General features: G+C 57.2%; 100 protein-coding genes, 1 tRNA gene and 1 riboswitch (2 of these 102 cut by a window edge). Of the genes, 46 read left to right on the top strand and 55 right to left on the bottom strand.

Annotated features, from left to right (window positions below; genetic code table 11):
- The 3 genes from SCU88_RS17485 to SCU88_RS17475 form a co-directional block, all read right to left on the bottom strand.
- A protein-coding gene (locus SCU88_RS17485; protein ID WP_175341174.1) for a SulP family inorganic anion transporter crosses the window boundary here: on the bottom strand, positions 1–1,486 show its 5' portion. 8 nt of this gene lie to the left of the window's left edge; the window shows 1,486 of its 1,494 coding nt (coding positions 1–1,486); its start codon is at positions 1,484–1,486; the stop codon falls past the left edge of the window.
- Positions 1,487–1,615: 129 nt separating this feature from the next.
- Positions 1,616–1,888 carry a type II toxin-antitoxin system mRNA interferase toxin, RelE/StbE family gene (locus SCU88_RS17480; RefSeq protein WP_175341173.1) on the bottom strand — a complete coding sequence of 91 codons (273 nt, stop codon included), beginning with the start codon at positions 1,886–1,888 and terminating at the stop codon, positions 1,616–1,618.
- A gap of 7 nt (positions 1,889–1,895) precedes the next feature.
- The gene (locus SCU88_RS17475; protein ID WP_175341172.1) at positions 1,896–2,192 is read right to left on the bottom strand and encodes a type II toxin-antitoxin system RelB/DinJ family antitoxin; all 297 of its coding nucleotides are present in this window, start codon (positions 2,190–2,192) and stop codon (positions 1,896–1,898) included.
- A 252-nt stretch (positions 2,193–2,444) separates the two neighbouring features.
- Here SCU88_RS17475 and SCU88_RS17470 point away from each other — a divergent pair, with 252 nt between their 5' ends.
- The 3 genes from SCU88_RS17470 to SCU88_RS17460 all read left to right on the top strand — a co-directional run bounded on the left by SCU88_RS17470 (position 2,445) and on the right by SCU88_RS17460 (position 4,957).
- Entirely contained in the window at positions 2,445–2,759 is a 315-nt protein-coding gene (locus SCU88_RS17470; RefSeq protein ID WP_175341171.1) for a hypothetical protein, read from the top strand.
- 224 nt (positions 2,760–2,983) lie between these two features.
- On the top strand, positions 2,984–4,633 hold the full coding sequence (gene mqo, locus SCU88_RS17465; protein ID WP_175341170.1) for a malate dehydrogenase (quinone): 1,650 nt from the start codon (positions 2,984–2,986) through the stop codon (positions 4,631–4,633).
- A 258-nt stretch (positions 4,634–4,891) separates the two neighbouring features.
- The gene (locus tag SCU88_RS17460) at positions 4,892–4,957 is read left to right on the top strand and encodes a hypothetical protein (protein WP_175341244.1); all 66 of its coding nucleotides are present in this window, start codon (positions 4,892–4,894) and stop codon (positions 4,955–4,957) included.
- Positions 4,958–5,091: 134 nt separating this feature from the next.
- On the opposite strand, the gene SCU88_RS17455 is transcribed toward SCU88_RS17460, so the two are convergent.
- The 5 genes from SCU88_RS17455 to SCU88_RS17435 form a co-directional block, all read right to left on the bottom strand.
- Positions 5,092–5,583 carry a type VI secretion system tube protein TssD gene (locus SCU88_RS17455; RefSeq protein WP_175341169.1) on the bottom strand — a complete coding sequence of 164 codons (492 nt, stop codon included), beginning with the start codon at positions 5,581–5,583 and terminating at the stop codon, positions 5,092–5,094.
- 249 nt (positions 5,584–5,832) lie between these two features.
- Positions 5,833–6,351, bottom strand: coding sequence for a tlde1 domain-containing protein (locus SCU88_RS17450; protein ID WP_175341168.1), 519 nt, complete (start codon positions 6,349–6,351; stop codon positions 5,833–5,835).
- A gap of 379 nt (positions 6,352–6,730) precedes the next feature.
- A tRNA-Pro gene (locus SCU88_RS17445) sits at positions 6,731–6,807 on the bottom strand.
- Between the two features lie 77 nt (positions 6,808–6,884).
- Positions 6,885–8,651, bottom strand: coding sequence for an LPS biosynthesis-modulating metalloenzyme YejM (gene yejM / locus SCU88_RS17440; RefSeq protein ID WP_175341167.1), 1,767 nt, complete (start codon positions 8,649–8,651; stop codon positions 6,885–6,887).
- Between the two features lie 19 nt (positions 8,652–8,670).
- Positions 8,671–8,898 (bottom strand): YejL family protein, encoded by a 228-nt coding sequence (locus SCU88_RS17435; RefSeq protein WP_138098478.1) that lies wholly within the window; start codon positions 8,896–8,898, stop codon positions 8,671–8,673.
- Between the two features lie 195 nt (positions 8,899–9,093).
- On the opposite strand from SCU88_RS17435, the gene yejK reads away from it, so the two are divergent.
- Positions 9,094–10,098, top strand: a complete 1,005-nt coding sequence (gene yejK, locus SCU88_RS17430) for a nucleoid-associated protein YejK (protein WP_138098476.1) — start codon at positions 9,094–9,096, stop codon at positions 10,096–10,098.
- 58 nt (positions 10,099–10,156) lie between these two features.
- On the opposite strand, the gene rplY is transcribed toward yejK, so the two are convergent.
- A complete protein-coding gene (gene rplY / locus SCU88_RS17425; protein ID WP_175341166.1) occupies positions 10,157–10,441 on the bottom strand; it encodes a 50S ribosomal protein L25 in 285 nt (94 codons plus the stop codon).
- 241 nt (positions 10,442–10,682) lie between these two features.
- Here rplY and leuE point away from each other — a divergent pair, with 241 nt between their 5' ends.
- Positions 10,683–11,324 carry a leucine efflux protein LeuE gene (gene leuE, locus SCU88_RS17420; RefSeq protein ID WP_175341165.1) on the top strand — a complete coding sequence of 214 codons (642 nt, stop codon included), beginning with the start codon at positions 10,683–10,685 and terminating at the stop codon, positions 11,322–11,324.
- A 7-nt stretch (positions 11,325–11,331) separates the two neighbouring features.
- Here the strand turns inward: leuE and SCU88_RS17415 are convergent, their stop codons facing one another.
- On the bottom strand, positions 11,332–13,092 hold the full coding sequence (locus SCU88_RS17415; protein WP_175341164.1) for a DEAD/DEAH box helicase family protein: 1,761 nt from the start codon (positions 13,090–13,092) through the stop codon (positions 11,332–11,334).
- 173 nt (positions 13,093–13,265) lie between these two features.
- Here SCU88_RS17415 and rsuA point away from each other — a divergent pair, with 173 nt between their 5' ends.
- The 3 genes from rsuA to SCU88_RS17400 all read left to right on the top strand — a co-directional run bounded on the left by rsuA (position 13,266) and on the right by SCU88_RS17400 (position 15,876).
- Positions 13,266–13,973, top strand: a complete 708-nt coding sequence (gene rsuA / locus SCU88_RS17410; RefSeq protein WP_138098468.1) for a 16S rRNA pseudouridine(516) synthase RsuA — start codon at positions 13,266–13,268, stop codon at positions 13,971–13,973.
- Positions 13,974–14,049: 76 nt separating this feature from the next.
- Positions 14,050–15,174 carry a Bcr/CflA family multidrug efflux MFS transporter gene (locus SCU88_RS17405; RefSeq protein WP_241666662.1) on the top strand — a complete coding sequence of 375 codons (1,125 nt, stop codon included), beginning with the start codon at positions 14,050–14,052 and terminating at the stop codon, positions 15,172–15,174.
- Between the two features lie 351 nt (positions 15,175–15,525).
- Positions 15,526–15,876 carry a YejG family protein gene (locus SCU88_RS17400; RefSeq protein ID WP_138098464.1) on the top strand — a complete coding sequence of 117 codons (351 nt, stop codon included), beginning with the start codon at positions 15,526–15,528 and terminating at the stop codon, positions 15,874–15,876.
- Positions 15,877–15,883: 7 nt separating this feature from the next.
- Here SCU88_RS17400 and yejF read toward each other — a convergent pair whose 3' ends face one another.
- The 9 genes from yejF to SCU88_RS17355 form a co-directional block, all read right to left on the bottom strand.
- On the bottom strand, positions 15,884–17,461 hold the full coding sequence (gene yejF / locus SCU88_RS17395) for a microcin C ABC transporter ATP-binding protein YejF (RefSeq protein ID WP_175341163.1): 1,578 nt from the start codon (positions 17,459–17,461) through the stop codon (positions 15,884–15,886).
- Positions 17,462–17,463: 2 nt separating this feature from the next.
- A complete protein-coding gene (locus SCU88_RS17390; protein ID WP_138098460.1) occupies positions 17,464–18,489 on the bottom strand; it encodes a microcin C ABC transporter permease in 1,026 nt (341 codons plus the stop codon).
- Positions 18,486–19,583 (bottom strand): microcin C ABC transporter permease YejB, encoded by a 1,098-nt coding sequence (locus SCU88_RS17385; RefSeq protein ID WP_175341243.1) that lies wholly within the window; start codon positions 19,581–19,583, stop codon positions 18,486–18,488. The genes SCU88_RS17390 and SCU88_RS17385 overlap by 4 nt, the downstream gene beginning before the upstream one ends.
- An 8-nt stretch (positions 19,584–19,591) precedes the next feature.
- Complete coding sequence (locus SCU88_RS17380) at positions 19,592–21,397, bottom strand: ABC transporter substrate-binding protein (protein WP_175341162.1); 1,806 nt, start codon at positions 21,395–21,397, stop codon at positions 19,592–19,594.
- 124 nt (positions 21,398–21,521) lie between these two features.
- Positions 21,522–23,093, bottom strand: coding sequence for a cyclic di-GMP phosphodiesterase (locus tag SCU88_RS17375; RefSeq protein WP_431810034.1), 1,572 nt, complete (start codon positions 23,091–23,093; stop codon positions 21,522–21,524).
- A 225-nt stretch (positions 23,094–23,318) separates the two neighbouring features.
- Positions 23,319–23,885, bottom strand: a complete 567-nt coding sequence (mepS, locus tag SCU88_RS17370) for a bifunctional murein DD-endopeptidase/murein LD-carboxypeptidase (RefSeq protein ID WP_138098456.1) — start codon at positions 23,883–23,885, stop codon at positions 23,319–23,321.
- A gap of 404 nt (positions 23,886–24,289) precedes the next feature.
- Positions 24,290–25,009, bottom strand: coding sequence for a phosphatase PAP2 family protein (locus tag SCU88_RS17365; RefSeq protein WP_175341161.1), 720 nt, complete (start codon positions 25,007–25,009; stop codon positions 24,290–24,292).
- 62 nt (positions 25,010–25,071) lie between these two features.
- On the bottom strand, positions 25,072–26,064 hold the full coding sequence (locus SCU88_RS17360; RefSeq protein WP_175341160.1) for a GTP-binding protein: 993 nt from the start codon (positions 26,062–26,064) through the stop codon (positions 25,072–25,074).
- Between the two features lie 120 nt (positions 26,065–26,184).
- Complete coding sequence (locus tag SCU88_RS17355) at positions 26,185–27,651, bottom strand: fructuronate reductase (RefSeq protein ID WP_175341159.1); 1,467 nt, start codon at positions 27,649–27,651, stop codon at positions 26,185–26,187.
- A gap of 199 nt (positions 27,652–27,850) precedes the next feature.
- On the opposite strand from SCU88_RS17355, the gene uxuA reads away from it, so the two are divergent.
- The gene (gene uxuA, locus SCU88_RS17350) at positions 27,851–29,041 is read left to right on the top strand and encodes a mannonate dehydratase (protein WP_138098448.1); all 1,191 of its coding nucleotides are present in this window, start codon (positions 27,851–27,853) and stop codon (positions 29,039–29,041) included.
- Between the two features lie 135 nt (positions 29,042–29,176).
- Here the strand turns inward: uxuA and yeiP are convergent, their stop codons facing one another.
- Positions 29,177–29,749, bottom strand: coding sequence for an elongation factor P-like protein YeiP (yeiP, locus tag SCU88_RS17345; RefSeq protein ID WP_138098446.1), 573 nt, complete (start codon positions 29,747–29,749; stop codon positions 29,177–29,179).
- Between the two features lie 151 nt (positions 29,750–29,900).
- On the opposite strand from yeiP, the gene SCU88_RS17340 reads away from it, so the two are divergent.
- A complete protein-coding gene (locus SCU88_RS17340) occupies positions 29,901–30,155 on the top strand; it encodes a YkgJ family cysteine cluster protein (protein WP_138098444.1) in 255 nt (84 codons plus the stop codon).
- Here SCU88_RS17340 and setB read toward each other — a convergent pair.
- Positions 30,152–31,333 carry a sugar efflux transporter SetB gene (gene setB / locus SCU88_RS17335; RefSeq protein WP_138098442.1) on the bottom strand — a complete coding sequence of 394 codons (1,182 nt, stop codon included), beginning with the start codon at positions 31,331–31,333 and terminating at the stop codon, positions 30,152–30,154. The two genes, SCU88_RS17340 and setB, sit on opposite strands and share 4 nt — an antisense overlap.
- A 410-nt stretch (positions 31,334–31,743) precedes the next feature.
- Between setB and SCU88_RS17330 the strand changes: the two genes are divergently transcribed.
- A complete protein-coding gene (locus tag SCU88_RS17330; protein WP_175341158.1) occupies positions 31,744–32,451 on the top strand; it encodes an HPr family phosphocarrier protein in 708 nt (235 codons plus the stop codon).
- The gene (gene fruK / locus SCU88_RS17325) at positions 32,448–33,389 is read left to right on the top strand and encodes a 1-phosphofructokinase (protein ID WP_138098440.1); all 942 of its coding nucleotides are present in this window, start codon (positions 32,448–32,450) and stop codon (positions 33,387–33,389) included. Before SCU88_RS17330 ends, fruK begins: the two co-directional genes overlap by 4 nt.
- A 41-nt stretch (positions 33,390–33,430) precedes the next feature.
- On the opposite strand, the gene nfo is transcribed toward fruK, so the two are convergent.
- Both nfo and SCU88_RS17315 read right to left on the bottom strand, forming a co-directional pair.
- The gene (gene nfo / locus SCU88_RS17320; RefSeq protein ID WP_175341157.1) at positions 33,431–34,276 is read right to left on the bottom strand and encodes a deoxyribonuclease IV; all 846 of its coding nucleotides are present in this window, start codon (positions 34,274–34,276) and stop codon (positions 33,431–33,433) included.
- Between the two features lie 64 nt (positions 34,277–34,340).
- Positions 34,341–35,387: a YeiH family putative sulfate export transporter gene (locus SCU88_RS17315; protein ID WP_175341156.1), complete on the bottom strand. Its 1,047-nt coding sequence runs from the start codon at positions 35,385–35,387 to the stop codon at positions 34,341–34,343.
- A gap of 127 nt (positions 35,388–35,514) precedes the next feature.
- On the opposite strand from SCU88_RS17315, the gene yieE reads away from it, so the two are divergent.
- The 4 genes from yieE to SCU88_RS17295 all read left to right on the top strand — a co-directional run bounded on the left by yieE (position 35,515) and on the right by SCU88_RS17295 (position 41,348).
- Entirely contained in the window at positions 35,515–36,384 is an 870-nt protein-coding gene (gene yieE, locus SCU88_RS17310) for a DNA-binding transcriptional regulator YeiE (RefSeq protein ID WP_175341155.1), read from the top strand.
- 138 nt (positions 36,385–36,522) lie between these two features.
- Positions 36,523–37,992 (top strand): amino acid permease, encoded by a 1,470-nt coding sequence (locus tag SCU88_RS17305; protein WP_138098432.1) that lies wholly within the window; start codon positions 36,523–36,525, stop codon positions 37,990–37,992.
- A gap of 329 nt (positions 37,993–38,321) precedes the next feature.
- Positions 38,322–40,307, top strand: coding sequence for a catecholate siderophore receptor CirA (gene cirA, locus SCU88_RS17300; protein WP_175341154.1), 1,986 nt, complete (start codon positions 38,322–38,324; stop codon positions 40,305–40,307).
- A 105-nt stretch (positions 40,308–40,412) separates the two neighbouring features.
- Positions 40,413–41,348 carry an EamA family transporter gene (locus tag SCU88_RS17295; protein ID WP_175341153.1) on the top strand — a complete coding sequence of 312 codons (936 nt, stop codon included), beginning with the start codon at positions 40,413–40,415 and terminating at the stop codon, positions 41,346–41,348.
- Here the strand turns inward: SCU88_RS17295 and fghA are convergent.
- On the bottom strand, positions 41,341–42,174 hold the full coding sequence (fghA, locus tag SCU88_RS17290; protein ID WP_175341152.1) for an S-formylglutathione hydrolase: 834 nt from the start codon (positions 42,172–42,174) through the stop codon (positions 41,341–41,343). The two genes, SCU88_RS17295 and fghA, sit on opposite strands and share 8 nt — an antisense overlap.
- Positions 42,175–42,437: 263 nt before the next feature.
- Between fghA and folE the strand changes: the two genes are divergently transcribed.
- Positions 42,438–43,106, top strand: coding sequence for a GTP cyclohydrolase I FolE (gene folE / locus SCU88_RS17285; protein ID WP_138098425.1), 669 nt, complete (start codon positions 42,438–42,440; stop codon positions 43,104–43,106).
- An 18-nt stretch (positions 43,107–43,124) separates the two neighbouring features.
- The gene (gene yeiB / locus SCU88_RS17280) at positions 43,125–44,294 is read left to right on the top strand and encodes a DUF418 domain-containing protein YeiB (protein WP_175341151.1); all 1,170 of its coding nucleotides are present in this window, start codon (positions 43,125–43,127) and stop codon (positions 44,292–44,294) included.
- Here yeiB and sanA read toward each other — a convergent pair.
- The 4 genes from sanA to SCU88_RS17260 all read right to left on the bottom strand — a co-directional run bounded on the left by sanA (position 44,291) and on the right by SCU88_RS17260 (position 47,230).
- Complete coding sequence (gene sanA, locus SCU88_RS17275; protein ID WP_138098421.1) at positions 44,291–45,010, bottom strand: outer membrane permeability protein SanA; 720 nt, start codon at positions 45,008–45,010, stop codon at positions 44,291–44,293. The genes yeiB and sanA overlap by 4 nt on opposite strands.
- A 96-nt stretch (positions 45,011–45,106) precedes the next feature.
- Positions 45,107–46,006 (bottom strand): cytidine deaminase, encoded by a 900-nt coding sequence (gene cdd / locus SCU88_RS17270; RefSeq protein ID WP_175341150.1) that lies wholly within the window; start codon positions 46,004–46,006, stop codon positions 45,107–45,109.
- 130 nt (positions 46,007–46,136) lie between these two features.
- A complete protein-coding gene (locus tag SCU88_RS17265) occupies positions 46,137–46,832 on the bottom strand; it encodes a CidB/LrgB family autolysis modulator (protein ID WP_138098417.1) in 696 nt (231 codons plus the stop codon).
- Positions 46,829–47,230 (bottom strand): CidA/LrgA family protein, encoded by a 402-nt coding sequence (locus tag SCU88_RS17260; protein ID WP_138098415.1) that lies wholly within the window; start codon positions 47,228–47,230, stop codon positions 46,829–46,831. Before SCU88_RS17260 ends, SCU88_RS17265 begins: the two co-directional genes overlap by 4 nt.
- Before the next feature lie 200 nt (positions 47,231–47,430).
- Between SCU88_RS17260 and dusC the strand changes: the two genes are divergently transcribed.
- Positions 47,431–48,390, top strand: coding sequence for a tRNA dihydrouridine(16) synthase DusC (gene dusC / locus SCU88_RS17255; protein WP_175341149.1), 960 nt, complete (start codon positions 47,431–47,433; stop codon positions 48,388–48,390).
- On the opposite strand, the gene SCU88_RS17250 is transcribed toward dusC, so the two are convergent.
- The gene (locus tag SCU88_RS17250; protein ID WP_138098411.1) at positions 48,350–49,282 is read right to left on the bottom strand and encodes a LysR family transcriptional regulator; all 933 of its coding nucleotides are present in this window, start codon (positions 49,280–49,282) and stop codon (positions 48,350–48,352) included. The two genes, dusC and SCU88_RS17250, sit on opposite strands and share 41 nt — an antisense overlap.
- A gap of 79 nt (positions 49,283–49,361) precedes the next feature.
- Between SCU88_RS17250 and SCU88_RS17245 the strand changes: the two genes are divergently transcribed.
- Positions 49,362–50,264, top strand: coding sequence for an MBL fold metallo-hydrolase (locus tag SCU88_RS17245; protein ID WP_175341148.1), 903 nt, complete (start codon positions 49,362–49,364; stop codon positions 50,262–50,264).
- On the opposite strand, the gene SCU88_RS17240 is transcribed toward SCU88_RS17245, so the two are convergent.
- Complete coding sequence (locus tag SCU88_RS17240) at positions 50,261–50,998, bottom strand: methyltransferase domain-containing protein (RefSeq protein WP_175341147.1); 738 nt, start codon at positions 50,996–50,998, stop codon at positions 50,261–50,263. The genes SCU88_RS17245 and SCU88_RS17240 overlap by 4 nt on opposite strands.
- Before the next feature lie 23 nt (positions 50,999–51,021).
- On the bottom strand, positions 51,022–51,606 hold the full coding sequence (locus SCU88_RS17235) for a VTT domain-containing protein (RefSeq protein ID WP_175341146.1): 585 nt from the start codon (positions 51,604–51,606) through the stop codon (positions 51,022–51,024).
- Between the two features lie 162 nt (positions 51,607–51,768).
- On the opposite strand from SCU88_RS17235, the gene SCU88_RS17230 reads away from it, so the two are divergent.
- Together SCU88_RS17230 and pbpG are read left to right on the top strand one after the other, a co-directional pair.
- Complete coding sequence (locus SCU88_RS17230) at positions 51,769–52,356, top strand: Yip1 family protein (protein WP_138098403.1); 588 nt, start codon at positions 51,769–51,771, stop codon at positions 52,354–52,356.
- Between the two features lie 168 nt (positions 52,357–52,524).
- Entirely contained in the window at positions 52,525–53,442 is a 918-nt protein-coding gene (gene pbpG, locus SCU88_RS17225) for a D-alanyl-D-alanine endopeptidase (protein ID WP_175341145.1), read from the top strand.
- Between the two features lie 39 nt (positions 53,443–53,481).
- Here pbpG and dld read toward each other — a convergent pair whose 3' ends face one another.
- Positions 53,482–55,236, bottom strand: coding sequence for a D-lactate dehydrogenase (gene dld / locus SCU88_RS17220; RefSeq protein WP_175341144.1), 1,755 nt, complete (start codon positions 55,234–55,236; stop codon positions 53,482–53,484).
- A 188-nt stretch (positions 55,237–55,424) separates the two neighbouring features.
- Here dld and bglX point away from each other — a divergent pair, with 188 nt between their 5' ends.
- The 5 genes from bglX (at position 55,425) to SCU88_RS17195 (ending at position 61,617) form a co-directional block, all read left to right on the top strand.
- Complete coding sequence (bglX, locus tag SCU88_RS17215) at positions 55,425–57,722, top strand: beta-glucosidase BglX (RefSeq protein WP_175341143.1); 2,298 nt, start codon at positions 55,425–55,427, stop codon at positions 57,720–57,722.
- Positions 57,723–57,868: 146 nt separating this feature from the next.
- Complete coding sequence (gene osmF, locus SCU88_RS17210) at positions 57,869–58,798, top strand: glycine betaine ABC transporter substrate-binding protein OsmF (protein WP_175341142.1); 930 nt, start codon at positions 57,869–57,871, stop codon at positions 58,796–58,798.
- Positions 58,798–59,955: an ABC transporter permease subunit gene (locus SCU88_RS17205; RefSeq protein WP_175341141.1), complete on the top strand. Its 1,158-nt coding sequence runs from the start codon at positions 58,798–58,800 to the stop codon at positions 59,953–59,955. The genes osmF and SCU88_RS17205 overlap by 1 nt, the downstream gene beginning before the upstream one ends.
- Positions 59,948–60,895 (top strand): ATP-binding cassette domain-containing protein, encoded by a 948-nt coding sequence (locus SCU88_RS17200; RefSeq protein ID WP_175341140.1) that lies wholly within the window; start codon positions 59,948–59,950, stop codon positions 60,893–60,895. The genes SCU88_RS17205 and SCU88_RS17200 overlap by 8 nt, the downstream gene beginning before the upstream one ends.
- Positions 60,892–61,617 (top strand): ABC transporter permease subunit, encoded by a 726-nt coding sequence (locus SCU88_RS17195; RefSeq protein ID WP_175341139.1) that lies wholly within the window; start codon positions 60,892–60,894, stop codon positions 61,615–61,617. The genes SCU88_RS17200 and SCU88_RS17195 overlap by 4 nt, the downstream gene beginning before the upstream one ends.
- Here SCU88_RS17195 and SCU88_RS17190 read toward each other — a convergent pair.
- Positions 61,598–61,705 (bottom strand): hypothetical protein, encoded by a 108-nt coding sequence (locus SCU88_RS17190; protein ID WP_241666544.1) that lies wholly within the window; start codon positions 61,703–61,705, stop codon positions 61,598–61,600. The genes SCU88_RS17195 and SCU88_RS17190 overlap by 20 nt on opposite strands.
- A 138-nt stretch (positions 61,706–61,843) precedes the next feature.
- Between SCU88_RS17190 and SCU88_RS17185 the strand changes: the two genes are divergently transcribed.
- Entirely contained in the window at positions 61,844–62,308 is a 465-nt protein-coding gene (locus tag SCU88_RS17185; protein WP_138098387.1) for a DUF1456 family protein, read from the top strand.
- Positions 62,309–62,530: 222 nt separating this feature from the next.
- Here SCU88_RS17185 and metG read toward each other — a convergent pair whose 3' ends face one another.
- Complete coding sequence (gene metG, locus SCU88_RS17180; RefSeq protein ID WP_138098380.1) at positions 62,531–64,564, bottom strand: methionine--tRNA ligase; 2,034 nt, start codon at positions 64,562–64,564, stop codon at positions 62,531–62,533.
- 217 nt (positions 64,565–64,781) lie between these two features.
- Between metG and apbC the strand changes: the two genes are divergently transcribed.
- From apbC to SCU88_RS17160, 4 genes are all read left to right on the top strand, one after another.
- Entirely contained in the window at positions 64,782–65,891 is a 1,110-nt protein-coding gene (gene apbC, locus SCU88_RS17175) for an iron-sulfur cluster carrier protein ApbC (RefSeq protein WP_175341138.1), read from the top strand.
- Positions 65,892–66,259: 368 nt separating this feature from the next.
- Positions 66,260–67,159 carry a winged helix-turn-helix domain-containing protein gene (locus SCU88_RS17170; protein ID WP_431810033.1) on the top strand — a complete coding sequence of 300 codons (900 nt, stop codon included), beginning with the start codon at positions 66,260–66,262 and terminating at the stop codon, positions 67,157–67,159.
- On the top strand, positions 67,143–67,616 hold the full coding sequence (locus tag SCU88_RS17165; protein WP_175341136.1) for a hypothetical protein: 474 nt from the start codon (positions 67,143–67,145) through the stop codon (positions 67,614–67,616). Before SCU88_RS17170 ends, SCU88_RS17165 begins: the two co-directional genes overlap by 17 nt.
- A gap of 390 nt (positions 67,617–68,006) precedes the next feature.
- Positions 68,007–68,732, top strand: a complete 726-nt coding sequence (locus SCU88_RS17160; RefSeq protein ID WP_175341135.1) for a LuxR C-terminal-related transcriptional regulator — start codon at positions 68,007–68,009, stop codon at positions 68,730–68,732.
- On the opposite strand, the gene SCU88_RS17155 is transcribed toward SCU88_RS17160, so the two are convergent.
- The gene (locus tag SCU88_RS17155) at positions 68,694–69,050 is read right to left on the bottom strand and encodes an RcnB family protein (protein ID WP_175341134.1); all 357 of its coding nucleotides are present in this window, start codon (positions 69,048–69,050) and stop codon (positions 68,694–68,696) included. The two genes, SCU88_RS17160 and SCU88_RS17155, sit on opposite strands and share 39 nt — an antisense overlap.
- A gap of 321 nt (positions 69,051–69,371) precedes the next feature.
- Between SCU88_RS17155 and SCU88_RS17150 the strand changes: the two genes are divergently transcribed.
- Both SCU88_RS17150 and nepI read left to right on the top strand, forming a co-directional pair.
- Complete coding sequence (locus SCU88_RS17150; protein ID WP_138098368.1) at positions 69,372–69,824, top strand: DUF1198 family protein; 453 nt, start codon at positions 69,372–69,374, stop codon at positions 69,822–69,824.
- Positions 69,825–69,917: 93 nt separating this feature from the next.
- Entirely contained in the window at positions 69,918–71,102 is a 1,185-nt protein-coding gene (gene nepI / locus SCU88_RS17145; RefSeq protein WP_138098366.1) for a purine ribonucleoside efflux pump NepI, read from the top strand.
- Here nepI and SCU88_RS17140 read toward each other — a convergent pair.
- From SCU88_RS17140 to hdcC, 5 genes are all read right to left on the bottom strand, one after another.
- Entirely contained in the window at positions 71,099–72,949 is a 1,851-nt protein-coding gene (locus tag SCU88_RS17140) for an ATP phosphoribosyltransferase regulatory subunit (RefSeq protein WP_175341133.1), read from the bottom strand. The genes nepI and SCU88_RS17140 overlap by 4 nt on opposite strands.
- Before the next feature lie 102 nt (positions 72,950–73,051).
- Positions 73,052–74,320: a histidine--tRNA ligase gene (gene hisS / locus SCU88_RS17135; RefSeq protein ID WP_175341132.1), complete on the bottom strand. Its 1,269-nt coding sequence runs from the start codon at positions 74,318–74,320 to the stop codon at positions 73,052–73,054.
- A gap of 12 nt (positions 74,321–74,332) precedes the next feature.
- Complete coding sequence (locus SCU88_RS17130; protein ID WP_241666543.1) at positions 74,333–75,697, bottom strand: amino acid permease; 1,365 nt, start codon at positions 75,695–75,697, stop codon at positions 74,333–74,335.
- A gap of 196 nt (positions 75,698–75,893) precedes the next feature.
- On the bottom strand, positions 75,894–77,030 hold the full coding sequence (locus SCU88_RS17125; RefSeq protein WP_175341131.1) for a histidine decarboxylase: 1,137 nt from the start codon (positions 77,028–77,030) through the stop codon (positions 75,894–75,896).
- 45 nt (positions 77,031–77,075) lie between these two features.
- The gene (gene hdcC, locus SCU88_RS17120) at positions 77,076–78,428 is read right to left on the bottom strand and encodes a histidine-histamine antiporter (RefSeq protein WP_138098358.1); all 1,353 of its coding nucleotides are present in this window, start codon (positions 78,426–78,428) and stop codon (positions 77,076–77,078) included.
- A 358-nt stretch (positions 78,429–78,786) separates the two neighbouring features.
- Positions 78,787–78,887: riboswitch (TPP riboswitch) on the top strand.
- A gap of 36 nt (positions 78,888–78,923) precedes the next feature.
- Here hdcC and thiM point away from each other — a divergent pair.
- The 9 genes from thiM (at position 78,924) to SCU88_RS17075 (ending at position 89,191) form a co-directional block, all read left to right on the top strand.
- On the top strand, positions 78,924–79,712 hold the full coding sequence (gene thiM, locus SCU88_RS17115) for a hydroxyethylthiazole kinase (protein ID WP_175341130.1): 789 nt from the start codon (positions 78,924–78,926) through the stop codon (positions 79,710–79,712).
- Complete coding sequence (gene thiD / locus SCU88_RS17110) at positions 79,709–80,509, top strand: bifunctional hydroxymethylpyrimidine kinase/phosphomethylpyrimidine kinase (RefSeq protein WP_138098353.1); 801 nt, start codon at positions 79,709–79,711, stop codon at positions 80,507–80,509. Before thiM ends, thiD begins: the two co-directional genes overlap by 4 nt.
- 918 nt (positions 80,510–81,427) lie before the next feature.
- A complete protein-coding gene (gene fbaB, locus SCU88_RS17105) occupies positions 81,428–82,480 on the top strand; it encodes a class I fructose-bisphosphate aldolase (protein ID WP_175341129.1) in 1,053 nt (350 codons plus the stop codon).
- 314 nt (positions 82,481–82,794) lie between these two features.
- Entirely contained in the window at positions 82,795–83,949 is a 1,155-nt protein-coding gene (locus SCU88_RS17100; RefSeq protein WP_138098349.1) for a mandelate racemase family protein, read from the top strand.
- Between the two features lie 98 nt (positions 83,950–84,047).
- Entirely contained in the window at positions 84,048–85,628 is a 1,581-nt protein-coding gene (locus SCU88_RS17095; protein ID WP_431810175.1) for an ABC transporter substrate-binding protein, read from the top strand.
- Positions 85,625–86,662 (top strand): ABC transporter permease subunit, encoded by a 1,038-nt coding sequence (locus tag SCU88_RS17090; RefSeq protein ID WP_175341128.1) that lies wholly within the window; start codon positions 85,625–85,627, stop codon positions 86,660–86,662. The genes SCU88_RS17095 and SCU88_RS17090 overlap by 4 nt, the downstream gene beginning before the upstream one ends.
- Complete coding sequence (locus SCU88_RS17085; RefSeq protein ID WP_175341127.1) at positions 86,659–87,561, top strand: ABC transporter permease subunit; 903 nt, start codon at positions 86,659–86,661, stop codon at positions 87,559–87,561. The genes SCU88_RS17090 and SCU88_RS17085 overlap by 4 nt, the downstream gene beginning before the upstream one ends.
- Complete coding sequence (locus SCU88_RS17080; protein ID WP_175341126.1) at positions 87,533–88,396, top strand: ATP-binding cassette domain-containing protein; 864 nt, start codon at positions 87,533–87,535, stop codon at positions 88,394–88,396. Before SCU88_RS17085 ends, SCU88_RS17080 begins: the two co-directional genes overlap by 29 nt.
- A 21-nt stretch (positions 88,397–88,417) precedes the next feature.
- Positions 88,418–89,191, top strand: a complete 774-nt coding sequence (locus SCU88_RS17075; protein WP_175341240.1) for an ATP-binding cassette domain-containing protein — start codon at positions 88,418–88,420, stop codon at positions 89,189–89,191.
- A 331-nt stretch (positions 89,192–89,522) separates the two neighbouring features.
- On the opposite strand, the gene yegS is transcribed toward SCU88_RS17075, so the two are convergent.
- Complete coding sequence (yegS, locus tag SCU88_RS17070; RefSeq protein WP_175341125.1) at positions 89,523–90,419, bottom strand: lipid kinase YegS; 897 nt, start codon at positions 90,417–90,419, stop codon at positions 89,523–89,525.
- A 227-nt stretch (positions 90,420–90,646) separates the two neighbouring features.
- Positions 90,647–92,026 carry a tRNA 5-hydroxyuridine modification protein YegQ gene (gene yegQ, locus SCU88_RS17065; RefSeq protein WP_175341124.1) on the bottom strand — a complete coding sequence of 460 codons (1,380 nt, stop codon included), beginning with the start codon at positions 92,024–92,026 and terminating at the stop codon, positions 90,647–90,649.
- A 264-nt stretch (positions 92,027–92,290) separates the two neighbouring features.
- On the opposite strand from yegQ, the gene SCU88_RS17060 reads away from it, so the two are divergent.
- Positions 92,291–92,920, top strand: coding sequence for a hypothetical protein (locus tag SCU88_RS17060; RefSeq protein ID WP_175341123.1), 630 nt, complete (start codon positions 92,291–92,293; stop codon positions 92,918–92,920).
- Here the strand turns inward: SCU88_RS17060 and SCU88_RS17055 are convergent.
- From SCU88_RS17055 to SCU88_RS17000, 12 genes are all read right to left on the bottom strand, one after another.
- Positions 92,910–94,988 (bottom strand): cysteine peptidase family C39 domain-containing protein, encoded by a 2,079-nt coding sequence (locus tag SCU88_RS17055; RefSeq protein ID WP_175341122.1) that lies wholly within the window; start codon positions 94,986–94,988, stop codon positions 92,910–92,912. The two genes, SCU88_RS17060 and SCU88_RS17055, sit on opposite strands and share 11 nt — an antisense overlap.
- Positions 94,978–96,261 carry an efflux RND transporter periplasmic adaptor subunit gene (locus SCU88_RS17050; RefSeq protein ID WP_175341121.1) on the bottom strand — a complete coding sequence of 428 codons (1,284 nt, stop codon included), beginning with the start codon at positions 96,259–96,261 and terminating at the stop codon, positions 94,978–94,980. Before SCU88_RS17050 ends, SCU88_RS17055 begins: the two co-directional genes overlap by 11 nt.
- Complete coding sequence (locus tag SCU88_RS17045; protein ID WP_175341120.1) at positions 96,258–97,280, bottom strand: glycosyltransferase; 1,023 nt, start codon at positions 97,278–97,280, stop codon at positions 96,258–96,260. The genes SCU88_RS17050 and SCU88_RS17045 overlap by 4 nt, the downstream gene beginning before the upstream one ends.
- On the bottom strand, positions 97,253–98,638 hold the full coding sequence (locus SCU88_RS17040; protein ID WP_175341119.1) for a TcdA/TcdB catalytic glycosyltransferase domain-containing protein: 1,386 nt from the start codon (positions 98,636–98,638) through the stop codon (positions 97,253–97,255). Before SCU88_RS17040 ends, SCU88_RS17045 begins: the two co-directional genes overlap by 28 nt.
- A 2-nt stretch (positions 98,639–98,640) precedes the next feature.
- On the bottom strand, positions 98,641–98,898 hold the full coding sequence (locus SCU88_RS17035; RefSeq protein ID WP_175341118.1) for a hypothetical protein: 258 nt from the start codon (positions 98,896–98,898) through the stop codon (positions 98,641–98,643).
- A gap of 98 nt (positions 98,899–98,996) precedes the next feature.
- Entirely contained in the window at positions 98,997–99,275 is a 279-nt protein-coding gene (locus SCU88_RS17030) for a hypothetical protein (protein WP_175341117.1), read from the bottom strand.
- A gap of 297 nt (positions 99,276–99,572) precedes the next feature.
- Positions 99,573–100,295, bottom strand: coding sequence for a two-component system response regulator BaeR (gene baeR / locus SCU88_RS17025; protein WP_138098336.1), 723 nt, complete (start codon positions 100,293–100,295; stop codon positions 99,573–99,575).
- A complete protein-coding gene (gene baeS / locus SCU88_RS17020; RefSeq protein ID WP_175341116.1) occupies positions 100,292–101,683 on the bottom strand; it encodes a two-component system sensor histidine kinase BaeS in 1,392 nt (463 codons plus the stop codon). The genes baeR and baeS overlap by 4 nt, the downstream gene beginning before the upstream one ends.
- Positions 101,680–103,095 (bottom strand): multidrug transporter subunit MdtD, encoded by a 1,416-nt coding sequence (mdtD, locus tag SCU88_RS17015; protein ID WP_138098332.1) that lies wholly within the window; start codon positions 103,093–103,095, stop codon positions 101,680–101,682. The genes baeS and mdtD overlap by 4 nt, the downstream gene beginning before the upstream one ends.
- A 3-nt stretch (positions 103,096–103,098) precedes the next feature.
- Positions 103,099–106,179 carry a multidrug efflux RND transporter permease subunit MdtC gene (mdtC, locus tag SCU88_RS17010; RefSeq protein ID WP_175341115.1) on the bottom strand — a complete coding sequence of 1,027 codons (3,081 nt, stop codon included), beginning with the start codon at positions 106,177–106,179 and terminating at the stop codon, positions 103,099–103,101.
- Positions 106,180–109,302: an MdtB/MuxB family multidrug efflux RND transporter permease subunit gene (locus SCU88_RS17005; RefSeq protein WP_175341114.1), complete on the bottom strand. Its 3,123-nt coding sequence runs from the start codon at positions 109,300–109,302 to the stop codon at positions 106,180–106,182.
- A complete protein-coding gene (locus tag SCU88_RS17000) occupies positions 109,302–110,558 on the bottom strand; it encodes an MdtA/MuxA family multidrug efflux RND transporter periplasmic adaptor subunit (RefSeq protein WP_175341239.1) in 1,257 nt (418 codons plus the stop codon). Before SCU88_RS17000 ends, SCU88_RS17005 begins: the two co-directional genes overlap by 1 nt.
- Before the next feature lie 428 nt (positions 110,559–110,986).
- Here SCU88_RS17000 and SCU88_RS16995 point away from each other — a divergent pair, with 428 nt between their 5' ends.
- A complete protein-coding gene (locus SCU88_RS16995; RefSeq protein ID WP_175341113.1) occupies positions 110,987–112,786 on the top strand; it encodes a methyl-accepting chemotaxis protein in 1,800 nt (599 codons plus the stop codon).
- Between the two features lie 358 nt (positions 112,787–113,144).
- Here the strand turns inward: SCU88_RS16995 and yegD are convergent, their stop codons facing one another.
- Positions 113,145–114,497, bottom strand: a complete 1,353-nt coding sequence (gene yegD, locus SCU88_RS16990) for a molecular chaperone (protein ID WP_175341112.1) — start codon at positions 114,495–114,497, stop codon at positions 113,145–113,147.
- Between the two features lie 164 nt (positions 114,498–114,661).
- Between yegD and alkA the strand changes: the two genes are divergently transcribed.
- Positions 114,662–115,343 carry the 5' portion of a DNA-3-methyladenine glycosylase 2 gene (gene alkA / locus SCU88_RS16985; protein WP_175341238.1) on the top strand. 164 nt of this gene lie beyond the right edge of the window, so only the first 682 of its 846 coding nucleotides appear in the window; the start codon lies at positions 114,662–114,664; the stop codon falls past the right edge of the window.

Genomic DNA, 115,343 nt, shown 5'->3' with positions numbered 1-115,343 from the left:
GGCCGCTCAGCTTCTGATGGAAGCTGCGGCTGCGCATATCAAGCCCGACAATCTCCACCTCGCACTGATGGCGCCGGTAGCGATTTTCAATGGCATCCAGCGCCGCCACGCTTGAAGCATCCCAGATTTGTGCCCAGGTGAGGTCGATAATGACCTTCTTAGGGTCCCCGGCATAATTAAAGTGCTCGAACAGATCGTTGCTGCTGGCGAAGAACAGCGGTCCACGCACCGTATAGCGCACCGACTGGCTGTCCGGCGCCAGTTCGCGGTCGGCGTGGATCACGTGGGCCACGCGGCGGGCAAACAGGATAATGGCGAATACCACGCCGCCGACTACGCCAATCGCCAGGTTGCCGGTCCAGACCGTGGCGGCAACGGTCACCACCATCAGCAGGGTTTCAGACAGCGGTAGACGCTTCAACGTTGAGGGTGTCAGGCTGTGCCAGTCCAGGGTTTTCAGGGCGACGACCATCATAATTCCCGCCAGCACCACCATGGGAATGCGCGCCATCAGGGCGCTCAGACCGGTAACCAGTAGCAGCAGGAACAGCGCGGCAGCGATAGTAGAGATACGGGTGCGTCCCTTGCCCAGCTCCACGTTAACCATGGTCTGACCAATCATGGCGCAACCGGCAATACCGCCATAGAAACCCGCCAGAATATTGCCCACGCCCAGTCCCCAGCTTTCACGGCGCTTGCTGGAAGGCGTATCGGTTAAATCATCCACCAGCTTGGCGGTCAGCAGCGACTCCATCAACCCCACCAGCGCCACGCTCAGGGCGCAGGGCCAGACGATCTGCAGCGTTTCCAGATTCAGCGGCACCATCAGTTCCGTCAGGCCGGGCAGCCCCGGCTGCATGGGGCCTTCGTCGCCCACGGTCGGCGTCTGTAAACCAAAGCCCAGGGCGAGGGCGGTCACCGCCACAATTGCCACCAGCGGTGAAGGCACGCTTTTCAGCAGTCGGGGAAGCAGCAGTACGATAACCAGGGTCAGGGCAAACAGTTGCCAGACCGTCATGTTCTGTCCCCAGACGTGGGGAACCTGGGCGCAGAAGATAAGGATCCCCAGCGCGTTAACGAAGCCGGTCATCACCGAGCGGGGAATGTAGCGCATCATACGCGCCAGTCCCAGCAGGCCGAACAGAATCTGGAACAGACCGGCTAACACGACCGCGGGCAGGATATAACCCACACCGTGGGCATGAACCATGGGACCAATGACCAGCGCGACTGAGCCCGCGGCCGCGGTCACCATCGCCGGGCGGCCACCCAGTAGAGACAGGCTCAGACAGAGCACGACGGAGGCGATCAGGCTTATCTTAGGATCGACACCGGCGATAACGGAAAAGGAGATAACTTCAGGTATGAGCGCCAGAGCAGTGATGATACCTGCCAGGCATTCCCGGGTTAGCAGGCGCGGCGAAACCAGTACCTGGCGCACCGTCGGGTTCTGCTCAACGGCAGGCTGATGTATTACTTCAGACATAGTAGATTCGCAGGTTTATTATCATTTTCCCCGGAATGGGGTACAGACGAAGTGTGACTTTTGTCACGAAAGGTCAAGATAGTACAGGGAGTGCGCAGCAGATTCCAGCTTTTGGCAGTTGTGGTGGTGTCAGGGCCAGTGTTGCGCGCTATGTAGCACACGCAGTATTCGCACCCGCCTGTGACATATTTGATAAATCATTACATAGTGGCGGCGGATGACTACCTCCCGGGTATTGTCGAGCCTGCCAGGTTTGTGCATCAAAAGATGCTCGCTGGCCCGCCGGGCAAAGGCTTCAAAATGGTCATCCAGCGCAATTGCCGCCTGGGGATTATCGCGGGCAATAAAATCCATAATGGCTTCCCTGTCGTTAATTGCAAGCCTGCTCCATACCAGCTTCACAGATCCCTCAACGTATTTTTTTGCGCAGCGCCTCCTTTCTGGCCGCAAACTGCGCACTGGCCTTATCATCAGGGACATCGGAATGCGAGTCGTCCAGCGTTTCCCGTACTTTTGCCCGGAACCAGGCGTCGTAAATCTGTGGGTCAGTGGTGAGCTCCACGGGCAGTCCACCCTCACTGGCGATGCGGGTTAGCAGAATACGAACCGCATCGGATACGGTGAGTCCCATTTTCTCCAGCACGGCGCTTGCCTGTTCTTTGACTTCAGTGTCGATGCGCGCCTGGACTAAGCTATTTGCGACCATGTTCATTACCTTGTTGCGATATCCGGATGTCCAAAATGTAATTCAACTGAATGACAATGGCTACATCAGAGTGTTCAATTTGGGATATTCGCTGCTCCATGAACGATTGCTTAACCTATCCTGAACTCGATTGTGCTCCTGCGTCTACGCTATAAATTACCCGCGTTCAGGCATTGCGAGACAAACCGCAGAACGCGCTGCAAGCCGTTCCGGTTGTTATACTCAGGTAATCACTGGCAAGCGGAGAAAACGATGAAGAGTATTCTGGCAGGTGCGTTAATGTTTGGACTGGTTGCCTGCGCCGGTGGTGTTCAGAAGGTTGGCGTTTATCATTCCCTGAACGCCAGGCAGTGCGAGCAGGGCGGGCTGTCGCTGGCTGAGCTTAAGCAGTCACTTTCCGCAGCCGGCGTGCAGACGGCGGATGTGGGGAAAGTGACAGACGATGGTCGGATGCGCGTAACGGTGTGTGGTGCGCCAGACGGTAAAGTTGGCGTATTCCAGATTGATAAAAGCGATCTGGCTCGGGCCCGTCAGGCCGGTTTTGAACTCTGGCCAGCGCGTCAGTAATGTTGATTACTTTAATTAAAAAACTATTGTTTTATTGCGTGGGATAGCGTTTTGCTATCTCTTTTTTATTTTTTCATGGGGTAAGTTTTGGTTTTGTTATTTCCACTGACAGCAAACAACTACGAAATATGTGGTTTAGTAGAAGGTGAATGAGATTTTAAAATAAAGTAAAAATAAGTTAATATGCGCGTTCAAATAACTCATTAACGCAAAAAAACATTATTATGCCTGCAATAAAAAAGAGTGTTCTTTCGCTAACAGCGCTGGCAATGTTTGTCAGTTCAACGACTTACGCTGATACCGATGCACCGCAAAAAACGGATTTCCTGTTAATTGGCGGCGGTATTATGAGTGCTTCTCTGGGCACCTGGCTCCAGGAGCTGCAGCCAGGATGGCGCCAGATGATGGTGGAAAAACTGGACGGTGTGGCGCTGGAATCCTCTAACGGCTGGAATAACGCCGGTACTGGCCATTCCGCCAATATGGAACTGAATTACACCCCTCAGCGTGCGGATGGTTCCATCGATATTAGTAAAGCGCTGAATATCAACGAACAGTTTATGATTTCCCGCCAGTTCTGGTCGGCCCAGGTGAAACGTGGAAATTTAAAGGACCCCCATGCCTTTATTAATTCCACACCGCATATGAGCTTTGTCTGGGGCGATACCAACGTTGATTACCTGAAGAAACGTTATGATGCGCTGCAAAAGTCTACTCTGTTCCAGGGAATGAAATATTCAACCTCGCACAGCCAGATTAAACAGTGGGCGCCGCTGATTATGGAAGGCCGCGATCCGAATCAGAAAGTGGCGGCGACCTGGACGCCGGTAGGCACCGACGTTAACTATGGCGAAATTACCCGCCAGCTGATTGGCAGCCTGAAGAAGAGCGATCGCTTTACACTCCAGACCTCGTCTGAAGTGACCGGATTTACGCGTAATGCGGATAACTCCTGGCATGTCACCATCAAAAACGTGAAAAGCGGGCAGGAGCATGCGGTCGATGCTAAGTATGTGTTTATCGGTGCCGGCGGTGGTGCGTTGAAGCTGCTGCAGAAGACCGGCATTCCGGAAGCCGATAACTATGGCGGTTTCCCGGTTGGCGGCTCTTTCCTGATGACGGAAAACCCGGCCGTGGCCGAACGCCATCTTGAGAAAGTCTACGGTCAGGCTTCGGTTGGTGCGCCGCCCATGTCGGTACCGCACCTGGACTCCCGCTACATTGACGGCAAACGCGTAGTGCTGTTTGGGCCATTCGCGACTTTCTCGACCAAATTCCTGAAAAACGGCTCGCTCTTCGATCTGCTCAGTACCACCACCACCAGCAACGTGATGCCGATGACTCACGTCGGACTGGATAACTTCGACCTGGTGAAGTATCTGGTGAGTCAGGTGATGCTGAGCGACGATGACCGTTTCGCGGCGCTGAAGGAATACTACCCGAACGCGCGAAAAGAGGACTGGAAGCTGATCCAGGCCGGTCAGCGCGTGCAGATCATCAAGAAAGATGCGGATAAAGGCGGCGTACTGAAGCTGGGCACGGAAGTGGTGGTAGACCAGCAGAAGACTATCTCCGCGCTGCTGGGGGCTTCGCCAGGAGCATCCACTGCGGCGCCTATCGCGCTGAATGTGATTAAGCAGATGTTCCCGCAGCAGTTCGAATCACCGCAGTGGCAGAGTCGCATTCGCGCTATTGTACCGAGCTTCGGCGAGAAGCTTAACGGTAACGCGGCGCTGACTCAGAAGGTCTGGGATGATACCGCAGCCACGTTGCAGTTGACCAAACCGCCGGTGATCCAGATGCCGGGCCAGGGCGATACCGGTTCGGAGCCGCCGCAGAGGGAAGATTCCCCTCAGCATGATATGGCGCTGTAAAACGCCCACCGCTTATGGCTCCCGTCCGGGGGCCATTTTTTATCTTCTTATCGTAGCCTGCCTGAACGGGGAGGGACAGGGCGGCTGTTTTACCGGGGAGGAAAAAACGGAGCCGTATGCAAGAGCCCCGTCCCGGCAGTTGTCTGTTGGTTAGCCGGGGTGGGAATCATACCCGGTTGATGCAGGGAGTCCAGTTAGCGGGCGGCACTTTCGGATTTTTTAGCGGTTGGCGTTGAATTGCTACCAGCAGCATGGGCCATGATATCTCCGTCGAATTCTCAGGCGCTGCTGGACAAAATGTTCTCAGTATCAGAACTGGAGTGATAACCGACAGGGAAAAGGCATTTACACAGAATAGTGTACAGGCTCTTTTATTATTGAGTTCGGTGGCCGCCTGAGCGATCACCTTTAATACATTGGCAGTTACACAGAATTACTGACAGGCTCGCAGGTTTTCGTCAGGCCGTGGCTCTTTCGTTCCATGCATCTGTGTATTGGATATTATCGTCAACAATACGCCATGTGATTTTTTCGTACTGTAAGCTGACGCTCTCAACGTGGTTCATTTTATCGTTACCCGCCAGTTTCACATTGGGCACACCGCAGTTAACACCTGTGATTTTCACGTTTTCCATCAACACGGTGTAATAGCAGACTTCCTGCCCGGCATCGTTGATATGGTAGAAGCGAATCTCAGCGCTTTTTAACGTTTGCCCGGTAGCCGCAGCTTTATAGAGATAAGGTGTGGAACTATCTACTTCTTTCTCAATCATCATGGATGAATGCTGGCGGGTGCCGGTAATCTTCCCATTGGCGCTGTCTACAGGCAGGTTAATCCCATGACTCATTCCGATAATTTCAACGCTTCCTTCACGGTCCTGTACATCGACAGACCCTTTAATGTCTGCACCACCATCGTCTTTTAGCCACATATAGGGAGGGATTGGCATATTTACAAACTCCTTATTTTTTTCAGTAACATCATGGCTAGCACGTAAATTACTGTTGTTATTGAAAATACTGTGATTACCGATATGTAAAAGTAGAGGTCATAGAAATTGTCTGCACCTATCTCCCCTGGACCATAGAGTAGGTGGCCGATGCGGTGAGTTAATTCGTGGTCCATCCATTTTTCAGGGTTGCCAATGGAACGACCTACCGCTAACGACAGAAGAATGTATAACGTAACTTTGGAAAGTCTACGGGCAAGAGTTGGTATAGCCATTTACAACCTCAATCCAACCACGGGCCATGAGAGCGCGCATGCAAGGAACCTGCATTGGTGTTGTTCTTAATAATGCGTTTCTTATGAGTGCGTAATCAGAGTTGTGGGCTATGGTGATACAGCCCTCAGAAATGGTGCCTGGGTGTAGTCTGAACAACCCACGATGAACACCATTTATCCAGGTGCCGTCATCAATGCCCCAATCATCTCGATACAATGCAAACCACTCGTCGCGTCCAAACTCAGTCCCATAGTAAAGTTTATTAAACAGGTCCTGAGCTTTAGCTTTTGCCCATGACCCCAACCCTCCAGAACCACGCTCTACTATCCAGTATTTACCCGGAGGTAATGGGCCGTCATTTGGAACAGCACCACAGGCCCCTTTGTTACGGTATACACCCTTCCCCGAGTGCGCCATAAACACACCAACACCATAAAGGTTGAAGGGCGCATAGTCAGCACCATTCAAAAGTAACTTTCCATGTAAAGCCATATAACCCTTCGCATTGTATTGCTTTGGTATGTAAATTGTACAACCACTTAAGAAACATTGGGATAGGCAATCAAAGTATAAAAATCTGAAAATATAAGCTGAAAGGGCACTTAACACATACTAAATGTGGCACGTAGCGCAGTCGAGTAGAGCAGGACCGAGCGAAGCGAGAAACGGTCATGGTGACGCGCCTGTCGTAGCCGTAGCGACGATGTTGTAACAGGGTAAGAGATTACCTTCTGCGCACGCCGAGGCGCTAAGAATGGAATAGAGGTGATGGATGGCATAGAGGATGGCACGTGCCACTTTTTGTTGCAGAATCGGTCAGAAGTATAAAAGAAAAAAGCAGCCATAAAGGCTGCTTTTTCCCAGGGAATTTTGGTCGGCACGAGAGGATTTGAACCTCCGACCCCTGACACCCCATGACAGTGCGCTACCAGACTGCGCTACGTGCCGATTCAGTGGGGCTAATACTACCTTTTTATCCGCTGAATGCAAGGGGCAGACCGTCTGACTGAGTTATAAATAATCAATCAGTTAGCAATAAAGCGTTTTTCATCGGTCAGTACCTGCAGCAGCAGGCCAAGTTGCGGTCGCTTCTGTTTTTGCTCTTCCCCTTTGCGGTTCCAGACCTTGTAATTGCCGTTGTTATCCAGCACCAGCGTCATTTCCGGGGTGGTGATAGAGAGCGTATTGCTGTCGGCGCCCACCACCCAGTTATTGTTGCGGTTAGCGGCAAAAAGATCTTCACCCTGAGAGTACTCCCAGGCCGGTGTCCGCACGTGCAGCAGGCGCTGCATCAGGGTGGTCATCAGATCCCGATGGTCGGTGAGGCGTGTGACCTGCTGGGCAGGCGTACCGGGCCAGTGAATCACCATCGGCACCTGAATGCGGGCGCGGGACCAGCCGAAGCTGTCGCGCTGCTTGTCCAGCGGCACGCCGTGGCTGCCGGTGATGATGACCACGGTGTTATCCAGCTTGCCGCTGCGCTGTAGCGCATCCAGCACGCGACCAATCTGGCGGTCTACATTTTGCGCGCCCTGAGTATAGCGGCGCGTGAAGTCCTGCTGATTGCTCTGTTCATCGACACGGGTGCCGTTAAAAGAGATCCACGAGAACCAGCGGTTATCTTCGTTGGCATATTTACCCAGCCAGTTCATCCACTGGTTGGCGGTCTGTGCGTCCGACTGATTGTGGGCGGGCGGCAGCGAGAAGTCGGAAAGCAGCGCCTGGCGGTACAGCGGATTACCGAAACCGTCGGAGGCGAACAGCCCCAACTGGTAGCCCTGCTGATTCAGCGCGCTAATCAACGCGGCTGGCGTACGGGATGAGAGCACGCCATCCATATAGGCGGGTGTAATACCGTAGAACAGCCCGAAGATGCCGCTGTCGGCGTTGTTGCCGGGGCTCATATGCTGGGTGAAGTTGACATTCTGCCCGGCAAAATTTGCCAGCTGCGGCATGGTTTTCTCAAAGCTTGCGTAATTTAGCCCATCCACGGTAATCAGCAGTACGTTATGACCGGCGCCCATGTCGCGATAGTTTAGCGGACCGAGCGGATACTGGACCGCGGCCGCCTCCGGGTTGCCCTGTTCCACAAGGCGACGCTCATACTCCTGAGCATCCAACAGGCCGTGCTTCTCAAGGAAGCGACGCGCCGTCATCGGGTAGGAGAGCGGCAGGTTGGCGCGCTGCATGGTAATCGGGCGATAGAAATTGGCATCGGCCCAGATGTACATCAGATGGCTGGTGAAGAACGAGACGCAGAACAGCGTAGCCAGCGGTTTGCCGTAGCGGTTACGGCGGCGGCTGAGGCTGCGCAGCTTCTGCCAGCTCCAGGTGGCAAACAGCATCTCGATAAGCAGAATCACCGGCACGCCGATAAACATAAGCTGCCAGTCGCGGGCCATCTCTCCCTGATCGGGGTTGATCACCAGCTCCCAGACCACGGGATTCAGGTGTAAATGGAAACGGGTAAAGACTTCGCTGTCGATCAATAGCAGCGTCATTCCCGCCGTGGCGAAGGCCACCGACAGAAAGCGCATCAGGCGCTGCGACATCACGACAAAGGTCAGCGGGAAGAGAATCAGCAGATAGGCGGCGAACACCAGAAAGCTGAAATGCCCCGCCAGGCTGAACCACGAGTACAGGCGACCGGTCAGCGTTCCCGGCCAGTCGGCAGCCAGCAGATACCGGCTCCCGAGCAGGATTGCCACCAGAATATTGAACAGAGCAAACCAGTGCCCCCAGCTGATCATCTGGGAGACTTTTTCGCGGTAGCGCTGACGGTTAGTCACCATAACTCGTTAACATTATTCCTTAATGCGCTTTATCTTCGTGAATGGAAGAGTTCAGCGCTTCGGCGAAGGAGCGGGCCAGTATACGCCGCTGGTTGGGTGCCACGCTGCTGTTAATCAGGTTTGTGACCATATTGCCCAGAACCATCAGGGAGAGATCGGTCGGGGCGCGGTGTTTTTCAATCACTTCAACCAGTTCGCTGAGCAGCGCTTCAACGCGTTCGTCACTATAGCGGGATGTTTGTGGCATAAAAATCAGTTATCAGTCTGTTTCCGGAAAGGGAGCATCTTACCGTAGACGTCGGTTTTTTTCCGCTTTTTTATCACGGTTGCAGTGTACCGCCAACCGTGGCTGAATACCCGGCGCCTTTATGCGCCAGCGGCGATGATCGCCAGCGGCGCTTATGTATAATGGCGCAATACAGCCATATCAGGAGAGTTTAACATGAGTCTGGATATCGACCAGATAGCCTTGCACCAGTTGATCAAACGCGATGAGCAGACGCTGGAGCTGGTTCTGAGGGACAGTCTGCTGCAGGAAGGTCCGGCGGTAGAAGAGATGATGGCAGAATTACACCGGGTCTATAGCGCCAAAAGCAAAGCCTATGGTTTGTTCAGCGAAGAGAGCGAACTGGCACAGGCGCTGCGTTTGTGTCGCCAGGGTGAAGAGGATTTCCTGGGCTTCAGTCGCGCCGCCACCGGGCGCCTGCGCGACGAACTGGCGAAATATCCGTTCGCTGACGGCGGTATCGTCCTGTTTTGCCAGTATCGCTATCTGGCCGTGGAATATCTGATGGTGGCGGTGCTGAACAATCTGAGTAGCATGCGGGTTAACGAGCAGCTCGATCTCAGCACCACGCACTATCTGGATATCAACCACGCCGATATCGTGGCGCGTATCGATCTGACCGAATGGGAAACTAACCCGGAATCGACGCGCTACCTTACCTTCCTTAAGGGGCGGGTAGGGCGTAAGGTCGCGGATTTCTTTATGGATTTCCTTGGCGCCAGCGCGGGGCTGGATGCCAAAGCCCAGAACCGCGGGCTGCTACAGGCGGTGGACGACTATACCGCAGAAGCGCAGTTGGATAAGGGCGAGCGCCAGAACGTGCGTCAGCAGGTTTACAGCTACTGCAGCGAGCAACTGCAGGCCGGTGAGGAGATTGAACTTTCTTCCCTGTCCCAGGAGCTGCCGAACTTTGGGGAAAAAAGCTTTCAGGAGTTTACCGCTGAACAGGGGTACGAACTGGAAGAGAGCTTTCCGGCGGATCGCAGTACGCTGCGCCAGCTCACTAAATTTGCCGGCAGCGGCGGCGGGTTGACCATTAACTTCGACGCCATGCTGCTGGGCGAGCGTATCTTCTGGGATCCGGCAACCGACACCCTGACCATTAAAGGGACGCCGCCAAACCTGCGCGATCAATTGCAGCGCCGTACTTCCGGCGGCTGAATCGAGACTATAAAAAAAACGCCGCAATGCGGCGTTTTTCTTTTCGGCAACCCGGCGATTACGCGCGCAGGAAGTCGATGTGAGTCAGTTTCGGCTTGAACGGGTGACGCTGTACCGCCTGAACCTTCACTTTCTCTTCTTTACCGTCAACAACCACGGTCAGCACTTCAGTGTAGAACGCTTCGTTCTTCTGAGTGTTGATAACCTGGTCGTGATCCAGCTCGATAGCTACCGGCTCGGCATTGCCGCCGTAAATGATTGCCGGGAACTTGTTAGCTGCGCGCAGGCGGCGGCTCGCACCCTTACCCTGCTCTTTACGTACTTCTGCGTTGATAGTAAACATGAATGTCTCTCTATATATAAAGCCTGTTACAGGCGACCCAGCAACAGGCGAATGTTCAGCTCTGCGGCTGCAGAGCGGGCTGCATTATAGCGGCAAGGCGCTGCCGCGGCAACGTAAACCGCCGCGATGGGAAAAAGCACGCTGGTAACTTTAAACAGGCAGATATCTGGAGTAGCATCTGCGCCCAATGTCTGGCATTTGTCATGGTTCCGCTTACGCGGAGGGATTTGGAGTAAGTTAAGTGTTTGCTGAGTTTGGAGTACTGAATTTCTGGACCTATTTCTTTGGGGCGGTATTTATCGTGCTGGTACCAGGGCCTAACACCCTGTTCGTACTAAAAACCAGCGTGGCTCACGGCGTGAAAAAAGGCTATCTTGCGGCCAGCGGCGTCTTTGTCGGCGATGCGGTACTGATGTTTATGGCCTACGCCGGTGTGGCAACTCTGATTAAGACCACGCCAGTGCTGTTTAGCGTGGTGCGCTACCTGGGGGCTATCTATCTGCTGTACCTGGGGGGCAAGATGCTTTACTCCACCTTTATTCTCAAAGGGCAGACATCGGATCAGGGGAGGGCGGTTCCGGGGGGGGCGATTCTGCGCCGCTCGCTGGTGCTGAGCCTGACCAATCCCAAGGCTATCCTGTTCTACGTCTCTTTCTTTGTGCAGTTTATCGACGTGAAGGCCGCGCATCCGGGCATGGCATTCTTTATTCTGGCCAGCGTGCTGGAGCTGATTAGCTTTGGCTATCTGACCTTCCTGATCTTTTCCGGTGCCTTCGTGACCCAGTATGTGCGCACCCGCACCCGACTGGTAAAACTGGGCAATGCCCTGACCGGTATGCTGTTTGTCGGTTTTGCGGCGCGATTAGCCAGCCTGCAGTCCTGATTGTGGTTCAGCCGCGCAGTTCATTGGCGCGGCGAAACCGCCCCTGATAGTCGAAAATCTTTTCCCGTACCTGCCACCAGGCGCCTTTCTTACGGGCCACCACAAAGTCCGGGTGACGCAGCGCCTGCTGCTGCGCCACTACCTCGTCCAGCGTCAGCCAGGGCAGGGGAACGCCGGGTGCCCGGCTGTGGGGGCGGATAAACAGCTGCTCGAAAGCGGTGCGCTGGGCCCGGCTGCTGGCCCGGAAGCGTTCGCTAACGTCGGCGCCATCTTCGTCATAGTAGGTCACCTTTAGCCACGGGCCTTTGGCATCGCTGCCGTTCTCCAGCGTCATGCCGCTACAGCGCAGCACCAGCGCGTCTTTAAGCTTTAGGGCCGCTTTTAGCATATCGTCGGGGTCTACCAGCACCTGATCGCACTGATGGCAGCGCCGGGCGGCGATGTCGTTTTCGGCATTGCAGTTGGGGCACTGCTTAAAGCGGAAGCGGTAGCCGCACTGTTCGCGTAGACCTTCGTCGTCTTCAAACCAGCCCTGGCAGCGGCGCCCGAAGTGTTCAATGACAGTGCCATCGGCGGCGGTTTTGCCCCAGAAAGTATTGGCGAAGCCGCAGTCGGGGCAGAAGACCTGCACCGGGACGTTGTCGCTCTTTTTACGCGGCGCTCCCACTTCCGGGGCGTAGAGATCGTGCGGATTACCGGCATAGTCCAGGATCAGGCAGTTCTCTTTCCCGGGAGCCAGCCGCAGACCGCGACCCACGATCTGCTGGTAGAGGCTGACCGACTCGGTGGGGCGCAGAATGGCGATCAGATCGACATGGGGAGCATCGAAACCGGTGGTTAGGACCGAGACATTCACCAGATAGCGAAACTGCTGGCGCTTAAAAGCCTCAATAAGCGCATCGCGCTCGGGCCCGGGGGTATCGCCGGTAATCAGGCGAGCCCGATCGGCGGGCAGCAGGCTGGTAACCTCCCGGGCGTGCTCTACCGTGGCGGCAAAGATCATCACTCCCCGACGATCGGCGGCGAACTCTTCTATCTGGCTGATAATATGGGGCGTGATTCGTCGCTGATCTTTGAGTTCACGGTTGAGATCGCTTTCACTGAATAGCCCGTTTTCCCTGGCCTGCAGGCGACTAAAGTCGTACTGCACCACCGGCATATCCAGGCGTTCCGGCGGCGTCAGGTAGCCATGCTTAATCATATAGCGCAGCGGCAGTTCGTAGATGCAGTCGCGAAACAGCGCCTTTTCGTCGCCCCGAACCATGCCGTGGTAGTGGAACTGATAGATCCAGCCTAAACCCTGCCGGTAAGGGGTGGCGGTCAGGCCCAGCAGGCGCAGGCGCGGATTGGCGCTCTTCAGATGACTGATAATCTGCTGGTACTGGCTTTCGCTATCGTCGCTGATGCGGTGGCACTCATCGATAATCAGCAGTGAAAACTCTGCGCTGAAATGGTCAGGGTTACGGGCCACTGACTGAACGCTGCCGAAAACCACTTTTCCCTGGCTCTCTTTACGCTGCAGTCCGGCGGCATAGATATCGGCCTCCAGCCCCAGAGCGCAGTATTTAGCGTGGTTCTGGGCCACCAGCTCCTTAACGTGAGCCAGTACCAGCACCCGGCCGCGGGCCAGTCTTGCCAGTTCGGCAATAACCAGGCTCTTACCGGCTCCGGTGGGCAGTACGATGGCGGCGGGAGCGTCGTGATGGCGGAAATGCTTCAGCGTGGCGGCGACCGCCTCCTGCTGATAGGGACGTAAACGAAAAGTCATAGCGCAGGCTTCGGGTGAAACATAGCGGCATTATGCCATAACACCGCGACAAAATGGGGTTTTCCGCCGCTTTTACCGAAGGCGCGAGATCGCTATACTGACCCATTGATTGATCATTTCTTGTATCCGCGCCGCAGTGGCCGGAATCTGTAACAGACAGGCATAACAATTTCATGCGACTCGATAAATTTATCTCCCGGCAACTGGGCGTCAGCCGCGCCATTGCGGGGCGGGAGCTCCGCGCTCAGCGGGTAACCGTTGACGGCAATGTGGTCAAAGACGGGGCATTTAAGCTCCAGCCGGAACATCAGGTAGCCTTTGATGGCAATCCTCTGATTCAGCAGAGCGGCCCGCGTTACTTTATGTTGAACAAGCCTCAGGGCTACGTCTGCGCCACTGAAGATCCCGATCATCCGACCATCCTTTACTTCCTGGATGAGCCGGTGGCCCACGAGCTACACGCCGCCGGGCGGCTGGATATCGACACTACCGGCCTGGTGCTGATGACCGACGACGGCCAGTGGTCGCACAGGATTACCTCGCCGCGCCACCACTGCGACAAAACGTACCGGGTGACCCTGGAATCGCCGCTGGCGGAGGATGTCGCCCATCAGTTTGCCGAAGGGGTGGAGCTGAATGGCGAGAAAGCGCCGACCCGGCCGGCACAGCTGGAGGTTATTACCCCTACCGAAGTGCTGTTGACCATCAGCGAAGGGCGCTATCACCAGGTGAAGCGGATGTTTGCCGCCGTGGGTAACCACGTGGTGGCGCTGCATCGCGAGCGTATCGGCGCTATCGAGCTCGATCCTGAACTGGGGCCGGGTGAGTATCGTCCCCTGACCGAAGAAGAGATCGCCAGCGTCGGGCTTCCGCCGCGTTAATATCAGGAGAACATCAGTGACCACCACCGGGAAAAACTCCTCACTGGGGATCGTTTTTATCCTCGGCCTGCTGGCCATGTTAATGCCGCTGTCGATCGATATGTATCTGCCTGCGCTACCGGGTATCGCCCGGGAATTTGGCGTATCAGGCGGCAGTGCCCAGATGACCCTCAGCACCTACATTCTGGGGTTCGCCATCGGTCAGCTGCTATATGGCCCCATGTCCGATAGCCTGGGGCGTAAACCGGTGATTCTGGGAGGCACGCTGTTTTTCGCCGTAGCGGCGGTGGCCTGCGCGCTGTCTCAGACGATTGGTATGCTGATCGGCATGCGTTTCCTGCACGGTCTGGCTGCGGCTTCCGCCAGTGTGGTGATCAATGCCCTGATGCGCGACACATACTCCCGTGATGAGTTTTCGCGCATGATGTCCTTTATGATGCTGGTGACCACCGTGGCGCCGCTGATGGCGCCAATGATGGGGGGAGCGGTGCTGGTGTGGTTCAACTGGCATGCGATCTTCTGGATCCTGGCGGCCACCGCGCTGGTAGCGTCGTTGATGATCATGTTCCTGATCGACGAAACCCTGCCCCAGGAGCGACGCCAGAAGTTTCATATTCGTACCACCCTGGGGAATTTCGCGACCCTGTTTCGCCACAAGCGAGCGCTGAGTTATATGTTGGCCAGCGGCTTTAGCTTTGCGGGGATGTTCTCGTTTTTGAGCGCCGGGCCTTTTGTCTATATCGAACTGAATCAGGTTCCGGCGCAACATTTCGGTTACTACTTTGCGCTTAACATACTGTTCCTGATCGTGATGACCACTATCAACAGTCGTTTTGTTCGCAGGGCAGGGGCGGTGAATATGTTCCGCTTCGGGCTGCTTGTGCAGTTTGCCATGGCTCTGTGGCTGGTGGCGACGCAGATTGCCGGAGTGGGCTTCTGGTCCATGGTGTTGGGCGTGGCGGCGTTTATCAGCTGCGTGTCGCTGGTGTCATCCAATGCGATGGCGGTGATACTCGACGAATTTCCCCATATGGCTGGTACCGCATCGTCTCTGGCGGGGACTTTCCGTTTTGGGATTGGCGCCATTACCGGCGCGCTGCTGGCGCTGGTGGATTTCCATTCCGCCTGGCCGATGATCTGCTCAATGGCGCTGTGCGCTACCCTGTCAATTCTCTTCTATCGCTACGCCAGCCGCCGCTAACGGCGGGGCAGACTGCTTCATCGGGCGCCATCTGGCGCCCGGTTTCTTAATTCACATCAACAAAGTTACCGGTAAAACTGATATAGTTGTTTAGCTTTTGTAACGTTATGGGATGATAAAAGTCACATCTTTGTAGTAAAAAAAGTTGAGTTAGATCCCATAACAGGGTACATATAGCCCAAAATTATGGACCCCTGTCACATAAACTATCCCCGCAACGACCGAAGTTTTACGGTCATTCTGTGCGATGAAAGAGGGAAGAGGGGGACCAGGTTGATGCAATGTTCAACAACATTATGTTAACCTTTGTGCAATAATTATATGAATAACGGTACTTCCGGGGACTTCAGTTTGAACACACTACAGCTTTCCATCATCCACCGCCTGCCCAATAGCTATCGCTGGGCCGCCGGTTTAGCAGGTTCCAGTGTTGAACCGATTCCGCCCACGCCAAACGGCATGTGCGAAGATAACAGCCTGGTGGGACTTAAACTCCTGAGCCCAAACGGCGATAAGGCCTGGTCGGTGATGCGTAACCTGAGCCTGGCCCTGAGCGATATCGATGTCGAGAGTTCGATCCTTGAATGTGAAGGGGAGCCCTGCCTGTTTGTGCGCTGCCAGGACGAATATGCCACCACCTGCCGCCTGAAGAACTGCGGTGTCGCTATCGCTGAACATTTTTCCGCCACCGCGCCCTTCTAAGCTTGCGTCAGTCGGGCGCCAGTAACTGACGGGTATAGTCCGTCTCTGGCGCGTTAAAGATTCGCTGACAGTCTCCCTGTTCCACGACCTCTCCCTGCCGCAGCACCACCACCTGGTGGCAAAGCGCGCGCACCACCTGCAGATCGTGACTGATAAACAGATAAGCCAGCCGGTGCTTACGCTGAAGGCTCTTCAGCAGCGCCAGGATCTGCGCCTGTACGGTCCTGTCCAGCGAAGAGGTGGGTTCATCCAGGACAACCAGTTCGGGCTGAAGGATCAGGGCGCGGGCAATGGCGATACGCTGACGCTGGCCGCCGGAGAACTCCGATGGATAGCGGTGACGGGTCTTCGGATCCAACCCCACCTCTTCCATAGCGGTGACGGTGCGCGCTTCGCGCCCCGCAGCATCCAGCTGTGGGTGATGTACCCTCAGCCCCTCTTCAATAATCTGCTGCACCGTCAGACGGGGATTCAGAGACGAATTGGGATCCTGAAACACCACCTGGATGCGGCGTCGCACCGGTAGCATCTGCTTGCGGTTCCACTGGTGTAGCGGCTGACCGTCGAACACAATGGTTCCACTGGCGTGGATCAGGCGCAGCAGCGCCAGACCGGAAGTACTTTTACCGGAGCCGGACTCGCCCACCAGGCCGATGCTCTCTCCCGGACGCAAGGTAAAGCTCAGATTGCGAATACCGTAATGGTGGCCGACGGTACGCTTCAGGAGTCCGCGGCGGATAGGAAAAGCCACTTCCAGGTTCTCTACCTGCAGCAGCGGCGGTTGCTGCGTATCGAACGGCTCAGGATCGCCAGACGGCTCTGCCGCCAGCAGCATGCGGGTATAGTCATGGGCGGGGGCGGCGAACAGCTGAGGCATGGAATTACGCTCCACGCAGCGTCCGCGGCGCATCACTGCCACGTCGTCCGCCAGCCGCTGCACCAGATTCAGGTTATGGGTAATAAACAGCATTCCCATATTCAACTCTTTTTGCAGCTCGCGCAGCAGGGAGAGGATCTGGGCCTGAACCGTTACATCCAGCGCGGTGGTAGGTTCGTCGGCAATCAGCAGTTCAGGGTGAGTCAGTAGCGCCATGGCGATCATCACGCGCTGGCGTTCGCCGCCGGAAAGCTGATGCGGAAAGTTGTTGAGTCGCTGCTTCGGGTTGCGGATCCCCACCCGCTCCAGACAGGTGATAATTTCGGCGCGCGCCGGTTCGCGTCGCATACCGCGGTGCAGCGATAGCACCTCATAGAGCTGCTTTTCCACGTTGTGCAGCGGGTTGAGCGACACCATGGGCTCCTGAAAGATCATGGCGATGCGGTTGCCGCGAATGGCGCGCAGTTCGCTTTCCGGAGCATGCAGTAGCGGCTGGCCGTGGAAAAAGATCTCGCCGGACGGATAGCTGGCAGGCGGCGTGGGCAGCAGGCGCAGCACCGAAAGGGCGGTGACGCTTTTGCCTGAGCCGGATTCCCCCACCAGCGCCAGGGTCTGGCCCGCTTCGACATACAGCGACAGATCCTCCACCACCCGCTGTTGTCCAAAGGCGATGGAAAGCTGGTCTATCGACAGGAGCGGCGTAGTCATGGTTAACGTCCCCGGGATGGATCGAAGGCGTCGCGCACGGCTTCGAAAATAAAGATCAACAGCGACAGCAGAATCGCCAACGACAGAAAGGCGGCAATCCCCAGCCAGGGCGCCTGAAGGTTATTCTTGCCCTGTAACAGCAGCTCACCGAGGGACGGCGCACCCAGCGGCAGGCCAAAGCCCAGAAAGTCGAGCGAAGCCAGCGTGGTAATGGATCCACTAAGAATAAACGGCAGGAAGGTGAGGGTGGCCACCATGGCGTTAGGCAGCATATGGCGCAGAATAATGGCGCCATCGCTAACCCCCATCGCCTGGGCGGCGCGGATATAGTCAAAATTGCGGGTGCGCAGGAATTCGGCGCGCACCACCCCCACCAGACTCATCCAGCCAAATAGCGTCGTGATACCGAGCAGCCACCAGAAGTTGGGCTGTACCACGCTTGACAGCAGGATAATCAGAAACAGCGTCGGCATGCCGGACCAGACTTCGATCACCCGCTGGCCCCAGAGGTCAACCCGTCCGCCGTAGTAGCCCTGGAGTGCCCCCACCAGAATGCCGATAACGCTGGTACAGAGCGTGAGCATCAGGCCAAACAGAATCGAAATACGGGTGCCGTAGAGGATACGTGCCAGCACGTCGCCGCCGTTGGCATCGGTACCCAGCCAGTTTCCGGGAGCAGGGGGCGAGGGGAAGGGCCGGTCGGTGGCGAAATTGATGCTGGTGGCGCCAAAGCGAACGGGCGCCCACAGTACCCAGCCCTGGGATTCAATCTTCTGACGTAGCCAGGGATCCTGGTAGTCAGCGCGGGTAGGTAGCGGCCCGCCGAAGTCGCTTTCCCGATAGTCGGTCACCACCGGGAAGTACCAGCGGTCCTGGTAATGCACCACCAGCGGTCGGTCATTGGCAATAAGCTCAGAAAACAGGCTGAGTACGAAAATCACGACGAAGATCCACAGCGACCAGTAGCCGCGGCGGTTCTGACGAAAGCGCGCCCAGCGCGCCTGGTTGGCGGGACTAAGACGGCTCATGAACGCCCCTCGAAATCAATACGTGGATCGACCAGGGTATAGGTCAGGTCGCTGAGGATATTCAGCAGCAGGCCTATCAGGGTGAAGATATACAGGGTGCCGAACATGACCGGATAATCGCGGGAAACGGTGGCCTCATAGCCCAGCAGCCCCAGCCCGTTAAGCGAGAACATCACCTCAATCAACAGCGAACCGGTGAAGAACATGCTGATAAAGGCCGCCGGAAAACCGGCGATAACCAGCAGCATGGCGTTACGGAACACGTGTCTGGTCAGAATACGCTTTTCATCCAGCCCCTTGGCCCGGGCGGTCACCACATACTGTTTACGGATCTCATCAAGGAACGAGTTCTTGGTGAGCATGGTCAGCGAGGCGAAGCCGCCAATCACGGTAGCCAGTACCGGTAGCGCGATATGCCACAGATAGTCGGTAATTTTCTGATACCAGGGCAGGCTGTCGAAGTTGGCGCTGACCAGACCCCGTAGCGGGAAGATATCCAGCCAGCTGCCGCCGGCAAAGAAGACAATCAGTAAAATGGCGAACAGGAACGAGGGCACGGCGTACCCGACAATAATCACCGCGCTGCTCCAGATATCGAAGCGGCTACCGTTGCTGACCGCTTTGCGGATCCCCAGTGGAATCGACACCAGGTAGATAATCAGGGTGCTCCATAGTCCCAGCGAGACAGACACCGGCAGGCTCTCTTTAATCAGGTGCACCACCGAGGCACTGCGGAACAGGCTGTTGCCGAAGTCGAAGCTCAGATAGTCCTTGAGCATTTTGAAGTAGCGTTGGTGTAGCGGTTTGTCGAAGCCGTAGCGTTTGGTGATCTCTTCGATAACTTCCGGATCCAGCCCCCGGGCGCCGCGGTACTGGCTTTCCCCCGGGCGGGCGATACCGGTATGGGCGTGGCTGGCGCCGTCACCGCCGCCGGTAACGCCGGGCATTCCGGGCTCCTGACCGAACTGAATGGCGGCAATCGCCTGGTCTACCGGGCCCCCAGGCGCGACCTGAACAATAAAGAAATTCAGCGTGATGATGGCCCACAGAGTGGGGATCACCAGCAGCAGTCGACGGATAAGATAGGCGCTCATCATAATCCTCAGCGTCGTTCCGCCGGCAGGCGCGCGGCTTTGTTAATGTCATACCACCAGGTATCGAAGCCCAGCGAATAGCGGGGACGAATCTGTGGGTGGGAGAATTTATCCCAGTAAGCGAGGCGGTCAGAGGCCATATACCACATGGGCAGCATATAGAAATTCCACGTCAGCACCCGGTCCAGCGCCCGTCCCAGCGGCAGCAGTTTCTGCTCATTGCCCTGGTGGGCGATTATCTGGCTAATCAGTTTATCCACCACCGGATCCTGAACGCCCGGGGTATTCCAGGTGGAATCGATAAAGGCGGAGTCCCAGATAATCTGGAGATCGGAACTGGGATACGTCATGGCGCGATATACCGTCGGCATCATATCGAAGTCGCGGCTGCGCAGGCGGTTGGTCAGTTGGGAGTTATCCACCTGGCGTACGTTCACCCGAATGCCCAGCCGTTCCAGGCTATGGCTGAAAGGCAGCGCCCACTGGTTATTGGCGCCGCTGGCCAGCAGCAGCTCGAACGTGAAGGGTTTGCCGGTTTTCACGTTAACCAGCTTGCCGCCTTTAACTTCCCAGCCTGCCTCTTTCAGCAGCGCCAGCGCTTTCAGCAGGTTATCGCGATCGAAACCGTTGCCCCGGGAAACGGGGGGCTTATAGATTTGGCTAAAGACCTCGGGCGGCAGCGATTTCTTAAACGGCGCCAGCAGCGTCAGTTCGTCGGCCTGAGGGTAGCCGCGGGCGGCGTACTCCGTGTTCTGGAAATAGCTGTTGGTACGACTGTACGCGCCATAGAACAGCGCCTTGTTCATCCACTCAAAGTCAAACGCCAGGGTAATGGCTTCGCGCACCCGGCGGTCGGCGAATATCGGGCGTTTGACATTAAAGGCCAGCCAGCGGGCGTTCTGGGCCGAATTGTTATCCTGCTCTTCGCGCACGATATGGTGATTAGTGAAATTTTTGCCCACATAGCGGGTAGCCCAGTTTTTGGGGCTGGGTTCTTCCCGGAAATCGAAGGCGCCAGCTTTAAAGGCTTCGAAGGCGACATTGTCATCCAGGTAGTAGTCGTAGCGGATGGTATCGAAGTTCCAGCGTCCGCGGTTCACCGGCAGGTCGGCGGCCCAGTAGTCTTTAACCCGGCTAAAGATGGCGTACTGCCCCATACGCCAGGCGCTGAGGCGGTAGGGCCCGCTGGACAGCGGCGGTCTGGAGAGCGGTTCTCCCAGATTGTGATGGCGCCAGAATTTTTCCGGCATCACCGGCAGGGTAAACAGGCTCAGCATGGTGTCCTTGCTGGGCTTAGGCAGTTCAATACGCACGGTTAACCGGGAAATCGCTTTGACCTTCACGCCTTTATAGTAGATGCGGAACTGAGGCACGCCTTCGGTCATAAATTTATGGAAGGTGTATTCCACGTCTTTGGCGGTAATGGGGCTGCCGTCGTGGAATCGGGCCCGGGGATTAATGCTGATTTCGGTCCAGGCGAAGTCTTCCGGGTGGCGCGCCTTTTCGGCGATCAGCGGATAATAGCTGCCTGGCTCGTCATCTGAGGTGGCAAACAGCGCGTCGTACAGTTCGCCGGTGCGGATACCCGCGTTGCCGCGTAGCGCATAGCGGTTGAAATTATCAAAGGTGCCAATCGCTGACAGGGTGATGCTGCCGCCCTTAGGCGCGGCGGGATTTACGTAATCGAAATGGTTGAAATCGACGTCGTATTTAGGCTCTCCGAGTACGGAAAACGCGTAGCTTTCATGAATCTCCTGTGCGATGACAGAACTACTTATCAGACTAAGCAACAGGACGAACAGGCGCACAAACATCGTCGTCAGCAATCCTTTTATCAGGAAAAGCACCGCCGAAACCGCCTTTTCCTGAGGCAAACGACGAGCAGGACTAAGAAAAACCAGTGCTTTGATAATAATTTACTGGGACCGGATTGTGAAATTAATCCTGCCGTGCCTGCCATTCGATGAGTTCCCCTATGGGCAGCGGGCGACTGAACAGATAGCCCTGTAGATAGTTGACTCCCTGATCCACCAGCCAGCGGGCCTGCTCCTGGGTTTCGACCCCTTCGGCGACGGTCGTCATATCCAGACGTTTTGCCAGGGCGATAACGGCGTCCAGCACCGGCGTGGTGACGGTTTCCATACCGATACTGCTGACAAAACCACGGTCGATCTTCAGGTAGTCGAGCTTAAAGCGCTCCAGGTAGATCAGGGCGCTATGGCCGGTGCCAAAGTCGTCCACCGCGATTTCAAAGCCCTGCTGATGCAGCCAGTTGAAAACGTCGCTGGCCTCGTTTTCATTCAGCATATCGCGTTCGGTGATTTCGAAGACCAACTGGAAATGGTTGGGCGGCAGAGCGTCCACCAGATCGAGGATATCCTGCTTAAACTCCGGTGCATGCAGGTGGCTGGGAGCCAGATTAATGCCGAGCTTACTACCGGCCGGCAGAACCTGGCTTAAGCGCGGCGCGTCCCGGGCGATAAGGGTAAACAGATGGCGGGTCAGCGGTACAATAAGCTGGCGGGCCTCAGCCCAGGCGATAAAGGCATCCGGGGAGATAGCTCCCGCGCTGGGGTGCGCCCAGCGCATCAGCACTTCAACGCCGGTGAATTTCATCTCTGGCGCTTTGATGACCGGCTGCCAGACAATATGGAACTGATTACGGCGTATCGCCGTCTGGATCTCTCTGCCGTTACGCAGTCGCATCATCAGTATCAGACTACACAGCAGCCCGCCGCTTAGCCCCACGACCAGGCCCGCCAGCAGACTGAGCTGGATATCCTCAGTAGTCAGGATATCGCCATACAGCCATAGCGACATCGGATAGCCATCGAGGTCGGTGACCCGGGTGGGGTGGGGCCCCAACTGATCCACAGGAATAACCCGCGGAGAGAGGGTGGTCAGCGCTTTATCGCCGACTACCAGCGCAATACCGTTAACGTCTTTTTGGCGTTCGGTATAGAGCAGATAGGGGGTCAGGTTGACGTTCAGGGTGGTAAAAATACCACGATCCGGCACCAGAGGATTGCGGTACCAGACAGCGATAGCGGGCTTGTTCGGCAGCATGGGGGTGCCTTCCATAATCGCCAGATCCACCGCTTTATTAATATCGATACCCGCCGCCATTTGTTTTAGAGGCATATTCATATACCCCGTGGCGGAAGAGCAGTAGGCGGCGCCTTCCTTCACCAGTAAAAAGGCACGTACGTTAACGTTAAAGGCAGCATGGGAAGTCAGCTGTGAGACGATATTCCCGCAGTCCGTCATGGTTAGTGGCTGAATGGCCTGGGCCGTGGCGCCCAGCTCGCCAAAGAAGGCCTCCATGTAACCGCGAATGTCCTGGGTCAGAACATCGTAGCTGGCCTGGCGTTTGTGATATAGCCAGCTGGCGGTCAGGGAACCCGCTATCAGAGCGCAGAACAGACCAATAAGAAGGCTTAATACAGCGATTCTTTTGGGTGTTGAAAAGTAATGGTCGAATATTTTTCTGCCGGGCACGTTAGATACCAAATTAAACGTCTGTCTGATTCGGCTTTATTTTAGCCCCAGACTAAAAAGAAGCATGCTTTTACATGCGGAAATAGTCACTCATGTTAATAAAAGCATCCATAGTATTTTGCTGCTAAATGGTTTTTCTGGTCATGATCATCATAGTGTAGCCATAAAAAAAACGCTGCCCGGCAGCGTTTTTTTCTTTCTCTTTCCCTGAGAAGATATCAAGGGACTGGAATAATCTTAACTGCGGGTTAAAACCCGTCTTGCTTGATTATAACGCTTGTTCCAGTAAGGCTGGTCAAGATTGGAAATCATAACGCCGCTGCTGGTGGAAGCGTGAACAAATTGGTTATTACCGATATAGATGCCAATGTGACGACCGGTGGAACCCGCGCGGAACAGAACCAGATCGCCGGTGCGCAATTTACTGCGGGAAACGGGAGTGCCACTGCTTCTTTGTTGGGATGTCGAGCGGGGAAGTTCAAGACCAAACTGCTCACGGAACGTACGTTGAACAAATGCGGAACAATCAACGCCTCTTTTGGTATCGCCCCCCAGTCGGTAGCGAACTCCTTTCCAACTGGCATATTGATCCATCAAACGGGATTTAATATCCAGATTGTGAACCATGCTTTCGAATTCATCCTGAGAGGTCTGGAGTAAGAATCCGTTATCGCTGCCGGTGGTTGAAGGTGTATGCGTATTATTTGCGGTATTGGTGGAGCTACAGGCCGAGAGCACGGCCGCCACCGCGACTGCAGGTATCACCCGCAGGATATATCTCAAAATTGGTTGAGATGTGACCATTGTGTTTTTGATCCCTTGATGTCCTTAACGACAATGTCGTTATGAAAAATGCCAAACGTGCTGAGAATAAGTATCGAACGGGAATGAGACAAATCTGGAATAATAAAACTGTGGCGTAGCGCACATTTTTATTATTCAGGGGCCCCGAAACTCCGGCGATAAAACGAAAGAAAGATTACCCGATCAAACACCGGTTGGCGAGGGGTTTTACGTCTGTTTTGCGATAAGTTTTGTGATGGTTTGCCCGTAAATGTTAGCAAATTTGACAGCGCGCTGGTGGTTAAAAAAACGGCGTTGCGAGGGTTTTATGAACAGATGAGGAATCTGTTATCAATTTCAACAAATAACACGGGGAAATTGCCGGGAATTATTCCCGGCAATTTATGAAATTTATGTTGAATTAATTAGCCTGAAATGTTGCTTGCTTGTTTGTATTTGCCAGGAAGATGGCGATCAAACCAGAGAATAATCTTATCGTTTAATGAGGTCATCAGACACCAGGGCAGGCCAACCAATACCACGGATAATGAACCGACAAAGACATCGGTAAACCAGTGTGCGCCGCTCATCATACGCGGTAATGAAAAGACAACCACAATAACCAGCGCCGTCACGAAGGCCCGGCGTCCGAAGTAGCGCAGCATAAAGCCCGCGAAGATTAGCAGCATCATACCGTGGTCGCCGGGGAAGCTGTCGCGCGAGGCATCCTTGGTCGAGATGGGCAGCAGATCCCGGACCCGATGCACATGCTCAAAAGTCAGCGTCGGGCTTGGGCGCTCTACCGGAATGCGCTGCCCCAGCTGGTTCAGCACCACGGCGGTCAGCAGCATGGTCAGACCCATAATAAAGATATGGCGGCGCTCACGGGCGGTCGCTCCCTGCCAGTAGCTCAACATCAGCAGGCCCATACACAGCAGCGAGCAGAGATCGAAGGCCCGGTTGTTGGTGATAGCCACCAGCCACAGAAAAGCGCGGCTGTTAACCAGCCCGGCGTTAAAGTAGTGGAAAATACCGGCGTCAATCGCGAACCAGAACCCATGGTCCGGGGGCAGATACCACGAAAAGAACAGCACCAGTCCCAGTGCGTTCAGTAACAGAATGTGAAGAGTGTTGGGGCGAGTCATTGGTTTCCCACCAGTGAATAGCTGGTGGGAAATACGCTAACGGCTGGCGCGTAAACGAAGCATCAACGCTGATTGTCGTCAGGTAAACGAAGCTTCAACAGATCCTGTTGTAGCTGATTCCAGTCGCATTCCGCGCTGTGAATGATTTCGATACGGCTGTCTGGCGGGGCGACATTCTGGGTTTCGATATGAAAATCCTGACCCTGGCGATTGATGCGAACCAGCCCTTCGGGAATGCGCATTACGCCCTTTACCCGATCTACCGGCGCCAGCCGCGCCCACTCCAGCAGGCCAATGGTGTCGAAGCGGGTCTCTTCGTCGAAGATCCAGCCGCAGGCGTGATGACCCTGTCCGCTGTTAAGGCTGCGGCGCCAGCGCTGGTGAGAAGCCAGGCTCAGGGCCGCCAGTCCGCGGGAAGCGGGGTGGGAGTGACTGTGGCTTTCGCTTGCGGGCAACGTGCGTAGATTATGGCGTGGGCTATCCAGCAAGGCGGGATCGATCTGACCCTGGCTGACGGTAATGGCTTTGCGGCCCGCCAGATTGCTACTCAGCCACGCCTCCAGAGCTGCGCGGCTGGCCTCGTCCTGCCTGTCGGCCTTATTGGCGATAATAATATCGGCGGCGGCCAGCTGATCGCGGAAGTTCTCATCGTTTTGCAGACGCTGTTCCAGCAATTGACGCGGTTCGAGCAGCGTCAGCGTGGCACGCAGATCGATCCAGGGTTCATAGACATCGGCGGTAAGCATATCCAGGATCTGCTTCGGATGGCCCAGCCCGGTGGGTTCTATCAGCAGGCGATCCGGGCGCCCCTGACGCAGCAGTGTATTGAGTCCTACCTGCATGGGCAGGCCGTTGACGCAGCACATGCAGCCGCCAGGGATCTCTTTTAACAGCGCGCCGCTGTCTGCCAGCAGGGCGCCGTCAATGCCGATCTCGCCAAATTCGTTTACCAGTACCGCCCACTTCTCATTTTCCGGCTTGTTTGCCAGCAGGTGAGTGATGGTGGTGGTCTTACCGCTACCAAGAAAGCCGGTAATCAGGTTGGTTTTTGTCACAGGGGCTCCGGGATTGTCGTGATGTGGCGGCAGTGCCGCTAACAGGGAACCTGCCTATCCTGACGAAAAAACGAGGAAAAGAGAAGGGCGCGGCGGGTTATGGGCGCCGCGCCAGAGGTGTTAACCGGCAAGAGTGGCGGCCACCGTGCTGCGGGCACCCTGGCGACAGAGCTGGCGCCAGGCCTGTTCTACCGAATCGACAAAGACAGGATTAGCGGGCAGATCGTCGCCGAAGATCTCTTTGAGCGTCAGCAGGGCGGCAACCCGCTCCTGTTCGCTGCTCTGGGCTACCCGGCTGGCGATCTTCTCCAGCAGCGGATCGCGGATGTCTATTGGCTCGCCCCTGTCATCCACGCCGCTGACGTAGCGCATCCAGCCGGCCACGCCCAGCGCCAGTAACGGCCAGTCGCTACCGTTAGCCAGATGCCAGCGGATGCCGTTCAGCATACGCTGCGGCAGCTTCTGGCTACCGTCCATGGCAATCTGCCAGGTGCGGTGCGGCAGGGCGGGGTTACTAAAGCGGGCGATCAACCCCCGGGCGTAATCGTCCAGACTGACGTTCTGGATATTCAGCGTAGGGGCCTGTTCCTGCATCATCAGGCGGCGGGCGGCGGCCTGGAAATCGGCATCGGCCATGCAGTCGGCAATGGTCTCAAAGCCTGCCAGATAGCCCAGCCAGGCAAGAAACGAGTGGCTGCCGTTGAGCATACGCAGCTTCATCTCTTCCCAGGGCAGAACATCCTGTACCATCTGTACGCCTACCTGCTCCCAGGCTGGTCGGCTGGCCACGAAGTTATCCTCAACCACCCATTGAATCCAGGGTTCGGCGCAGATACCGCAGGGATCTGCCACCCCGACTGCATCGGCGATCTCCTGAAGCGACGCATCCGTGGCGGCGGGCACAATGCGGTCTACCATGGTAGAGGGGAAAGTCACGCTATCGCGGATCCATGTCGTCAGGGCCGCATCACGCTGCTGCGCCAGCCCCAGAACGGCATTGCGGACCGTATGCCCGTTGTCGGGAATGTTATCGCAAGAGAGAACGGTAAAGGGGGCCAGGCCACGCTCCCGACGGCGCGCCAGGGCTTCCACCAGAATGCCCGGTGCGGAATGAGGCTGGTCCGGATGTTCAAGATCGTGGCGGATGCGCTCATTCGTTAAATCGAGCTGGCCGCTGGCCGGATCGATGCAGTAGCCCTTTTCGGTGATGGTGAGCGAAACAATGGCGACCTGCGGCTCGCAGAACTTTTCAATAATGGCGGAGAGGCCATCGAGCCGGGCATTCAGACATTCGTGAACGGCGCCCACCACGATGGCTTCGCTGCCCTGGGGACCCTTTTCCAGAACCGTATAAAGGTGATCCTGGGCGCGTAACGCGCTCATCAGTTTATCACCGCTAAACAGGCTGATTTCGCAAATGCCCCAGTCGCCACCCAGCTGGTTTAGAACCCTGTCGGTCAGTAGCGCCTGGTGGGCACGGTGGAAGGCGCCAAATCCCAGGTGAACGATGCGGCTTTTAAGCTGTGTGCGGTCATAGCCCGGCTGACGGATGCCGGACGGTAGCGCGACGCTGGCGATAGTGTTCATGAAATGTTATTCCCGATAACCATTGATTAACATGGTCAGTGTAAAGTTATATGACAACAAATAAAATTGGTGTGCCTTATTTATCGGGGGAATGTGAAGCAGATCAACCAATGCGGCGGAGAATATTGACGTATTAAGATGGACATGTAGGGTAGGCATGTTGATCGATTGGTATAACATCTTTTGCGAGGAAATGGCGATGGAACAAACCTGGCGTTGGTATGGGCCGAATGATCCGGTCACCCTGGACGATGTACGGCAGGCGGGTGCGACTGGCGTGGTTACTGCGCTGCACCATATCCCTAATGGTCAGGTATGGCCGGTTGAAGAGATCCGCGAGCGTCAGCGGCTGCTGGCGGAAAAAGGGCTCACCTGGTCAGTGGTCGAGAGCATCCCGATTCATGAGGATATCAAGACCCATAGCGGCGACTACGACCAGCATATCGCCGCCTGGCAGCAGAGCGTGCGTAACCTGGCCGAATGCGGCATCGATACCGTCTGCTATAACTTTATGCCGATCCTGGACTGGACCCGTACCGATCTGGCCTGGACGCTGCCGGACGGTTCAAAGGCGCTGCGTTTCGATCAGATAGCCTTTGCGGCGTTTGAACTGCATATCCTTAAGCGCCCGGGGGCCGAAGCCGACTATAGCGAACAGGAGCGCGCCCAGGCGGCGGATTACTTCGCCGCCATGAGCGCCGCTGACATCGACAAGCTAACCCGCAACATCATTGCAGGCCTGCCCGGCGCGGAAGAGGGCTATACCCTCGATCAGTTCCGTGCCCGTCTGGCGGAATATGACGGTATCGATAAGGCGCAGCTGCGTGAGAACATGGCTTACTTCCTGAAAGCGGTGGTGCCGGTGGCGGAACAGGCGGGCGTTCGCCTGGCTATCCACCCGGACGATCCGCCGCGCCCGATCCTGGGCCTGCCGCGCATTGTTTCTACCATTGACGATATGCAGTGGATGAAACAGACCGTGGACAGCATTTACAACGGCTTCACGATGTGCACCGGTTCTTACGGCGTTCGCGCCGATAACGATTTGGTGAATATGATCGAAACCTTTGGCGATCGCATTCACTTTACCCATCTGCGTGCCACCTGCCGGGAGCAGAATCCGAAAACCTTCCATGAAGGGGCGCATCTGCAGGGCGATGTGGATATGGTCGCGGTGGTGAAGGCGATTCTGACTGAGGAGTCTCGACGTAAAGCGGCGGGCGATTTGCGCCCGATCCCGATGCGTCCGGATCACGGTCACCAGATGCTGGACGATCTGCATAAAAAGACCAACCCGGGCTATTCGGCTATCGGGCGTCTGAAGGGGCTGGCGGAAGTGCGCGGCGTTGAGCTGGCGCTGAAAAAACTGCTATTCCCTGAACTGCTGTGATTCGCAGGTAAAAAAACGGGAGGCAGAGCCTCCCGTCAGGTTGATGACAAAGAGGGAAAAACGTGGTTTTTCCCTCTTTGTGGTTATCAGCCGAAAATCAATGAATTGATTTTCCTTGTTTATTCTTATGGACGATTACTCGGCGCGCCCCATATAGCGGCGTTCGGCCACGTGAATACGGATTTTCTCACCGGTGACCAGATATTCCGGCACCTGAATAGTCAGGCCGGTAGAGAGGGTTGCCGGTTTGGTACGGGCGCTGGCGGAAGCGCCCTTAATGCCCGGCGCGGTTTCGGTGATTTCCAGATCCACCGTCTGGGGCAGCTCCAGCGCCAGCACCTGGCCGTCCCAGGTCAGCACCTGCATACCGGGAATGCCCCCTTCGGGAATAAACTGCAATTCGTCGGCGATCTGCTCCTGATTAAAGGAGTAGGGGGTGTAGTCTTCATCATCCATAAAGACATATTCGTTGCCGTCGACGTACGAGAAGTTGACCGGGCGGCGGCTGAGCACGATAGTGTCGAGGATATCGTCGCCCTTAAAGCGCTCTTCCACCTTCAGACCGGTACGGACATCCGAAAAACGCATCTTATAGAGCGTGGCCGCGCCGCGAGCGCTTGGGGCCTGGATATCGATGTCTTTTACCAGCAGCAGCTTGCCATTGTAGTTGATGGCCATGCCGCGCTTGATTTCGTTAGCTCTTGCCATGAATTAATCCTGATCGATAACGCGATAAAAATATGGCGACAAGGTACTCGCGGCATGGCATTCAGGCAAGTGAATTCTCTGGCGGGTAAAGAGAGTGGCGCCATGCCGGATGGGCTGTTAGAGTGGCGGTTTCCCTGGCCGGAGCCATCCGATGGACTGTCGCCCCGACTGCGGTGCCTGCTGCACTGCTCCTTCCATATCCAGTCCGATTCCCGGTATGCCTCAGGGCAAACCCGCAGGCGTACCCTGCGTACAGCTCGACGAGCGTCAGCGCTGTAAAATCTTTGGCTCTGTGCTGCGCCCTGCGGTGTGCGCCAGCCTGAGCCCGGATGCCGCCATGTGCGGCACCAGCCGGACCCAGGCGCTGGCGTATCTTATCCACCTGGAGCAGGCGACAGCACCCTAAACGTCGCGAATACGCAGCAGACACCAGACGGTAACGGCAATCATCCCCAGTGCCAGCCAGAATACCGAATGGTAACTCCAGATCTCTGCAGCTATGCCTGCCAGCGAACCGGCAATAATCCAGCCGACGCGGGTGGTATTGGTGTACAGCGTGGTGGCGGCGCCCGCCTGACCGGGCATCAGATCCTGAAAATAGAGCATACCGATACCCGCCAGAATCCCAATATAGATAGCGTTCATTAGCTGTAGAGCCAGCAGCAGTATTGGGTTGTGCACCGTCAGCATACCGATATAGAACAGCAGCCCGCCGACCACCGCCACCCGCATCAGGAAGCGCTTGCCGAAGCGCCGGGCGTAATAACCGGCGATCAGCATGGTGGGAATCTCCAGCCCGGCGGCGGTGCCCATCATCAGACCGGCCAGTTTTTCCGGCAGCTTGAGCTCGTGGATAATATAGAGCGGCATATTAATGATATAGAGGCTGTTGCTGCCCCACATCATGGTACAGGCGGTAAACAACAGCAGGGCGTCGCGACGATTGCGGCGTGGCGCTTCCAGTACGCCTGCCCCGGCGGCGGGATCTTTACGCATCGACGGCAGCCAAAACCAAACGATCAGCCCGCAGACGATAAAGGCCGCAGCGGCGCTGAGGTACATGACCTCGAAGCCGAAACCCAGCGCCAGCGCGTAGGCCAGCGGCGGTCCTACCACCCAGGCCAGCGACACCTGGGCGCGCAGGATAGAGCTGAACATTACCGCTTCGCGCCCGGTGCGCTCCGCATGCTCCCGGGCCAGGGCGAACATTTGTGGGTTAGCCGTAGAGCCAAAGCTGCTAAGAAAGACGCCGATAAACAGCAGAATAAAGTAGTTACGGTTCCAGGCGAACAGGACGCAGGCCAGCGCTCCCAGCAGGCAGCAGCCCAGAATCAGGCTCTTACGATCGCCACGGCGGTCGGAATGGCTGGCCAGAAACTGGCTGACCAGAATGCCGATAACCGCACTGCCGGTAAAGAACAGCCCCACCATGGCAGGACGGGCATGAACTTCTTCACTCAGAAACAGGCTCAGGGTGGGCGTCTGGAGCGCGCCGGCAATGCCGGTCAGAAAGGCGACGATCAGGAACGCCGCCGACGTCAGGTTGACCGGGCCTGAACGCGGCAAGGTAGAGTCAGATTGCATGGGAAATGTTTGAGTTGGTGAATTAACGCGCGCAGTGTAGCGGGCTTGAAGATAAATAAACAGTCACTAAAATCAAAAGCGGCATCAAAAATCAAAACGGCATTCCACTTCGATAGCGGATACTGCCTTGTTCCGCGCCTACCCGCGGTGCTGATGCAGGCTGAAAGTGTGCTGAAACTCAAAGTTCTGTGAGTCGATATCGCCTGCAACTTGCCTGAATTCCGGGAATGGCGGACACTAACTGGCCATTTTTTTGAAACGTTTCAGCGCTTCTGTCCGACGGGAAGCGGTTGCATGGCATCCTGTTTTATGGTCCGATAGCTGAAACGTTTCAATTTTACGGGAGCAAATATGCCGCGCTTAAGGTGTCGGGTGCTCTCCATCGGGTTGGCGGAGTGCGTAGAACGCTGATGGAAACGAGGCCGCACAGTCAGTTAATTTTGGATGCCGATACCCTGCTACTGGATGCGGAAACCCGCGATCTTGCAGTGCTTCAGGCCCTGAATATCGGCATGCTGAAGGCGCGCGGGGCGATTGACGACGCCTTTGCCCATAGTGCCAGCGGTCAGCATCCCAATAATCTGGGCCAGGGCATCTGGCTTAATGACAGTCTGGACGGTAATCTCATCAGCGCCGTAGCCATCAGTCGCCCCCGGGAGCCATTTCTGGTGAACGGGCAGCCCGTTGCCCTGCTGATGACCGTCTCGGTAGCGGACGACGAAGCGTTGTGGATACTGGGCCGCCTGAGCTCTCTGCTAAGCCAGCAGCAAGGCGAACGTCTGCTGCGGGCCTGCCCGGCAGGGCTGCTGGCGCTACTGACCCGGGATGAAGCGGCGCCGCAGACTGCCGATTTTGTAGTACGTAACGAATACGGTATTCATGCCCGTCCGGGCGCCGTACTGGTCAATATTATCAAACAGTTTAAGAGTGACATTACCGTGACAAACCTTGACGGAACGGGCAGGGCGGCCAGCGGCCGTAGCCTGATGAAGATAGTCGCGCTGGGCGCGAAAAAGGGACACCGTCTGCGTTTTACCGCCTGTGGCGAGGATGCGTCACCGATGCTAAAAGCGATAGGTGACGGTATCGCCAGCGGCCTGGGGGAGGGAGTGGCATGACCAGACGCGTTGCCACCATCACCCTGAATCCGGCCTATGATCTGGTGGGGTTTTGCGAAGAGATTGAGCGTGGTGAGGTAAACCTGGTGCGGACTACCGGTCTGCACGCTGCGGGAAAGGGTATTAACGTTGCTAAAGTGCTGAAGGACCTGGGCATCGATGTCACCGTTGGCGGTTTTCTGGGTAAAGAGAATCAGGAAGGTTTCCAGCATCTGTTTAGCGAGCTGGGTATCGCCAACCGCTTCCAGGTGGTGCAGGGGCGTACCCGTATTAACGTTAAGATGACGGAAAAAGATGGTGAAGTGACCGATCTTAACTTCTCCGGCTTTGAAGTGACTCGTCCCGACTGGGAGCGTTTTGTCTCTGACTCCCTGAGCTGGCTGGGGCAGTTTGATATGGTGTGCGTCAGCGGCAGCCTGCCGGTGGGGGTACACCCCGATGATTTTACCGACTGGATGATACGCCTGCGCCGCCAGTGCCCGTGCATTATCTTCGACAGCAGCCGCGAAGCGCTGAAGGCCGGTCTTAAAGCGGCGCCCTGGCTGGTGAAGCCCAATCGTCGGGAGCTGGAGATCTGGGCCGGGCGACCGCTGGAAAGTATGCAGGACGTGGTGGAAGCGGCCCATAAGCTACGCGAGCAGGGGATAGCCCACGTGGTGATTTCGCTGGGGGCCGAAGGCGCGCTCTGGGTCAACGCCTCGGGCGCCTGGATAGCCCGCCCGCCCGCCTGTGACGTGGTCAGTACCGTCGGTGCCGGAGACTCTATGGTCGGCGGCCTGATCTACGGCCTGCTGATGCGTGAAACCAGCGAACATACCCTGCGTCTGGCGACGGCGGTGGCGGCGCTGGCGGTGAGCCAGAGCAATGTGGGCGTCAGCGATCGTACCCGGCTGGCGGCCATGATGGCGAAGGTGGAACTCAATCCGTTCAATGGCTGAATGGCGCGGGGCCCGCTTTGGGCCCCGTTATTTTATGACGATCAGTCGTTCTGCTGGTCGCGCAGCCAGGCAATCTCTTGATCCCAGATATCCGGATTAATGGTTTCCAGAATCAGTGGAATGCCGTCGAAGCGCGGATCGCGCATGATCCAGCGAAAGGCGGTATGGCCGATATTGCCTTCACCCAGGCTGTGGTGGCGATCCACCCGGCTGGCGAATTCGCTCTTTGCGTCGTTCAGGTGCATGCCCCGCAGGTACTCAAATCCCACTGTCCGTTCGAAATCGGCAAAGGTTTCTGCGCAGGTTTCTTCGGTGCGCAGGTCATAGCCTGCCGCGAAGGCGTGACAGGTATCGATGCAGACCCCCACCCGTGACTTATCCTCAACGCCTTCGATAATTTCCGCCAGTTGCTCAAAGCGAAATCCCAGGTTGCTACCCTGACCTGCGGTGTTTTCGATAACCGCCGTGACGCCTTCGCTCTGCTCCAGCGCGATATTAATGGAGTCGGCGATACGCGCCAGGCATTCCGATTCGGAAATCTGTTTAAGGTGGCTGCCGGGGTGAAAGTTCAGCAGTGAAAGTCCCAGTTGCTGGCAGCGCTGCATTTCGTCAATAAAGGCAGCGCGGGATTTTTCCAGTGCCTCCTGAACCGGGTGGCCCAGGTTAATCAGGTAGCTGTCATGGGGCAGGATCTGGCCGGGGCCAAAGTTGTACTTGCTACAGGCCGCCTTAAAGTTTTCGATGGTTTCATCACTCAGGGGGGCGGCGCGCCACTGGCGCTGATTTTTGGTAAACAGGGCGAAGGCGGTTGCCTTCAGCTCTGCGGCGCGGATGGCGGCATTCTCCAGGCCGCCGGCCGCGCTCACGTGCGCTCCAATATACTTCATTATCTTTGTTCTCCGGTCGTCCCGCAGGGAAGCGCCTATGATAGCGGTTCGACCGGCAAAAATCTTACAGGATGTGCTGCACCGCCAGGTTAATGGCGCCGCCGCCGACAATCAGCCAGATAAACAGGATAAGCGCTAGCAGCATCGGGCGCATCCCGGCCTTTTTCAGGGCGCTGACGTGGGTGGTAAGCCCCAGAGCCGCCATCGCCATGGCCAACAGTACGGTATCCAGCGCCACAATTTCTTGCACCAGCGCATCCGGCAACAGGTGGAAGGAGTTAAATATCGCCACCACAATAAATAGCACCGCGAACCACGGAATAGTGATTTTGCTCTTCTCCTGCTGGCCGGCAGGGGCCAGCTGTTTCACCCGTCCTGCCAGCAGCAGCAGGAAGGGGGCCAGCATCATCACCCGCAGCATCTTGGCGATGACGGCGCTGTTTTCCGCTTCCGGGCTGATGGCGTGACCGGCGGCAACGACCTGGGCCACTTCATGTACTGTTGAACCGGTATAGATGCCGTAAGCCTCCGGGGTAAACCAGTGGCTGAGCAGCGGCCATAGCGCCGGATAGATAAAGATGGCGAGAGTACCGAAGATCACCACGGTCGCTACCGCCACGGTAACTTGACTTGCCTCCGCTTTGGCTACCGGCTCCGAGGCCAGTACCGCCGCTGCGCCGCAGATACTGCTGCCCGCGCCAATCAGCCAACTGGTCTGGCGATCCAGACCGAACAGGCGCTGGCCCAGCAGGCAGGCCAGACCAAAGGTGCTGGACAGGGTCAGAATATCGATAACGATCCCGCTCGCCCCGACGTCGGCGATCTGGGCAAAGGTCAACCGGAAGCCGTAGAGGATGATCCCCAGGCGCAGCAGATGCTGCTTAGAAAAAAGCACCCCGCCATCGCACTGGCGCCATACTTTAGGGTAGAGGGTATTGCCCACGACCATGCCAATCAGAATGGCCAGCGTCAGGGCGCTGAACCCGGCGCCTGCCACCTGGGGAATGTTGCCTCCCCATAGGGCGATAGCGGCAATCAGGGCGCTCAGCAGCAGCCCTGGCGCAAAGTGCCACAGCGTACGGTGCGGCGTAGATAATGTCGAAGTCGTCATGGATTTCCTCCCAAAGTATGGGGAGAAGCCTACTCCTGACTGGTATAAATATAAAATTGATTATATCTTTATAATTAATCTGAATAAGTAGTAAGTTGGCCATTTGGGTCGACATGATGGGGATTCTATGCATATCACACTGCGTCAGCTCGAGGTCTTTGCCGAAGTCCTGAAGAGCGGTTCCACCACCCAGGCCGCTCAGGTGCTCTCGCTGTCTCAGTCGGCGGTGAGCGCCGCACTGGCCGACCTGGAAGGGCAGCTTGGGGTCCGACTGTTCGATCGCGTTGGTAAGCGGCTGGTGGTGAATGAGCACGGGCGACTGCTGTATCCCCAGGCCGTGGGCCTGCTGGAGCAGGCGGGGGAAATTGAGCAACTGTTTCATAATGATGTAGGGGCGATTCGCGTCGGTGCCAGCAGCACCATCGGTAACTACATTCTGCCGGAAGTGGTTGCCCGCTACCGCCGTGACTTTCCCGATCTGCCGCTGGATATCAGTATTGGCAACAGTCAGGACGTGATTAACGCGGTGGCCGATTTTCGGGTCGATATTGGCCTGATTGAAGGGCCCTGCCATATGGCCGACATTGTGACCGAACCCTGGCTGGAAGATGAACTGGTGGTTTTTGTTGCGCCGACATCGCCTCTGGCTCAGGGGGCGGTAACCCTGGAACAACTGGCGGCCGCGCCGTGGATCCTGCGCGAACAGGGCTCCGGCACCCGCGAGATTGTCGACTATCTTCTGCTTTCCCATCTGCCGCATTTTCGACCGGGCATGGAGCTGGGCAACTCTGAGGCTATCAAACATGCGGTGCGCAACGGGCTGGGAGTAAGCTGTCTGTCGCGTCGGGTCATTGAAGAGCAGCTTGATAACGGCACTCTGGTGGCGCTGGACGTTCCGCTGCCAACCCTGGTGCGCACGCTCTATCGTATTCACCATCGTCAGAAGCATATTTCCAGCGCGTTGCAGCGCTTTTTACGCTACTGCGAACCGGTGTAGCCGAACCGCGATTTTCTGCTTTACTTATAATTCTTCGGCTGTCATGAAGCGATCTTATAACCGATGAATTGCGTCAGGCGCTTTTTATAACTTCTGCTACAATCGCGCCTCATTATTTGAATAAGCAACAGTTTTTCTATGGTTTCTGAAGATAACAGCACACAGCCGACGGGGCTACGGCGCGAACTGAAAGCGCGCCATTTGACGATGATCGCCATTGGCGGTTCAATTGGCACCGGGCTGTTTGTGGCCTCCGGGGCAACGATTTCTCAGGCGGGCCCGGGCGGCGCGCTGCTCTCCTATATTCTTATCGGCCTGATGGTCTACTTCCTGATGACCAGTCTTGGCGAGCTGGCGGCTTATATGCCGGTTTCCGGCTCCTTCTCGACCTATGGTCAGAAGTACGTGGAAGAGGGCTTTGGCTTCGCGCTGGGCTGGAACTACTGGTACAACTGGGCGGTGACCATCGCCGTTGACCTGGTGGCCGCGCAACTGGTGATGACGTACTGGTTCCCGGATACCCCCGGCTGGATCTGGAGCGCTCTGTTCCTGGGCATTATGTTCCTGCTCAACTACATCTCGGTAAAAGGCTTTGGTGAAGCGGAATACTGGTTTTCGCTGATCAAGGTGACGACCGTTATCATCTTTATCGCCACCGGCCTGCTGATGATTATGGGCATCTTCAAAGGTGCGCAGCCTGTTGGTTGGGAAAACTGGAGCACCGGGGACGCCCCCTTTGCCGGCGGTTTTGCGGCGATGATCGGGGTGGCGATGATTGTCGGCTTCTCGTTCCAGGGCACCGAACTGATTGGTATTGCTGCCGGTGAATCCGCTGACCCGGAGAAAAATATTCCCCGTGCGGTGCGTCAGGTATTCTGGCGAATCCTGCTGTTTTATGTGTTCGCTATCCTGATTATCAGCCTGATTATTCCCTATACCGATCCGAGCCTGCTGCGTAATGACGTTACTGATATCAGCGTCAGCCCCTTCACCCTGGTGTTCGAGCATGCCGGTCTGCTGTCTGCCGCGGCGCTGATGAATGCGGTTATCCTGACTGCGGTGCTGTCCGCCGGTAACTCAGGGATGTATGCCTCTACGCGTATGCTCTACACCCTGGCCTGTGATGGTAAGGCGCCTAAGGTGTTCTCGAAGCTTTCTAAGGGCGGGGTGCCGCGTAATGCGCTCTATGCCACCACGGTGGTGGCCGGTCTGTGCTTCCTGACCTCGATGTTCGGCAATCAGACCGTTTACCTGTGGCTGCTGAACACCTCCGGGATGACCGGCTTTATTGCCTGGCTGGGTATTGCTATAAGCCATTATCGTTTCCGTCGCGGTTACGTGCTGCAGGGCAATGATATTAACTCTCTGCCATATCGTTCCGGCTTCTTCCCGCTGGGGCCGATCTTCGCCTTTATTCTGTGCCTGATTATTACTCTGGGCCAGAATTACGAAGCTTTCCTGCAGGATCGCATCGACTGGGTCGGCGTAACCGCCACCTATATCGGCATTCCGCTGTTCCTGGCTATCTGGTTTGGCTACAAGCTGGTCAGAGGTTCACACTTTGTCCGCTACAGCGAGATGGAGTTCCCGAGCCATTTGAAGAAGTAAGTTCCAGTAACGGGGCGCTGCGGCGCCCCGTTTTTTTATCTTTTCCTTCCGTGTTCCATATCTGCAACATTCACATTTTCTCCATCTTGTTAATAAAGATATTGATAACAATTATCATTTGTTTTATCTTTTGCGAAAATTGTAAAAAAGCGTGTTTGTCTGCTCTAAAACCATTGATCGCTCTGGGGAATCCCGGTCAATGGCGGGGTCTGAATAACGGGAAAATACCCGTTCGGATACCAGAGCGATAACCACCGTCGTCGGCTCCGATGACTTTGCTGTGTGAGTGAATTTGATTTGTTTGCGTTGTTGACCTCATGGAGAAAAGAATGTTTAGGTTAAATCCCGTGGTTCGGGGGGGCGTGTGCCTGTCCGCCGCCTCGCTGATGCTGCCTGTCTGGGCTGAAACCGGCGCGGAGCGGAAGAAAGAAGATGTGATGGTAGTCACAGCCGCGGCGGTGGAGCAGAATCTGAAAGACGCTCCCGCCAGCATTAGCGTGATTAGCGGTGAAGAGCTCAAGCGCCGCCCGGTGCAGAATCTGAAGGATGTGCTGAAGGAAGTGCCGGGGATCCAGTTGACCAATGAAGGGGACAACCGGCAGGGCGTCAGTATTCGCGGCCTCGACAGCGGATATACCCTGATTCTGATCGACGGTAAGCGCGTTAACTCCCGCAATGCCGCCTTTCGCCACAATGATTTTGACCTGAACTGGATCCCGGTAGATGCCATTGAGCGCATTGAAGTGGTGCGCGGTCCGATGTCCTCGCTGTATGGTTCGGATGCGCTCGGTGGGGTTATCAACATTATTACCCGTAAGGTTGGGCGTGCCTGGCACGGCAGCCTCAGCCTGGACACCACGGTCCAGGAAGACAGAGACCTTGGCGATAGCTATAACGGTAGCCTGTTTGTCACCGGCCCGGTGATTGACGATGTGCTGGGGGTAAAATTCTGGAGCAGCCTTGGCAAACGCGAAAAAGATAAGCAGCAAACCTCTGCCACCAGTGATACCGGCGAATCGCCCCGTATTGAAGGCTACACGGCCCGTAGCGCTAACGTTGAATTTGCGCTGACCCCCACCGATAACCAGGATATCGATTTCGGCTACGGCTTCGATCGTCAGGATCGCTCTTCGGATTCGCTGGATAAAAACCGTATGGAGCGCCAGAACTACTCGCTATCGCACCGTGGCCGTTGGGACTTCGGCAACACCGAGTTGCGCTTCTACGGCGATCGCCTGGAAAATCTCAATTCCGGCAACAGCGAGCCAATTGTGTCACGCAACAATACCCTGGATGGCAAGCTGGTACTGCCGCTCACGGAATATAACCATATGCTGACCATGGGCGGCGAGTGGCGTCACGATAAGCTGAGCGATTCGGTGAATCTGACCGGCGGCGCTGGCGGTAGCAGCACCTCCGCGACCCAGTACGCGCTGTTTGTCGAAGATGAATGGCGGCTGTTTGAGCCGCTGGCCCTGACTACCGGCCTGCGTATGGACGATCATGAAACCTACGGCGATCACTGGAGCCCGCGCGCCTATCTGGTATGGAGCGCGACAGACAGCGTAACGGTGAAAGGGGGGTGGGCTACGGCCTTCAAGGCGCCGTCGCTGTTGCAGCTTAGCCCGGACTGGCAGAGCAACTCCTGCCGCGGCTCCTGTAAGGTTGTAGGGAGCGCGGATCTGAAGCCGGAAACCAGCGAAAGCTTTGAACTGGGGCTTTACTATGCTGGCGAAGAGGGCTGGCTGGAGGGCGTGACCGCCAGTGTCACCGCCTACCAGAATGATATTGACGATATGATCAACATCAGCCGTACCTCAAATGCCGGGCTGGCGCCGACCTATCCTAACTATGTGGGCATGATCGATGGCAAGCCCGCTTTCCGCTACTACAACGTGGATCGGGCGCGTATTCGCGGCGTTGAAACGGAGCTGAAAGTGCCGTTTAACGAGCAGTGGAAACTGACGCTGAACTACACCTATACCGATGGCCGCAATCTGAGCGGCGGCGGTAATAAGCCGCTGGAAGAGCTGCCGTTCCATAATGCTCATGCGACGCTGGACTGGCTGCCGGTCGATGACTGGTCGTTCTACGTTCAGGCTGACTACACCGGCGAGCGCCGTACCATCACCAGCGGTAACCCAACGCCCGGCGGCTACACAATCTGGAATGTCGGCGCAGCCTGGCAGGTGACAACGAACCTGAAGCTGCGTGGCGGGGTGCTGAACCTGGGCGATAAAGATCTGAACCGCGACGATTACAGCTACAACGAGGATGGCCGTCGTTACTTCCTGGCGGCGGATTATCGATTCTGATCAATCTGTCGGGCCATGTCTTTTATCGGCATGGCCTTTCTTTCTTAAAAAATCTCCGCTTTATCGTTATCATGCCCGACATCTTTTCCTGCCTGCGGAGCAACCATGGGCCAGACCAAAAAAGGGATCATCTGCGTGCTGTTCGCCGCCGTGCTGTGGGGCAGTTCCGGGGTGTGTGCGCAATATATTATGGAGAGCAGCCGGGTATCGGCCCAGTGGCTGACCATGGTAAGGCTGCTGTTCTCTGGCCTGATTCTGTTGATGCTGGCGTTTATGCAGGGCGAGCGCATCTTCCGTATTTTTACCGACCGCGCGAGTCTGTACCGACTGCTGTTCTTTACCCTGTTTGGCGCGCTGTTGGTGCAGCTTTCGTTTCTGGTGACCATTGAAAAATCCAATGCCGCCACGGCCACGGTGCTACAGTTCCTGTCTCCTTCGATTATCGTCGCCTGGTTTGCGCTGACTCAGAAGAGCCGCCCGGGTCTGTTTGTGTTGATAGCCATTATCACGTCTCTGGCGGGCACCTTTCTGCTGGTCACCCACGGTAATCCCACCTCGCTCACTATTTCCGGCGCGGCGTTGCTGTGGGGGATTATCTCGGCCTTCTCCGCCGCCTTTTACACCACTTATTCGTCGGGGCTTATCGCTCGCTACGGTACGCTGCCGGTGGTCGGATGGAGCATGCTGCTGGGCGGATTGATACTGCTGCCTTTCTATGTGCGCCAGCCGGTGCAGATAGCTAATGATGGTAGCGTGTTGCTGGCCTTCTTTTATCTGATTGTGGTGGGTACTGCGATTACCTTTAGCCTCTACCTTAAGGGGGCGCAGGTGATTGGCGGGCCGCGGGCCAGTATCCTGAGCTGCGCAGAACCGCTCAGTAGCGCGCTGCTGTCGCTGCTGCTGCTCAATGTGGTCTTCACCGTGCCGGACTGGGTCGGCACCTTGCTGATTGTCTCATCGGTGATGCTGATAGCGCTGGATTCGCGCCGCAGGCAGGGGCGTTATGCCCCGCACGACGGCGGGGCAGGGGATGCTACTTAAACAGATATCCCGCGTGAAAACGCAGATGCTCCTCAATAAAACTGGCGATAAAGTAGTAGCTGTGGTCGTAGCCGTGCTGGATGCGCAGCTCCAGCGGCCAGTCACGGCTTCGGGCGGCCTCGGCCAGTTGGGCGGGTTGTAGCTGCTCTGCCAGGAAGGTATCGGCATCGCCCTGGTCTACCAGCATGGGCAGTCTGGCCTCGTCGGGGGCGTTGGCCAGCAGTTCGCAGCTATCCCATTCGCGCCAGGTAGTTTCGTCGGCGCCCAGATAGGCGCTAAACGCCTTTTGTCCCCAGGGGACCTGGCAGGGATTAACGATGGGGGCAAAGGCGGAAACCGAACAGAAGCGCCCCGGATTTTTCAGCGCCATAATGAGCGCGCCGTGACCGCCCATTGAGTGACCGGCAATGGCCTGCTTCCCGGAAAACGTGAAGTGACTGTTCACCAGGGCGGGCAGTTCGTCGCGCAGATAGTCATACATCCGATAGTGGATGGCCCATGGGGGCTCGCTGGCGTTCAGGTAGAAACCGGCGCCCTGACCCAGATCGTATGAGGCATCGTTCGCAATGGACTCACCGCGCGGGCTGGTATCCGGCATAATCAGCGCAATACCCAGTTCGGCAGCCATCCGCTGGGCGCCGGCTTTAGTGGTAAAGTTTTCGTCATTGCAGGTCAGGCCAGAAAGCCACCACAGCAGCGGCGGCGCGCTTTCACGGGCGGGCGGCAGGAACAGGCTGAAGGTCATGGGGCAGCCCAGCGTTGTTGACGGGTGGCGCCAGCGCTGCATAAGCCCGCCAAAACAGCGATGCTCTTCAATTTTTTCCATCTGGTGACTCCATGTTGTTTCGCACAGGTGGCCTTCATCATAGCAGCCAGCGGGGCAAAATTTCACGATGACTGAGGAAGTTTCACTTCACCCGCTGCCGGGAATGGCGCATCATTCCCCCGTTGCGCCCGGGGTTGAAAGAATGCAGCTATTTCAGCCATTATCTCGGGTAGCCGCTGGATTCTGTGCGCCCGCTGCCGCACAATGAGCGCACGCTCCGTCCCATGAGGCGGAGATTAGCCACACCTGCAGGAGAAAAACAAATGCCGTCACTCAGTAAAGAAGCCGCCCTTGTTCATGAGGCGCTGGTCGCTCGCGGGCTTGAAACACCGCTGCGTCCGCCGGTGCACGAGCTGGATAACGAAACCCGTAAAAGTCGTATTGCCGGTCATATGACGGAGATCATGCAGCTGCTTAATCTCGATCTTAGCGATGACAGCCTGATGGAGACACCGCATCGCATCGCCAAAATGTATGTGGATGAGATCTTCTCCGGCCTCGACTATGCGAACTTCCCGAAGATCACCCTGATCGAAAATAAGATGAAAGTGGATGAGATGGTGACGGTGCGCGACATCACGCTGACCAGCACCTGTGAACACCACTTTGTCACTATCGATGGCAAAGCGACCGTCGCCTATATTCCGAAGGATACGGTGATCGGCCTGTCGAAAATCAACCGTATTGTGCAGTTCTTTTCCAGCCGTCCTCAGGTTCAGGAACGCCTGACCCAGCAGATTCTGGTGGCGCTGCAAACCCTGCTGGGCACCAATAATGTGGCGGTATCCATCGATGCGGTCCATTATTGTGTCAAGGCTCGCGGTATTCGCGACGTCACCAGCGCCACCACCACCACTTCGCTGGGCGGTTTGTTTAAGTCGAGCCAGAATACGCGCCAGGAGTTCCTGCGCGCCGTACGTCACCACGGCTAATCACCCCAGGCAGGAAAGATGAAGAGAAATGTCACGCTGGATTTTATTCGCGGCGTTGCCATTCTCGGCATCCTGCTCCTGAATATCAACGCCTTCGGCTTGCCGAGGGCGGCCTACCTGAATCCCGCCTGGGCTGGCCATATCAGCCTTAGCGATGCCTGGACATGGGCGTTGCTGGATCTCTTCGCCCAGGTGAAATTCCTGACGCTGTTCGCGCTGCTGTTCGGCGCCGGGTTGCAGATGCTGCTGGCGCGCGGTAAGCGCTGGATTCAGTCGCGCCTTAGTTTGCTGGTGCTGCTGGGGTTTCTGCACGCCGCGCTGCTGTGGGATGGCGATATCCTGCTGTCTTACGGCCTGGTGGGGCTTATCTGCTGGCGTATGGTGCGTGACGCCCACGGCGTTCGTCAGCTGTTCAATACCGGCGTGCTGCTATACCTGATTGGCGTGGCGGTGCTGCTGGTGCTGGGCGGTATTCAGGGCAACGGCTCCGACCGTAGCTGGGTTCCGGGCGCCGCGGCGCTGCAGTATGAACAGTTGTGGAAACTGGCTCAGGGCGGCGAAGCCGTCAGTCAGCGTCTGGGGTCGTTAAGCGACAGCCTGCTGGCCCTGGGGGCGCAATATGGCTGGCAACTGGCGGGTATGATGCTGCTGGGCGCTGCGCTGATGCGCAGCGGCTGGCTGGCCGGGCGTTTCAGTCTGGCCCATTACCGGCGCAGCGGCTGGCTGCTGATAGCTTTGGGGATGGCGATTAATATTCCCGCTATCGTGGCTCAGTGGCGCCTGGGATGGGACTATCGCTGGTGTGCCTTTATTCTTCAGGCGCCGCGTGAACTGAGCGCGCCGTTTCAGACCATCGGTTATGCTGCGCTGGCGTTCGGCTACTGGCCGAAGCTTGCTCGCTTCCGGCTGACGGCGGCGGTGGTCTGCGTGGGGCGTATGGCGCTGACCAACTATCTGCTGCAGACCCTGATCTGTACCACGCTGTTCTATCGCTTTGGGCTGTTTATGCAGTTCACCAGGCTACAGCTGTTGGCCTTTGTTCCGGCGGTATGGGCGGTGAATCTGCTGTTTTCGCTGCTGTGGTTGCGCCATTTTCGCCAGGGGCCGGTTGAGTGGCTGTGGCGACAGCTTACCGCCAGGGCGGCGGGCGTGCGCCTGGCGCAAAAACACAAACATCCGGGCGCTTAAGGCTTAAGTTTCTTTTCCAACTCAACCAGCTGTTCGGGGGTCACCGCCGGATAGTTTTGGGCGTCGTCGGTGATTTCGTGGGTGGCCGGAATTGGCACCAGCGGTCCCAGGAAGCGCGGCTCGCGTTTAAAGATATAGAGATCGGCCAGCGCGCTCAGGCGGGCGCCAAACTCGCGAATGCGTACCGTCAGCATATTTTTGGGGGAAGGAACCGCATAGCACTGGGCCTGAATGCCCATATGCCAGGCGATAAATAGCGCCCGCTCGCAGTGAAAACGCTGGGTGATGATGATGAAGTCATTGGTATCGAACACCTTGCGGGTGCGGACGATGGAGTCCAGGGTGCGAAAACCGGCGTAATCCAGCACGATGGCGGAGGGATCGACCCCGGCGGCAATCAGATCGCGCCGCATGGTGCGCGGTTCGTTGTAACTCTGTAGCGCGTTGTCGCCGCTGAGCAGCAGATAATCCACCTTGCCGCTGTTCCAGGCGTTAATCGCTCCCTGAATGCGGTATCGATAATACTGATTAATTACCCCGGTACGGTAGTACTTGGCGGTGCCCAACACCACGCCGACCTGGCGGCGGGGCAGATCCTGAATTTCATCATAAACCCAGGGGGAAGTCTTCCAGCTCATCCAGCGGTCCAGCGCAAACACGGACAACAGCAGTAAGCCGATAATGACCAACAGGCTGTAAAACAGGCGCTTCAACATGGAGTTGCGGACTCGGCATCGGGGATCAAAAGGTTATCCAAGGCTACTTTATCCGTGGAAATGGCGCAACTCGGGCGGGTCCGGTTGCGCTAATTTTCAGCCGTTTGCCGATCGGTTGAGCAGGGCGCGATCGAGACTGCGGCACTCCAGTGTACGCAGCAGCGCGACCGTGGCTTCCCACTGGGTCAGGGTTCCGTCCGGCAGTTCGGCCAGAATGGCGCGTAACAGATCCTGTGGTTGGTAGCCGCACAGATACATCAGGTTTAGCGCGGCCTGTAGCGGCGGTAGTGAGGGGTTATAGGCGGCATTCTCTGCATAGCTGCCGGTAAACAGCGTGCCGTCGCGCATCTCCAGCGCCACGCCGGAAGGCGACTGGCTATAGGGCGCGTGGCTGCGGTTGGCGGCGGCGATGGCGGCCCGGCTCAGGGCATCACCCTCCAGCGGATAGCCGTGGTCTTGTTCATCTAGCAGCAGCGTGGCGATATTGAGATCCTGCGGCCCGAAGGCATCCGGCAGGTAGTCGCCCAGAGTAGCGGGCTGGCGCCCTGGCAGGTGAATATGCAGATCGGTACCGCTGTTCAGTTCGTTCATAAACTGACGGCAGTGGCCGCAGGGGGTGTAGTTGACGGTAATCGCCGCCAGACGGCGTTCACCGCGCATCCAGGCATGGGCGATGGCGCTCTGCTCGGCGTGCAGGGTTTGCTGCATGGTGGTGCCCGGGAACTCCATATTGGCGCCCAGGTATATGTTACCGCTTTCGCCCCGGGCTACGGCACCGACGTTAAAGCGTGAAATGGCGGTGCGGGCGCAGGCTGCGGCCAGCGGCAGCAGGGCAAAGGCCAGCGCATCATCATCCAGTCCGCTCTGGCGCTTCAGGGTCTCCGCTTCCGCAGCGCTGAACATGGCGGGGAAGTGTTCATCGGCTACAAGTTGTGCCAGCGCGGAGTGCAGTTGCGCAGGCATCTGGTCGAGTGCGACCTGAAAACGTGAATGCATGAAAGGATTCCGAATCAGCTTAATGGAACCGTAGTGTACGGTGCTGTTGTGAAGCTATATGTGATCTTAATCCAATTATTAATGTAACAAATGAAAATTAACGTCAGTAAAAAGCGAACCGGCGCAGAGTTTAGCCCATCAGCGCCATGATTACCGGGAACATAAAGGGAGCCAGCAGCGAGGTGAAGATTCCGCAGATCACCAGCGCCAGAGAGCCAAAGGCGCCTTCCTGGTAATCGAGCTCCGCGCAGCGGGCGGTACCCAGTGCGTGAGAGGCGGTGCCCATGGCCAGACCGCGTGAGGCTTTGGTGCTGATATGCATGCGGTTAAGCAGAGTATGGCCAAATACCGCCCCAAGAATCCCGACGAAAATCACGCACACCGCGCTGATGGCCGGAATACCGCCGATGCTGCCGCCGACCGCCATGGCGATAGGGGTAGTGACCGACTTCGGTAAAATCGAAGCGGCGATCTGCGGTGTCGCCCCCATCAACAGTGCGACGGCAGTACCGGTAAACATCGCCACCACGCTGCCGATAAAGCAGATGCTGATAATCGACTTCCAGCGGGCGCGAATCTGATGCAGTTGCTCATAGAGCGGGAAAGCCAGCGCCACCACGGCCGGTTGCAGCAGATCGTTCAGCACTTTGCTGCCCTGGAAGTAGTGCGCATAGGGGGTGCCGCTCAGCAACAGTAGCGGAATAATCACCACCATCGAAACCAGCAGCGGATTGAGCAGCGGCGTTTTCAGCCAGCCCCCCAGTCTGCGTGCCGCGAAGAAGACAATCAGCGTCAGGGGAAGCGACCACCAGATATCGTGGATCATTTGTTATTTGCCTCTTTTTGTCCGATGACTTTGCGTTCGCCGTGAATTAAATGGGAGCTCCAGCTCACCACCACCAGCACCACCAGAGTGCTGACCACGCAGGAGACCACCACCGGTCCAAACTGGGCGCGCAGCAGATCGAAATACTGCATTACTCCAACGCCGATAGGCACAAACAGCAGCGCCATATAGCGAATCAGCAGATGGCAGCCCGGTTTCACCCACTGGGCAGGCAGAATTTGCAGCGACAGCAGCAGAAACAGAATCAGCATACCGATAATGCTGCCGGGAATCGTAATAGGCAGCAGGGCGGCGATGGCGATACCGGCATATAAACAGGCGTAAATCAGCAGAAAGGCCCGCAGGTAGTGCCAGATGATTTTTAAAGTCTTGTGCATGGCGTTAACCCTTAGTGAAACGCATTCATCATACAATTAAATCCAATTCTGTGATACAGGTAGCAACATGAATTCCAGGCATACCTTTTATTCCTGGCCTGCCTGACGCCGGAACGCAAGTCATGCACAGCGGCGAGAGAGACTTTATTACCCATGGCAGAAACGCTAGCATAGCGCCTCTTTATTCAACGGGCGGATTTATGCGGGTATTACTGGCGCCGATGGAAGGGGTGCTCGATGCGCTGGTGCGCGAACTCCTCAGCGAAGTGAATGACTACGATCTGTGCATCACCGAGTTCTTACGGGTGGTGGATAAACTCTTGCCAGTAAAGTCTTTTCTGCGTATCTGCCCGGAGCTGGAACACCAGAGTCGCACCCCCAGCGGTACCCCGGTGCGTATTCAGCTACTGGGGCAGTATCCCCAGTGGCTGGCGGAAAATGCCGCCCGGGCCGTGGAGCTGGGCTCCTGGGGGGTGGATCTTAACTGCGGTTGTCCTTCAAAGGTGGTAAACGGCAGCGGCGGCGGCGCCACGCTGTTGCGGGACCCGGAGCTTATCTACCAGGGGGCGAAGGCGATGCGTGAAGCCGTTCCCGCCCATCTGCCGGTGACCGTTAAGGTGCGACTGGGCTGGGGCAGCAGCGAACAGCGCTTCGAAATTGCCGATGCCGTACAGCAGGCTGGCGCCAGCGAGCTGGTGGTACACGGGCGGACCAAAGAAGACGGCTACCGGGCTGAACGCATCGACTGGCCAGCCATTGGCGAAATTCGCCGTCGTTTGTCGATTCCGGTTATCGCCAATGGCGAGATTTGGGACTGGGAAAGCGCTCAGGCCTGTATAAAGGTGACCGGCTGCGATGCGGTAATGATTGGTCGCGGCGCCCTTAACGTTCCCAATCTGAGCCGGGTCGTGAAAGAGAACGCCGCGCCAATGCCATGGCCGGAAGTGGTACAGCTGCTGCGCAAATATACTCGCCTTGAAAAGCAGGGCGATACCGGTCTGTACCACCTGGCGCGCATCAAACAGTGGCTGGGCTATCTGCGCAAGGCTTACCCCGAAGCGGGGGATCTGTTTAGCGCGGTGCGCCCCTGTCAGACCTCCCGGGCGGTATCAGAGGTCATTAACGGCTGGCAGCTCCCGCAGCAAGCCGGGATTGAATAAACGCTCTAAGCCACATTAGTGCCGGATCGCTGCTGTGGCGCTGATGCCATAGCAGCGATAGTTCGAACGGCGCAATAGTCAGCGGCGGCGGACTGGAGCACAGTCCGCCGCCGTGACGCCACACATCGGCCAGACCGGCGGGCACCGTCGCCAGGGCGGGCAGGGTCGCCAGCAGCCCGGGCATTCCCGCAAAGTGCGGTGTGGTATAGCAGATTCGCCGTTGCAGGCTCTGCTTACCGAGCAGGGTATCGATCTGGCTGCTGGCCGCTTCGCGGTAACTCACCAGCAGATGGGGATGTTCGACGTACTGCTCCAGGGTCAGCGGCGTTTCCAGCGCCAGCTGCTGCGGGTGCCATAGCGTGGTAAAGCCCATGGTGGTCAGCGCTTCGCGCTCCAGCCAGCGCGGACCACCGGCGGCGACGCTGACAGCCATATCCAGCTCTCCTGCCTCCAGCCGCTCCGGATCGCTGAACGGGTCGGCCGCCACCACGCTCAGTCGAATCCCTGGCGCCATCTTATTCAGCGCTGGCAGAATCTGCGGCATCAGCCACATCTCCACCCAGTCCGTCATACCGAGCGTAATGGTGGTGCTGGCCTGGGCCGGATTGAATTCCGGGCGCTGAAACAGCGCCGACTGTAGCTGTTCCAGCAGCGGCATCAGTTCACCGTGCAGCTCCATGGCGCGGGCGGTGGGCTGCATTCGGTGGCCGCTGCGGATAAACAGCGGGTCGTCGAACATTTCCCGCAGACGCGCCAGGGAGCCGCTAACCGCAGGCTGCCCCAGGTGCAGCTTTTCCGCCGCCAGCGACACGCTTTGTTCGCGGAACAGCACCGCGAAGGCGATCAGCAGGTTCAGGTCTATTCTGCGGAAATCATTCTCTTTGATAGTCATTATTTCTCCAATCAATTGGAGTGATACTAGCGATTCATCAATACTTCAGCAAGGTTTGTTCACTGTGTTGGAGGATAAGATGAAAACGTTAATGGCGTTGATGGTACTGACTGCTTCCGCAGCCGCTCAGGCCGCGATCTCGCAAACGGCATATGGCCTTAAACTGGGGGACTGGCAGGTGACCGCCGTCTCTGACGGCAGCGCTAAGGTGCCACTGGAAAAGCTGATGAAGAATATTCACCCCGATACTCTGCGCCAGCGTCTGGCGGCGGCGGGGGAACCTTCGCCCACCCCGACGGCGATTAATGCTTTTGTGATTGATACCGGGAAGCAGCGCATCCTGGTCGATACCGGAGCCGGTTCGCTGATGGGGAAAAGCAGCGGTCTGCTGGTGGATAATCTACGGGCCGCCGGGATTGCGCCGCAAAGCATTAATACCATTCTGCTGACCCATATTCACGCCGACCATTCCGGTGGGCTACAGCGCGACGGACAGTTGCTGTTTCCGAATGCCACGGTATGGGTCGATAAGAAAGATGTCGATTTCTGGCTCAATCCGGCCCACGGCGACGAGGTGACGGAAGCCGAGCGCCACACCTTTGAAGAGTCACGCCGCTCGCTTGCGCCGGTACAGGCGGCCGGAAAGTTGCGAACCTTTAACGCACCGGCGCAACTTCCTGAAGGCATCAAGGCCGTGGCGGCGCCGGGGCATACGCCAGGCAGCGTCATGTATCGGGTGACCCGGGGCGGTAAGACTCTGGTGCTGTGGGGGGATATTATCCACGCCGCCGCCGTGCAGTTTGCGCTGCCTGATGTCGCGATTCGCTTCGATGTGGATAGTGGTCAGGCGGTAGAGACCCGCAGGCGAATACTGGAACAGATTGCCGATGAAGGCGACCTGGTGGCCGCGCCTCATATTGCCTTCCCGGGGTTGGGCCACGTGGTGCATCAGGGCAGCGCCTTTCAGTGGCAGCCGCTTTAATTGTAAGGACGACGAGCGGCCAGCAGGAAAAACATCGGGCGATCGGCCTCTTCGGCGAGCTGGGGCGCGGCGACAATTTGCTCCGCCGTTGGGCCCCATTCATCGAGATGAATCAGCTCAAGGCCGCTGGCCAGCACCAGGTTTATCCAGGTGGCGAGTTTGCGGTGCTGCTTTCTGACATCGGCGTTAAACCAGTGGTTGACCCGTTCGCCTTCCTGCTGGTAGTGGTTAACCGGCCAACTGCGGCGCCCTTCGGCATCGCTGCCCCAGCCCAGCGCCAGCGGTGCGGTATAGATGGGATGCTCGGCGGAAAAGATCAGCATACCACCGGGAACCAGCGCCTGGTGGATGGTGGAAAACAGCGCCGGAATTGCTTTCAGATAGTGCAGGGTCAGGGAGCTCCAGACCAGATCCAGCGAATTTTCGGGGAGCGTCAGCGTTTCCAGATCGGCATGCTGCCATGCGATAACGTCGTCTGGCGTCATGGCCCTGGCCTGTTCCAGCATTTTCTGTGAGACATCGAAACCGGTGATGCTGGCGGCCCCCGCTTCCCGGGCATAGCGGCAGAACCAGCCGTAACCGCAGCCGAGATCGGCAATACACTTTCCGGTAAGAGTCGGCAGCAGGGCGCGCAGGGAAGGCCACTCAGGAGCGCCTTCCAGCCCCTGAGTCGAACGGTCAAGGGTGGCATAACCCGCAAAAAATTGCGGATCGTCATAGACATTCTGGGTCATAAAAACTCCATAGAGTAGGGGCGTCAGCCCGCGTTGTTATCCTTGCTTTCGCGCGCACTGCGCCGTTTCAGCCAGATACGCACCAGCCACACCAGGGCAATCACCAGCAGCAGCCAGACCAGATGCTTAATATGCTGATCGAATTTGTGCAGCCAGGGGGCAATCACCTCGCCGCCCAGGTAACCCAGCGCGCTGAACAGAGTGGCCCAGACTATCGCGCCCAGAATATTGAGCGGCAGGAAGATGCGCGGCGGCAGGCGGCTGGCGCCAATCAGGATCGGACCAATGATCCGGAAACCGTACATAAAGCGGGTGCCGATGACGAACAGCCAGGGGCGATGATTAATCATACTGCGCGCCCGGGCAATCTGTTTTTGATGGCGTGGAAAGCGCTTCAGCAGGCCATTACCGAAGCGGCGCCCTACCAGATAGAGGAGCTGATCGCCGATCATCCCACCGAGCGCGACTGCGGCCACCACCAGCGGAAACTTAAGCAGCCCCTGATGTGCGGCCACGCCGCCGAGCAGAGTGATGGTTTCGCCTTCCGCCAGACTGCCAATCACCAGCGCAGCGTAGCCGTAGTGGCTGATTAAATTATTAATATCCATTGACTGATAAAACCTTACTCTGGCGCGTGCCTGAGCCTTAAGCATACACCCACAGGCCATCGTCAGTCTCAACGGCGCCGCTCTCCCGCCGGAGATGCTCATAAAATAATCTATAATTAACCAGACGCGGTAGCGCGGCATCATGAGATGAGGGAGGTTACTATGAACCATGTCTGGGGGCTGTTTTCCCATCCCGATCGTGAAATGCAGACCATTAAGCGTGAAAACGAAACGGTATCGCACCACTATCTGCACCACGTGCTGATTATGGCGGCGATTCCGGTGATTTGCGCCTTTATCGGCACCACGCAGATTGGCTGGAACTTTGGCGCGGACAACTACCTTCAGCTGTCGCTGGGGACCGGGATTGGGCTTGCCGTACTGTTCTACGCCCTGATGCTGGCCGGGGTGGCGGTTATGGGGCGGGTCATTTGGTGGATGGCGCGCAACTATCCGCAGCGTCCTTCTCTGGCGCGCTGTATGGTGTTCGCCGGTTATGTGGCGACGCCGCTGTTTCTGAGCGGCATTGTGGCGCTCTATCCTCTGGTCTGGCTCTGCGTGCTGGTAGGCACCATCGCGTTGTGCTACACCGGCTATCTGCTGTACGTGGGGATCCCCACCTTCCTGAATATCACCCGCGATGAAGGGTTGAGCTTCTCCAGTTCGACCCTGGCGATTGGCGTACTGGTGCTGGAGGTACTGCTGGCCCTGACGGTCGTGCTGTGGGGCTACGGATATAGATTATTCTGAAAACGGCTGCGCCGTGCCGATTTCGCGCTCGGCGCAGCATTTAGTGACGATTCCCGGCTGGCGACGATGATTGGGGGCGGATATGATGCCGTTTCCGCACGTCGTCGCGTCTCTGAGGCTGACGGCAGCGGCTAATGCTATTTTCCCGTGAACAATTTGAAGCCGATCATGCCGAAACTCCGTCTTTCCCTGTTCAGCCTTGCGCTGATGCTAGCTGTTCCTTTTGCGCCTTCCACTGCCGCTGCCGCGACCAGCGCTGCCGCTTCCCATGCCGCCACGCCGCAGATTGCCTCTGGCAGCGCCATGCTTGTGGATCTGGCGACCAATAAGACCATCTGGTCGAGCCATCCTGATGTGGTGCGGCCTATCGCTTCGGTTTCTAAGCTGATGACCGCGATGGTGGTGCTGGATGCGAAGCTGCCGCTTAACGAAAAGCTGTCAGTGGACATCAGCCATACGCCGGAGATGAAAGGGGTCTATTCCCGGGTACGATTAGGTAGCCAGATCAGCCGTCACGATATGCTGCTACTGGCGCTGATGGCCTCGGAAAACCGCGCCGCTGCGAGCCTGGCGCACCACTATCCCGGCGGCTATGACGCTTTTATCCGCGCCATGAACGCCAAAGCGAAAGCCCTGGGCATGACCCATACCCATTTTGTGGAGCCCACCGGGCTTTCCGAAAGCAACGTCTCCACCGCCCGAGACCTGACTAAACTGCTGATCGCCAGCCAGCGCTATCCGCTGCTGGGCAATCTGAGCACCACGGTGGAAGACACCGCCACCTTTAGCCATCCCGCCTACAGTCTGCCGTTCCGTAACACCAACCACCTGGTGCGTCGCAGCGGCTGGAATATTCAACTGACTAAAACCGGCTTTACCAACGCAGCCGGCCACTGTCTGGTGATGCGCACTACCATTAATGGCCGCCGGGTGGCGCTGGTGTTGATGGACGCTTTCGGCAAATATACCCACTTTGCTGATGCCAGCCGCCTGCGCACCTGGCTTGAAACCGGCGAGGTAAAACCGGTGCCTGCCGCCGCGCTGGCCTATAAAAAAGAGCGCGCGGGACAGATCGCGGAAAATTGAGGAAATTAACCGGCGCCCGTCCAGGCGCCGGTCTGGGGATTACGCCTCTTTATGAGCGGCGGGGTCGTGATTCTGTCCACACCCGCACTCGCCCCAGTACTTCAGCTTACTGGTCTTGCCGATACCGGGATTCATGCTGTTGGTCGGGTCGTTGGCCTTATAGAAGGTACGCAGGCTTTCCGGCGCTTCGTACAGATGGCCGACGTTATGCTCTGCCGGATACTGAGCGCCGCGCTCACGCAGCAGCGCCAGCATCTGATCCTTGACCGCATGGGGATCCACCCCTTTCTTCACGATATAGTCCTGATGGAAGACGTAACACATAAAGTGACCGTAGTAGAGCTTATGCACCAGCTGGCTGTCGATCTCCGGCGGTAGCTGCTCGAACCAGTCGCGATCGTTGCGCTTCAGGGCGATATCCAGCGCTACGATATCCTCGACCTCCTCGGTGTGTACCGCATGGTAGCGTATTGCGGCGCCGGCAGCGGCAAAACGGTGCAGGAAGGCTTTGGCGCCCTCTTCGGCGGTGCAGGCAAAGAAGTCTCCCTCCGCTTCACGGAAGTACTGTGAAAGCCACTCCCGGGCCTCGTGAATGCCATCGCCCGCCATCTTCAGCAGCAGGTGATGTTCATATTTATCACGCCAGCTCTTCATCCGCGGCGGCAGATGGGCCGGGAACAGAGTGCTTAGCTTTTGCATAAAGCGGTCGGTAAAGTGGGGTTTCACGAAAGGCACACGTTCCAGCAATGCATCGGTCCGCCCCTTCATGGTGAAGAAGAAGGGCATTTTGTCGGTGCCCATCTTATCGATCATCAGGAAGGTGTCTTTGCCGTAAACCTCTGCAATATCGTAGATATCGCGGTGCATGTACTCACCAGCCACCGGCAGATGTTTAAAGTTAGCCAGAATATGGCGGCGGATTTCGGTCAGCACCTCTGGCTGATTGGTGCCGATGTAGAACACTTCCTGCTGTTTTTCCGCCGGGAAGGTATCCAGACGCACGGCAAAAACCGCCAGCTTACCGGCGCAGCCGGAGGCTTCGAACAGCTTTTCAGGGTTGGCGTTATAGCGTGATGGCGTATCGGCTTCGACATCGCGCACCCGATCGCTGTAGCTATGGTCAGAGGCCTGACGCTGGTCGTGCCGAACGTCTTCGGGGCGCACCCGTTCGTCGTCCAGACGGCCAAGAATCTGCTCCGGCGTTTCCCCCAGCTCAATGCCCAGGTGGTTCACCAGGTTCAGTTTACCCTGTTCATCAATGCGGGCGAACAGCGCCATTTCGGTATAGGCCGGGCCGCGCTGTACCAGCGAGCCGCCGGAGTTATTACAGATGCCGCCAATCACCGAGGCACCAATGCAGGAGGATCCGATCACCGAGTGCGGTTCACGGCCCAGCGGCTTCAGGGCCTTTTCCAGGGTGTAGAGCGTGGTACCCGGGAAGGCCAGCACCTGCTCGCCGTTATCCAGCAGTTGAAGTTTATCCAGACGCAGGGTGCTGATGATGACGATCTCTCGATCGTAGTCGTTGCCACTGGGGGTCGAACCTTCGGTCAGGCCGGTGTTGGCGGCCTGCATCAGAATAATGGCATCGGCATCCACACAGGCCTTCAGCACCCGCCACAGTTCCAGCAGGCTACCCGGAAAAACCACCGCCAGCGCATTTCCTTCGCCAGAACGGAAACCCCGTCGGTAACGGGCGGTTTTGGCCGGTTCGGTGAGAATATGGGAATGACCAACGTGACGGGTCAGTTCATTGATGAGCTCAGCGCTGTTGCGGGTCGCTGTAGGTGACATACTCCACTCCTTGTGGCCAATAGATAATTAATGATAGCTCTCAGAATATAACGTTCACAGAGAAAACACCGAAAGATCAGGCTATAACATTTCTTACGCGGTTTCGCTTGTGGCAAACTGCTATGCATATCAGGACGAGGCGGCTGCCAGCTCCTGCCGCTGAATATCGAGACAAGAGAGTGTATTAGATGAAATGGCTTTGTTCTGTAGGCGTTGCCGTGGGGCTGGCGCTTCAGCCAGCGTTGGCTGACGATTTAATCGGTAATCACCCCATGACCCCGCAGGCGCGGGATGCGTTTGTCAGCGATTTGCTAAAGAAGATGACCACGGATGAGAAGATTGGCCAGCTAAGGCTTATCAGCGTCGGTCCGGATAATCCGAAAGAAGCCATACGTGACATGATCAAAGAGGGCCAGGTCGGGGCGATTTTTAACACGGTTACCCGGCCGGATATCCGCGCCATGCAGGACCAGGCCATGTCCCTCAGCCGCCTGAAAATTCCGCTGTTCTTCGCCTTCGATGTGCTCCACGGTCAACGCACCATTTTCCCCATCAGTCTGGGCCTGGCGTCCACCTTTAACCTGGATACGGTCAGAACCGTGGGGCGGGTATCGGCTTATGAAGCGGCGGACGATGGTCTGAATATGACCTGGGCACCTATGGTCGATGTTTCGCGCGATCCGCGCTGGGGACGGGTGTCTGAAGGCTTTGGTGAAGATACTTACCTGACTTCCGTGATGGGGCGCGCCATGGTCGAGGCGATGCAGGGCAAAAGCCCGGCGGAGCGCTATTCGGTGATGACCAGCGTTAAGCACTATGCCGCCTACGGCGCAGTTGAAGGCGGTAAAGAGTACAACACGGTGGATATGAGCCCCCAGCGTCTGTTCAATGACTACCTGCCGCCCTATAAGGCCGGTCTGGATGCCGGAAGCGGTGGGGTGATGGTGGCGCTTAATTCCATCAACGGAACGCCCGCTACCTCTAATAGCTGGCTGCTGAAAGATGTGCTGCGTAAAGAGTGGGGCTTTAAGGGGATTACGATTTCCGATCACGGTGCCATTAAGGAGCTGATTAATCACGGCGTTGCCAGCGATCCGCGGGATGCGGTGCGGGTGGCGCTCAATGCTGGCGTCGATATGAGCATGAGCGACGAGTACTACAGCAGATATTTGCCGGAGCTGGTGAAGAGCGGCGAAGTCTCTATGGAAACTCTGGACGACGCGACCCGTCACGTGCTGAACGTGAAATACGATATGGGGCTGTTTAACGACCCCTATAATCATCTGGGTCCCAAAGAGTCCGATCCAAAAAACACCAACGACGAAAGTCGTCTGCATCGCGAAGAGGCGCGGGCCGTCGCTCGTGAAAGTCTGGTGCTGCTGAAAAACCGGCTGGAGACGCTGCCGCTTAAAAAGTCTGGCACCATCGCGGTGGTGGGACCGCTGGCGGACAGTCAGCGCGATATTATGGGTAGCTGGTCGGCGGCCGGAGTAAAAGAGCAGTCGGTGACCGTACTGCAGGGCATGAAGAACGTGGCCGGAGATAAGGCTTCGATCCTGTATGCCAAAGGCGCCAGTATCACCGACGACAAAGGCATGATTGACTTCCTGAACCTGTACGAAAAAGCGGTACCGGAAGAGAAGCGCACGCCGCAGCAGATGATCGATGAAGCGGTAGCGACAGCGAAGCAGGCCGATGTGGTGGTGGCCGTGGTGGGGGAATCCCAGGGGATGGCCCATGAAGCGTCCAGCCGTACCAGCATTGGCATTCCGGAAAGCCAGCGTCGGCTGATAGCGGCTATGAAGGACACCGGCAAGCCGCTGGTACTGGTGCTGATGAACGGGCGCCCGCTCTCGCTGGTGCGGGAAAACCAGCAGGCCGACGCTATGCTGGAAACCTGGTTTGCCGGGACCGAAGGGGGAAATGCTATCGCCGATGTGCTGTTTGGCGACTATAACCCTTCCGGTAAGCTGCCGATGTCGTTCCCGCGCTCGGTGGGACAGATTCCGGTCTACTACAACCATCTGAACACCGGTCGACCCTATAATGCCGATCATCCGAACAAATACACCTCGCGCTACTTCGACGAAGCTAACGGCGCGCTGTTCCCGTTCGGCTTTGGCCTGAGTTACACCACTTTCTCGGTATCGGATGTGAGTCTGTCGGCGCCGGTCATGACCCGCGACGGTAAACTGACCGCCAGCGTTACGGTGAATAATACCGGTAAGCGGGAAGGGGCGATGGCGGTGCAGATGTACTTGCAGGATGTGACCGCCACCATGAGCCGTCCGGTGAAAGAGCTAAAGGCCTTTAAAAAGGTGACTCTGAAGCCGGGCGAAAGTCAGACCGTTAGTTTCCCCATCGACGTTAATGCGCTGAAGTTCTGGAACGCGCAGATGAAATATGACGCCGAGCCGGGTAAATTCCGGGTGTACATCGGTCAGGATTCCGCCCGGGTAAAACAGGCGGAATTTGAACTGAAGTGATCGATCGGGGCCGAAAATAGCGGCCCCGATGCGTTTTGCATGCTGGAATCGTGATGCGACCGCAATTGTATGGGCTTCGCTGGTCACTTTTGGCTTTTTTCGTCCATGCTGTTGTATTCACCCATAACAAAAGTGAGAGGAACGGGATGAAAATCGGGAAATTGCAGGGATGGGCAGTGGCGCTGGGATTGATGCTGAGCGCGGCTTCGGCTGGCGCGGCGCAGCCGGTTACGGTGGGGTCCAAAATCGATACTGAAGGCTCGCTGTTAGGTAATATTATTTTGCAGGTGTTGGAAAGCCACGGTGTGAAAACCGTTAATAAACTGCAGCTTGGCACTACGCCCGTGGTGCGCGGCGCCATTACTGCCGGTGAACTGGATATCTACCCGGAATATACCGGTAACGGCGCGCTGTTCTTTAAAGATCAACAGGATCCGGTGTGGAAAGATCCCACAAAGGGTTACCAGAAAGTCAAAAATCTCGATGCGCAGAAAAACAAGCTGATCTGGCTGACGCCTGCATCGGCCAATAACGGCTGGACCATTGCGGTACGCCAGGAGCTGGCTCAGGATAACAAACTGAAATCTATGGCGGATCTCAGCCGCTATCTGAAAGAGGGCGGTGAATTTAAACTGGCGGCCTCGGCGGAATTTATCGAACGTCAGGATGCGCTACCGGCCTTTGAAAAAGCCTATGGCTTTAAACTTAAGCCCGACCAGCTACTGTCGCTTGCCGGGGGCGACACCGCAGTGACCCTGCGGGCGGCGGCGCAACAGACCTCTGGCGTGAATGGCGCTATGGCCTACGGCACCGACGGCCCGGTAGCGGCGCTGGGCTTGCAAACCCTGAGCGATCCTCAGCGGGTTCAGCCTGTCTATGCTCCGGCGCCGGTGGTACGTGAAGCGGTACTTAAGGAATATCCGCAGATGGCGCAGTGGCTGGACCCGGTGTTCCGGGCGCTGGACGAGAAAACGCTCCAGCAGTTGAATGCGAAGATCGCCGTAGAAGGGGTCGATGCAAAGCAGGTCGCCGCCCAGTGGCTGCGCGATAAAGGACTGGCAGGCGCTCAGGACTGATGCCGCGCTGTTATAACCGCGTCACCCTGCTGCTGTGCGCCCTGATGCTCCTGTCGCTGGCGTTGCCGTTTGTCAGCTACGCTCCTAATCGGCTGGTTTCCGGCGAGCCGCTCACGCTGTTTGCCGTGCCCGGCGGCCCGACCCTTTGGCTGTTGCCCGGGCTGGGGGGACTGCTGGCGCTGGCCTTTGTCGTCCAGCACCCTCGCACCCTGGGGCTGACCCTGCTATGGGGCGAAGTGCTGTTTCTGCTACTGCTGTTGCAGCTTGGCCGTAGCGCCGATGAACTGGCCCGCCAGGGGAGCGCCATTGCCCGGACCTCGCCGGGTGGGGGCTTCTGGCTGCTGATGGCTCTCTGCCTGCTTCTGTGTCACGACGCCACGCGACGCCTGACCCGACGTCCGCTGCTGCGCTGGCTGTTACAGGCGCAAATCTGGCTGTTGCCGCTGCTGATGCTGGCGGTCGGTCGCTTCGACGAGCTGTCTCTACTTAAAGAGTACGCCAACCGGCGGATGGTGTTCCAGGACGCCTTCTGGCGCCACCTGCTGCTGGTGGCCGGCACCCTGATTCCGGCACTGCTTATCGGTGTGCCGCTGGGGCTGTGGTGTCGGCGTCGTCCCGGACTGCGCGGTCCGGTATTTACCCTGCTCAATATTATCCAGACCATCCCCTCCGTGGCGCTGTTTGGCCTGCTGATTGCACCGCTGGCGGGGCTGTCACGCGCCTGGCCGTGGCTGGGGGAGATCGGGGTCTCCGGCACAGGCCTGGCCCCGGCGCTGATTGCCCTGGTACTTTATGCGCTGCTGCCGCTGACCCGTAGCGTAGTGGCCGGGTTGGATCAAACGCCGCGTCAGGTCATGGAAAGCGCCCGCGGTATGGGGATGTCCGGCTCCCGGATCTTCTGGCAGGTGGAAGCGCCGCTGGCGGCACCGGTGTTACTGCGCGGGATCCGCCTGGTGGCCGTACAGACGGTGGGTATGGGCACCATCGCCGCGCTTATCGGCGCCGGAGGTTTTGGGGCGCTGGTGTTCCAGGGGCTGCTTAGTAGCGCGCTGGATCTGGTGCTGCTGGGGGTGATCCCGGTGATTGCCCTGGCGGTGCTGGTGGACGGGCTTTTTAATCTGATAATTTCGAATCTTAAGGCCATAACTGATGATTGAGTTTAACGGCGTCAGTAAATATTACGACGGCGTGGCGGCGGTCAGCGATCTCAACCTGCACTGTCCGGAAGGCGCTTTTACCGTACTGCTGGGCAGTTCCGGGTCTGGAAAATCGACCACGCTTAAGATGATTAACCGGCTGGAGCCGCACGATAGCGGGACTTTGCTATTTGGCGGCCAGGATGTGCGGCGCATTGAAGTGAAAAGCCTGCGGCGGCGCATTGGCTACGCCATCCAGTCGGTGGGGCTGTTCCCTCACTGGACCGTGGCCCGCAATATCGCCACGGTCCCCAGCCTGCTGGGCTGGGAGCGCGCCAGAATCGAGGCGCGAATCGACGAACTGCTGGCGCTGCTTGGGCTGGAGGATGGCCGGTTTCGCAACAGCTATCCGCATCAGCTTTCCGGAGGTCAGCAGCAGCGGGTGGGGGTAGCCAGAGCGCTGGCGGCCGATCCCGAGGTACTATTGATGGACGAACCCTTTGGGGCGCTGGATCCGGTGACCCGTAGCTCGCTTCAGCAGGAGGTGCGACGCATCCATCAGCTGCAGGGGCGCACCTTTGTGCTGGTTACGCACGATGTGGACGAGGCGCTGCTGCTGGCCGACAGGCTGGTGGTGATGGATCAGGGCCGGGTGATTCAGCAGGGGAGCCCCGCAGAGCTGCTGACCCGCCCGGCCACGCCCTTTGTACGGGACTTCTTCGGCGGCAGCGAACTGGGCGTGCGTCTGCTGGCGCGTCGTACCGTTGCACAGTGGCTGCGCCCCGGTGAATGGCTGGAAGGGATCGAACCTATCGATGAACAGATGACGCTGCGTGAGGCGCTGTCCCGTTTTGTGGAGCAGGGCTGCCAGCGTCTGCCGGTAAAATCGGCCAACGGGGAGCGGCGCGGGGTGCTGCACTTTTGCGATCTGGCGGCACAGGAGCAGGAGTCCATGCCATGAGGTGGCTGCGTGAACCGCTTATCTGGCTGGTGCTACTGTTTGGCGCGCTGCTCTATGGCCTGCCGTACAGCGAACCACTATTCCGCTGGCTGTTTCCGGATCTGGCTAATCCGCTGTGGCATCAGCAGAGCTTTGCCTCCCTGACGCTGGCGCATCTGGCGCTGGTGGTGGTATCAGAACTGGTCGCCGTGGCTATCGGGCTGGGGCTGGCGGTCAGTCGTCCGGGAGGCCGGGAATTTCGTCCGCTGGTGGAGACTATTGCCGCCGTAGGACAGACCTTCCCGCCGGTGGCGGTACTGGCGGTGGCGGTGCCCGTGATGGGATTTGGCGCGCTGCCGGCATTAATCGCCCTGGCGCTGTATGGTCTGCTGCCGGTACTTCAGGGAACCCTTGCGGGGCTGGCGGTGGTGCCGGTCGAGGTTAAACAGGTGGCCAGCGGCGTGGGCATGGGGTCGTGGCGGCGGCTGTGGCAGGTGGAACTACCGCTGGCGGCGCCGGTGATTCTGGCCGGTGTACGAACCTCGACGGTGATCAATATCGGAACTGCGACCCTGGCCTCGACGGTCGGGGTCAATAGCCTGGGAACACCGGTGATTATCGGTCTGAGCGCCTTTAATACGGCCTATGTTCTGCAGGGGGCGCTACTGGTGGCGTTGATGGCTATCGTTATCGACCGCGCCTTCGGGCTGTGGCTGCGTCGGCTTAATTACCATGCAGAATAATGGAATACCCTGCCAGCATCACACCGCTAATCCCACCCAGAGCCAGCACGACCATTGCGCCAATGATGGCGATTTTTCCTGGTTTCATCGGTTACCTCTTCATGTTAACGGTTGGATTGTACCCTGAAACCGGTTGGTTAACCCAGCATTACGTGCCTGATAAAGGAAGAGTGTCGCCCGCAACGATGATACACTGCCGCACCGCATCCCGGACTCTGAAGGCTTTATGTTAAGTAATGATATTCTTCGTAGCCTGCGCTACATCCTGAAAACCAATAATCCCGACCTGCTACGGATTCTGGCGCTGGCCGGTACCGACGTCAGCGCTCAACAGCTAACGACCTGGCTTAAGAAAGAAGATGACGAGGGGTTTGTTCGCTGCCCGGACATCATCCTGTCGGCTTTTCTTAACGGCCTGATTTACGATCGGCGCGGGAAAGATGAAAATGCACCGCCGCTGGCGGTGGACAGACGTGTTAACAACAATATCGTACTGAAAAAGCTGCGTATCGCCTTCGCGCTGAAAACCGACGATATTCTGGCGATTCTGACCGAACAGAAGTTTCGGATTTCACTGCCGGAAATCACCGCGTTTATGCGGGCGCCGGACCATAAAAACTATCGGGAATGCGGAGACCAGATGATGCGCTATTTTCTGCGGGGACTGGCAGCTCGTCTGCATGGGGAGTAGCCCTTACCCCTCACCCCAAAGGGGAGAGGGGACTGGCGGGTACTGGTTTTCTCCCTCTCCCCCTGGGGATAGGGGACTGGCGGGTACTGGTTTTCTCCCTCTTCCCCTGGGGATAGGGGACTGGCGGGTACTGGTTTTCTCCCTCTTCCCCTGGGGATAGGGGATGTGCGGATGCTGGTTTTCTCCCTCTCCCCCCAGGGGAGAGGGCCGGGGTGAGGGGGCTTACTTCACCTGCTGACCAGGCTTAGCGCCGCTGTCCGGGCTTAACAGGAAGATATCCTTGCCCCCGGGACCTGCGGCCATCACCATGCCTTCCGATACGCCAAAGCGCATTTTACGCGGCGCCAGGTTGGCGACCATAATGGTCAGGCGACCGATCAGCGCCTGAGGATCCGGATAGGCGGAGCGAATGCCAGAGAAGATATTGCGCTTCTCGCCGCCGATATCCAGGCTCAGACGCAGCAGCTTATCAGAGCCTTCAACAAACTCAGCGTTCTCGATCAGAGCGATACGCATATCCACTTTGGCGAAGTCGTCAAAGGTGATGGTTTCCTGAATCGGGTCATCCGCCAGCGGGCCGCTGACCGGCGCCGCCGCGCTTGCCTTCACTTCCTCTTTCGACTCTTCGATCAGGGCGTCGACCTGTTTCATATCGATACGGCTATACAGCGCCTTAAACGGGTTCACCTTGTGGCTGAGCAGCGGTTGGGCTATGCCGTCCCAGGTCAGTTCGACGTTCAGGAAGGCTTCCGCACGGGCGGAAAGCTCCGGCAGAACCGGCTTCAGCCAGGTCATCAGCACCCGGAACAGGTTGATACCCATGGAGCAGATACGCTGCAGGTCGGCATCGCGGCCTTCCTGTTTCGCCACCACCCACGGCGCTTTTTCGTCAACGTAGCGGTTGGCCTGGTCCGCCAGCGCCATAATTTCGCGTACGGCACGGCTGAATTCGCGTTTTTCCCAGGCGTCGCCAATGCTCTGTGCCGCATCGACGAAGCTCTGATACAGCGCGGGGGAGTCCAGTTCGGCAGAGAGTTCGCCGCCGAAGCGTTTGGCGATAAAGCCCGCATTACGAGAGGCCAGGTTAACCACCTTGTTAACGATGTCGCTGTTCACCCGCTGAACGAAGTCTTCCAGGCTGAGATCGATATCGTCAATACGTGGTGACAATTTGGCGCTGTAGTAATAGCGCAGGCTATCGGCGTCAAAGTGCTTCAGCCAGGTGCTGGCTTTAATAAAGGTGCCGCGCGACTTGGACATCTTGGCGCCGTTTACCGTTACGTAACCGTGCACAAACAGGTTGTTCGGCTTACGGAAGCCGCTACCTTCCAGCATCGCTGGCCAGAACAGGCTGTGGAAGTAGACGATGTCTTTGCCGATAAAGTGATAGAGCTCGGCGTCGGAATCCTTGTTCCACCAGTCGTCGAAGTTAAGATCCCCACGCTTGTCGCACAGGTTCTTAAACGAGCCCATATAACCGATAGGCGCGTCCAGCCAGACGTAGAAGTATTTACCCGGCGCCCCCGGAATTTCAAAACCGAAGTAGGGCGCATCGCGGGAGATATCCCACTGCTGCAGACCGGATTCAAACCACTCCTGCATCTTATTGGCGACCTGCTCCTGCAGCGCGCCGGAGCGGGTCCAGGCCTGCAGCATTTCACTGAAGGCCGGCAGGTCAAAGAAGAAGTGCTCAGATTCGCGCAGCACCGGCGTGGCGCCGGAAACCACCGATTTCGGTTCGATCAACTCCGTCGGGCTGTAGGTGGCACCGCACACTTCGCAGTTATCGCCGTATTGGTCCGCCGCCTTACATTTCGGGCAGGTGCCTTTCACGAAACGGTCCGGCAGGAACATGCCTTTTTCCGGATCGTAGAGCTGAGAGATAGTCCGGTTTTTAATAAAACCGTTCTCTTTCAGGCGATTGTAGATAAGCGATGACAGCTCGCGGTTTTCTTCGCTATGGGTGGAGTGGTAGTTGTCATAGCTGATATTGAACCCGGCGAAGTCTTTCTGATGCTCCTGGCTCATTTCGCCAATCATCTGCTCCGGCGTTATGCCGAGCTGCTGGGCTTTCAGCATGATCGGCGTGCCGTGGGCGTCGTCGGCACAGATAAAGTTGACCTCATGGCCGCGCATTCGCTGGTACCGAACCCAGACATCAGCCTGGATATGCTCCAGCATGTGACCGAGGTGGATGGAGCCGTTGGCGTACGGCAGGGCGCAGGTTACCAGTATTTTCTTTGCGACTTGGGCCATAGTGACAATAAATCTTTCGTAGTAAAAAGGGAGATCGATAGTACCAGAAGGGGATTCAACTCAAAAGCGACGGCAGTTCAAATTATTCCTCGCTCTGGCGACTGTGCTCTCCTGTGCCCCCGGACTGTCAATCCCGGGCGTGGCATATGTATAATTAGCGGATGCAGTCTGTGAATGTCCGCAGACAACAACTACTACTACCTACAAAGGAGTCGGGATGAATTCGCAATCCCCGGCCGGTTCCCCGGAAGCCCTGCGCGCCATGGTTGCCGGAACGCTGGCTAATTTTCAACATCCAACGTTAAAGCATAATCTTACCGCCCTGAAGGCATTGCATCACGTGGCGTTACTCGACGGTACTGTCCATATCGAACTGCAAATGCCTTTTGCCTGGAACAGCGGCTTCGAAGCGTTGAAGGCGGAGTGCGGCCCGGAGCTGCTACGGCTGACCGGGGCCCAGGCTATTGACTGGAAGCTGAGCTACAGTATTGCCACCCTGAAGCGGGTGAAAAACCAGGCGGGCATTAACGGAGTGAAGAACATCATTGCCGTGAGCTCTGGTAAAGGCGGCGTCGGGAAATCCTCCACGGCGGTGAACCTGGCGCTGGCGCTGGCGGCGGAAGGGGCGAAGGTCGGGATTCTGGATGCCGATATCTACGGTCCCTCTATTCCCACCATGCTTGGCAGCGAACATGAGCGCCCGACCTCGCCGGATGGTACCCATATGGCGCCGGTCATCTCTCACGGCCTGGCGACCAACTCTATCGGCTATCTGGTAACGGATGATAACGCTATGGTCTGGCGTGGGCCGATGGCCAGCAAGGCATTGATGCAGTTACTGCAGGAGACGCTATGGCCGGATCTCGACTACCTGGTGCTGGATATGCCGCCAGGCACCGGTGATATTCAATTGACCCTGGCACAGAATATCCCGGTTACCGGGGCGCTGGTGGTGACCACGCCGCAGGATATTGCGCTAATCGATGCGAAGAAAGGCATCGTGATGTTCGAGAAGGTGGAAGTGCCGGTGCTGGGTATCGTCGAAAACATGAGCATTCATATTTGCAGCAGCTGTGGCCATCATGAACCGATCTTCGGTACCGGCGGCGCTCAGAAGCTGGCTGAAAGCTACAACACTGCGCTGTTGGGGCAGATGCCGCTGCATATCTCGCTGCGTGAAGATCTCGATCGCGGCGAGCCTACGGTGGTTAGCCGTCCGGACAGCGAGTTTACCGACCTCTACCGCCAGCTGGCAGGGAAAGTGGCGGCGCAGCTCTACTGGCAGGGGGAAATTATTCCCGGAGAAATCGCCTTTCGTGCTGTTTAATTGATTTACAACAGGTCGCCATTTCAGGCGGCCTGATATTTTCTATACAAATCTTGACGATTTATCTATACAATTCTTGACGTTCTATCTGCTGCCGCAGCGTATTGGGATGAATCTTACTATTTTGTAGATTATTTTTTCTAGTTATGTAATTAAAATGATCGAAAAATAAATTATTCCACCTTTTTAGCGTTGATTATTCCTGTGTTACACAATTTTGTTTGATCTACAACATAAGATGCATTAGAAATACCACTTATGAGATTGATCCCAAACCAGCGTGATGATGTGCATAGCCATGGGCTCTGGCGCGGGGTAGTTATATGAATCAATCAGGGTAACAAATCTCTAAGATGAAGAATAATTCCATGGGTGATTATTATTTGCTAAATAATGTGCGGTTCTCGCCCGAAGAACGTACCCTATTTAATGATGAAAGCGGTGAAATACTGGTATTAACAAATATTTCTGCCAGATGTTTGTTATGCTTTTGTGAGCATTATGAAGAGTTAATTAGCCATGATGAACTGATTGAGTTTGTCTGGGATGTTCAACATAAAACGGTCCAATATAATTCTCTGTATCAAACGCTGCTGATACTGCGGCGCTCACTGGTTCAGATCGGTCTGAGCCAGGAGATGATCCGTACCCTGCCGCGTAAGGGCTTTATCATGGGCGGCATACATCTGGAACGACACAGTAGTGAAACGCCGCCCGATATTCAGTATCAAAATGGTGCCGGGGAGCAACTGACCGAAATGGAAGCGCCTGCCGTTCAGGGCGAAATCGTGGATGATGATGTACCGCCGCTACTGATGTCGCAGCGCAGTGAAGCTCAAATCTCTGAGGTTACGTCGAACAAAGCGTCCGGTATAACGCTGCGTTTATCGCTCACGACCTGTCTGGCGATGGTCATGCTGCTGGTACTGGCGATTGCGGGGTTGTGGCACATTATTTCCCCTGAAAGTCGTAACTTTTTTGCCGGTTATGAAGTGGTTAAAGACGCACCGGGAGCCGGGATCTGTACCTGGCTGTATAACAGCGATGCCACGAACTTTCAGCGCCACCGGCAGTTCAGTGCCGACCATCCCGAGCTGTGCAATGAGCAGGAGGCTATCTATGTTACGGCGTATGATACTTCCCGTAAGATTTCAGCCGTAGCTTGTAGCAATAGCCTGACAACAGCCAATCGCCAGGCGCACTGCCTGTCGTGGTATTACCCTAATCGCCCAACAGTTAAGACTCCTTATAATGAAGAAAAAAAATAAAGTTGTGATTAGCGCTGTCGTCGCTGTTTTTCTTATTATTGCCGTTGTTGTCTATTTTTATCAGCTACCTTCGCGGCGAAATAACACCTTCGTTTGTAGCGCCCGGGTAGTGATAAAAAATGAAGATTATACCCTGTATACGCTGCTCAGTTTTCATCTGGGACGCAGTGAAGGCGTTGCTGCGCTGTCTGGTTATATGGAAGATGGACAGCACAGGGAAACGATGATCAATCGCTATATTCACTTTACGGAACTGGAGCGGGATGAAGGGAAACAGTTACATAGCGATCGGATCGTTCCTGCATCCAACGAAAATGTCTCCACCACGGCGCTGGCGGCAGTGTTACCCGATTTCTTTGTTGAAAAAGGTTATCTGTTAAATCTACAGCGTACCTGGGCCGGGGAAAACAGCTTGATGATTCTGGTGGCGGGGTTTCCGGCCATTCTCTGTGATTAAATTCCTCCCTTTTGGGGAAACGGATGCAGGTCCGTTTCCCCGGGGAGAGGCCGTCTGGCCGTGAGCGAACGTTTTTTTTAGCGCGCAAGCAGACTAATAATACCAAAATAAGATGGCGTTTCTTTTGTAAATAACAAAAGAAATCAAATTGTTACGTGTAAAGTTTTCTATGGAGGGATCTTATAACTCTTATCTCATCATGATAATAGGATTTATCTTGTTAGGTTATCTGGAATCGCTGATTATGCATTCGAACGAAAGCACTGCCAGTTACGACCCTAAGTGTTTTTATATCTGTAAAGGACAAACACAACTTTTCTCTCTGGGATTTGTTTTGGGTTTAATATCCGGATGGTGGAAGGCTGTCCAGAATAATGCAGAGGATGCGACATGACGAATGTAAATGTTATTTCGAATGATACCTATTATCTTCTTGGCATTGAGGAAACAGCAGGATTTCGTGCCATTAATATTTCGCCTTATCATGTAAATAACCCGGCGGAATTTAACACGAGTATCGAAAGTTGTAAACGTGAAGGCTGCCATAATGCGATGTTCGTGTTTGCCTTTGATGATTTATCCCTGGTCGAACATGCTATTAATTATACCCGGCAGCAGGGGATAAAAGCGGTATTTCTGGTAGAGCAGCCTCTGGAATATAGCTATTTTGTCTGTAACGGCCTTTTTTTTGCATCGAAAAAGCATAGCCGGCATGGGTTTTATGACATCCTGTCGCGCCTGAGTAAAATCCAGGATCTACCGCAGGGCATGATTTCAGAGCGGGAAATGGAAGTGCTGGGAATGTTGCTGAGTGGGATTGAAACCAAAGAGATCGCGCAACGTCTGGAGATCTCCGGCAAAACGGTCAGCGCTCACAAGAAAAAGGTTGCCCGGCGCTTTGGCATGGATAACTGGAATGATGCGCTGATGTACAAATACCTGACTATGATTGTTGATCGCGTTGAATCGGAATCAAAACCTCAGCAGGCTGCTCAGCCAGTGCCTGTCCATATTCCTCACTGGCATGAAGAGCAAAGCCTGCCGAAGGTTGAAGCCCTACCGATGGTCAGTAGTAGCTTAGCGGCTGTAGAAAATATCGCCGGATTCCGCCTTTAAGATCTTGCCTGTAGTATTGGAAATCAGCACATAGTTGCCGCCCATATAAGTCCAGTGGCTGTCTGCCTGAGGCGCCGGGAGATTACGCTGCTTCCACTGGGCGATCTCATAGGTTTTACCGCGATAGGTTTCCGGTGCCATATCGCCAATTTCGAAGCGCTGGAAGTCGGCGGTGAACTGCTTAATTTCATGGGACTCCGACGTTTCGGTCGCCGGTTTCGCCCCGTCAGTGGGCTGCTGGGCGTACAGCGTGGTTATCGGCAGGGCGCTACCCAGCGTAAGCAGCATCGATAACATCATCATTTTGGATCTGGCCATAATCACTCCGGATAAAAATGGGCAATCACGGGGCTCGTCCTTGTTTTGCGCGCCGACCGGCTGAACTTCCAGGATGCGAAAATGGGAAGCAGCGGCCACGAACCCCAATATTTTGCGATCATCCTCTGTAGGCACAGAGGCGGCAAGCCTGATTGTGTGTTCAGTATTGTCATTCTGGCAGTAAATGTTTCACTGTGCCGAAAAAGTGTGACGCTTTAGTGAAGGGGATCGCGATGCGGCATGCTTTTCCCTGCCGGAGATCTGTTGCAGCGCTGCGCTTTCCCCTATGATATTGCCCCCTGACGGAAAACGAGTCACTGAATGATTTGGTTGATGCTGGCCACCCTGGTCGTGGTTTTTGTTATCGGTTTCAGAGTGCTGACTTCTGATTCACGGCGTGCGGTAAAGCGGCTGAGCGAGCGTCTGGGTATCACCCCAGTGTCCATTGAGTCGATGGTCGATCAGATGGGCAGGGCGCCAGGCGCGGAGTTTATCGCCTGGCTGTCCCGTCCAGACGAAGCGCATTTGCAAGGCGCGGCTGCGACGCTGCTGGTCTGGCAGGTGTGTATTGTGGACGGCAGCGACGACAATATGGCGACCTGGCATCGGCGGTTGCAGAAGGCGCGTCTGGCGGGACCGCTGAGTGACGCCCAGCTTCGCCAGGCAATGGGTTTTTTACGCGAACTGGAGCCGGATATGCAGGAACTGCAGCTATTTCAGGCCCGCTATAACGCGTTATTCAGTGACCAGGACAGCGTGAGCTGGCTGCATTAAACGCCCAGTCAGACTGTTAGTAAACTGTTAGGTTTGTCACAATTTAATGTTACACTGCGCGGCTTTACATCCGTTATTAGTGAAGGTCGTTGAATGTCTGATACCGCGCAGACCCCGGGAACCCCTGAGGTGACCCGAGCCAACTGGTCCGCCGTTTTTGCCGTTGCCTTTTGCGTTGCCTGTCTGATCACCGTTGAATTCCTGCCGGCCAGTCTGCTGACGCCGATGGCTCAGGAACTGCGTATCAGTGAAGGACTGGCGGGGCAGTCGGTGACCGTGACTGCCTTTGTGGCGATGTTCTCCAGCCTGTTTATCACCACCATTATCGGCCAGACCGATCGTCGGCGGGTGGTGTTGGCTTTTGCCGTACTGCTTACCATCTCTTGCCTGCTGGTGTCGTTCTCTCACAGCTTTGCCTTATTGCTGCTGGGGCGCGCCTTCCTGGGCATGGCGCTGGGCGGCTTCTGGGCGATGTCTGCTTCATTAACCATGCGTCTGGTGCCGCGCCATACCATTCCTAAAGCGCTGTCGGTGATCTTCGGCGCCGTCTCTATCGCGCTGGTGATTGCCGCGCCGCTGGGCAGTTTCCTGGGCGGGCTTATCGGCTGGCGTAACGTCTTTAACGGCGCGGCGCTGATGGGATTTCTTTGTATCTTCTGGGTATGGCGGGCGTTACCCCGACTGCCGGGTGAAGCGCCGTCCCGGCAGCAGAATATTATCTCGGTACTGCGTCGTCCCGGCGTGCTGGCGGGGATGATTGCGATATTTATGGCGTTCGGCGGCCAGTTCGCTTTCTTTACCTATATCCGTCCGCTGTATATGAATCTGGCCGGGTTTGATGTGGATGGCCTGACGCTGGTGCTGTTGAGCTTCGGTATCGCCAGCTTTGTGGGGACCTCGCTCTCTTCCGCTTTCCTGAAAGTGAGTCTTAAGGGAGCGCTGGCCTGTGCGCCGCTGGTGCTGGCGCTCAGCGTACTGGCGCTGATGCTCTGGGGCAGTGATAAGTGGGTCGCTACCGCCGTGGCGATTATCAGCGGTTTTACCTTCTCTCTGATTCCGGTGGGCTGGTCCACCTGGGTAACCCGGACGCTTTCCGATCAGGCCGAAAAAGCGGGATCGGTGCAGGTGGCGGTGATCCAGTTGGCGAACACCTGCGGCGCGGCGCTTGGCGGGTTGGGGCTCGATCACCTGGGTCTGCTGGCGCCGCCGGCCATGTGCGGTGTGATGATGCTGCTGACGGCGCTGCTGGTGGCTGCAAAAGTGCGGGTGCATGCCTAAAGCATTAGCATGGCGCTCAGCTCCTGCACCACCCTGAGGGCGGGAATACGCACCGAGCGCCAGTTTTGCAGATCGATAAGCTTCACCTCCTGCTCATCTCCTTCGACCATCAGTACAAACCGGGCGCCCTGACTACGGGCGTTCTTCTGCCGGGTCGCGGTTCTTAGCTGCGAACAGTCATTGACGATACTCAGGCGCGGAAAGCTCTGGCGTAGCGTACGGCCCAGCAGCAGCGCGTTACCGTGGGCGCGGCTACGTTCGGGAATAATCACCAGATCCACCTGACGGCTGTGAGGCGCATCGCGCTGCACACTCTGCAGTAGCTGCATAATCGGCTCGATCATAAACGCAAAACCACAGGCGTGAATATCGCGCCTGGTCAGTTGACTGGCGCTGTGATCGTAACGTCCGCCGCGGCACAGCAGCCCGGGCGCCGGAATTTTATCGCTATGCCATTCGAACACCAGGTGGCAGTAATCGTTAACCGGAAACAGCGCTTCGTCGTGGGTATAGGGGATCGCCATTTTATCCAGGGCATTGCACAACTGGCGAAAGCGCAGGTGGGAGTCATCGGAAATAAAGGTCGCCAGCCGCGGCGCGCTACCTGCCATGCGCTGCAGCAGGACATCCGGATCGTTCAGCAGCCGTTCCGGCGTCTGCTGTAAAATACGCTGCTGATCCGGGGAAAGTAGCTGCGCCATGGGGTGATAGTAAGCGCGCAGCGCTTCGCGGAAACAGGCGAACTCCGAAGCGGCGCCCGGCGTATTCAGGCGCAGCTCCACCTGGTTTTCGAGATGGAGGTCGCGAAAAAATCCGGCCTGCAGCGCAATCTGCTCCAGCTCGATACAGTGTCCCGGATAGCCGAATGCCTCCACGCCCAACTGATGGCATGATCGGATCGCCTCTTTCTGCTGATGGCTGCGGCGGAACATCGTGCCCAGATACCATAATTTGCTGGTTTTCTGGAGATCCTGATGGCTCGCCACAATACGCAGACAGCCCATGGTTCCGTCGCCACGCAGCAATGCCTGGTGATTAAGCGGTAGTTCGTCGGTTCCTGCGGAAAAAGGGGAGGCAGACAGCTCCTGTTCCCAGCGTTCCAGTAACGGCATACGAATTTCCCGGTAGCAGTAGCGTTGCAGAAGCTGTCCTGCCTGTCTTTCCAGCCAGCTCCAGGCGGAAACCGGGTTGTTGTAATATTTACGCGGTCGCCCGACGCTGCGGGGTTGCAGCGATCGCGCAAGAGTACCTTCCAGCGAACGGCTGAACTGCGGGGTCGCCAGCAGGCAGTTTTGCTCCAGCGCGGTTTCGATACGGCTAAAAATGGTCGGGCTGAAGGGGCGCTGACACAACTGGCGATATTGATGAACCCGCTGTTCGGGCGTGGCGCCCAGTCGCAGCCAGCAGGGATGCAGGCTGAGCCGCTCGGGCGGCGTATCGGCGAAGCTGTGGCGCCCCGTCGGTTCCCGGTGCTGATGCTCAACGTACTTCTTTACCAGCAGAAACCAGGCGTCAGCTTCGATCGGGCTGCTCCAGTAGCGGCTTTCCCAAAGCGCGCCGCGCCGATGATAACGGCCGTTATACCAGGGCACGTAGCTACGTCCGGTATATTGCATAAAGTGTCCCATCGCCTCTTTATCCGGCGCGTCGAGCAGCAGCAGAATGCGTTGGGGCGTTAGCGACCAGGCATAAAGGCGCACTGTATACAGCGCGCAGGCGCGATCGAGACATTCAAGAAAGCGATTGTAGTCTTCTGGCGATTTAAAGAGCGGTTCATAGTTATGCCCGCGAAGTTTAATCAGGTGAGGGAGCCCTGGCACAAAGAGTCTTTTTTTTCTGGACATCATCAATTCTCACCGGGTGGCTGAAAGTCCGCCATTATTGTTATTAAACGCGTCGGCGCGGTGGTGCCTTCAGGGGCCGACGCGATCCTGCAAAGAGTAAAAACCTTAGCGCACCGACGCCTGTTGTAGCGCTTCCGCTAGCTGAGCGTCGCTGACTTCAGACTGCTGATTGTTGGCCAGATCCCACAGTCGGATGGCGCCATCGTGGTTCAGGGTCACAATATACTGGCCGTGGGACTTCAGAGCGTTCTGATGCTGGCGTTTTAGCCGGGCGCCGCTGCAATCTACGGCGATATAGCGTTGAGGGCAGCGCTGACGCAGGAATTCAGCCAGCAGCAGGGCGCGGATATTACCATCCTCCAGTTCGCTGGTGATAGTGACGTCGGGACGGTAGTGCCACTGGGGGTTATCCTTGTCGCTAACGGCCTGGATCAGCAGCAGCAGGCGCTCAATGCCAATGGCGAAGCCGCAGGCGGGCAGCGATTTGTCGCCGAACAGATCGGCCAGTCCGTCATAGCGGCCGCCGCCGCAGACCGTGCCCTGGGCGCCGAGTTTGTCGGTCACCCACTCAAAGACAGTGCGGGTGTAGTAGTCCAGGCCCCGAACCAGGCGGGTATTCAGGCGCCAGGGAATATCGGCGCTATCGAGCAACTGGCACAGAGTGGTGAAGTGCTGGCGTGATTCATCTTCAAGGAAGTCGAGCAGTCGCGGCGCCTGTTCAATCATCTCCTGCATTTGCGGATTTTTACTGTCGAGGATGCGCAGAGGGTTAACCTCCAGGCGGACCAGACTCTCTTCATCCAGCAATTCGCGGTGTTGTTCGAACCAGGCGACCAGCTCCTGTCGGTACTGGCTGCGCTCCCGGGCCGTCCCCAGAGAATTTATCTCCAGCCGTACGTGTTGCAGAATCCCCAGCTCCTGGAATAGATCGCGAACCATGAAGATCAGTTCGGCGTCGATATCGGCCCCCGGCATACCGAAAGCCTCCACGCCGAACTGGGTGAACTGGCGCAGGCGGCCTTTCTGGGGGCGTTCATAGCGGAACATCGGCCCCTGATACCACAGGCGCTGGGTTTTGTTGTAGCACATATTTTGTTCCAGTACGGCGCGCATGCAGCCGCTGGTGCCTTCCGGACGCAGAGTGATATGTTCGCCGCTCTTATCCAGAAAGTTGTACATCTCTTTAGAGACGATGTCGGTCGCTTCGCCTACGGCGCGTTCAAACAGCGCGACCGGCTCCAGCAGCGGCAGGCGCATTTCCTGATAGCCGTAGCGGAAGGCCATATGGCGAAATTTACCCTCCAGCCATTGCCACATGGGTGTTTCATCCGGCAGGACATCACGCATTCCACGTATTGCGCGTAACTTGATCATACAGATTCCTTTTTATTGATGAGAACCAGGCGCCGGCAGTAGCAGGGGAGAGGCGGTTCTCTCCCGTCGCTGCCGGCGTACGATATACAACAGGTAAAGAGGGATTGTGGCGATTTGTAGCAAAACGCCGCACAACAGGGCGCGTGACTGTCCGGACAGTATCGCGCCCGCAATAAATGCAAAGGCGGTCAGGCTCAACAGGCAGTAACCGTAAAATCCGCCGCCGCGGTAACGGTCTTTCATCACCATCATTCCAGGTAGCGCCAGGGCGGCGAAGGCATAAGGAAAAAGGCTGGCCGCGACGGCCAGAACAATGACGTTTCTGAACTGACTTTGCAGGCTCGCCGACAGCGTCAGCAGTAGCACCAGGGTCATCAGGATAGCGGTAAAGATCAGCGCGACCCAGGGCACGCCGTAACGATTCGTGCGGGCGAAGATCGGGGGAAAAATGCCTGACTCTGCCGCGGCGCGGGGAACTTCGGTTTGCAGAATCTGCCAGCCGGGCATGGCGCCCAGGCAGGCGATAATGGCCGCTGCGGAGATAAGCTGCCCGGCGCCGGTGCCCCAGATGGCCCGCGCGGTATCGGCGAAGGGCGAAGCCGATGCCGTAAGCGTTGCGTGGGGCAGAATTCCCATAATCACGTTAGTGGAGCTGGCATAGCACAGACCGGTAATGGCCAGCCCGCACAGGGTCGCCAGCGGCACCGTGCGATCCGGTTTTTCCACCTGGCTGCGGGAAACTGAAGCAGATTCCACCCCCAGAAAGCCCCACAGAGAAATCACCGCCGCATTAATGATGGCATGGCCGTCCGACTGGCCGCTCAGATTCCAGGCGGCCCGATAGATGTGGAGATCGAAGTGGCGCCAGCCCAGTAAACCGATGCTGAGAATCGCCGCGACCATGCAGCCGCCGGTAATAAGTTGCGCTTTACCTACCAGCTTTGCGCCGCGCAGCCCCAGCAGTACCGCCAGCCACAGCAGGGCGATACAGGCCAGCGCGCCGTAAAGCGGGTGGAGCAAAACGGGGAAAAAGAAAGAGAGATAACCCACGCCTGCCAGCAGCAGAGCGCAGTTGCCGACCCAGGTAGCCAGCCAGTAAAACAGCGTCATTTGCAGGCCGATAAAAGGGCCAAAACAGTAATGAATGCTGGCGATAATGCCGCCATTATGTGGGAAGAGGGCGTTCATCTTGTTAAAGATGAGCGCCAGGCAGAGGATGACCAGGAAGGTCAGCGCCCATCCCCATACTGAGACCGAACCGATTTGCCCAAGGGTGGTGGGCAGCATAAAGACGCCGCTACCCATCATATTGGACGCCGTCATGACAGTCAGCGCCAGCAGCCCCATGCGGTGCGAAGTTGAGCGGTTTTCATCCATATCATTTTTTGTCCCGACGCAGTGAGGTGAAAGGACTGGCAGGTTGCGAACGCCGCTCTCGCAGATGTTGCTTTACCCGGGTAAAGCGTTTAGCGTGAACGGGGCTCGTAGCGAGCCGGATGCGCCACTGGTAACGGTTGGCTCTGGTGCCAGTGGCGCGTTTGCGTGAAGGGTGGTGAGGAATCACCACCCTTTTTTACGCCGCACGGGCGTTGAGATCGGCGATAACATCGTCGATCAGAGCGTCTACCTTGCTGGTATCCAGGTGGTGTCCGGAAGCGATCAGGTGAGCGACGTCGCCCGATGTCGCCAGGCAGTGTTTTTTCCATACCGCTTCTGACGGGCAGGGGAAGACCACGGTAATGGAGTTCTTATTACGCCAGGCGTTAACGCCTGCGGCCTGGAAGCGATCGACCGCGTACTGCGCGATGTCAAGGCAGTGGCGAATACGGCGCTGCCAGTCGGCGAGGGTGTGGCTGCGGACCGCCTCCCACATCATCAGCGGGGTATGGCCGTTACGGGAGCCGGTGATGGTTTTGTCGTGGGCTGATATATAGTCGATTTCAACGCTGATTAAATCGACGTTTTTACGCCGCGCCACGACGATCCCGCAGGGAATGGGGCAGCCGATCATCTTATGGCCGGAAACGCCGATAGAGTCGATGCCGTCGGCAAAAGTAAAGGGCTGGGGGTCGTCAACGAAGGGCAGAATCATGCCGCTCAGCGCTGCATCAGCGTGCAGATAGTAGTCTTCCCGGGCGATGCCCGCTTCCTTCAGGCGCTGCTGGATGATAGCGATATTATCGACTGCGCCACGCACCGTAGTGCCAATATTGGCGAAAATAATCGGATGCCGCTCGCCGTCGGCGGCGATTTTATGCATCAGATCGTCGTAGTCCATCTCGCCGTTAGGCTGGGATTCCACCACCCGCGACTTAATGCGCAGCAGCTTAACGATCTTGGCGACCGAATAGTGGGTATCTTTGGAATAGTACAGGGTGCCATCCGGGAACAGTTCGCGACCCAGATAACAGCCGAACATATTGCCTTCGGTGCCGCCGTTGGTCACGTAGCCCCAGCTTTCCTCAAACGGAATTTTGAACAGCTGGGCAAAATATTCCATCACTTCTTTTTCAAATTCGAAAGAGTTCAGAAGGTAGTTACAATATTCCGCCCAGTCGCCACAGTTATTAATGGAAAAACGCATAAATCTTTCCAGAATGGTGTAATCGAAATCGGCGGATTCCGGGTAACCAATATTGAAATACTGGTTCTTAACACAATATGACCAAAACGCATCGAGTTTATTCTGATCTGCGATGGATAGTGTCATTTTATTTCTCCTTTTCAAGCATAACGTTTAATGACGAACTGACGTTCAGACTTTCTTATCCAGATAAAGCACTCTTTCGCCTTTCTTACTGCGGCCAGCGGCCACGAAGCAGAACAGGGGAATGGTTACCATCATCATCACCACGCCCCAGAACATGGAGTCTGTGCCGGAGCCCAACAGGGCAAAGATGCTGTAAATCATGCCGATAACCACCATCACGCAATAAAACATAAAGCTGCGACCGCGATTTAATTTCTTCGAGACCATAATGATCGGCAGGGAAATCAGGGCGTACATATAGGGCAGCAGCGAAGCGAAGACCGACATCAGAATCACCACTTCAAACTGCTTCGCCAGGTTAGGGGAGGCGGTCATCATTAACACCAGGCTCATCAGTACGCCGGTGAAAATCAGGCTCTTCATTGGCACGTCGCGCTTATTGGTATCGGCGAAGAACTGCGGGAACAGGCCCTGCTGGGCACCGGCGCGGGGGCCTTCAGACTGCAGGATCAGCCAGCCGGAGATCGAGCCGAAGCAGGCGATAATACTGAGCGCTGAAGCGATGTTGCCGGCGGTCTTGCCGAACATATAGCGCGCGGCGTCGGCAAAGGGCGCGGCGGAGTTAACCAGCTCGCTGTGCGGCACCAGGCCCATAATCACCGAGCAACTGCCCACATAGCAGACCGAGGCAATCAACAGTCCGTACACCGTCGCTTTGGGTACGGTCTTTTCCGGATTGTCCACCTGGCCGGTAGAAACCACAGCCGATTCAACGCCCAGGAATCCCCACAGCGCAATGGATGCGGCAGAGATAATCGCCGAGCTGTCGCTGCGGCCTGTGCCGTTATACACTTCGGTAAACATATGCGGATCAAACCAGAACCAGCCTACGGCGCCGACGCCCAGCACCACCAGCAGCATACAGCTTGCGGTAAATGACTGGGCGCGGCTGGCAGTTCTGGCGCCGAAGCTTGCCAGTACGACAAAGGCCCACAAAATAACGATGGCGGCAATACTGCTGTACATCGGATTTTTTAATTCCGGGAAGAAATAACTTAAATATCCCACCCCGGCGACCAGCAGGGCCACATTGCCCACCCAGGCGCTAATCCAGTAGCAGACGGTGGTTTGAAAACCAATAAATGGACCAAATGCATCGCTGGCATAAGCGACAATCCCGCCGGTGCGCGGCGTAATTAAACTGGTTTTGGCAAATACCAGCGCCAGAGCGATAACACCGACAATAGTGAGCACCCAACCCCACAGCGAGATATAACCAACGCCGGCAAGGTTGGTGGGCAACATAAATACGCCGGAGCCCATCATATTTGAGGCGGTAACCAGCGTAAGGGCGACCACTCCCATTTTATGAGCTGAGCCTGAGCTAACCGATCCCATAATATTTTTCCTTATTGAGAAACAGACATGAAATAAGCGTTATAACCAGTGCTTTTCTGCCGATTCTAGGATGGGAAGGGGGGTAAATTTTGACAATGATCACTTTTCGCCTGGCTGGCATACAATAACGATGCGCAAATTGCTGCTTATTTGAACAATGATTTGGATATTGACTCCGTCCCCTTTTTTTTGAACAGGAACGGCTGCCTGAAGAGCCAGCGCTTATTCTCAGGCTAAACCGGAGAATCGGTCTGAATAATTGGTGATTTCTGTGGCCACAAATGCGTTTACAGCGCCATTGTTACCTTTTATCATGGCGGCTGATTAAAGGAATTAAAGAAAACTAATTCCTTTAAAATCAAATGACTCGGGGTGCTCCGCCGACTGGATGCGGGGCTGAGAAAGACCCGTTGACCTGATCCGGATAGTGCCGGCGTAGGGAAGTCAGATGCCCGTACCGGTATCCCTCTTCTTCGCGCCGGGCGGGAGTTCACCATGCAATCTGATCCACTGTGCAGCGACGCTGTCTTGCAGACGCTGCATCACCTTCGTACCACTTCGCCGTTGGTCCACTGTATGACCAACGATGTGGTACAGACCTTTACCGCTAACGTTTTGCTGGCCCTTGGCGCCTCGCCTGCCATGGTGGTAGATGAGCAAGAGGCGGCACAGTTTAGCGCTATCGCCAGCGCACTCCTGGTCAACGTCGGAACCCTGACTCGCGAACGTGCTCGTGCCATGCGCGCCGCCATCGACAGCGCCCGTGAGGCGCAGCGCCCGTGGGTGCTCGACCCGGTGGCTGTGGGGGGGCTGACGCTGCGTAGCGACTTCGCCCAGGAGGTACTGGCGCTTCAGCCTGCCGCAATTCGCGGCAATGGATCGGAAATTCTGGCGCTGGCCGGGGGTCAGGGCGGGGGACGCGGCGTCGACAGCACCGACAGTGCCCGGGTTGCGCTGCCTGCGGCCCGCCATCTGGCCCGTGAGAGCGGCGTGGTAGTGGCGGTGACCGGCGAGATAGATTATATCACCGACGGCGAACGCACTCTGGAGGTGCCCGGCGGCGATATTATGCTGACCCGGGTGGTTGGAACCGGCTGTGCGCTCTCCGCGGTGGTAGCGGCCTGCTGCGCTCTGCCGGGGGAGAGGCTGGAAAATGTCGCCGCCGGTTGCCGGATAATGGCCCGCGCCGGGGAAATGGCGGTTACCCGCAGTCAGGGACCGGGGAGTTTTGTCCCGCAGTTTCTGGATGCGTTATGGCAACTGGATGCGGAGGCGCTGGTATGAAACGGATTAATGCTCTGACCATTGCCGGCACCGACCCCAGCGGTGGTGCAGGTATCCAGGCGGACCTGAAAGCTTTTTCTGCGTTGGGCGCCTATGGCGCCAGTGTGATAACCGCGCTGGTGGCCCAGAATACCTGCGGCGTGCAGTCGGTCTATCGTATCGAGCCGGATTTTGTGGCGGCGCAGCTCGATTCGGTGTTCAGCGATCTGCGCATCGATACGGTGAAGATCGGCATGCTGGCGGAAACCGATATCGTTGAAGCGGTAGCGGAACGCCTGGCGTACTGGCAGCCGCACACCGTGGTGCTGGATACCGTGATGCTGGCTAAAAGCGGCGATCCGCTGCTGTCGCCATCGGCGGTCTCAGTGATGCGCGAACATCTGCTGCCGCGAGTATCGTTAATCACCCCCAATCTGCCAGAGGCGGCAGCGCTGCTGGAAGCGCCGATGGCCACCAGCGAGCGCGAGATGCATCAGCAGGGGGAAGCGCTGATGGCGCTGGGCTGCGAGGCGGTACTGATGAAGGGCGGCCATCTGGACGATGCCGAAAGCCCGGACTGGCTGTTTACCCGCGATGGCGCCCGGCGTTTTACTGCGCCCAGGGTGCAGACGAAAAACACTCACGGTACCGGCTGTACGCTTTCGTCGGCGCTGGCGGCGCTGCGGCCGCGTTACGATGACTGGGGCCAGACCGTGGTGGAAGCCAAGGCCTGGCTGACTCAGGCGCTGGCGGCTGCCGATAGCCTGGAGGTGGGGCACGGGCATGGGCCGGTGCATCACTTTCATGCGTGGTGGTGATTTTGTGATTATATAATCACAGGATTATTGGATGGTGTACTATCAACTCATTTTCAGTTGGTTGTGGTTAGCGGCCTGTCAGTGCTTCAACACTGGCGGGTCGCGACTGTATTAATCACCTTTCTTGTTGTTATGCACCTTCCTTAACAAGATACTGGCTGCTGTTATTTTACCCTGTAATAAATCACAGTAGCGTGTTGTATTTCTGTTCTATGAATCTGGTTCGCAATATTTAATGGGGTTTCAGTGTTGTTTCATTGACGGGAAATATTATTACGGTGGTGCTGTGTTCAGGTGGAATATGTCACGCTGGCGAAGGTTCCGTTCACTTTAAGGTGAGTTTGCTTATGTGAATACCGGCACCGGTGAACGGGTCAGGGGGACTTCAAACGCCACTCCCCCTGACCACCCCTGGCTTTCCGACGTAAAAATCGCCCTTCGGGTCCCCTCCGCTTTTCCCGTCCGCCGGACGGGTCGGGCGTGACGGCACGTCCGTGTGCCGCACGCCCTCACCCCGACATCCCTGTCGGGGTGACCCTGGCGGCCGTGAACGCTGCGGCGATTTTTAGGTCGGAGACTGTCGCCGTCTGTAACCTTCTACCTTCCCCGTTCACCGGCTGTGAATCAACAGAGAAGCAGTCACATAAAGTGAACGGAACCTTCTCCGACATTTACATATTCCATTCGTTTGTGAATGCTTAGCCGAATCCGCGCGACACCTTAATTTCCCCCGACTAATGAAACGCATCAGCCATTACCACCACTGGCAGTGAAGCGTGACAGCGGAATTAACTGAAAGTACGGCGACTTCTGGCAAAACGTACCGTAACCAACCAGACTTAATGCGCCCGCTTTTCAGGCGGGTCAGGATTTAACTGGTGCGGCGGGAAGCACCCGCTGCCGTTACGGGAGTGAATTATGACTGATATTGCGCAGTTACTTGGCAAAGATGCTGACACACTGCTCCAGCACCGTTGTATGACCATTCCGGCGGATAATCTCTACCTGCCGGGCGACGACTATGTCGATCGGGTCATGGTGGATAACAACCGCCCACCTGCGGTCCTTCGTAATATGCAAACCCTGTACAATACCGGCCGCCTGGCGGGTACCGGCTATCTGTCCATCCTGCCGGTGGACCAGGGCGTGGAACATTCGGCAGGGGCTTCGTTCGCCGCAAACCCCCTCTATTTCGATCCGAAAAACATTGTTGAACTGGCGATTGAAGCGGGCTGCAACTGTGTGGCTTCTACTTACGGCGTGCTGGCTTCGGTGGCGCGTCGCTATGCTCACCGCATTCCTTTCCTGGTGAAGCTGAATCACAACGAAACCCTGAGCTATCCCACCCAGTATGACCAGACCCTGTATGCCAGCGTCGAGCAGGCGTTCAATATGGGGGCGGTTGCCGTGGGGGCGACCATTTACTTCGGCTCTGAGGAGTCGCGCCGCCAGATTGAAGAGATCTCCGCAGCCTTTGAACGCGCCCACGAGCTGGGTATGGTGACCGTACTCTGGGCCTATCTGCGTAACCCTGCCTTCAAAAAAGATGGGGTGGATTATCACGTTAGCGCCGACCTGACCGGCCAGGCCAACCACCTGGCGGCCACCATCGGCGCCGATATTGTGAAGCAGAAGATGGCGGAAAATAACGGCGGCTATCAGGCAGTTAACTTCGGTTACACCGACGAACGGGTCTACAGCAAACTGACTACCGATAACCCCATCGATCTGGTGCGTTACCAGTTGGCGAACTGCTATATGGGCCGTGCCGGGCTGATTAACTCCGGTGGCGCCGCGGGCGGCGAAAACGATCTGTCCGATGCGGTACGCACGGCAGTGATTAACAAGCGTGCGGGTGGTATGGGGCTTATTCTGGGACGTAAGGCCTTTAAGAAATCGATGGCCGACGGCGTGAAGCTGATCAACGCCGTACAGGATGTTTACCTGGATACTAAGATCAACATCGCCTGATGTTCTGGCGCGCCGCGGTTCCTGGCGGTGCGCCATTTCCCCTTTTCTCCCTTCTGATTATGCGGCCATTCGGGTATCGACGGCTGTCACATTTTATTAACACTCTGTGAAAAGCATCACGCTACCCTGGGCAGACGTCCAAAAAACGGTGCGTATTTACGCGCTTTTGTCCGAGGCAGGCGGTGAAAAATCCACCTAACTTGAATATCGAAACGCTGTTTTAGATTAACAACTCCCTCCGTAGTGGTTAGCAGTTGCGGTAGCGAATGGCGCGCAGACGCCCTGAACGATCCCGATTAAGGACCCATACCCCTGTGAAAATTGAATCTATTAATGTCTCTGTCTTTACGTATCCCACTCGTCGCTGTTCCGACAGCGCCGGTCATTCCCATCCCGGGGAAGAGAGCCAGGCGAAAATGGCGCTGCTTACCATCACTGCCGATGACGGAACCTGCGGTTATACCCTGGCGCCGCCGGAGGTGGTGCGTCCCTATGTGGTGGAAACTTTTTTCTGTCCGGTGCTGGTGGGGCAGGATCCCTTCCGGCGTGAACAACTGTGGCAGGCGCTGTCCCACTGGCAGCGCGGTAGCGCCCATCAGCTTACCGAGCGGGCGCTCTCGTTTGTGGAACAGGCGCTGTGGGATCTGGCGGGCCGTAAGCTCAATATGCCGGTCTGGAAGCTGCTGGGCGGTTACCGCGACCGGGTGCCGGCCTATGGCAGCACCATGTGCGGCGACGATTTGCCGGGCGGGCTCTCTACGCCCGAGGAGTACGGCCGGTTTGCCGAAACCCTGGTGGCCCGCGGCTATAAGGCCATTAAGCTCCATACCTGGATGCCGCCGGTGTCGTTTGCGCCCAATCCTCAGATGGACGTTAAAGCCTGTGCCGCGGTGCGTGAAGCGGTCGGCCCGGATATTGCGCTGATGCTGGATGGCTACCACTGGTACAGCCGCAGCGAAGCGCTGTGGATTGGTCGGGAGCTGGAAAAGCTCGGCTTCGCATGGTTTGAAGAGCCGATGGAAGAGGCGAGCATGGCCTCCTACGCCTGGCTTGCCAGTAACCTGAATATCGACGTTATCGGCCCTGAAAGCCTGGGCGGTAAGCACCACAGCCGCGCCGACTGGGTGCAGGCCGGAGCCTGCGACATTCTGCGTGCGGGCGCCAACGGGGTAGGGGGCATCGGGCCCTGTATGAAGGTGGCGAGTCTGGCCGAGGCTTTCGGTATGGACTGCGAGGTGCACGGCAACGGTGCCGCCAGCCTTGCGGTGGTGGGGGCCATCCGTAACTGTCGCTGGTACGAGCGCGGCCTGCTGCATCCGTTCCTCGACTATGACCAGCCTGCGGCTTACCTCAATAGTCTGGTCGATCCCATGGACAGCGACGGCATGGTTCACCTGCCCGAACGACCCGGCCTGGGGGAAGATATCAACTTCGCCTGGGTAGAAGCGCATACCGTAAGCCAATACTAAAACGCCGCGCTGTGCGGTAAAAAATACCTCTGACCTTCGGTATCTCTATGATGACAACAGGCTCGCGATGGGGGGCGTGGCTGCTCACGTTCCTGCTCATGCTGGGGGCCGCTCCGACGCTTGCGAAAACGCCGTCGGACCAGCTTATTATCGGCATGAATATGAATAATCTGCTCACCCTGGATCCGGCCGCGATGACCGGTAACGAGGCGGTGGGCATGATGGTTAACCTCTACGATCCGCTGGTGGAACTGGATCCCAAACGGCTGAGCAACGTGCGCCCGGCGCTGGCGGAGTCGTGGCAGATTAGCCCCCAGGGCGACAGCATTCGCTTTCACCTGCGGCGCGGTGTGACCTTTCATTCCGGCAATCTGCTGACGGCGGAAGACGCGGTCTGGTCAATGCGCCGCGTACTGCACCTGAATCTGGCTCAGGCTTCGGTGTGGAAATCCTACGGCTTTACCCGGGATAACGTTGACAGCCACGTGCGGGCGCCGGATCCCTGGACCGTGGAAATTACCCTGCCGCAGCCCGGCGATCCGCAACTGGTGATCTACTCGCTGGCGGCGTTAGGCAATGTGGTGGTGCTCGACAGTAAAACGGTGCAGGCCCATGCTCAAAACGGCGACTGGGGCAATCGCTGGCTGACCACCCACGCCGCCGGATCCGGGCCTTTCTCGCTGGAGGTCTGGCAGGCCAAAGATCGGCTGACGATGGTACGCAATCCCCACTACTGGCGCGGTGAGCCGAAGCTCGCCCGGGTGATTTTCCGCCATTTTCAGGAATCCCAGACCCTGCGTCTGATGATTGCTAAAGGGGATATTGATATCGCCAGCAATATGGCGGTGGCTGACGTGCGGGCGCTGCGCGACGATCCGGCGGTCACCGTAGACGGCGTGCGGCGCGGCACCCTCTACTATGTGGCGATGAGCATGAACGAGCCTCATTTCGCGAAGCCAAAGGTGCGCGAAGCGGTGCGCTGGCTGATTGACTATCAGGGCATCAACAAGGCGCTGATGCCCGGCTACGGCGTGTTGCATCAGCGGCCAATTCAGTCGGGTATGGCGGCAACGTTGCCGGACCCCGGCTACCGGCTGGACGTGGCGCGGGCGAAGGCGCTGCTGGCCGAGGCTGGCTACCCGGACGGCTTTGAGACCACCCTGCGGGTCCTGGCGGATCAGCCATTTATCAATATCGCCATCGCGGTGCAGTCCACCCTGATGCAGGCCGGTATTAACGCCAAAATCATGACCGGCACCGGCAACCAGATCTACGGCGCCATGCGCGAGCGGCGCTTCGACATGCTGGTGGGGCGCGGCGGTAGCGGTATGGAGCCGCATCCCCACTCCAGCCTGCGCTCGCTGGTCTACAACCCGGATAACCGTGACAGCGCGCGCCTGACCAACTTTCAGGGCTGGCGTACCGGCATGTATGACCCGCAGATCAACCGGATGATCGACCAGGCGCTGGTGGAGCGCGATCCGGTGAAACAGCAGGCGGATTATCAGGCTATTCAGCAACGCTATGAACAGTTAATCCCGGCGCTGATCCCACTGTCTCAGATGGTGGATTCGGTGGTGGTGCGTAACGAGGTGCTGAACTACGTTCCTCACCCGTCGGCCACCACTTTTCTGCGCGATGTCAGTAAACGCCCGGCGGGCGGGGAGGTACGAGGATGACGGCGATATCATCTTCTGGCGGCATCATGGCCCGGCGTCTGTCGGCGCGTCTGTGGCAGGTGGCGGTCACGCTGTTTGGTCTGTTGCTGTTGACCTTTTTTATCGGCCGGGTGATGCCGGTAGACCCGGTACTCTCCATCGTTGGGCCGGATGCGGACCAGAGCACTTACCAGCAGGTTTATCAGCAGTTGGGCTTTGATAAACCTCTGTGGCACCAGTTTATTATCTGGCTGGGCGGGCTGGCCCAGGGCGATTTGGGCAATGCCCTGCTGACCGGAAGGCCGGTGGCTCAGGATATCCTGCGGGTCTTTCCGGCCACCCTGGAGCTGGCGACCCTGGCGATTGTTATTGGCGCCGGGCTTGGCATTCCGCTTGGGGTGATGGCGGCGGCGCGGCGCAATGGCGCCCTTGACTACGTGGTGCGCATCATCAGTCTGGCGGGATATTCCACCCCCATTTTTTGGGTGGGGATGATGGGGTTGCTGGTGTTCTACGCCTGGCTGGGTTGGGTGGGCGGCGCCGGGCGGCTGGATATGAGCCTGGACGGTGCGGTGCCAACGCGCAGCGGTCTGATTGTGCTGGATGCGCTACTGGCGGGCAATATGGAGGTGCTGCGCAGCGCGCTGAATCACCTGATCCTGCCCGCAGCGCTGCTGGGCTTCCATTCGCTGGCCTACATCAGCCGGATGACCCGCAGCTTTATGCTGGCCCAGTTGTCTCAGGAGTTCATTATCACCGCCCGGGTTAAGGGGCTGACCGAACGACAGGTCATCTGGAATCACGCGTTCCGCAATATTCTGGTGCAGTTGCTGACGGTGGTGGCGCTGGCCTATGGCTCGCTGCTGGAAGGAGCGGTATTGATCGAAACCGTCTTCTCGTGGCCCGGCTTCGGTTCGTGGCTAACCGGCAGTTTGCTGCTGGGCGATATGAATGCGGTGATGGGCGGCGTGCTGGTGGTGGGAATTATCTTCGTCACTCTGAATCTGCTGTCCGACATGCTTTATCAACTCTTCGACCCGAGGACCCGATCATGACGCTTTCCCTTGAATCCGGTGCCGCCGCTGTCGGTGAACGCCGGGTGCGGCTCAAGCGCGCCGCCAGGCGAAGTGCCGCGTTTATCGGGCAGATGGCGCGCAATCCGCTGACCGCTATCGGCGGCGCTATTATCCTGCTGCTGATAGTGACGGCGCTGTTTGCCCCCTGGATAGCGCCATACAACCCGCTGATTCAGGATCTGAATAATGCCCTTAGCCCGCCGGATGCCCGCCACTGGTTCGGCACCGACGAGTTCGGACGCGATATTTTCAGCCGTCTGGTCTATGGGGCGCGGATTACGCTCTACATTGTGCTGCTGGTGTCGCTGACCGTGGGACCGCTGGGGCTGGCGCTGGGCGTGACCGCAGGCTATTTCGGCGATGCGGTGGACAAAGCGCTGATGCGCATTACCGATATTTTTATCTCGTTTCCGAGTCTGGTACTGGCGCTGGCCTTTGTGGCCGCCCTGGGGCCGGGGCTGGAGCATGTGGTGATCGCCATTGCGCTCACCGCCTGGCCGCCCATCGCCCGTCTGGCGCGGGCGGAAACCCTCTCCCTGCGCCAGGCGGACTTTATTTCGGCGGTGCGGCTGCAGGGGGCGTCGCCGCTGCGGGTGCTGTGGCGCCATATCGTCCCGCTGTGCCTGCCGTCGGTGATTATCCGCATCACCATGAATATGGCCGGGATTATTCTGACTGCGGCCGGACTGGGCTTTCTGGGGCTTGGCGCCCAGCCGCCGCAGCCAGAGTGGGGGGCGATGATCTCCAGCGGTCGCACTTACATGATGGAGTGCTGGTGGGTGGTGACCATTCCGGGGCTGGCGATTCTGATTAACAGCCTGGCGTTTAACTTTTTAGGAGACGGCCTACGTGACATCCTCGATCCCCGCAGCGAATAACGCGCCGCTGCTCGACGTGCGTAATCTGCACGTTGAATTTGTTAACGGTCGCCAGACTACCCACGCGGTACGCGGCGTCTCTTTCGCGCTGGGCCGTGAAAAGCTGGCGATTGTCGGTGAATCCGGCTCCGGTAAATCCACCGTTGGACGGGCGCTGCTGCGGCTGCATGCCGCCCGCACCCGGATTCATGCCGACAGATTACAGTTTGGCGACCTGGATCTGCGTAGCGCCTCTGCCGCTCAGATGCGCGCCCTGCGCGGCGGGCGGATCTCCATGATTATGCAGGATCCGAAATATTCCCTGAATCCGGTGATTTGCGTGGGCGATCAGATAGCCGAGGCCTGGCGGACCCACCATACCGGCAGTCGCAAAATGGCGCGGGAAAAAGCGCTGGCGATGCTGGAAGTGGTACGGATCCGCGATCCGGGCCGGGTCTACCGGCTCTATCCCCATGAAATTTCCGGCGGCCAGGGGCAGCGGATCATGATTGCCATGATGCTGATTACCGATCCCGAACTGGTGATTGCCGATGAACCGACTTCGGCGCTGGATGTCTCGGTACGTTTACAGGTTCTGGGGCTGCTTGACGATCTGGTGCAGTCGCGCGGACTGGGGCTTATCTTTATCAGCCACGATATCAACCTGGTGCGCAGCTTCTGCGATCGGGTGCTGGTGATGTATGCCGGCAGGGTGGTGGAGTCCATTGCCGCACGGGATCTGGATCGCGCGCAGCACCCCTACACCCGGGGGCTGATCGCCGCGCTGCCCGAACTGCATAACCGCCGCGAGACGCTGCCGGTGCTGCAACGCCAGAGTCGCTGGCTGACCGAATAATCAGGAGGCGTTATGGAAACCATGATTCGCACTCAGGGGCTGAATTTGCACTTTGGCGAAGGGGCCGATCGTCGCCAGGTGTTGTTCGATGTCGAGCTCAGCGTACGCCCCGGCGAGATTTACGGGCTGATAGGGGAGTCCGGCTCCGGTAAAACCACGGTGCTTAAGTGCCTGGCGGGGCTGTTTACCCACTGGCAGGGCCAGCTTGCCATCGAGGGCGAACCGCTGACCCACCGTCTGAAGCGCGAACGCTGCCGCCAGGTTCAGATGGTGTTTCAGGATCCCTGGGGTTCGCTGCATCCACGCCATACCATCGGCGATATTCTGGAAGAGCCGCTGCTGATTCACGGCATTGGCGGGCGCGACGGGCGCATCAACCGCTGGCTGGATCGGGTGGGGCTTAATCGCGCGTTTCGCGACCGTTATCCGCATCAGCTTTCCGGCGGCCAGCGTCAGCGGGTGGCCATCGCCCGGGCGCTAATCCTGGAGCCCAGGGTACTGCTGCTTGACGAGCCCACCTCGGCGCTGGACGTGTCGGTACAGGCGGAAATTCTTAACCTGCTGGTGGCGCTGCACCGCGAGGGCGGGCTGACTTATCTGATGGTGACCCACGATCCCGGTGTGATGGCTCACTTGTGCCAGCGGGTTTCGGTGATGCAGCACGGTAAAATACTGGAGACTCTGGGGGTCGATGCGCTGGTGGCAGGAAAGGCCCGTCAGCCTTATACCCGGATGTTGATTGACGCCAGCCAGCGCTATAGCCGCGAGCTGGCGCGGGAGGTGGCGGCGTATTAAGGGGGATTGCGGGGTAGCGCGGGGATAAAGTCATCGGTGGTCAGAGGGGTTTTTAGGGTTCATCACGGATTAGCGTGAAGTGTTCGAAAGCGGAAACCAAAAACCGGCAGAATATAATGAGGCGGTGGGCTGTTCCGTTCACGTTGAGTGACAGCTTCTCTGTTGATTCATAGCCGGTGAACGGAACCTTCTCCTGCGCTGCATATTCATCCATAAAAAAGGTTAACCACCGGTAGCTTCCATTTCACGTTAGCCTGCGATGAACCATTTTTAGGCCGGAGTGTGCCACTGTCTGTAACCCTCTCCCCTGGGGGAGAGGGCAAAGGAGGGGTCACTTCAGCAGCACACAATCCGGCGGCAGGCGGCAACTCAGAGCCCCCGGCTTAACGTCAATGCGGAAGCTGCGGCCAGTCAGCGGTTCGCCGTCCAGATTAAAGGTCATGTCGTGCGGCGCTTCAATCTCGAACCAGGATGAGGCGCCGTCGATAATATTGGGGTTCTCCTCCGGCTTGCCCAGAGTGGAGAGCAGGGCGGGCAGCAGCTCTTCGCCGGTGAAGATGCGCAGTTGCAGCAGACCGTCGTTGATCAGCGCTTCGGGGCAGAGCTGCTGACCGCCGCCCGCCTGACGGCCGTTACCGATGCCGATCGCCAGAGCATCCCCCTGCCAGTGGAAATTCTCGCCGCGAATCTCGCAGCGGTCCGGCTTCAGGGTATCCATCCGCAGCAGACCGTGAATAAAGTAGGAGACACCGCCCAGCGCCGCTTTCAGTTTTTCCGGAGTTTCGGTCGTGATTCGGGTACCGAAGCCGCCCGTTGCCATATTGATAAACCAGGCCTTATCGTTAACGCCGACCAGATCGATGGCGGAAGGGCGTCCGACCAGCGCCAGCTGTAGCGCCTTGTCTGCCTCAAGAGGGATACCGGCGCTGGTGGCAAAGTCATTGGCGGTGCCGAGCGGCACAATGCCCAGCGCAGGCTGCTGGCCGCTCAGGCCCGCCAGAGCGGTGGCGACTTCGTTAATCGTGCCATCGCCGCCTGCGGCAATCACGGTTTGCGCGCCAAGAGCCACGGCTTCGTCGAGGTAGCGGGCGGCATCGCCGTGCTCCCAGGTGACGCGCACTTCCAGCCGGTGGCCTGCTTCGCGCATATCGGCAACGGCCGTTCGCAGGGCCTCATCGCCCGCACTTTTACCATTAACAATCATCAGTGATAAGCAGGAATTTTCCATATCTGACTCTTCGGACCAAACAAGGGGGAGATTAAGTTTATCGTACAGCGAGGCGGGGCGCCTGAGAACAGGACGAAAGACAAAAATAAACCTGCGTAAGATGAGTTTACGCAGGTTTAAGGAGGTGATTGCTGTTAAAGCTGATGATTCATTTTCGTTCGAGCGATCATCATACCGTCGTCAGTCGCGCTGGTGTGTGATCGTTTTCGAAAAAAAAAGATCCCCGCTTAACTTACGCTAACCTGCTCATTTCCGTGCGGATTACGGGTGGTCTGACCGTTCAGATTGCGCATCAACAGGGCATACTCCAGCGGCATTGCCTCGGGGACCGGCAGCCAGACGGTGTGGCCGTTGCCCGGGGCGACTTCCACTGCGGCACCTTTGCCGTTTTCCATGCTCTCCAGGGTGAAGGTGACATTGCCCTGGGGAGTCATCATCTCAAGGAGATCGCCCAGCGAAAACTTGTTCTTTACCGCTACCGCAGCAAAGGAGCCGCGGCGTTCGCCGGTGAATTCGCCGACAAACTGCTGTCTGTCGGAAACCGAGTAGCCGTACTCGTAGTTCTGGTAGCTGTCATGAGTATGACGACGCAGAAAACCTTCGGTATAACCGCGGTGCGCCAGCCCTTCCAGGGTCTGCAGCAGTGAAGGGTCAAACGGTTTACCGGCCGCCGCGTCATCAATGGCCTGGCGGTACACCTGGGCGGTACGGGCGCAGTAATAGAAGGATTTGGTGCGGCCTTCTATCTTCAGCGAGTGCACGCCAAGCTGGGTCAGACGGCCAACGTGTTCAATGGCGCGTAAATCCTTTGAGTTCATGATGTAGGTGCCGTGTTCGTCCTCGAAGGCGGTCATATATTCGCCCGGGCGCTGGCTCTCTTCAATCATAAAGACCTTATCGGTCGGTGCGCCGCTGCCCAGAGTGGGTTCTACGTTTTGAACCGGGATCGGCTCGTATTGATGGACGATATTGCCCACCTCATCCTGTTTGCCTTCCTGCACCTTATATTCCCAACGACAGGCGTTGGTGCAGGTCCCCTGGTTGGGGTCGCGCTTGTTGATATAACCGGAAAGCAGGCAGCGGCCGGAATAGGCCATGCACAGCGCGCCATGCACGAAGACTTCCAGCTCCATTTCCGGCACCTGCTGGCGGATTTCGGCAATCTCTTCCAGCGACAGCTCGCGGGAAAGGATGACACGGGTCAGCCCCATTTGATGCCAGAACTTCACCGTCGCCCAGTTTACGGCGTTGGCCTGTACCGAAAGGTGAATCGCCATCTCAGGGAAAGCTTCGCGGACCATCATAATCAGCCCGGGATCGGACATAATCAGCGCGTCTGGCCCCATATCCACCACCGGTTTCAGGTCGCGGATAAAGGTTTTCAGTTTGGCGTTATGGGGAGCGATATTCACCACCACGTAGAACTTTTTGCCAAGGGCATGGGCTTCGTTAATGCCGAGCGCCAGATTTTCGTGATTGAATTCGTTATTGCGTACCCGCAGGCTGTAGCGTGGCTGGCCAGCGTAGACGGCATCGGCGCCGTAGGCGAAGGCGTAACGCATATTTTTCAGCGTTCCCGCCGGAGAGAGCAGTTCCGGTTTAAACATGATTTTCTCGTTCTGATGACAGGTCAGACCCGTCTCACCTGATGAGACGGCGGTATAGCGAGGGCTTTGGATATAGCCTTTATTTAAGGGCGGGAATTGTAGCGCCAGCAGGCGGGGGAGTAAACCGGGAACTGCGAGCTGGATTCTGGTTATAAAATGTACAGCTGGTCTGATTTATTGTAATGTCGCTATTCAGGTGGTGGTGATTAAACGCTTTTTACAAGGAAGGTAACGATGCCGGTATTGCTAACAGGAGATTCTTCTATGGTTGTGATTCCAATGTCATATTCCCCTGCGACTGTCGCCCGTCGCTTTGCCGTGCTGGAAGAGGTCAGAATCCGTAACCTGGTGTATCAGGTGATTTTCGACAGCGATACCCCCTTTGCCGCGGTGATAGAGGCCGTGCCTGTCACGATAAATGGCGCGCTTCGCCACAAAGTGGTGGCAACGCTTGAGTTACGGCGACGTCCGCAGCTTGAAGGCGTCCTGGTCGAAAGCTTTTGGGAAGATAGCGATGTGGCGCAAATTGAAGGTGTGGTTGTGGAAGGTAGCCTGCGCCATATCGGGCTGGCGACGCTGATGTATGAAACCCTGGCGGTTCAGGGCGGTATTACGCTACTGAGTGATAATGAACAGTATCAGGGGGGTAAAGCCTTATGGCGACGTATCGCCCGACAGTCACATCTATTACAGGTGTTTGTTCTGGATACTGACGCTGGTCGCTATTATCCGTTTGATGGCGAAAGAATTCGTTATGACGGTAAAGGTATTCCGGAAGCAGAGATTTGGAGCGAACATCCGAATGATTGCCGACATGCCGTTGTGTTGGTTGCCGAAAACGGGGGCTGGTGGGACAGTTCGGTACAGGAACTCACGCGCCGGATTACAGCATAATCACCCGCTGGGCTGAAGCGATGGTTGAAGGGCGATGCGCCACGATAATACGGGTGATCGCAAGGCCAGCGATGGCCTGATTAATCAACTGTTCATTATGTTCATCCAGGTGGCTGGTGGCCTCATCCATAAACAGAATGCCGGGTCGGCGATACAGGGCCCGGGCGATAAACAGCCGCTGAAGTTGTCCGCCGGAAAGTCCTTCACCCAGCTCACCAACCTGTGTCTCGTACCCCATGGGCAGCGCCATAATATCGTCGTGAATGTAGCAGAGTCTGGCGCAGTCCATCATCCACGCTTCGTCCGGTTGCTGGCTGAAACCGCAGATATTGTCGCGCAGCGCGCCGGACAGCAGCCTGTCGTGTTGCAGTATCGACGCGATGGCGCAGCGATAGCTGGCGAGGTCCGAGCGGTGAATATCCCGACCATCCACCTGAATGGTGCCGGAGTCTGGTGGCGTTAAGCCACTGAGTAGTTTAAGTAGCGTGCTTTTCCCGCATCCGGAAGCACCGGTAATAGCGACGCTTTCCCCCGCCTTAACCTGAAGCGAAACGCTGTCGAGCACCGGCGCGGAAAAGCGATCGTAACGGTAGGTCAGGTTTTCAGCGTGCAGACTGAGCGCCTTTCCCGGGGGATAATTAACCTGCGCTGAGCCGGTATTTTCCGGCGGGGACAGTGCGATATCACTGACGCGTTCGTTATGCAGTGACAGTATGCGTAACTGGAGCAGGGTATCAGTTAACCCAAGGGCGCTGTTGGAAAACAGGGTCCGAAATGCGCCAAATGCCACCCACGCGCCCAGCGTCATCTGATTCTCAAGGACCATGGATACCCCCAGCCAGAGGATCAATATGGATTCACTGCCGCCAATCAGCGTGGCTGCAATACTAAATGCCATATCAAACTTTCCGATCCGGATCCCGGCATTTGTGGTCAGTGCGTTCAGATTCAACATGGTGCGGCTGCGAATTTCCGCCAGCCCCTGGGCTCTAAGGGTATTTATACTGAACAGCGTTTCGGTCAGATAAGAGTCGGCGTTGGCGCTTTTGATCAGCTGCTCTTCCGACAGCCGACGATACAGAGGCCAGGTGGTCAGGCGCAGAATGATATAGATCAGGGTAAAACCCAGGGCGACGCCAGCCAGAGTACCACCGTATAAAATCAGCATGGTCAGCGAGCCCGCGCAGATGATCAGACCAATTACGCCACCGGTAATTTCGTGAATAAAGGCCTCGCGAATAATATCGATGGAAAAGTAGCGTGACTGAATATCGCCCAGCTTGCGCTTTTCGAACCAGTCGAGTGGCAACCTGAGCATATGGCGAAATAATCCGTCTTTCCATTGCAGGTCGGTGAGTGCGTTTACCTGCAGGGTGGCCCAGTAGCGCCACAGCAGGATCCCTCCCTGAAGCATCGTCATTAGCAGTAGCGCCAGGCAGATCAAACTCAGCGTGCTGCTGTCGCGTTCGGGGATGATATGGTCCATGACCAGTTGGGTCACCATCGGAAACAGCAGGCCGATAAACTCCGCGATGAGCGACAGCAGGAAGAGTTTGACTAATACCCCTTTGAATCCCCGGATATTGCGCAGCAGATCGAGCATTCTGATACGCAGAGGTGTGGCAGGAGGGGGAAAGGTGGTTTCCGGCCAGAGCTCCAGAGCAACGCCGGTAAAGCTTTTTGACGCCTCTTTCAGCGTGATACGCTTTCGGCCACAGGCGGGATCGTGAATCGTAATGCCGCCCGGGCGGACATGGGTCAGCACCACAAAGTGATTGAAATTCCAGTGTATGATACAAGGCAGTGTCAGATTCCCCAGCTCCTCCAGCTCAAGGGAGAGCACCCGGGAGGCCATACCGAGTTCGCGGCCAATACCCGTCAGGGTCGCCACCGTGCAGCCGTGCAGGGACAGGCCAAAGCGCTGTCGCAGGGTTAGCACATTGGTTGACATTCCATGGTAGCAGGCAAGCATCGCCAGGCAGGCTAACCCACATTCACCGGCTTCGCTCTGCTGCAGCACAGGCACTCTGTGGCGCAGCGTCAGGTTGAGCAGGGCGCTATAGGGCATCCACCGGCCCTCTGGTCTCGTTACCGATCCTGAGTACCGGCGAAAACAACCATTCGATCAAACGCCTCTTTTCCAGAAATAGTGTACAGCTGGCCCGCAGACCATTCTGTGGCTGAAACCGTCGGTTACGCCAGGAGAACTGCGTATGACGGGGGATAACCCGCATTTTATACCAGGTCTGTGAGTTATCGTTGGCCATCTCCTGGGCTGAAGGGTAGGTTGCCATCTCCTGACGTGAAGCGGGGACTGCGGAGATGGCAACGACTTCGCCAGAAAACTGGCCAAATTTTTCGGCCGGGAAGGCATCATAGCTCAGGTTTACCCTGTCACCCACGGCCACATAGGGAACGGCATGGGCGGGCACCCACAGTACCAGCTGATAGTGACTGATGTTCCCGGGAATGATTTGCAACAGGCTGTCACCCGGGCTAATGGTCTGGCCCGGGATAATTCCTGAGGTTTCGATCCTGCCTGTGACCGGGGCGGTGACCCGCAGGCTGCCGCTGGCTTCGGTTTCGGTCAGCTGCCTGACCAGGTCGCTGCGTTGGATGGCCAACTGAAATAGCTGATTATCGAATTCGGCTGCCTGGGTTTGCAGCGTGCTGGCCAGCAGCAGAATCTGTAATTTATTCTGCTGATGCTGAGTGCGGACGTTTAGCATATTGAGCTGCTGTTGTTGATCCAGGGAGACCTGGTCTGTGAGCTGCTCTTTGTTGATCAATCCGCGGCGCAGATACTCCTGATAGCTCTGTACGCTGTGGCGGGTGTAGTTCATTCCCTGGCGGATACTGTCCAGAATCGGCTGAGAATCCGTAATTTCACGTTGGTAACTGGCTTTCTGGCGGGCGATAAGGGCCAGGGTAACCTCCTTATTATGGCGCGTTCGCTCAAGGATGTTATCCAGCATGGCTATCTGCTGTTCGATATTTTGTTTTTGTATTTTATTGACCGCGCCTGCCGCGGTGGTTCGACCCACATCTATCTCATACAAAGCATCTCCCCGGCGAATCTGACTCCCCGGGGCGATAAAGCTTTGCGATATAACGCCCTGATGCAGAGAGTAGACGGTGACTGGTCGTGGTTCGGAGATCAGTTCGCCACTGACCTTCACCTTGCGGTATCCGTTACCGAAGAACAGCAACAGTAGCGCCAGGGTGAAGAAAAGGGCCGTAAAGAGAGCGGTAAACCAGCGTGGTATACCCGCCAGTATTACAGCCTTTCCCTGCCAGTGTTCGCCGCGGTGTCGAAGCGCTTCCTTTCTGAATATCGTCATCGCAACAGATTACCGTTGGCGATCTGGGTGAATTCAGCCAGCGCGTGACGAAAGCTGCCGATATCTGCGCGTTCGATCAGGTAGTCATCGCTCTCCAGATCATTAAGAGAGAGCTGGAGCTGATATGCAATCCAGGCCTCTTCCCGAAACTTCTCTCTGGCATTGAGATAACGAGCGAGCAGATACAGGGTCGTGACCTCCCTGCTCTGGTAATGTTGATACAGCGCTTCTGCATGCTGAAAGGCCTGATGAGGCTCTCCCCGTAGCAGTAGCCAATGGATAAATCGGGCCTTGATATTGAGGGCGTAAATCTCCCACTGGCTGTCGTAAGGCAGGGGGAGCGCGGCGAAATTGCGCATGATATCGGCATATTCCGGACCATCGTCAGGCAGATAGCGCAGAGCGAAATATTGCCAGCGCAGATTATTGGGCTCCAGCGCCATCTGCTGCTGTAATAGCGTCCAGTTGCGCTGGTGCTTATGCTTCTGGTGCTCACTGTCAGTGAGGTAACCGGTATGATGAATTCTGATTTCGGGTACAAACCGGATTTCGCTCTGTGCTTCGCGAAGGTACTCGTGCACCCTGCCGTAATAGCGCAGCGAGGGACGTTTTTTAAACAGCCGGGCGTTGTTGAGAAGTTGGGTGCCGTTCAGGTTATCGATCAGGGGAGCGTAGAGCGTGCGGCCATGATCTTCGTGCATCAGGCGGATAAGGGTTCGGCGAAACTCAGGTCGTGATTCGCTGGCGATATATTCGTCGGCGTCGAGCATCAGGCACCATCGATAACGGGTTTGCGTGATGGCGAAATTTCGGGCGGCGGAAAAATCGTCGTTCCACCGGCGGGTATGGAGCGTAATGGCTGCTCCATAGCCTGAAAGGATATCCAGGGTGCTATCGGTTGAGCCGGTATCCAGCACCAGAATTTCATCGACCAGCCCAAGCAGCGAATCGATGGCGGCGGCAATGGTTCTCTGTTCGTCGCGGCAGATAATTACCGCGCTGATTCCCTGTTGTTGCATAGTCCATTCATCCATGTGGAACGGGCGCTTAACGGCGTGTCTAGCGTATGGCTAAAGAAGGCGATTCCCGGATACGCGCCGTGCATCGCCTCTGATAAAAAGGCAGGCGGAATTTCTTCGCTAAGCTTCAGAATCTGATAGCCCAGCGCCAGCAAAACTTCGACTATCATCCCGGGGCCGGTTAACGCAAGGGTGACTTCACCGGTTTTGATCAGGCTTTCATAGCGCCAGGGCAGCAAGCGCGAGAGATAGTGACGGTTATCGTGGCTGGCAATCAGCGTAAAAATGGCGTTGTTGGATTCCAGAAAGCGATAACGCTTGTGGATGGTGCGCAGCATAATCGAGACGCCTTTAGCGCCGGGCGCGCAGCCGATAACATTGCTGAACCAGGTCTCCGGGAGCCAGGACAGGGCGCTGAGTACCGGAAGATCCCGGTAGCAGGCGATCGGTTCCAGGGCACGAATATCGGCCAGACGGACCGGCGCGGTATCCGCGATAATAGCCTGGCAAAGCGGCTCCCGCAGCGGTTCCGGAAACGACAGCAGGCAGGCCCTTATCTGCGCCAGAGCATCCTCGTTTGGGGCGCGCAGCCTGATAAGCAACGCGGTGGATTTGGCGCGGGTTATGGCGTGATGCCCCGGAATGCCGACCAGATGCTGCCAGGCATTGGTTGTGGTAAAAAGGCCATCAATGTCGGGTAGGGTATCCCTGTCGATATAGAGTCCGCCAAAGCGATAGAGAATCAGCAGCCGGACGATGTCGCTGGCCGCTGCGAAGTTGCCCCTGAGTATCACTTCATAGTCGTAACACCGTCTCAGGGCGGCGAATTTGCCGGTAAATAACGAAGCGATTTCGTTGATTTGCAGATCGGAGGCAGGGGTGGGACTGACAGGCCGCGGTTGCTCAGGAATCCCTTTGAGCGCCAGGAATTGCGCGGCTAACGCGTTAAAGGTTTTCTCCCCGGCCATTTGCGGATGAATAAAGGCGAATGCCTCGTTTTGTAGCCGCAACAGCGCGTCATGCCGATCGCAGGGGCGGGTGGTTTTGACATGGTTGGCCAACTGATGATGAAAGCGCTGGCAGTCGTGACTTCCGGAATCGACCCACAGACAGCAGGTTTTATTGGGGTTGGCCGCCTTCCAGATTTGGATATAGCTCAGATCCAGAGAATGCCGATCGCCAATCCATACCGTATGAATCAGATCGGGAATCCTGTATTCCGGTTTATGGGCTATGTGGGATACATCAGGCCTGGGGCGATTGATCTCCTGGGGGAGTGTCTGAGGGGCGCGCTGATTAAATGCGGCGACAATTTCTGCGCGCAAACGCCGCTTAAAATCGTCGTGAGGGTCTTTCATTATTAAGAACCCTGGCGCAGCAGATTAAATATCAGCGATGAAAAGGTCACATCCTTACCAAATTCCTTAAGTGCTTCGGTATTGGCACGGTAATTCTCTAAGAGAAGGTCGATAGCTTTTCCCTCATCGGCGGCCGAGATTTCCAGATCGATTTTTTGGAATCCATCGCTAATCAGTTTTTGGCGAAGCGTATCGGATAACTGCGTTTTATTATAAACGTTAATAGCGATATCCTTTGAATAAAACACCCAGATCGTCATTATCAACTCCTTCTGGTTACTGAGGGGACCCTTCCGTGGGGCGAGGCAGATGATTCAGGCAGCCATTTCAAAAGTGAAACGGCGCCTGAATATGTAAATTAACGCTGCGTTCCGAAGTTATTCGCACCACCGCTAGTGCTGCTATTACTGCGGCTGCCGCCAGCGCAGCCGCCAGAGCCAGCGGGTTTATCGTAGGGATTATTGGGGGCGAAGAACCCCCCCGCCAGCGTTCCGCTACTGCCGCGATTACCCGCATTGCCATTGCCTTTGTTGCTGCTACTGCCTTTATTGCCGGACGCGCAGTTGCTGTTGCCCGGGCCGCAGGTACCAAAACCGCCGCCGACCATGATATATTGCGAAGTTGTAATTTCTTTCATAATACAATCCCTATATTAATTGTCCGATTGTAGATATCGATTTCTGAAAAGAGAGGGAACAGAATCGATATCTGGAAATTACTGGAAATACTTTTTATGTAAATTACCAAATTGTAACTGAATGTAATTTATCAGGATGGCGTGGCGGGTTATTTTTAATTGAAGGTGTTACGTGAGTAAGTAATTAATTTCAGGTGAGGTGGTCGAGTTTTTAATATGAGTGGCTAACAGTGGCTATTATATTTATATGAAAGTATAACGGGCGATTTTATGCCCGTCATATTATTGGCACGCGGTTTAAACCACCTGGCCTGCCTCGGCTTCCCAGCGATAGCCCACACCATAAACCGCGCGGATAAAGGCCTGTTCGGCATCCTGGGCTTCCAGCTTGCGGCGCAGGTTTTTGATATGGCTGTCGATGGTGCGATCGGTCACTACCCGGTAATCGTCGTAGAGATGGTTAAGCAACTGCTCCCGGGAAAACACCTTGCCGGGTTCGGTCGCCAGGGTTTTCAGCAACCGGAATTCGGCGGGGGTCAGATCCAGCACCTGGCCGCGCCAGCTTGCCTGGAAGCGGCCTTCGTCGATAATCAGCGGCTGGTTGTCGCTGGCATTTAGCGCATCGCGCTTAGGCTGCACGCGGCGCAGAATGGTTTTAACCCGCGCCACCACTTCCCGTGGGCTAAAGGGCTTGCAGATGTAATCATCGGCGCCAATCTCCAGCCCCAGCAGGCGGTCAATTTCTTCGATTTTGGCGGTGACCATAATGATGGGCACATCGGAAAAACGGCGAATTTCCCGGCACAGGGTCAGGCCGTCGGTGCCCGGCAGCATCAGGTCGAGCAGAATCAGGTCCGGCGGCGTCTGGTGAACATAAGGCAACACCTCATCGCCGTGGGCCAGCAGGCTGGGCGCGTAACTGGCGGCGCGCAGGTAGTCGATCAATAACTGGCCCAGTTTGGGTTCGTCTTCCACCACCAGTACGCGTGGCGCATTGTCATCAATCGGTAATTCAGTCATACGCTTTGACTTCTCTGTAAATCGGGATCCAGCGGTAACTCTACCCTAATGCATACCCCGCCGGAAGGTGAATGGGTAGCCTCAATGGTGCCGCCATGCGCATGGACAATGTTCTGGCAGATAGCCAGACCCAGACCAGAACCGCCGCTGGCGCGGTTGCGGGAGCCTTCGGTGCGATAAAAGCGCTCGAACAGTTTGTCTAACTGCTCATCCGTGACCCCGGGCGCGCTGTCGGCGAAGTTAAGCACAAAGTTTCTGCCGTGTAGCGTGCCGCTGACCTTAAGTTCGCCGCCGGCGTCGGTGTAACGCAGGCTGTTTTCCAGCAGATTAGTGAATAGCTGGAGCAGGCGATCGGCGTCGCCGGGCAGGGTAACCTGTTCCGGAAGCGCCAGGCGCAGGCTGAGTTCGCGACTGCGGAACCGCTGTTTAAACACCCCGGAGGCCACTTCCAGCAGCGCCACGATATCCAGCGGTTTCATCTGATAGGCCAGCGCCCCTTTGTCGGAAAGGGAAAGCTGATGCAGATCGTCCACCAGTTTGGTGAGAGTGGCGACCTCCACCTGCAGCGATGAGACGGTCTCCGGCGTAAAGTTGCGCACGCCGTCCTGAATCGCCTCCAGCTCACCGCGTAGCACCGCCAGCGGCGTGCGCAATTCGTGGGAGATATCCGCCATAAAGGCGCGCCGCATCTGTTGGTTTTTTTCCAGGGTGCTGGCTAACTGGTTAAAGTCGTTAGCCAGCCGCCCCAGTTCGTCCTGGCCTACCGGAATGCGGGTGGTGAAGTCCCCCGCCGCCAGCTTATGGGTGCCGTCTACCAGCTTTTTCACCGGTTTTAGCAGGCCGCGCGCCAGCGGCAGGGTGGCACCGGCGGCCAGCAGGATCGACAGACCGACGATCAGCCAACTGGTGCGCTTCTGCTGTCGGTCGAAGTTGATGTCGGTGCTACGGGTCAGGCGTTCCACCGGCGATGAAACCACCCAGCCCACGGTTTTCCCGCCCACCAGCACCGGCTGGCTGGCGCCATCCGGCGGAATGTGCCCCGGCGGCCCCACTAAACGGCGGAAGTTGCCATCCGTCACCCAAAACTGGGTGCGCCAGCCGTGGGGAGGCATTTCGGAATTGGGGTCGTGTTCAAACGAGCGCAGCAGCCGAAACAGAAAACGGTCGTTATGACGTAGAAAACTCCAGTCGCCGTGAACGCTGTACTGTTCGGCCAGCGCGTCGCTCAACTGAGATAATCGCTGCTCGTTACCGTGTTTGATGTAGTCGATAAAACCGCGTTCGAAGCTGATACGCACCGCCTGGTGCATCAGTATCAGCACCAGCAGGCAGGTGCCGAAGATGGCAAAGAACAGTTTGGCGGTAATGCCGGGTCGCCAGCGTTTCATTCAGGGCTCCTTTTGCGCCGTGCGATGGCGACATTTTTACTGCTGTCCTTTGGCACCCGGGCGAACAATAGCGCGGGCAGGGCGATAATCACCGCCATGGTCAGCCAGGTGTAGAGAAAGACGTGGTGGGCGGCGCCACTGTCGACGGACAGATGCTGGCTACCGTACAGGCCCAGCAGCAGACCGGCCAGGGTCACGCCCAGGCTCATAGAAAGCTGCATCACCATCGACAGCAGGCTGTTGCCGCTGCTGGCGAGGCTGTCCGGCAAATCTTTCAGGGTCAGGGTATTCATTGACGAAAAACGCATGGCGTTGACCATGCCCAGCATAAACAGCACCAGCGGCAATGAGGCGGTCCAGCCCAGCAGTCCGGCCGTCATAAACAGCACGGCGATAAACGCCAGCGCCAGGGTGGCGAACACCAGCACGTGACGATAGCCAAAACGGTTGACCACCTGAACCACAATACGCTTCATCCCCATATTGCCCAGCACCATAGGGATCATCATCAGACCGGCGTGGAATGGCGAAAAGCCCAGCCCTACCTGAAGGAAGATGGGAATCATAAAGGGCAGCATTCCGCTACCAATGCGGGCGAACAGGCTGGCGGTGAGTCCGATGGCGTAAGAGCGGGTGTGGAACAGGTTCAGGCTGAACAGCGCCCGGGGATTGCTACGGGCGTGACGCAGATAGAACATCAGCGCCACCGCACCTGAACTGACCAGCAGCGCCAGCCACAGAGGATTGATACCCAGGCCCTTACTGCCATCCAGAGCGATGGTAATGGCCGCCATACCGAAGGCCAGTAGAAAGAAGCCGCTAAAGTCGAAGCGCCGGGTCTGCATCCGGTAGTTGGGCATCAGCCACAGAGTCGCGATAGCACCGGCGATCCCGACAGGCAGATTGATCAGAAAGATCCAGTGCCAGCTTGCGTACTCTACCAGCAGGCCTCCCAGGGCCGGACCGAGCAGCGGGCCGACCTGACCCGGCAGGGTCACGAAGGTCATGGCGGCCATATACTGCTCACGAGGGACTATCTTCATCACCGTCAGGCGCCCTACCGGCACCATCATGGCACCGCCGATACCCTGAACCACCCGGGCCATAATCAGGGCGTTAAGGGTGGGGGCCAGAGCGCATAGCAGGGAGCCCAGGGTAAAGATCACGATGGCGCTAAAGAAGATATTACGCACCCCGACCCGGTCCGCCAGCCAGCCGCTGGCGGGCAGCATCACCGCCACCGTCAGCACATAGGAGACAATCACCATATGCATACGCAGCGGGCTTTCCCCCAGGCTCTGAGCCATGGCGGGAAGCGCGGTATTGACAATGGTGGTGTCCAGCGACTGCATAAAGAAGCCGAAGGCGACAATCCACAACTGCCAGCGAACCGTATTCGGGAGCTCGGTCATCGTTTATTCACCCATCAGTGCTTTCTCGCGCTTGCTCCGGCGCGTAAAGCGCAGCCGCAGACGGTCAAAGAACAGATAGACCACCGGCGTGGTGTAGAGCGTCAGCAACTGGCTCATTACCAGACCGCCGACGATGGTAATGCCCAGCGGCTGGCGCAGCTCTGCGCCGTCGCCGCTGGAGATAACCAGCGGCAGGGCGCCGAACAGCGCCGCCAGGGTAGTCATCATAATCGGCCGAAAGCGCAGCTGACAGGCCTGGAAGATGGCCTCCTGGGGCGACAGATCTCCGTGGCGCTGGGCCTCGATGGCGAAGTCCACCATCATGATGGCGTTCTTTTTCACAATGCCAATCAATAGCATAATCCCAATCAGCGCAATCAGGCTGAAAGGGGCGCCGAAAAGCATCAGCGCCAGCAGGGCGCCGACCCCGGCCGAAGGCAGGGTGGAAAGAATGGTCAGCGGATGAACATAGCTTTCATACAGGATCCCCAACACGATATAAACCGTGGCGATGGCCGCCAGAATCAGGATCACCTGAGAGTTCATGGTCTCCTGGAATAGCTGGGCGGTCCCGGCGTAAGAGCCGCGCACCGATGAAGGCACCCCAAGCTGAGTCATGGCCCTGTCGATAGCCGCGCTGGCTTCGGAAAGCGAAACCCCGGTCGGCAGGTTAAAGGAGATAGTCGACGAGGCCGACAGCCCCTGATGATTCACCGACAGCGGGGCGTTGGCAGGCTGCCATTTGACGAAGTACGACAGCGGGACAGGCTTACCGTCGTTATTGATAACGAACATCTGATCGAGGGAACTGACGTCCTGGGTATAGCGCGAGTCCACCTCCATCACCACTTTGTACTGGTTCAGGGGCTGGTAGATGGTGGAGATCTGACGCTGGCCGAAGGCGTTGTTCAGCAGGTTGTTCGCATCGGAAACGTCAATGCCCAGCCGCGACATGCTGTCGCGATCGTAGACCAGATCCATCTCCGCGCCGTTGTCCTGTTGATCCGAATTGACGTCCGCCAGCTCAGGCAGCGCCGCCAGCGCTTTACGGATCTTCGGCTCCCATTCGCGCAGAGCGCTAAGGTCGTCAGACAGCAGGCTGTACTGATAACTGGCGTTGGACTGACGTCCGCCCACCCGAATATCCTGCACCGCCATCAGGAACAGGCTGGCACCGGGCTCTTTCATCAACTTTTTACGCAGCCGGTCGATCACCTGCTGGGCGCTTTCGTTCCGCTCCGACAGCGGCTTAAGGGTGATAAACATCATGCCGCTATTGACCCGGGAACCGCCGGTAAAGCCGGTGACGTTATCTACCGCCGGGTCTGCATGGATGATGGTCATAAAGTCCTGCAGTTTACCGCGCATCGCCTGGAACGAGATGCTCTGATCCCCCTGAATGCCGCCCATCAGGGCACCGGTGTCCTGCTCCGGGAAGAAGGTTTTGGGAATGGTGATATAAAGCCAGACGTTAAGGGCGATGGTGGCGAGTAGCACGCAGCCCACCAGCCGGGCGTGGTTAAGCGCCCACTTAAGGGAGCGTGCGTAGCCCTGCTGCATGGCATTCAGAAGCCGACCGATACCGCGATTATGCTGGGGCTTGTCGCTGTTGCGCAGCAGCCAGCCGCACATCATGGGTGTCAGGGTCAGCGAGACTGCCAGCGAAATACCGATAGAGACCGAGAGCGTCACGGCGAATTCGCGGAACAGCCTGCCTGGCAGGCCGCTCATCAGCAGCAGCGGCAGGAACACCGCCACCAGCGACACGCTCATGGAGAGCACGGTAAAGCCCACTTCACGCACCCCCTGGAGCGCCGCCTGCAGGGGCTTCATCCCCGCCTCAATGTGGCGGGCGATATTCTCCAGCACCACAATAGCGTCATCCACCACAAAGCCGGTGGCGATGGTCAGGGCCATCAGCGACAGGTTATTCAGGCTAAAGCCGCACAGGTACATGGCCGCAAAGGTGCCGATGAGCGATACCGGCACGGCCACCGCCGGAATGAAGGTGGCGCGGCCGGAGCGCAGGAACAGGAATACCACCAGAATCACCAGCCCCACCGAGATCGCCAGGGTTTGCTCCACTTCCGCCAGCGAAGCGCGAATGGTGGGGGAGCGATCCATCGCTACCTGCAGGTCGATGGCGGCAGGGATGGTTTCGCGAAGCAAAGGCAGGCGCTCGCGAATCCTGTCCACGGTTTCGATAATGTTGGCTTCCGGCGTTTTGCGCACCATCAGCAGAATGGCCGGTTTGGCGTTGGTCATCCCGGCGTTGCGCACGTCCTGTACCGAATCGGTCACGGTGGCGACATCGCTCAGGCGTACCGCGGAGCCGTTGTTGTAGTGCACCACCAGCGGCTGATATTCGGCGGCGGTTTTCAGCTCGTCGTTGGTCTGCAACAGCCAGCGCCGGGTATCGTCTTCCACCGCTCCCTGGGGGCGACGCACGTTGGCGTTGCTGATGGCGTTGCGCACCGCATCCAGCGAGACCCCCTGGTTAAACAGCGCCTGGGGATTCAGCGCCACCCGGACGGCGGGCAGGGAACTACCCCCGACGCTGACGTCGCCCACGCCGTCGATCTGGGCGATGGTCTGAGCCAGTTGGGTCGAGGCATAGTCGTACAGCTCGCCCTGGGAATAAGTCTCCGAGGTGAGCGTCAGGATCATGACAGGCATGTCCGACGGGTTAGCCTTGCGGTAGGTCGGGCGGCTGGGCATGCCGCTCGGCAGGAGGCTCTGGGCGGCGTTAATCGCCGCCTGCACGTCACGGGCCGCGCCGTTGATATCGCGGCTGAAGTCGAACTGCAAAATAATGCGGGTACTGCCCAGCGAGCTGCTGGAGGTCATCTCGTTGATTCCGGCGATGCGGCCCAGCGAGCGTTCAAGCGGCGTCGCCACCGAAGAGGCCATGGTTTCCGGCGAAGCGCCAGGCAGCGAAGCGCTGACCATAATCACCGGAAAGTCCACCTGCGGCAGCGGCGCTACCGGCAACAGCCGGAAGCCCAGCACCCCGCACAGCGTAATGGCGACGCTGAGCAGGATGGTAGCCACCGGACGGTGAATAAAGAGGGCGAAGAATTTCACTTACGCCTCCTCTTCACGCTTAGGAAAACGGCTGCGGGTCCAGTGTGACAGGCGGTCGAACAGCAGGTAGATGACCGGCGTGGTGAACAGAGTCAGTACCTGGCTGACCAGCAGACCGCCCACCATGCCAATCCCCAGCGGGCGGCGCAGTTCGGCGCCGACGCCGGTACTCAGCATCAGCGGCAGCGCGCCGAGCAGTGCCGCCAGGGTGGTCATCAGGATCGGGCGGAAACGCAGCAGGCAGGCCTGATAGATGGCCTCATAAGGGGCCATGCCCTGTTCGCGCTCCGCCGCCAGCGCAAAGTCGATCATCATGATGGCGTTCTTCTTCACGATGCCGATCAGCAGGATGATGCCGATAATGGCGATCACATCCAGTTCGTTACCCGCCAGCATCAGCGCCAGCAGGGCGCCGACTCCGGCGGTAGGCAGGGTGGAAAGAATGGTGATGGGGTGAATAAAGCTTTCGTACAGCACCCCCAGCACGATATACATCGCCACCACTGAGGCCACAATCAGCCATACCGTGCTGCCCAGCGCTGCCTGGAAGGCGAGGGTGCTGCCCTGGAACGAGGTGGTGATATCACTCGGGAAGTTCAGGGACTGTTCAGCTTCGTTAATCGCCTGTACCGCGTCGCCCAGCGAATAGTCGTCCGGTACGTTGAACGAGATGGTGGTCGACGGGAACTGATCCAGATGGTTGATAGTCAGCGGCCCAAAGCGCTGCTCGACCTTTGCGATAGCGTTTAGCGGGACGATGCCGCCGTCGCTGCTGGTCAGGCGAATATGGTCAAGCGCCGCCAGTCCCGGCGTGGTGCTGGTGTCATGCCCCAGCACCACCCGGTACTGGTTGGCCTGGGTGTAGATGGTGGAGATCAGCCGTTGGCCGAAGGCGTTATACAGCGCGTTATCCACGTCTGACATGGTAATGCCCAGACGGCTGGCTGAGTCACGGTCGACGTTAACGTATGCCACCATCCCCTGGTCCTGCCAGTCGCTGCTGACATCGGCAAGCTGTGGCAGGGTGTTCAGCTTATCCATCAGCTTCGGAACCCAGGTGCTGAGCTCGTCGAGGGAGGTAGCCTGTAGCGTAAACTGATACTGAGTGCGGCTCACCTGGGTATCGATGGTCAGATCCTGAACCGGCTGTAAATAGAGTGAGATCCCCGGCAGATTTGCCACCTGTTGCTGCAAACGCGTGATGACGGTACTGACCCGATCGTCGCGTTCATCCAGCGGTTTCAGGTTGATTTGCAGACGGCCGCTGTTGAGCGCCGGATTGGTGCCGTCGACCCCGATAAAGGACGCTACGCTCTCTACCGCCGGATCTTTCAGGATCACATCTGCCGCCTGACGGCTTCGGCCTGCCATGGATTCGAAAGAGACCGACTGCGGCGCCTGGAGGGTGCCCTGGATAATGCCGTTATCCTGCACCGGGAAGAAGCCTTTGGGGATCATCACCCACAGCAGCACTGTCAGCGCCATGGTGCCCAGCGCCACGCCCAGGGTCAGCCACGGGTGGTTTAGCACCCGCTTCAGCACCCGGCCGTAGGCGGCGATGATGCGATCGAACATCCGCTCGCTGGCCCGGGAAAAGCGGTTCTGTTTACGCAGCGATTCGTGGCTCAGCATGCGGGCGCACATCATGGGCGTCAGCGTCAGGGATACCACCGCCGAAATCAGAATTGCCACCGATAGCGTAATGGCGAATTCGCGGAACAGACGACCGACGATATCCCCCATAAACAGCAGCGGGATCAGCACCGCAATCAGCGAGAAGGTGAGGGAGATAATGGTAAAGCCGATCTCTCCCGCCCCTTTCAGCGCGGCGGCCAGCGGTTTCTCGCCCTTTTCTATGTAGCGCGAGATATTCTCGATCACAACGATTGCGTCATCCACCACAAAGCCGGTGGCGATGGTCAGCGCCATTAGCGTCAGGTTGTTGATCGAAAAATCGAAAAAGACCATCACCGCAAAGGTGCCTACCAGCGACAGCGGTACCGCCACGCCGGGAATAATGGTGGCGGGCACGTTGCGCAGGAACAGATAGATGATCATCACCACCAGCGCGATAGCCAGCATCAGTTCGAACTGGGTATCGGTCACCGAGGCGCGAATATTGGTGGTGCGGTCGGTCAGCAGTTCCACTTTTACCGATTTGGGCAGACTCTCTTTCAGGGTCGGCAGCAGCTTACGGATATTGTCGGCAGTATCGATGATATTGGCGCCCGGCTGACGCTGGACGTTCATGATAATCGCCTGATCTTTGTTCGCCCAGGCGCCCAGCCAGCTATTTTCTGCACCCTGTTCTACGGTTGCCACATCCCCCAGTCGCACCGGCGAACCGTTCTGGTAAGCCACGATCAACTGGCGGTACTCTTCCGCTGACTTCATCTGGTCATTGGCGGAAAGAGTAATGGCACGGGCCGGGCCGTCAAGGCTCCCTTTGGCGGAGTTAACGTTGGCGTTGCTGATGGCGGTACGCACCGTTTCGCTGGTCAGGCCAAGGGCCGCCAGCGCCTGGGCGTTAAGATTAACCCTTACCGCCGGACGCTGACCGCCGGAAATGCTGACCAGACCCACGCCGGAAACCTGGGAGATTTTCTGGGCCAGTCGGGTTTCCACCATATCCTCAACCTGGGTCATCGGCAGGGCGGAGGAGGTAACGGCCAGGGTCATAATCGGCGGATCCGCCGGGTTCACCTTGCTGTAGACCGGCGGGTTAGGCAGATCGCCCGGTAGCAGGTTGGTGGCGGCGTTAATGGCGGCCTGCACTTCCTGCTCAGCCACATCCAGCGGCAGGGTGAGCTGGAACTGCAGGGTGACCACCGAAGCGCCGCCGGCGCTCTGGGAGGACATCTGCTTAAGCCCCGACATCTGGCCGAACTGGCGCTCCAGCGGCGCGGTAATGGCGGAGGTGGTCACATCCGGGCTGGCGCCGGGGTAGAGGGTCACCACCTGAATGGTGGGGTAGTCCACTTCGGGCAGCGCCGACACCGGCAGGAAGCGATAGCCGATAATACCGGCCAGCATGATAGCCACCATCATCAGGGTGGTGGCGACCGGGCGCAGAATAAACAGGCGGGACGGGCCGCCGGTGGCGCTGGGAGGCAATACCTGCATCAGGAACCCGCCCCCTGAGCGCCGCCTTTCTCTTTCAAAGAGGCGCGTTTACCCGAGCTGGTTTCGGCGTCGTGGGCATCCACCACTTCCACTGTGGCACCTTCGGTCAGACGATCGATACCGTCGGTTACGACCCTGTCTCCTGCGGAAAGCCCGCCGGTAATCACCACTTTTTCGCTGTCCTGAATGCCGGTGGTCACCAGATGTTTACTGACCTTATTGCCGTCGCCCAGCACCCAGACGAAGTGGCCTTCGTTACCCATCTGTAGCGCCGCGGAAGGGATAACGACCGCGTCATGCTGGGTATCTACCAGCATGCGGGCATTGACGAACTGGTTGGGGAACAGCCTGTCATCCTGATTGGCAAAGCGCGCCTTGAGTTTGATGGTGCCGGTGGTGGCATCGATCTGGTTATCAAGGCTTAACAGGGCGCCAGCGCTCAGCTTCTGCTTGTTGGTGCGATCCCAGGCTTCGACGCTCAGGGTCTGCCCCGCCTTCTGGGCTGCCAGAATAGAAGCGATATCCCCTTCCGGCAGGGTGAAAACGACGTCGATGGGGTGGGTCTGGGTCAGAACCACGATGCCGGTGGTGTCGCTGGAGGAGATCTGGTTACCGATATCCACCTGCTTCAGGCCGACCCGGCCATCGATAGGGGCGGTGATGCGGCTCCAGTCGAGCTGCAACTGGGCGCTGGCGACCGAAGCCTCATCGGCTTTAATAGTTCCCTGGGTCTCGCTGACCAGCGCCTGCTGGGTATCCAGCTCCTGGCGAGAAACCAGATTGGTTTTGGCCAGTTGCTGATAGCGAGCCAGATCGCGGCGGGCGTTGGCGAGCGTTGCGCGATCCTTCGCCAGCTGACCCTGGGCCTGGGCGAGGGCCACCTTAAATTCGCTGGGATCGATTTCCGCCAGAAGGTCGCCCGCTTTTACCTGCTGGCCTTCCTGAAAGTGGATAGCCATCAGTTGACCGTTAACCCGGCTGCGTACCGTAACGGTATTAGCGGCGGTGACGGTGCCAAGGCCCGTGAGATAGCGCGGAACCGACTCGCTTGTCGCTGTAGCCGCCTGTACTGGCGGCGCCGGGGCGCGCATACCGCGCCCACCGCGTGCGCCTGCGCCGGGTTTCTGCTGCCCGGCGGCCTGGGGGGGCGAATTGCCGTCGCTGGAGGTGTGCGAACGCCAGAAATAGAGCGCTGCCAGCACGATAATCACAATGCCCGCCAGCCACATCCAGCGGTTCTTCTTAGAGCCTTTCATCATTAACGTCTTCTACCCTGAAACGATTTGGCGTAATGGTACTAGTTTAGACGGCGTCAGGCAGGGAAAAATGGAGGAAATATGGAATGGCCTTCAGGAATAGTCTGGTTCCTGAGGTGGTTGTTATCAGGCTTTACAACGCAGGTTATCAGAGTGCTACAGAGTAGCACTGAGACTGATGACAAACCCCTGGCCGAACTCGTTCGGCCAGAATCACCAGAAAAATAAACAAGGAAAATCAACCACAAAGAGGGGAAAGCCACGCTTTTTCCCTCTTTGTCATCAACCTGAGTGCTACAGAGTGGCGCTAAACCCCGGTGAAAATCAGAGACATCTACCCTCTAAGCACGGTGGGGCTTATAAAGTTTTTTATCAATGCTCGCGATAGCTTTCTCTGGAGTAACGGATTACTGACTTCTGGAGAAATCATGCTTAACTCTATCCGTACCAGGCTATTAGCTGCGACAATCCTCATTGTCATAATTTCATTATTGGTCAACACCTTTGTTAACTATACCGCCAGCGCCCGCGCGAATCAGAGGTCGCTCGACGCCACGTTAACCTCGCTGGCAGAAAGCCATGTGGCAACCATTCAGCACTGGGTTGCCGCCCGCAGCGCCCACATTGAAGCGTTACTTCCCTCTATTTCTGAAGATAATCCGCTCTCGTCACTGAAGCTCATTAGCGTGGCGGGTGACTTTTTTAACGTTTTTGAAGTCTCTGCGGGAAAAAAGTTTATCGCCTCCGATATGAGCGGCGTGCCTGAAGGGTTCGATGCCACGATACGCCCCTGGTATCAGGAGGCACAACAGGCCGGAAAGACCATCCTGACTAATCCCTATGTCGATATCGGGACGGGGAAACTGACCGTTACCGTGGCGTCACCGCTGGTGGAACAGGGGGTTTTTCAGGGCGTAGTGGGTGGGGATATTGATATCTCAGATGTCACCGACAATGTGCGCATGATTAACCCGACAAAGCATAGCTTCGGGATGCTGATCGCCGCTGATGGCACCATCATCGCTCATCCGGATGATGCGCTGACGCTTAAGCCGCTGAAAAGTATTAGTGAAAATATCAGTCTGACGCAGCTTTTGACATCGAAGACGCCGTTCCAGGCGACGATCTCAGGACGGGAAGCCTATATGATAGCGTTGCCGATACCTGGCACTTCCTGGTATATCGCGATCGCAAGGGATCTGGAAGAGGCGCGGCAGGGAATGCGCGATCAGCTGATGATGTCGGCATTAGTCACGATCGTGCTTATCGTCCTGTCGTCCCTGTTTATCCATTATCTGGTGCGCAGCAGCATTAAACCGCTGGATAGAACCCGGGTTTTGATGGATGAGATGATGGATGCCATTGCCGCCGGAAATGGCGATCTCACCCGGCGCCTGCCGGTGATGGGAAATCGCGAGGTGGTGCAAATCGCCAGCGCTTTTAACCGCTTTGTCGATAAACTGGCGGCGGTTATCGGCACGATTCATTATGGTAGCGAATCCGTGCGTTCCACCTCGCTGGAAATTTCGCAAGGGACTCAGGAGTTGGCCACTCGCACTGAAACCGCTGCGGCGAACCTGCAACAAACTTCTGCGGCATTAGAGGAAATTTCCGCTACGGCAATGAACGCCGCCAGCGCTGCGGATCGTGCCAACACCGCGGTGCTGGAAGCCGCTGAAGTGGCGCGTAGCAGCGGCGAGTCGATAGGGGAAGTGACGCAGACGATGAATGGTATTGAACGCGCGTCCGAAAAGATTGGCAATATTATCGGGGTTATCGACGGTATTACTTTCCAGACCAATATTCTGGCGTTGAATGCATCGGTGGAAGCGGCCCGCGCGGGGGAGCAGGGGCGGGGTTTCGCCGTGGTGGCAAGCGAAGTGCGTAATCTGGCCGGTCGCAGCGCCGAGGCGGCCAAAGAGATCCGCGAGCTGGTGGAGAATACTGTGCACAGTGTGAGTACCGGGGTCCGGCAGGTACAGCAGGCCAGCAATACCATCCAGGAGGTGGTAAACAGCGTCTCATCGGTTACCGTAATGATGAGTGAGATCAGCCGTTCGGCGCAGGAACAGACGACGGGCATTAACGAAATTAATCAGGCGGTGGCGCAACTGGACAGCATGGTGCAAAAGAATGCGGCGCTGGTTGAAGCCTCTTCGGCCTCTTCCGGGGCGTTGCAGCAGCAGGCGACCGAGCTGGCTCAGGTGGTGGGGCAGTTTAAGATTTAAGTGGATGATATAAAGGGGGAGGGCCTGTCGTGATGACGGGCCCTTATTTTGGTTAATTGCGAATTAGCGTGGAATGTTTGAAAGCGGAAGCTAAAAACCGGCAGAATATGATGATGTGGTGGGCTGTTCCGTTCACTTTACGTAACTGCTTCTCTGTGGATTTACAGCCGGTGAACGGGCCAGGGGGGCTCAGTCGCCACCCCCCTGGCGACCCGTTCACCGGCTCAGCTATCGACATAAGCAAAATCATCTTAAGGTGAACGGAACCTTCTCCTGCGCTACATATTCACCCGGAAGATGGGGCAGTCGCCGATAACTTCAGCTTCACGCTAAAGCGCGATGGCCCCCTTTTTATACATTAGCGAAAAACCACCTGCGCCCAACGGGCCAGCCCGGCGGTAACGGAACCAAAATCGTCCCCGCCCTCGATGGGAATATGGGGCAGCAGGGCGCCCAGCGCCTGGCGAACCAGCGGCGAACGGGCGCTGCCGCCGGTCAGATAGATGACATCCGGCGTCTCTCTGCCGGACTCCAGCGCCAGAGTGACCTGCTCCAGAATGCGCTGCAGCGGCTGACTCAGCGCCGCCTCCATCCCCTGGCTATCGATATCGGCGATAAGCGCATCGCTGATAAAGTCAAGGCGCGTCGCAATCCGTGCGGTATCCGACAGCGCAATCTTGCTCTCTTCGGCGCAGCGCACCAGACGATAGCTCAGGCGCTGGCGCCAGACCGTCAATAGCCGTTCAACCTGTTGGGGCTGACGGGCGTCGCGCACCAGGTCTCTCAGTAACCGCCCGCAGGCCGGACTGTAGAAGTCGCTCTGGGCGGGTAGATCGTTGATAGCCACCGCGTTCCACCAGGGTAGGGTCGGCAGGGCGATGCCTTTTTCCGTTTCGCCGCCCATGCCCAGCAGCGGCATCAGCTGCTTAAAGGCCAGCGCGATATCCAGATCGTTACCGCCCACCCGGCAGCCGCTGTGGCCGAGCAGCGAGGCGTCGCGATCCCGGGAATTCAGCCACTGGGGTCCCATCAGCAGTAGCGAACAGTCGGTGGTACCGCCACCGATATCCACCACCAGCACCCGTTGCTCATGGCTCAACGTCGCTTCAAAATCCAGCCCGGCGGCGACCGGTTCATACTGGAATGCCACCTCGCCAAAACCCGCACGCTTTGCGGCACGATCCAGAATGCCCTGGGCCTGAGCATTCGCGTCATCGCCGCCCAGCCCCTGGAAGTTAATAGGGCGGCCAATGACGGTGGCGGTGATTTCCTGGTCCAGTTGGGCCTCTGCCTGTTGGCGAATATGCAGCATCATGGCGCAGACCAGATCTTCAAACAGCGCTACCTGTTGCGGCTTCAGGCCGCTGGCTCCCAGGAAGGATTTCGGTGATTTAACGAACCAGACCTCTTCCGGGTCGTCCATATAAAGGTCCAGCGCCGACTGGCCAAACAGCACGCTGGCGGGAGTAATGATGATGTCTTCTTCGCGGTTATAGCTCATCGCGCGCTTAAGCAGCGCCTGGCCTTCGTTGCTACCCGGAGAGATTTGGTGATGACGCCACAGCCATTCGCTGATGCCTTCGCGGGTGGGGGCGCAGATCATTGACGCCAGCAGATTCCCCTGGGGCGTCAGCGGCAGCATTTCAGGGATGCCGTCGCGCATCACGGCCATTGCGCAGTTGGCGGTGCCATAGTCAAAACCGGTAAGCATCGTTAATTCCTGGTCGGGTCTCGAAGAAGGGGGGCGACTTTAGCGAAATGTCCGGCATCCGGCAATATTTCTGGCGGGCTTGCCGCGGAATAAAAAAGCAAAGCGTCAGGCTACGCGGCCCGTTATGCTGAATCAAAGAACATGGAGACTGAGGAGCCGTTATGCTGACGCTGGAGCTAAATTATACGCCCCCCTACGACTGGAACTGGATGCTGGCCTTCCTGGGCGCGCGTGCCTGCGCAGGGCTGGAGTGGGTCACGCCAGAGCGTTATTGCCGCAGTCTGTCGCTTATGGGGCATAGCGGGCTGTTGACCCTGGAGCCCGATACGGCGCGCCATCGGTTGCGGGTGGGGCTAACGCCAGGGCTGGCGCCGGTCGCGCGTCAGGTGAGTGAACGTATAGGAGGGTTGCTGGATCTGGCGCACGATCCGGCGCCGACCCTGGCCGGACTGGGCCCGTTGGCGGCCAGCCGCCCCGGTCTGCGCCTGCCGGGGTGTATCGATCCTTTCGAACAGGCGGTGCGCGCCGTGCTGGGGCAACTGGTGAGCGTGGCGATGGCCGCGAAGCTGACCGCCAGAGTGGCGCAAACCTTCGGCGAGCCGCTGCCGGGGAATCCGGGCTGGCAGTTGTTTCCTGAACCCCGGCGTCTGGCTTCTCTGGCGGCGGAACAGCTGCGGCCGCTGGGCATGCCGCTCCAGCGCGCCCGGGCGATAATTCATATCGCCGCGCTGTGCGCTGCCGGGGAATTCCCGCTTGAACGACCGGCATCGGTGGAGCAGGGGATTCGCCAGCTGATACAGTTGCCAGGCATCGGGCGCTGGACCGCCAGCTATTTCGCTCTGCGCG

This window comes from Jejuibacter sp. L23 (genome assembly GCF_050815825.1).
Taxonomy (GTDB): domain Bacteria; phylum Pseudomonadota; class Gammaproteobacteria; order Enterobacterales; family Enterobacteriaceae; genus Jejubacter; species Jejubacter calystegiae.
Note: the sequence above shows the minus strand (reverse complement) of the source record. Positions and strands in the feature narration are given on the sequence as shown.

What these genes read in the sequence shown, in the direction of transcription:
- SCU88_RS17170 (WP_431810033.1), top strand. Translation starts at nt 66,260, where the DNA reads ATGGGTGATTATTATTTGCTAAATAATGTGCGGTTCTCGCCCGAAGAA.
- nfo (WP_175341157.1), bottom strand. Translation starts at nt 34,276, where the DNA reads ATGAAGTATATTGGAGCGCACGTGAGCGCGGCCGGCGGCCTGGAGAAT.
- SCU88_RS17340 (WP_138098444.1), top strand. Translation starts at nt 29,901, where the DNA reads ATGGACTGTCGCCCCGACTGCGGTGCCTGCTGCACTGCTCCTTCCATA.
- SCU88_RS17450 (WP_175341168.1), bottom strand. Translation starts at nt 6,351, where the DNA reads ATGGCTTTACATGGAAAGTTACTTTTGAATGGTGCTGACTATGCGCCC.
- SCU88_RS17385 (WP_175341243.1), bottom strand. Translation starts at nt 19,583, where the DNA reads ATGAGCGCCTATCTTATCCGTCGACTGCTGCTGGTGATCCCCACTCTG.
- hisS (WP_175341132.1), bottom strand. Translation starts at nt 74,320, where the DNA reads ATGATCAAGTTACGCGCAATACGTGGAATGCGTGATGTCCTGCCGGAT.
- SCU88_RS17230 (WP_138098403.1), top strand. Translation starts at nt 51,769, where the DNA reads ATGAACCATGTCTGGGGGCTGTTTTCCCATCCCGATCGTGAAATGCAG.
- yegQ (WP_175341124.1), bottom strand. Translation starts at nt 92,026, where the DNA reads ATGTTTAAACCGGAACTGCTCTCTCCGGCGGGAACGCTGAAAAATATG.
- yejM (WP_175341167.1), bottom strand. Translation starts at nt 8,651, where the DNA reads ATGGTGACTAACCGTCAGCGCTACCGCGAAAAAGTCTCCCAGATGATC.
- bglX (WP_175341143.1), top strand. Translation starts at nt 55,425, where the DNA reads ATGAAATGGCTTTGTTCTGTAGGCGTTGCCGTGGGGCTGGCGCTTCAG.
- cirA (WP_175341154.1), top strand. Translation starts at nt 38,322, where the DNA reads ATGTTTAGGTTAAATCCCGTGGTTCGGGGGGGCGTGTGCCTGTCCGCC.
- fghA (WP_175341152.1), bottom strand. Translation starts at nt 42,174, where the DNA reads ATGGAAAAAATTGAAGAGCATCGCTGTTTTGGCGGGCTTATGCAGCGC.
- setB (WP_138098442.1), bottom strand. Translation starts at nt 31,333, where the DNA reads ATGCAATCTGACTCTACCTTGCCGCGTTCAGGCCCGGTCAACCTGACG.
- SCU88_RS17075 (WP_175341240.1), top strand. Translation starts at nt 88,418, where the DNA reads ATGATTCGCACTCAGGGGCTGAATTTGCACTTTGGCGAAGGGGCCGAT.
- sanA (WP_138098421.1), bottom strand. Translation starts at nt 45,010, where the DNA reads ATGTTGAAGCGCCTGTTTTACAGCCTGTTGGTCATTATCGGCTTACTG.
- SCU88_RS17160 (WP_175341135.1), top strand. Translation starts at nt 68,007, where the DNA reads ATGACGAATGTAAATGTTATTTCGAATGATACCTATTATCTTCTTGGC.
- SCU88_RS17140 (WP_175341133.1), bottom strand. Translation starts at nt 72,949, where the DNA reads ATGATGTCCAGAAAAAAAAGACTCTTTGTGCCAGGGCTCCCTCACCTG.
- SCU88_RS17390 (WP_138098460.1), bottom strand. Translation starts at nt 18,489, where the DNA reads ATGAGCCGTCTTAGTCCCGCCAACCAGGCGCGCTGGGCGCGCTTTCGT.
- dusC (WP_175341149.1), top strand. Translation starts at nt 47,431, where the DNA reads ATGCGGGTATTACTGGCGCCGATGGAAGGGGTGCTCGATGCGCTGGTG.
- SCU88_RS17205 (WP_175341141.1), top strand. Translation starts at nt 58,798, where the DNA reads ATGCCGCGCTGTTATAACCGCGTCACCCTGCTGCTGTGCGCCCTGATG.
- SCU88_RS17185 (WP_138098387.1), top strand. Translation starts at nt 61,844, where the DNA reads ATGTTAAGTAATGATATTCTTCGTAGCCTGCGCTACATCCTGAAAACC.
- SCU88_RS17265 (WP_138098417.1), bottom strand. Translation starts at nt 46,832, where the DNA reads ATGATCCACGATATCTGGTGGTCGCTTCCCCTGACGCTGATTGTCTTC.
- SCU88_RS16995 (WP_175341113.1), top strand. Translation starts at nt 110,987, where the DNA reads ATGCTTAACTCTATCCGTACCAGGCTATTAGCTGCGACAATCCTCATT.
- SCU88_RS17240 (WP_175341147.1), bottom strand. Translation starts at nt 50,998, where the DNA reads ATGACCCAGAATGTCTATGACGATCCGCAATTTTTTGCGGGTTATGCC.
- SCU88_RS17095 (WP_431810175.1), top strand. Translation starts at nt 84,048, where the DNA reads ATGCTGGGGGCCGCTCCGACGCTTGCGAAAACGCCGTCGGACCAGCTT.
- SCU88_RS17330 (WP_175341158.1), top strand. Translation starts at nt 31,744, where the DNA reads ATGGAAACGAGGCCGCACAGTCAGTTAATTTTGGATGCCGATACCCTG.
- SCU88_RS17365 (WP_175341161.1), bottom strand. Translation starts at nt 25,009, where the DNA reads ATGACTCGCCCCAACACTCTTCACATTCTGTTACTGAACGCACTGGGA.
- SCU88_RS17055 (WP_175341122.1), bottom strand. Translation starts at nt 94,988, where the DNA reads ATGCCCTATAGCGCCCTGCTCAACCTGACGCTGCGCCACAGAGTGCCT.
- SCU88_RS17125 (WP_175341131.1), bottom strand. Translation starts at nt 77,030, where the DNA reads ATGACACTATCCATCGCAGATCAGAATAAACTCGATGCGTTTTGGTCA.
- uxuA (WP_138098448.1), top strand. Translation starts at nt 27,851, where the DNA reads ATGGAACAAACCTGGCGTTGGTATGGGCCGAATGATCCGGTCACCCTG.
- SCU88_RS17305 (WP_138098432.1), top strand. Translation starts at nt 36,523, where the DNA reads ATGGTTTCTGAAGATAACAGCACACAGCCGACGGGGCTACGGCGCGAA.
- rplY (WP_175341166.1), bottom strand. Translation starts at nt 10,441, where the DNA reads ATGTTTACTATCAACGCAGAAGTACGTAAAGAGCAGGGTAAGGGTGCG.
- osmF (WP_175341142.1), top strand. Translation starts at nt 57,869, where the DNA reads ATGAAAATCGGGAAATTGCAGGGATGGGCAGTGGCGCTGGGATTGATG.
- SCU88_RS17035 (WP_175341118.1), bottom strand. Translation starts at nt 98,898, where the DNA reads ATGACGATCTGGGTGTTTTATTCAAAGGATATCGCTATTAACGTTTAT.
- nepI (WP_138098366.1), top strand. Translation starts at nt 69,918, where the DNA reads ATGTCTGATACCGCGCAGACCCCGGGAACCCCTGAGGTGACCCGAGCC.
- metG (WP_138098380.1), bottom strand. Translation starts at nt 64,564, where the DNA reads ATGGCCCAAGTCGCAAAGAAAATACTGGTAACCTGCGCCCTGCCGTAC.
- SCU88_RS17470 (WP_175341171.1), top strand. Translation starts at nt 2,445, where the DNA reads ATGAAGAGTATTCTGGCAGGTGCGTTAATGTTTGGACTGGTTGCCTGC.
- SCU88_RS17380 (WP_175341162.1), bottom strand. Translation starts at nt 21,397, where the DNA reads ATGTTTGTGCGCCTGTTCGTCCTGTTGCTTAGTCTGATAAGTAGTTCT.
- SCU88_RS17355 (WP_175341159.1), bottom strand. Translation starts at nt 27,651, where the DNA reads ATGAACACTATCGCCAGCGTCGCGCTACCGTCCGGCATCCGTCAGCCG.
- yeiB (WP_175341151.1), top strand. Translation starts at nt 43,125, where the DNA reads ATGAAGAGAAATGTCACGCTGGATTTTATTCGCGGCGTTGCCATTCTC.
- yieE (WP_175341155.1), top strand. Translation starts at nt 35,515, where the DNA reads ATGCATATCACACTGCGTCAGCTCGAGGTCTTTGCCGAAGTCCTGAAG.
- mqo (WP_175341170.1), top strand. Translation starts at nt 2,984, where the DNA reads ATGCCTGCAATAAAAAAGAGTGTTCTTTCGCTAACAGCGCTGGCAATG.
- yejK (WP_138098476.1), top strand. Translation starts at nt 9,094, where the DNA reads ATGAGTCTGGATATCGACCAGATAGCCTTGCACCAGTTGATCAAACGC.
- SCU88_RS17150 (WP_138098368.1), top strand. Translation starts at nt 69,372, where the DNA reads ATGATTTGGTTGATGCTGGCCACCCTGGTCGTGGTTTTTGTTATCGGT.
- SCU88_RS17245 (WP_175341148.1), top strand. Translation starts at nt 49,362, where the DNA reads ATGAAAACGTTAATGGCGTTGATGGTACTGACTGCTTCCGCAGCCGCT.
- SCU88_RS17235 (WP_175341146.1), bottom strand. Translation starts at nt 51,606, where the DNA reads ATGGATATTAATAATTTAATCAGCCACTACGGCTACGCTGCGCTGGTG.
- SCU88_RS17195 (WP_175341139.1), top strand. Translation starts at nt 60,892, where the DNA reads ATGAGGTGGCTGCGTGAACCGCTTATCTGGCTGGTGCTACTGTTTGGC.
- fruK (WP_138098440.1), top strand. Translation starts at nt 32,448, where the DNA reads ATGACCAGACGCGTTGCCACCATCACCCTGAATCCGGCCTATGATCTG.
- SCU88_RS17260 (WP_138098415.1), bottom strand. Translation starts at nt 47,230, where the DNA reads ATGCACAAGACTTTAAAAATCATCTGGCACTACCTGCGGGCCTTTCTG.
- dld (WP_175341144.1), bottom strand. Translation starts at nt 55,236, where the DNA reads ATGTCACCTACAGCGACCCGCAACAGCGCTGAGCTCATCAATGAACTG.
- SCU88_RS17455 (WP_175341169.1), bottom strand. Translation starts at nt 5,583, where the DNA reads ATGCCAATCCCTCCCTATATGTGGCTAAAAGACGATGGTGGTGCAGAC.
- folE (WP_138098425.1), top strand. Translation starts at nt 42,438, where the DNA reads ATGCCGTCACTCAGTAAAGAAGCCGCCCTTGTTCATGAGGCGCTGGTC.
- SCU88_RS17030 (WP_175341117.1), bottom strand. Translation starts at nt 99,275, where the DNA reads ATGAAAGAAATTACAACTTCGCAATATATCATGGTCGGCGGCGGTTTT.
- SCU88_RS17405 (WP_241666662.1), top strand. Translation starts at nt 14,050, where the DNA reads ATGTTAATGCCGCTGTCGATCGATATGTATCTGCCTGCGCTACCGGGT.
- yeiP (WP_138098446.1), bottom strand. Translation starts at nt 29,749, where the DNA reads ATGGCAAGAGCTAACGAAATCAAGCGCGGCATGGCCATCAACTACAAT.
- apbC (WP_175341138.1), top strand. Translation starts at nt 64,782, where the DNA reads ATGAATTCGCAATCCCCGGCCGGTTCCCCGGAAGCCCTGCGCGCCATG.
- SCU88_RS17040 (WP_175341119.1), bottom strand. Translation starts at nt 98,638, where the DNA reads ATGAAAGACCCTCACGACGATTTTAAGCGGCGTTTGCGCGCAGAAATT.
- SCU88_RS17090 (WP_175341128.1), top strand. Translation starts at nt 85,625, where the DNA reads ATGACGGCGATATCATCTTCTGGCGGCATCATGGCCCGGCGTCTGTCG.
- thiD (WP_138098353.1), top strand. Translation starts at nt 79,709, where the DNA reads ATGAAACGGATTAATGCTCTGACCATTGCCGGCACCGACCCCAGCGGT.
- SCU88_RS17155 (WP_175341134.1), bottom strand. Translation starts at nt 69,050, where the DNA reads ATGGCCAGATCCAAAATGATGATGTTATCGATGCTGCTTACGCTGGGT.
- mepS (WP_138098456.1), bottom strand. Translation starts at nt 23,885, where the DNA reads ATGGTCACATCTCAACCAATTTTGAGATATATCCTGCGGGTGATACCT.
- yejF (WP_175341163.1), bottom strand. Translation starts at nt 17,461, where the DNA reads ATGACTACGCCGCTCCTGTCGATAGACCAGCTTTCCATCGCCTTTGGA.
- cdd (WP_175341150.1), bottom strand. Translation starts at nt 46,006, where the DNA reads ATGCATTCACGTTTTCAGGTCGCACTCGACCAGATGCCTGCGCAACTG.
- SCU88_RS17005 (WP_175341114.1), bottom strand. Translation starts at nt 109,302, where the DNA reads ATGCAGGTATTGCCTCCCAGCGCCACCGGCGGCCCGTCCCGCCTGTTT.
- hdcC (WP_138098358.1), bottom strand. Translation starts at nt 78,428, where the DNA reads ATGGGATCGGTTAGCTCAGGCTCAGCTCATAAAATGGGAGTGGTCGCC.
- SCU88_RS17045 (WP_175341120.1), bottom strand. Translation starts at nt 97,280, where the DNA reads ATGCAACAACAGGGAATCAGCGCGGTAATTATCTGCCGCGACGAACAG.
- yegS (WP_175341125.1), bottom strand. Translation starts at nt 90,419, where the DNA reads ATGGAAAATTCCTGCTTATCACTGATGATTGTTAATGGTAAAAGTGCG.
- baeS (WP_175341116.1), bottom strand. Translation starts at nt 101,683, where the DNA reads ATGAAACGCTGGCGACCCGGCATTACCGCCAAACTGTTCTTTGCCATC.
- mdtD (WP_138098332.1), bottom strand. Translation starts at nt 103,095, where the DNA reads ATGACCGAGCTCCCGAATACGGTTCGCTGGCAGTTGTGGATTGTCGCC.
- SCU88_RS17000 (WP_175341239.1), bottom strand. Translation starts at nt 110,558, where the DNA reads ATGAAAGGCTCTAAGAAGAACCGCTGGATGTGGCTGGCGGGCATTGTG.
- SCU88_RS17165 (WP_175341136.1), top strand. Translation starts at nt 67,143, where the DNA reads ATGAAGAAAAAAAATAAAGTTGTGATTAGCGCTGTCGTCGCTGTTTTT.
- fbaB (WP_175341129.1), top strand. Translation starts at nt 81,428, where the DNA reads ATGACTGATATTGCGCAGTTACTTGGCAAAGATGCTGACACACTGCTC.
- pbpG (WP_175341145.1), top strand. Translation starts at nt 52,525, where the DNA reads ATGCCGAAACTCCGTCTTTCCCTGTTCAGCCTTGCGCTGATGCTAGCT.
- SCU88_RS17315 (WP_175341156.1), bottom strand. Translation starts at nt 35,387, where the DNA reads ATGACGACTTCGACATTATCTACGCCGCACCGTACGCTGTGGCACTTT.
- SCU88_RS17130 (WP_241666543.1), bottom strand. Translation starts at nt 75,697, where the DNA reads ATGGATGAAAACCGCTCAACTTCGCACCGCATGGGGCTGCTGGCGCTG.
- SCU88_RS17435 (WP_138098478.1), bottom strand. Translation starts at nt 8,898, where the DNA reads ATGCCACAAACATCCCGCTATAGTGACGAACGCGTTGAAGCGCTGCTC.
- SCU88_RS17060 (WP_175341123.1), top strand. Translation starts at nt 92,291, where the DNA reads ATGGTTGTGATTCCAATGTCATATTCCCCTGCGACTGTCGCCCGTCGC.
- SCU88_RS17415 (WP_175341164.1), bottom strand. Translation starts at nt 13,092, where the DNA reads ATGACTTTTCGTTTACGTCCCTATCAGCAGGAGGCGGTCGCCGCCACG.
- SCU88_RS17190 (WP_241666544.1), bottom strand. Translation starts at nt 61,705, where the DNA reads ATGAAACCAGGAAAAATCGCCATCATTGGCGCAATGGTCGTGCTGGCT.
- SCU88_RS17295 (WP_175341153.1), top strand. Translation starts at nt 40,413, where the DNA reads ATGGGCCAGACCAAAAAAGGGATCATCTGCGTGCTGTTCGCCGCCGTG.
- SCU88_RS17050 (WP_175341121.1), bottom strand. Translation starts at nt 96,261, where the DNA reads ATGACGATATTCAGAAAGGAAGCGCTTCGACACCGCGGCGAACACTGG.
- thiM (WP_175341130.1), top strand. Translation starts at nt 78,924, where the DNA reads ATGCAATCTGATCCACTGTGCAGCGACGCTGTCTTGCAGACGCTGCAT.
- SCU88_RS17085 (WP_175341127.1), top strand. Translation starts at nt 86,659, where the DNA reads ATGACGCTTTCCCTTGAATCCGGTGCCGCCGCTGTCGGTGAACGCCGG.
- SCU88_RS17200 (WP_175341140.1), top strand. Translation starts at nt 59,948, where the DNA reads ATGATTGAGTTTAACGGCGTCAGTAAATATTACGACGGCGTGGCGGCG.
- SCU88_RS17250 (WP_138098411.1), bottom strand. Translation starts at nt 49,282, where the DNA reads ATGACTATCAAAGAGAATGATTTCCGCAGAATAGACCTGAACCTGCTG.
- baeR (WP_138098336.1), bottom strand. Translation starts at nt 100,295, where the DNA reads ATGACTGAATTACCGATTGATGACAATGCGCCACGCGTACTGGTGGTG.
- yegD (WP_175341112.1), bottom strand. Translation starts at nt 114,497, where the DNA reads ATGCTTACCGGTTTTGACTATGGCACCGCCAACTGCGCAATGGCCGTG.
- rsuA (WP_138098468.1), top strand. Translation starts at nt 13,266, where the DNA reads ATGCGACTCGATAAATTTATCTCCCGGCAACTGGGCGTCAGCCGCGCC.
- SCU88_RS17475 (WP_175341172.1), bottom strand. Translation starts at nt 2,192, where the DNA reads ATGGTCGCAAATAGCTTAGTCCAGGCGCGCATCGACACTGAAGTCAAA.